At 60.0% G+C, this 115,343-nt stretch carries 102 protein-coding genes (2 of these 102 only partly in view); 43 read left to right on the top strand and 59 right to left on the bottom strand.

All coding sequences use genetic code 11. The features are described from left to right. The 4 genes in view from B8991_RS04480 to B8991_RS04465 are tightly spaced (at most 13 nt apart) and all read left to right on the top strand, a layout consistent with a single transcriptional unit that may run on beyond the window. On the top strand, positions 1-729 hold the 3' portion of the coding sequence (locus B8991_RS04480; RefSeq protein WP_084350718.1) for a metal ABC transporter solute-binding protein, Zn/Mn family. Its footprint begins 237 nt before the window's first position; only the last 729 of its 966 coding nucleotides appear in the window; its start codon lies off the left edge, out of view; it ends in the stop codon at positions 727-729. A gap of 13 nt (positions 730-742) precedes the next feature. Beyond that, positions 743-1,543: a metal ABC transporter ATP-binding protein gene (locus B8991_RS04475; RefSeq protein ID WP_084351151.1), complete on the top strand. Its 801-nt coding sequence runs from the start codon at positions 743-745 to the stop codon at positions 1,541-1,543. A 3-nt stretch (positions 1,544-1,546) separates the two neighbouring features. Beyond that, a complete protein-coding gene (locus tag B8991_RS04470; RefSeq protein WP_084350716.1) occupies positions 1,547-2,752 on the top strand; it encodes a metal ABC transporter permease in 1,206 nt (401 codons plus the stop codon). Then, positions 2,749-3,660, top strand: a complete 912-nt coding sequence (locus tag B8991_RS04465; RefSeq protein WP_084350714.1) for a metal ABC transporter permease — start codon at positions 2,749-2,751, stop codon at positions 3,658-3,660. The genes B8991_RS04470 and B8991_RS04465 overlap by 4 nt, the downstream gene beginning before the upstream one ends. Positions 3,661-3,789: 129 nt before the next feature. On the opposite strand, the gene B8991_RS04460 is transcribed toward B8991_RS04465, so the two are convergent. The 6 genes from B8991_RS04460 to B8991_RS04435 form a co-directional block, all read right to left on the bottom strand. Further along, complete coding sequence (locus B8991_RS04460; protein WP_084350711.1) at positions 3,790-4,974, bottom strand: amino acid aminotransferase; 1,185 nt, start codon at positions 4,972-4,974, stop codon at positions 3,790-3,792. Continuing rightward, complete coding sequence (gene sseA, locus B8991_RS04455; protein WP_084350709.1) at positions 4,974-5,831, bottom strand: 3-mercaptopyruvate sulfurtransferase; 858 nt, start codon at positions 5,829-5,831, stop codon at positions 4,974-4,976. The genes B8991_RS04460 and sseA overlap by 1 nt, the downstream gene beginning before the upstream one ends. 408 nt (positions 5,832-6,239) lie before the next feature. Further along, positions 6,240-6,713: an SsrA-binding protein SmpB gene (gene smpB / locus B8991_RS04450; RefSeq protein WP_084350706.1), complete on the bottom strand. Its 474-nt coding sequence runs from the start codon at positions 6,711-6,713 to the stop codon at positions 6,240-6,242. Positions 6,714-6,936: 223 nt separating this feature from the next. Next, on the bottom strand, positions 6,937-8,484 hold the full coding sequence (locus B8991_RS04445; protein WP_084351149.1) for an alanine/glycine:cation symporter family protein: 1,548 nt from the start codon (positions 8,482-8,484) through the stop codon (positions 6,937-6,939). Between the two features lie 41 nt (positions 8,485-8,525). After that, positions 8,526-8,960: a universal stress protein gene (locus B8991_RS04440; RefSeq protein WP_084350704.1), complete on the bottom strand. Its 435-nt coding sequence runs from the start codon at positions 8,958-8,960 to the stop codon at positions 8,526-8,528. 203 nt (positions 8,961-9,163) lie between these two features. Further along, entirely contained in the window at positions 9,164-12,739 is a 3,576-nt protein-coding gene (locus B8991_RS04435) for a hydantoinase B/oxoprolinase family protein (RefSeq protein WP_084350702.1), read from the bottom strand. Positions 12,740-12,966: 227 nt separating this feature from the next. On the opposite strand from B8991_RS04435, the gene B8991_RS04430 reads away from it, so the two are divergent. Beyond that, entirely contained in the window at positions 12,967-14,724 is a 1,758-nt protein-coding gene (locus B8991_RS04430) for a SulP family inorganic anion transporter (RefSeq protein ID WP_084350700.1), read from the top strand. Here the strand turns inward: B8991_RS04430 and B8991_RS04425 are convergent. The 4 genes from B8991_RS04425 to B8991_RS04410 form a co-directional block, all read right to left on the bottom strand. Beyond that, complete coding sequence (locus tag B8991_RS04425) at positions 14,719-15,441, bottom strand: metallophosphoesterase family protein (protein ID WP_084350697.1); 723 nt, start codon at positions 15,439-15,441, stop codon at positions 14,719-14,721. The two genes, B8991_RS04430 and B8991_RS04425, sit on opposite strands and share 6 nt — an antisense overlap. 128 nt (positions 15,442-15,569) lie before the next feature. Next, positions 15,570-17,162 carry a phosphoglycerate dehydrogenase gene (gene serA, locus B8991_RS04420; RefSeq protein WP_084350695.1) on the bottom strand — a complete coding sequence of 531 codons (1,593 nt, stop codon included), beginning with the start codon at positions 17,160-17,162 and terminating at the stop codon, positions 15,570-15,572. A gap of 102 nt (positions 17,163-17,264) precedes the next feature. After that, positions 17,265-18,419, bottom strand: a complete 1,155-nt coding sequence (locus tag B8991_RS04415; RefSeq protein WP_084350693.1) for a phosphoserine transaminase — start codon at positions 18,417-18,419, stop codon at positions 17,265-17,267. Between the two features lie 406 nt (positions 18,420-18,825). Then, complete coding sequence (locus B8991_RS04410; protein WP_084350691.1) at positions 18,826-20,061, bottom strand: urate hydroxylase PuuD; 1,236 nt, start codon at positions 20,059-20,061, stop codon at positions 18,826-18,828. A 99-nt stretch (positions 20,062-20,160) separates the two neighbouring features. Here B8991_RS04410 and B8991_RS04405 point away from each other — a divergent pair, with 99 nt between their 5' ends. Beyond that, positions 20,161-21,093 (top strand): LysR family transcriptional regulator, encoded by a 933-nt coding sequence (locus B8991_RS04405; protein ID WP_084350689.1) that lies wholly within the window; start codon positions 20,161-20,163, stop codon positions 21,091-21,093. On the opposite strand, the gene uraH is transcribed toward B8991_RS04405, so the two are convergent. Further along, complete coding sequence (gene uraH / locus B8991_RS04400) at positions 21,078-21,431, bottom strand: hydroxyisourate hydrolase (protein WP_084351147.1); 354 nt, start codon at positions 21,429-21,431, stop codon at positions 21,078-21,080. The genes B8991_RS04405 and uraH overlap by 16 nt on opposite strands. Before the next feature lie 141 nt (positions 21,432-21,572). Between uraH and puuE the strand changes: the two genes are divergently transcribed. The 3 genes from puuE to B8991_RS04385 are packed head-to-tail and all read left to right on the top strand — an operon-like array spanning position 21,573 to position 24,963. After that, positions 21,573-22,985: an allantoinase PuuE gene (puuE, locus tag B8991_RS04395; RefSeq protein WP_235866539.1), complete on the top strand. Its 1,413-nt coding sequence runs from the start codon at positions 21,573-21,575 to the stop codon at positions 22,983-22,985. Continuing rightward, on the top strand, positions 22,982-23,467 hold the full coding sequence (locus tag B8991_RS04390; protein WP_084350685.1) for an ureidoglycolate lyase: 486 nt from the start codon (positions 22,982-22,984) through the stop codon (positions 23,465-23,467). The genes puuE and B8991_RS04390 overlap by 4 nt, the downstream gene beginning before the upstream one ends. A 56-nt stretch (positions 23,468-23,523) precedes the next feature. Continuing rightward, complete coding sequence (locus tag B8991_RS04385) at positions 23,524-24,963, top strand: uracil-xanthine permease family protein (protein WP_084350683.1); 1,440 nt, start codon at positions 23,524-23,526, stop codon at positions 24,961-24,963. Between the two features lie 98 nt (positions 24,964-25,061). On the opposite strand, the gene glcF is transcribed toward B8991_RS04385, so the two are convergent. From glcF to B8991_RS04370, 3 genes are read right to left on the bottom strand one after another with little or no spacing between them, the layout of a single operon-like run. After that, positions 25,062-26,357 carry a glycolate oxidase subunit GlcF gene (gene glcF, locus B8991_RS04380; protein ID WP_084350681.1) on the bottom strand — a complete coding sequence of 432 codons (1,296 nt, stop codon included), beginning with the start codon at positions 26,355-26,357 and terminating at the stop codon, positions 25,062-25,064. Positions 26,358-26,361: 4 nt separating this feature from the next. Beyond that, positions 26,362-27,471: an FAD-binding protein gene (locus tag B8991_RS04375; RefSeq protein WP_084351145.1), complete on the bottom strand. Its 1,110-nt coding sequence runs from the start codon at positions 27,469-27,471 to the stop codon at positions 26,362-26,364. Positions 27,472-27,515: 44 nt separating this feature from the next. Further along, positions 27,516-28,964, bottom strand: a complete 1,449-nt coding sequence (locus B8991_RS04370; RefSeq protein WP_084350679.1) for an FAD-linked oxidase C-terminal domain-containing protein — start codon at positions 28,962-28,964, stop codon at positions 27,516-27,518. A gap of 87 nt (positions 28,965-29,051) precedes the next feature. Between B8991_RS04370 and B8991_RS04365 the strand changes: the two genes are divergently transcribed. Both B8991_RS04365 and B8991_RS04360 read left to right on the top strand, forming a co-directional pair. Then, on the top strand, positions 29,052-29,771 hold the full coding sequence (locus B8991_RS04365; protein ID WP_084350677.1) for a DUF599 domain-containing protein: 720 nt from the start codon (positions 29,052-29,054) through the stop codon (positions 29,769-29,771). A gap of 36 nt (positions 29,772-29,807) precedes the next feature. Next, on the top strand, positions 29,808-30,173 hold the full coding sequence (locus B8991_RS04360) for a hypothetical protein (protein WP_084351143.1): 366 nt from the start codon (positions 29,808-29,810) through the stop codon (positions 30,171-30,173). Positions 30,174-30,228: 55 nt separating this feature from the next. Here B8991_RS04360 and B8991_RS04355 read toward each other — a convergent pair whose 3' ends face one another. From B8991_RS04355 to B8991_RS04340, 4 genes are read right to left on the bottom strand one after another with little or no spacing between them, the layout of a single operon-like run. Continuing rightward, positions 30,229-32,271, bottom strand: a complete 2,043-nt coding sequence (locus tag B8991_RS04355; RefSeq protein WP_084350675.1) for a glutamine amidotransferase — start codon at positions 32,269-32,271, stop codon at positions 30,229-30,231. Then, positions 32,268-35,033 carry a DUF4159 domain-containing protein gene (locus B8991_RS04350; RefSeq protein WP_084350673.1) on the bottom strand — a complete coding sequence of 922 codons (2,766 nt, stop codon included), beginning with the start codon at positions 35,031-35,033 and terminating at the stop codon, positions 32,268-32,270. Before B8991_RS04350 ends, B8991_RS04355 begins: the two co-directional genes overlap by 4 nt. Then, positions 35,034-35,906: a DUF58 domain-containing protein gene (locus tag B8991_RS04345; protein ID WP_084350671.1), complete on the bottom strand. Its 873-nt coding sequence runs from the start codon at positions 35,904-35,906 to the stop codon at positions 35,034-35,036. Further along, a complete protein-coding gene (locus B8991_RS04340) occupies positions 35,903-36,910 on the bottom strand; it encodes an AAA family ATPase (protein WP_084350669.1) in 1,008 nt (335 codons plus the stop codon). The genes B8991_RS04345 and B8991_RS04340 overlap by 4 nt, the downstream gene beginning before the upstream one ends. A gap of 69 nt (positions 36,911-36,979) precedes the next feature. Between B8991_RS04340 and B8991_RS04335 the strand changes: the two genes are divergently transcribed. Next, positions 36,980-37,573, top strand: coding sequence for a DUF1285 domain-containing protein (locus B8991_RS04335; RefSeq protein ID WP_084350667.1), 594 nt, complete (start codon positions 36,980-36,982; stop codon positions 37,571-37,573). A 9-nt stretch (positions 37,574-37,582) separates the two neighbouring features. Here the strand turns inward: B8991_RS04335 and polA are convergent, their stop codons facing one another. Both polA and B8991_RS04325 read right to left on the bottom strand, forming a co-directional pair. Then, positions 37,583-40,381 carry a DNA polymerase I gene (gene polA / locus B8991_RS04330; RefSeq protein ID WP_084350665.1) on the bottom strand — a complete coding sequence of 933 codons (2,799 nt, stop codon included), beginning with the start codon at positions 40,379-40,381 and terminating at the stop codon, positions 37,583-37,585. 132 nt (positions 40,382-40,513) lie between these two features. Continuing rightward, on the bottom strand, positions 40,514-40,693 hold the full coding sequence (locus B8991_RS04325) for a zinc-finger domain-containing protein (protein ID WP_084350663.1): 180 nt from the start codon (positions 40,691-40,693) through the stop codon (positions 40,514-40,516). Positions 40,694-40,769: 76 nt separating this feature from the next. Between B8991_RS04325 and B8991_RS04320 the strand changes: the two genes are divergently transcribed. Beyond that, on the top strand, positions 40,770-41,702 hold the full coding sequence (locus tag B8991_RS04320; protein ID WP_084350661.1) for an ABC transporter ATP-binding protein: 933 nt from the start codon (positions 40,770-40,772) through the stop codon (positions 41,700-41,702). Here the strand turns inward: B8991_RS04320 and B8991_RS04315 are convergent. The 3 genes from B8991_RS04315 to B8991_RS04305 form a co-directional block, all read right to left on the bottom strand. Beyond that, positions 41,699-42,481, bottom strand: coding sequence for an ion transporter (locus B8991_RS04315; protein ID WP_084350659.1), 783 nt, complete (start codon positions 42,479-42,481; stop codon positions 41,699-41,701). The two genes, B8991_RS04320 and B8991_RS04315, sit on opposite strands and share 4 nt — an antisense overlap. Positions 42,482-42,564: 83 nt before the next feature. After that, entirely contained in the window at positions 42,565-42,942 is a 378-nt protein-coding gene (locus tag B8991_RS04310; protein ID WP_084350657.1) for an HIT domain-containing protein, read from the bottom strand. A gap of 21 nt (positions 42,943-42,963) precedes the next feature. Next, positions 42,964-44,541, bottom strand: a complete 1,578-nt coding sequence (locus B8991_RS04305) for a DUF5928 domain-containing protein (RefSeq protein WP_084350655.1) — start codon at positions 44,539-44,541, stop codon at positions 42,964-42,966. Between the two features lie 142 nt (positions 44,542-44,683). Between B8991_RS04305 and B8991_RS04300 the strand changes: the two genes are divergently transcribed. Continuing rightward, entirely contained in the window at positions 44,684-45,502 is an 819-nt protein-coding gene (locus tag B8991_RS04300) for a sulfotransferase family protein (protein ID WP_084350653.1), read from the top strand. A gap of 39 nt (positions 45,503-45,541) precedes the next feature. Here the strand turns inward: B8991_RS04300 and B8991_RS04295 are convergent, their stop codons facing one another. From B8991_RS04295 to nth, 3 genes are all read right to left on the bottom strand, one after another. Further along, the gene (locus B8991_RS04295) at positions 45,542-46,771 is read right to left on the bottom strand and encodes a S8 family peptidase (protein WP_084350651.1); all 1,230 of its coding nucleotides are present in this window, start codon (positions 46,769-46,771) and stop codon (positions 45,542-45,544) included. A 160-nt stretch (positions 46,772-46,931) separates the two neighbouring features. After that, positions 46,932-47,921, bottom strand: a complete 990-nt coding sequence (locus B8991_RS04290) for an adenosine kinase (protein ID WP_084350649.1) — start codon at positions 47,919-47,921, stop codon at positions 46,932-46,934. Next, complete coding sequence (gene nth / locus B8991_RS04285) at positions 47,918-48,562, bottom strand: endonuclease III (protein ID WP_084350647.1); 645 nt, start codon at positions 48,560-48,562, stop codon at positions 47,918-47,920. Before nth ends, B8991_RS04290 begins: the two co-directional genes overlap by 4 nt. A gap of 96 nt (positions 48,563-48,658) precedes the next feature. On the opposite strand from nth, the gene B8991_RS04280 reads away from it, so the two are divergent. The 3 genes from B8991_RS04280 (at position 48,659) to B8991_RS04270 (ending at position 50,981) form a co-directional block, all read left to right on the top strand. Beyond that, positions 48,659-49,510 carry a methylated-DNA--[protein]-cysteine S-methyltransferase gene (locus tag B8991_RS04280; protein ID WP_084351141.1) on the top strand — a complete coding sequence of 284 codons (852 nt, stop codon included), beginning with the start codon at positions 48,659-48,661 and terminating at the stop codon, positions 49,508-49,510. A gap of 140 nt (positions 49,511-49,650) precedes the next feature. Beyond that, positions 49,651-50,313, top strand: coding sequence for a YiaD family glycine zipper/OmpA-like lipoprotein (locus B8991_RS04275; protein ID WP_084350645.1), 663 nt, complete (start codon positions 49,651-49,653; stop codon positions 50,311-50,313). A 227-nt stretch (positions 50,314-50,540) separates the two neighbouring features. Next, the gene (locus B8991_RS04270) at positions 50,541-50,981 is read left to right on the top strand and encodes a tellurite resistance TerB family protein (RefSeq protein ID WP_084350643.1); all 441 of its coding nucleotides are present in this window, start codon (positions 50,541-50,543) and stop codon (positions 50,979-50,981) included. Between the two features lie 184 nt (positions 50,982-51,165). Here B8991_RS04270 and B8991_RS04265 read toward each other — a convergent pair whose 3' ends face one another. Genes B8991_RS04265 through B8991_RS04255 form a run of 3 tightly spaced genes read right to left on the bottom strand, consistent with a single transcriptional unit; the run spans position 51,166 to position 53,225 of the window. Further along, on the bottom strand, positions 51,166-51,783 hold the full coding sequence (locus tag B8991_RS04265; RefSeq protein WP_084350641.1) for a class I SAM-dependent methyltransferase: 618 nt from the start codon (positions 51,781-51,783) through the stop codon (positions 51,166-51,168). 5 nt (positions 51,784-51,788) lie between these two features. After that, a complete protein-coding gene (gene pssA / locus B8991_RS04260) occupies positions 51,789-52,541 on the bottom strand; it encodes a CDP-diacylglycerol--serine O-phosphatidyltransferase (protein WP_084350639.1) in 753 nt (250 codons plus the stop codon). Positions 52,542-52,544: 3 nt separating this feature from the next. Further along, a complete protein-coding gene (locus B8991_RS04255; RefSeq protein ID WP_084350637.1) occupies positions 52,545-53,225 on the bottom strand; it encodes a phosphatidylserine decarboxylase in 681 nt (226 codons plus the stop codon). 189 nt (positions 53,226-53,414) lie between these two features. On the opposite strand from B8991_RS04255, the gene gpmI reads away from it, so the two are divergent. The 5 genes from gpmI to B8991_RS04230 all read left to right on the top strand — a co-directional run bounded on the left by gpmI (position 53,415) and on the right by B8991_RS04230 (position 58,495). Continuing rightward, positions 53,415-54,950 (top strand): 2,3-bisphosphoglycerate-independent phosphoglycerate mutase, encoded by a 1,536-nt coding sequence (gene gpmI, locus B8991_RS04250; protein WP_084350635.1) that lies wholly within the window; start codon positions 53,415-53,417, stop codon positions 54,948-54,950. Continuing rightward, entirely contained in the window at positions 54,947-56,071 is a 1,125-nt protein-coding gene (locus B8991_RS04245) for a murein hydrolase activator EnvC family protein (protein WP_084350633.1), read from the top strand. The genes gpmI and B8991_RS04245 overlap by 4 nt, the downstream gene beginning before the upstream one ends. Before the next feature lie 3 nt (positions 56,072-56,074). Beyond that, positions 56,075-57,424, top strand: a complete 1,350-nt coding sequence (locus B8991_RS04240; RefSeq protein ID WP_084350631.1) for a S41 family peptidase — start codon at positions 56,075-56,077, stop codon at positions 57,422-57,424. 97 nt (positions 57,425-57,521) lie between these two features. After that, a complete protein-coding gene (locus B8991_RS04235) occupies positions 57,522-58,004 on the top strand; it encodes an RNA pyrophosphohydrolase (protein WP_084350629.1) in 483 nt (160 codons plus the stop codon). Beyond that, positions 58,001-58,495 (top strand): hypothetical protein, encoded by a 495-nt coding sequence (locus B8991_RS04230; RefSeq protein WP_084350627.1) that lies wholly within the window; start codon positions 58,001-58,003, stop codon positions 58,493-58,495. Before B8991_RS04235 ends, B8991_RS04230 begins: the two co-directional genes overlap by 4 nt. Here the strand turns inward: B8991_RS04230 and B8991_RS04225 are convergent. From B8991_RS04225 to B8991_RS04190, 8 genes are all read right to left on the bottom strand, one after another. Continuing rightward, positions 58,492-59,835 (bottom strand): lytic murein transglycosylase, encoded by a 1,344-nt coding sequence (locus tag B8991_RS04225; RefSeq protein ID WP_084350625.1) that lies wholly within the window; start codon positions 59,833-59,835, stop codon positions 58,492-58,494. The genes B8991_RS04230 and B8991_RS04225 overlap by 4 nt on opposite strands. 51 nt (positions 59,836-59,886) lie before the next feature. Continuing rightward, the gene (locus tag B8991_RS04220; RefSeq protein ID WP_084350623.1) at positions 59,887-60,618 is read right to left on the bottom strand and encodes a helix-turn-helix transcriptional regulator; all 732 of its coding nucleotides are present in this window, start codon (positions 60,616-60,618) and stop codon (positions 59,887-59,889) included. Positions 60,619-60,709: 91 nt separating this feature from the next. After that, positions 60,710-62,968, bottom strand: coding sequence for a ribonuclease R (gene rnr, locus B8991_RS04215; protein ID WP_084351139.1), 2,259 nt, complete (start codon positions 62,966-62,968; stop codon positions 60,710-60,712). 94 nt (positions 62,969-63,062) lie between these two features. Next, positions 63,063-64,208: a succinyl-diaminopimelate desuccinylase gene (gene dapE / locus B8991_RS04210; protein WP_084350621.1), complete on the bottom strand. Its 1,146-nt coding sequence runs from the start codon at positions 64,206-64,208 to the stop codon at positions 63,063-63,065. Between the two features lie 231 nt (positions 64,209-64,439). After that, on the bottom strand, positions 64,440-64,778 hold the full coding sequence (locus tag B8991_RS04205; RefSeq protein ID WP_084350619.1) for a hypothetical protein: 339 nt from the start codon (positions 64,776-64,778) through the stop codon (positions 64,440-64,442). A gap of 89 nt (positions 64,779-64,867) precedes the next feature. Beyond that, positions 64,868-65,116 carry a GlsB/YeaQ/YmgE family stress response membrane protein gene (locus B8991_RS04200; protein WP_084350617.1) on the bottom strand — a complete coding sequence of 83 codons (249 nt, stop codon included), beginning with the start codon at positions 65,114-65,116 and terminating at the stop codon, positions 64,868-64,870. A 79-nt stretch (positions 65,117-65,195) separates the two neighbouring features. Further along, entirely contained in the window at positions 65,196-66,023 is an 828-nt protein-coding gene (dapD, locus tag B8991_RS04195; protein WP_084350615.1) for a 2,3,4,5-tetrahydropyridine-2,6-dicarboxylate N-succinyltransferase, read from the bottom strand. 83 nt (positions 66,024-66,106) lie between these two features. Beyond that, entirely contained in the window at positions 66,107-67,024 is a 918-nt protein-coding gene (locus tag B8991_RS04190) for a threonine/serine dehydratase (protein WP_084350613.1), read from the bottom strand. A 76-nt stretch (positions 67,025-67,100) separates the two neighbouring features. On the opposite strand from B8991_RS04190, the gene B8991_RS04185 reads away from it, so the two are divergent. The 5 genes from B8991_RS04185 to rfbA all read left to right on the top strand — a co-directional run bounded on the left by B8991_RS04185 (position 67,101) and on the right by rfbA (position 71,433). After that, positions 67,101-67,943 (top strand): LOG family protein, encoded by an 843-nt coding sequence (locus tag B8991_RS04185; RefSeq protein WP_084351137.1) that lies wholly within the window; start codon positions 67,101-67,103, stop codon positions 67,941-67,943. 159 nt (positions 67,944-68,102) lie between these two features. After that, positions 68,103-68,666: a dTDP-4-dehydrorhamnose 3,5-epimerase gene (gene rfbC / locus B8991_RS04180; protein ID WP_084350611.1), complete on the top strand. Its 564-nt coding sequence runs from the start codon at positions 68,103-68,105 to the stop codon at positions 68,664-68,666. Positions 68,667-68,669: 3 nt separating this feature from the next. Further along, positions 68,670-69,710, top strand: a complete 1,041-nt coding sequence (rfbB, locus tag B8991_RS04175; protein WP_084350609.1) for a dTDP-glucose 4,6-dehydratase — start codon at positions 68,670-68,672, stop codon at positions 69,708-69,710. Beyond that, positions 69,707-70,561 carry a dTDP-4-dehydrorhamnose reductase gene (gene rfbD, locus B8991_RS04170; RefSeq protein WP_084350607.1) on the top strand — a complete coding sequence of 285 codons (855 nt, stop codon included), beginning with the start codon at positions 69,707-69,709 and terminating at the stop codon, positions 70,559-70,561. The genes rfbB and rfbD overlap by 4 nt, the downstream gene beginning before the upstream one ends. After that, on the top strand, positions 70,558-71,433 hold the full coding sequence (gene rfbA, locus B8991_RS04165; RefSeq protein WP_084350605.1) for a glucose-1-phosphate thymidylyltransferase RfbA: 876 nt from the start codon (positions 70,558-70,560) through the stop codon (positions 71,431-71,433). The genes rfbD and rfbA overlap by 4 nt, the downstream gene beginning before the upstream one ends. 9 nt (positions 71,434-71,442) lie before the next feature. Here rfbA and B8991_RS04160 read toward each other — a convergent pair whose 3' ends face one another. The 6 genes from B8991_RS04160 to B8991_RS04140 form a co-directional block, all read right to left on the bottom strand. Then, positions 71,443-72,561 carry a glycosyltransferase family 4 protein gene (locus tag B8991_RS04160; RefSeq protein ID WP_084350603.1) on the bottom strand — a complete coding sequence of 373 codons (1,119 nt, stop codon included), beginning with the start codon at positions 72,559-72,561 and terminating at the stop codon, positions 71,443-71,445. 1 nt (position 72,562) lies between these two features. Beyond that, positions 72,563-73,456 (bottom strand): glycosyltransferase, encoded by an 894-nt coding sequence (locus B8991_RS04155; protein ID WP_235866538.1) that lies wholly within the window; start codon positions 73,454-73,456, stop codon positions 72,563-72,565. A 183-nt stretch (positions 73,457-73,639) separates the two neighbouring features. Continuing rightward, positions 73,640-73,810, bottom strand: a complete 171-nt coding sequence (locus B8991_RS21405) for a hypothetical protein (protein ID WP_179141424.1) — start codon at positions 73,808-73,810, stop codon at positions 73,640-73,642. Between the two features lie 27 nt (positions 73,811-73,837). Further along, positions 73,838-74,989 carry a DUF2793 domain-containing protein gene (locus B8991_RS04150; protein ID WP_084350599.1) on the bottom strand — a complete coding sequence of 384 codons (1,152 nt, stop codon included), beginning with the start codon at positions 74,987-74,989 and terminating at the stop codon, positions 73,838-73,840. An 89-nt stretch (positions 74,990-75,078) separates the two neighbouring features. After that, positions 75,079-75,759, bottom strand: coding sequence for an ABC transporter ATP-binding protein (locus B8991_RS04145; RefSeq protein ID WP_084350597.1), 681 nt, complete (start codon positions 75,757-75,759; stop codon positions 75,079-75,081). A gap of 7 nt (positions 75,760-75,766) precedes the next feature. Further along, positions 75,767-77,197 (bottom strand): KpsE/RkpR family capsule polysaccharide export protein, encoded by a 1,431-nt coding sequence (locus tag B8991_RS04140; protein WP_235866537.1) that lies wholly within the window; start codon positions 77,195-77,197, stop codon positions 75,767-75,769. Between the two features lie 233 nt (positions 77,198-77,430). On the opposite strand from B8991_RS04140, the gene B8991_RS04135 reads away from it, so the two are divergent. Both B8991_RS04135 and B8991_RS04130 read left to right on the top strand, forming a co-directional pair. Next, the gene (locus tag B8991_RS04135; RefSeq protein WP_084350595.1) at positions 77,431-78,231 is read left to right on the top strand and encodes an ABC transporter permease; all 801 of its coding nucleotides are present in this window, start codon (positions 77,431-77,433) and stop codon (positions 78,229-78,231) included. 78 nt (positions 78,232-78,309) lie between these two features. Continuing rightward, positions 78,310-80,529 carry a glycoside hydrolase family 99-like domain-containing protein gene (locus B8991_RS04130; RefSeq protein WP_084350593.1) on the top strand — a complete coding sequence of 740 codons (2,220 nt, stop codon included), beginning with the start codon at positions 78,310-78,312 and terminating at the stop codon, positions 80,527-80,529. Positions 80,530-80,594: 65 nt separating this feature from the next. Here the strand turns inward: B8991_RS04130 and B8991_RS04125 are convergent, their stop codons facing one another. From B8991_RS04125 to B8991_RS04080, 10 genes are all read right to left on the bottom strand, one after another. Further along, on the bottom strand, positions 80,595-81,014 hold the full coding sequence (locus tag B8991_RS04125; protein WP_084350591.1) for a hypothetical protein: 420 nt from the start codon (positions 81,012-81,014) through the stop codon (positions 80,595-80,597). After that, positions 80,995-81,729: an SDR family NAD(P)-dependent oxidoreductase gene (locus B8991_RS04120; RefSeq protein WP_084350589.1), complete on the bottom strand. Its 735-nt coding sequence runs from the start codon at positions 81,727-81,729 to the stop codon at positions 80,995-80,997. The genes B8991_RS04125 and B8991_RS04120 overlap by 20 nt, the downstream gene beginning before the upstream one ends. 16 nt (positions 81,730-81,745) lie before the next feature. After that, complete coding sequence (locus B8991_RS04115; protein WP_084350587.1) at positions 81,746-83,005, bottom strand: AMP-binding enzyme; 1,260 nt, start codon at positions 83,003-83,005, stop codon at positions 81,746-81,748. Between the two features lie 3 nt (positions 83,006-83,008). Continuing rightward, positions 83,009-83,248 (bottom strand): hypothetical protein, encoded by a 240-nt coding sequence (locus B8991_RS04110; RefSeq protein ID WP_198662629.1) that lies wholly within the window; start codon positions 83,246-83,248, stop codon positions 83,009-83,011. Between the two features lie 26 nt (positions 83,249-83,274). Then, positions 83,275-84,021 (bottom strand): hypothetical protein, encoded by a 747-nt coding sequence (locus B8991_RS04105; RefSeq protein ID WP_084350585.1) that lies wholly within the window; start codon positions 84,019-84,021, stop codon positions 83,275-83,277. 96 nt (positions 84,022-84,117) lie between these two features. Further along, complete coding sequence (locus B8991_RS04100; RefSeq protein WP_084350583.1) at positions 84,118-86,052, bottom strand: O-linked N-acetylglucosamine transferase family protein; 1,935 nt, start codon at positions 86,050-86,052, stop codon at positions 84,118-84,120. 64 nt (positions 86,053-86,116) lie between these two features. Continuing rightward, on the bottom strand, positions 86,117-89,830 hold the full coding sequence (locus B8991_RS04095) for a glycosyltransferase family protein (protein WP_084350581.1): 3,714 nt from the start codon (positions 89,828-89,830) through the stop codon (positions 86,117-86,119). A gap of 16 nt (positions 89,831-89,846) precedes the next feature. Further along, positions 89,847-90,671: a sulfotransferase family 2 domain-containing protein gene (locus B8991_RS04090; protein WP_084350579.1), complete on the bottom strand. Its 825-nt coding sequence runs from the start codon at positions 90,669-90,671 to the stop codon at positions 89,847-89,849. Between the two features lie 55 nt (positions 90,672-90,726). Continuing rightward, positions 90,727-91,707: an NAD-dependent epimerase/dehydratase family protein gene (locus tag B8991_RS04085; RefSeq protein ID WP_084350577.1), complete on the bottom strand. Its 981-nt coding sequence runs from the start codon at positions 91,705-91,707 to the stop codon at positions 90,727-90,729. Further along, a complete protein-coding gene (locus B8991_RS04080; RefSeq protein ID WP_218673186.1) occupies positions 91,704-92,807 on the bottom strand; it encodes a DegT/DnrJ/EryC1/StrS family aminotransferase in 1,104 nt (367 codons plus the stop codon). Before B8991_RS04080 ends, B8991_RS04085 begins: the two co-directional genes overlap by 4 nt. A gap of 360 nt (positions 92,808-93,167) precedes the next feature. Between B8991_RS04080 and B8991_RS04075 the strand changes: the two genes are divergently transcribed. Together B8991_RS04075 and B8991_RS04070 are read left to right on the top strand one after the other, a co-directional pair. Beyond that, the gene (locus B8991_RS04075) at positions 93,168-97,265 is read left to right on the top strand and encodes a beta strand repeat-containing protein (RefSeq protein ID WP_084350575.1); all 4,098 of its coding nucleotides are present in this window, start codon (positions 93,168-93,170) and stop codon (positions 97,263-97,265) included. A gap of 207 nt (positions 97,266-97,472) precedes the next feature. Continuing rightward, a complete protein-coding gene (locus B8991_RS04070) occupies positions 97,473-98,885 on the top strand; it encodes a nidogen-like domain-containing protein (RefSeq protein ID WP_084350573.1) in 1,413 nt (470 codons plus the stop codon). A gap of 255 nt (positions 98,886-99,140) precedes the next feature. On the opposite strand, the gene B8991_RS22225 is transcribed toward B8991_RS04070, so the two are convergent. Both B8991_RS22225 and B8991_RS04060 read right to left on the bottom strand, forming a co-directional pair. Further along, on the bottom strand, positions 99,141-100,583 hold the full coding sequence (locus B8991_RS22225; RefSeq protein ID WP_143514487.1) for a calcium-binding protein: 1,443 nt from the start codon (positions 100,581-100,583) through the stop codon (positions 99,141-99,143). 205 nt (positions 100,584-100,788) lie between these two features. Next, the gene (locus B8991_RS04060) at positions 100,789-102,690 is read right to left on the bottom strand and encodes a polysaccharide biosynthesis protein (protein WP_084350569.1); all 1,902 of its coding nucleotides are present in this window, start codon (positions 102,688-102,690) and stop codon (positions 100,789-100,791) included. A gap of 483 nt (positions 102,691-103,173) precedes the next feature. Between B8991_RS04060 and B8991_RS04055 the strand changes: the two genes are divergently transcribed. Next, positions 103,174-104,196, top strand: coding sequence for an aspartate-semialdehyde dehydrogenase (locus B8991_RS04055; RefSeq protein WP_084350567.1), 1,023 nt, complete (start codon positions 103,174-103,176; stop codon positions 104,194-104,196). A gap of 201 nt (positions 104,197-104,397) precedes the next feature. Then, entirely contained in the window at positions 104,398-104,703 is a 306-nt protein-coding gene (locus tag B8991_RS04050; protein ID WP_084350565.1) for a hypothetical protein, read from the top strand. Here the strand turns inward: B8991_RS04050 and B8991_RS04045 are convergent. Then, the gene (locus B8991_RS04045) at positions 104,700-105,350 is read right to left on the bottom strand and encodes a carbonic anhydrase (RefSeq protein WP_084350563.1); all 651 of its coding nucleotides are present in this window, start codon (positions 105,348-105,350) and stop codon (positions 104,700-104,702) included. The genes B8991_RS04050 and B8991_RS04045 overlap by 4 nt on opposite strands. A gap of 189 nt (positions 105,351-105,539) precedes the next feature. Between B8991_RS04045 and B8991_RS04040 the strand changes: the two genes are divergently transcribed. The 3 genes from B8991_RS04040 to B8991_RS04030 all read left to right on the top strand — a co-directional run bounded on the left by B8991_RS04040 (position 105,540) and on the right by B8991_RS04030 (position 108,194). After that, positions 105,540-105,878 (top strand): hypothetical protein, encoded by a 339-nt coding sequence (locus B8991_RS04040; protein WP_235866536.1) that lies wholly within the window; start codon positions 105,540-105,542, stop codon positions 105,876-105,878. 67 nt (positions 105,879-105,945) lie between these two features. Further along, entirely contained in the window at positions 105,946-107,328 is a 1,383-nt protein-coding gene (locus B8991_RS04035) for a leucyl aminopeptidase family protein (RefSeq protein WP_084350558.1), read from the top strand. Next, positions 107,325-108,194 (top strand): C40 family peptidase, encoded by an 870-nt coding sequence (locus B8991_RS04030; RefSeq protein WP_084350556.1) that lies wholly within the window; start codon positions 107,325-107,327, stop codon positions 108,192-108,194. Before B8991_RS04035 ends, B8991_RS04030 begins: the two co-directional genes overlap by 4 nt. 39 nt (positions 108,195-108,233) lie before the next feature. On the opposite strand, the gene B8991_RS04025 is transcribed toward B8991_RS04030, so the two are convergent. Beyond that, positions 108,234-108,572, bottom strand: coding sequence for a DUF2794 domain-containing protein (locus B8991_RS04025; RefSeq protein ID WP_084350554.1), 339 nt, complete (start codon positions 108,570-108,572; stop codon positions 108,234-108,236). A gap of 361 nt (positions 108,573-108,933) precedes the next feature. On the opposite strand from B8991_RS04025, the gene B8991_RS04020 reads away from it, so the two are divergent. The 3 genes from B8991_RS04020 to B8991_RS04010 are packed head-to-tail and all read left to right on the top strand — an operon-like array spanning position 108,934 to position 110,945. Continuing rightward, positions 108,934-109,698 (top strand): potassium channel family protein, encoded by a 765-nt coding sequence (locus B8991_RS04020; protein ID WP_084350552.1) that lies wholly within the window; start codon positions 108,934-108,936, stop codon positions 109,696-109,698. Continuing rightward, complete coding sequence (locus B8991_RS04015; RefSeq protein WP_084350550.1) at positions 109,695-110,186, top strand: GNAT family N-acetyltransferase; 492 nt, start codon at positions 109,695-109,697, stop codon at positions 110,184-110,186. The genes B8991_RS04020 and B8991_RS04015 overlap by 4 nt, the downstream gene beginning before the upstream one ends. 45 nt (positions 110,187-110,231) lie before the next feature. After that, on the top strand, positions 110,232-110,945 hold the full coding sequence (locus B8991_RS04010) for an NYN domain-containing protein (protein ID WP_084350548.1): 714 nt from the start codon (positions 110,232-110,234) through the stop codon (positions 110,943-110,945). Between the two features lie 27 nt (positions 110,946-110,972). Here B8991_RS04010 and B8991_RS04005 read toward each other — a convergent pair whose 3' ends face one another. Beyond that, positions 110,973-111,587, bottom strand: coding sequence for a TetR/AcrR family transcriptional regulator (locus tag B8991_RS04005; protein ID WP_084350546.1), 615 nt, complete (start codon positions 111,585-111,587; stop codon positions 110,973-110,975). A 63-nt stretch (positions 111,588-111,650) separates the two neighbouring features. Next, positions 111,651-111,818 carry a hypothetical protein gene (locus B8991_RS21400; protein ID WP_179141422.1) on the bottom strand — a complete coding sequence of 56 codons (168 nt, stop codon included), beginning with the start codon at positions 111,816-111,818 and terminating at the stop codon, positions 111,651-111,653. A gap of 152 nt (positions 111,819-111,970) precedes the next feature. Between B8991_RS21400 and mbfA the strand changes: the two genes are divergently transcribed. The 4 genes from mbfA to zapE form a co-directional block, all read left to right on the top strand. Continuing rightward, positions 111,971-112,945: an iron exporter MbfA gene (gene mbfA / locus B8991_RS04000; RefSeq protein ID WP_143514485.1), complete on the top strand. Its 975-nt coding sequence runs from the start codon at positions 111,971-111,973 to the stop codon at positions 112,943-112,945. Positions 112,946-113,080: 135 nt separating this feature from the next. Further along, positions 113,081-114,010, top strand: coding sequence for an AEC family transporter (locus B8991_RS03995; RefSeq protein ID WP_084350542.1), 930 nt, complete (start codon positions 113,081-113,083; stop codon positions 114,008-114,010). 88 nt (positions 114,011-114,098) lie between these two features. Further along, positions 114,099-114,569: a YaiI/YqxD family protein gene (locus B8991_RS03990; RefSeq protein WP_084350540.1), complete on the top strand. Its 471-nt coding sequence runs from the start codon at positions 114,099-114,101 to the stop codon at positions 114,567-114,569. Positions 114,570-114,721: 152 nt separating this feature from the next. Beyond that, positions 114,722-115,343: the 5' portion of a cell division protein ZapE gene (zapE, locus tag B8991_RS03985; protein ID WP_084350538.1), read on the top strand. 443 nt of this gene lie beyond the right edge of the window; only the first 622 of its 1,065 coding nucleotides appear in the window; the start codon lies at positions 114,722-114,724; its stop codon lies off the right edge, out of view.

The raw sequence follows: 115,343 nt of genomic DNA, 5'->3' as shown, positions 1-115,343 counted from the left end.
GATCTGGTGCTGTGGCACGGGCTGTATCTTGAGGCGCAGATGGAGGAGTTCTTCAAGCGTCTCGCCACGTCCCGCAATGTCGTCGCGGTGGGCGAGGCGGTGCCGTCGGATCTGCTGCTGCGTCACGCCGATTATGAGAACAAGGCCGATCCGCATGTCTGGATGGCACCTGAACTGTGGCGCCCGGTGGCTTTGCGGGTCCGTGATGCGTTGATTGACGCCCGCCCCGAACACGCGGAAATATTCACCGCCAACGCGGAGGTTTTCGTCGCCGAGATCGACGCGCTGGTCGCCTATGCGCACGAAACGCTTGCCAAGGTGCCCGAACCTGCCCGCGTTCTTGTCACGGCGCATGACGCATTCGGTTATTTCGGCCGCGCCTACGGGTTTGAGGTTTTGGGCATCCAGGGCATCTCGACCGAGAGCGAAGCGGGGCTGCAACGGATCCGGATGCTGGTAGATACGCTGGTGACGCGCGACATAAAGGCGGTGTTCGTCGAAAGCTCTGTCTCTGATCGCAACATTCGTGCGCTGGTCGAGGGTGCCGCCGCACAGGGCCATGACGTTCGCATCGGCGGAGAGCTTTTCTCGGACGCGATGGGCCAGGCCGATACATATGAAGGCACCTATATCGGGATGCTGGATCACAATATCACCGTGATTGCCCGCGCGCTTGGGGCCGATGTGCCTGCGCAGGGCATGTCCGGCAAGCTGTCGGCAGGGATTTGATATGAAAGACGCAATGCCACAATTGGCAACCGATGAAGGCCGCCCCGTCGCGGACACCCTTGCGCAAAGCCCGCTGGCGATTCGTGGGATGACGGTTTCATATGGCGAGGAGCCAGCGATATTCTCCATCGACCTGACGGCGGAGCCCGGTGCGATGACCGCCATTATCGGCCCGAACGGCGCAGGTAAGTCGACGCTTCTGAAAGCAGCACTTGGGATCGTCCGCCCCCTGTCCGGGAGTGCGACGGTCTTTGGCAAACCGTTGGCGAAACAGCGCGCCCGCATCGCCTATGTGCCGCAGCGCGCCAGCGTCGATTGGGATTTTCCGACCACGGTGATGGATGTCGCCTTGATGGGCCTGAGCCGAGAGCTTGGCCTGTTGCGGCCTGTCCGTGCGCGGCATGTGGCGCACGCGCTTGCCTGCCTTGACCGCGTTGGCATGGCCGATTTCGCGGATCGTCAGATCGGGCAACTGTCCGGTGGGCAGCAACAACGCGTGTTTCTCGCCCGCGCGCTGGCGCAGGATGCAGAGCTTTACCTGCTGGACGAACCTTTCGCCGGTGTCGATGCCGCGACAGAGCGCGCGATCATCGTGGTTCTGAAGGAATTGCGGGCAGAGGGGCGCACGGTTGTTGCCGTGCATCACGACCTGTCAACGGTGGCGCAGTATTTCGACAATGTCTTCCTGATCAACCGCCGCAAGATCGCCGAAGGGTCGGTCGAGACCGCCTTTACCGCCGCCAATCTGCAAGAGGCCTATGGCGGACGTCTGGCGACCGGGCAGATCGACCAACTGGTTCTGGGGATGGTCTAAGCCATGCTGCGTGACGCACTGCTTCTTCAGATGGGCTATAACGCGACGCTGGTGGCGTTGGGCGCGGCCAGTCTGGGCGTGGCGGCGGGGGCGACAGGCACGTTTCTGTTCCTGCGCAAGCGCTCGCTGGTGTCGGATGCGATAAGCCATGCGACCCTGCCCGGTATCGGTCTGGCCTTTCTGGTGATGGTGGCGCTTGGCGGCGATGGCCGCTGGCTGCCGGGATTGCTGGCGGGATCGGCCCTGTCGGCGCTGGCGGGGTTGCTGTGCGTCACATGGCTGACCCGGCACACCAGACTGGCCGAAGATGCCGCAATCGGGGCGGTGCTGTCGGTATTCTTCGGCGCGGGGATCGTCATCCTGACGGTCATTCAAACACTGTCCAGCGGACGACAAGCCGGGTTGGAGACGTTTCTTTTGGGGTCCACCGCGGGAATGCTGTTCAGCGACGCGCTGACGCTGGCAATCGGCGGGGCGCTGGTTCTGGCACTGGCGCTGCTGCTGCGGCGGCCGATGATCCAGGTCGCTTTTGATCCGGGCTATGCCGAGACTGCGGGCACATCTGTCAGCCGCACCGATTTTCTGACCATGGCGCTGGTGATGGCGATTACGGTGGTGGGCCTGAAGATCGTCGGGCTGATCATGATCGTGGCGCTGCTGATCATCCCGGCGGTCACCGCGCGTTTCTGGACCAACCGGGCAGAATATGTGGTGGCGCTGGCGGGGCTGTTCGGCGGGCTGGCGGGCTATGTGGGTGCGGCGATCTCTGCCACCGCACCCGCCTTGCCGACGGGGCCGATCATTGTGCTGATCGGCTTTGCGCTGTTCGTGGTGTCCTTGCTGGTGGCTCCGGGGCGGGGCGTGTTGGCGGCCGGTTTGCGATACCGGCGTTTTCAACGGCGCGTGCATCTGCGGCAGGGGCTGATTTCATTGGCGCAAGGCCAACCGGTTTATGAGCGCATGACCCGCAGGCTGTTGCTGCGCGAAGGGTTCCTGAGGGCCGATAACGTGATCACCGAAGAGGGGCGGGCCCGGGCCGCGAAAGTCCTGCGCGACGAGACCCGATGGCAGGAGGTGCGGCGCAGCGACAGCCTTGCCCCGCTGGCGATGCAGGATAACGGCATGACCGATATCGCGTCGGTGCTGACCGCCGATCAACTGGCCGAGATCGACCGACGTATTGGCGGACCGAAAAGGGTAACAGCATGATCGGCGCAGAGTTTGTAGCGCTTTCGCTGCCGCCCTTGCTGATCGGCACATTCGCGGCGATTGCCTGCGCGTTGCCCGGCAACTTCCTTGTGCTGCGCAGGCAAGCGCTGATCGGCGATGCGATCAGCCATGTGGTGCTTCCTGGCATTGTCGTGGCCTTCCTCGTGACCGGGCGGATCGGAACCTGGCCGATGATGCTGGGGGCGGCGGGGGCCGCCTTGATCGCCGTTGGGTTGATAGAGCTGATCCGCCGACTGGGCCGCGTCGATGCAGGTGCCGCCATGGGCGTGACCTTTACGGCGATGTTCGCAGGCGGGGTGCTGCTGCTGGAGCAATCCGACACCTCGTCGGTGCATCTGGACGTGCAACATGCGCTTTATGGCAACCTGGAAAGCCTGATCTGGCTGGAAGCGGCGGGGTGGGAATCCCTTCTCGACCCCGTGGCGCTGGCATCCTTGCCGCCGGAACTGACCCGGATCACGGTCACCTTGGTGGCGGTTGTGGCATTTATTCGGCTGCTGTGGCGGCCGCTGAAGATCTCGACCTTCGATGAGGGATTTGCGCGGGCTCAGGGCGTTCCGGCGACGATACTTGGTTTGGCGCTGGTGGTAACGGCGGCATCAGCGGCGGTTGCGGCGTTTGATGCAGTGGGGTCGATCATCGTGATTGCGATGTTCATCTGCCCGCCCGCCGCGGCGCGCCTGATGACCGAACGGTTGGAAACGCAAATCTGGTGGAGTGTGGCGTTTGCCTGCCTGTCAGCAGTGCTGGGCTATGTGCTGGCCGGATATGGCCCGTTATGGCTGGGGGGGCAGAACTCTGTCAGCGCGGCAGGAATGATCGCGACGGTGTCGGGTATGATCCTTGCGGCAACGGCGCTGTTCGCGCCGCACCGCAAGGCGTCTTAGGTCAGCGCTCTATGACGCGGGTTTGATCCCATTGAGTGCCTGCGGCACGCAGGTTTCTGGTGCTCGTTGCGACGTGAGCCCGCGCTTTCACTGTCGAGACAGTGAAATCGCGGTACGTGTGGCAGGGACCTAGATGCCAGAGTCGATGATCGCCTTGGCGAGGATCGGAACCGTGGTCTTGTTCAGCCCCGCAATGTTGAGGCGGCTGTCACCGACCAGATAGATGCCGTGATCTCTGCGCAGGGTGTCGACCTGATCAGGCGTGCAGCCGAGGCGAGAGAACATGCCACGATGCTGCGCGATGAAGCCGAAGCGGTCCGAGCCTGAAAGGCGTTGCAACTCGCCCGCCAACTGTTCGCGCAGATCAAGCAGGCCTTTGCGGATGTCTTCCACTTCTGATGCCCAGTCGGCGCGCAGGGCCTCGTCTGTCAGGACCATGGTTACCAGTCGCGCGCCATGATCAGGTGGGAAGGAAAAGTTCTGACGGTTGAGGTAAGCCAGAGAGCCTTGGTTAAGCTCACGCGCGGAGGCGTCCTGCGACACGGCCATCAGAAGGCCGGTACGCTCGCGGTAGACGCCGAAGTTTTTCGAGCAGCTGGCCGCGATCAGGCATTCGGGTACGGAAGACGCGACGAGGCGTGTGCCTGCTGCGTCTTCTTCCAAGCCGTCGCCAAAACCCTGATAGGCGATGTCGATCATCGGTGTCGCGCCTGTCTTGAGCAGCAGGTCAACAACCGCCTGCCACTGTGTCAGGTTCAGGTTTGCGCCGGACGGGTTGTGGCAGCAACCATGCAGCAACACGAGGTCGCCTTTCTTGATCTGCGCCAGATCTTCCATCATCCCGTCGAAATCCACCGCGCCGGTGTCACTGTCGAAATACCGATAGGAAATCGTCGGCAGGCCCATGAACTTCAGGATCGACAGGTGGTTCGGCCATGTCGGATCAGACACGAAGACGCGGACATCGGGGTTGGCCATGCGGGCCATCTCGAACGCGTGACGGACCGCGCCCGTGCCGCCGGGCGTTGCCGCAGCGGCGACGTTTTCACGCTCTACCGCATCGCCCAGTACCAAGGCGATCAGCGCGTCGGAAAAGGCCGGATCCCCGGCAAGGGCGACGTAGCTTTTGGTGGTTTCTTCTTCCCACAGACGCTTTTCCGCCGTCTTGACGGCGCGCATCACGGGTGTGACACCTTCCGCATTCTTGTAGACACCGACGCCCAGGTCGATCTTGGTCTCGCGCGGATCTTCCTTGTAGGCCTGCATCAGCGCAAGGATCTTGTCGGCGGGTTGGGCTTTGAGGTTTTCGAACATCAGGCGTCTCCGGTGGCGACGGGAACCGTTGGGAACATGCCCCATTCGGCCCAGGATCCGTCATAAAGTGCGTGGTCGGTCTTGCCCATACGCTCCAGCGCGAGGGACAGGATCGCGGCTGTGACGCCCGATCCGCAAGTGGTGATGGCAGGCTGGGCAAGATCGACGCCCGCATCCTCGAATATTGTGCGCAATTGCTGCGGCGGCTTCATCGTGCCGTCTTCGTTCAGCAATGTTGCATAGTGGACGTTGCGCGCGCCGGGAATATGGCCCGCCCGCAGCCCCTCGCGTGGCTCTGGCTCTGCTCCGGCAAACCGGCTGGGAGAGCGCGCGTCGATGATTTCGTGGTTGCGCAGCTTGGAGGCCGAGGCCACCTGCGTCACGTCCTTGACCATATGGTTCTGGCGGCGCACCGTCATGTGGCGGTCGCGCACGATCGGGGGCATATCCTCGGTCGGACGATCCTCTGCCAGCCATTTGGGCAGGCCGCCATCCAGAACGGCGATGTTGAACTGGCCCATCAGGCGGAACAGCCACCAAACCCGAGCGGCAGAAAAAATCCCCATGCCGTCATAGACCACCACCTGATGACCGTCGCCCACGCCCATCGCCCGCAGGCGTGACATGAACTTTTCAACCGGCGGCACCATATGCGGCAGGTCGGAACGGTTGTCCGAGATTTCGGCGACGTCGAAAAAGCGAGCGCCGGGAATATGAGCCGCGTCATATTCGCTCCGCGGATCGCGGCCCGCATCAGGCAGGTACCACGATGCGTCAAGGACGCGCAGGTCAGGATCCTTGAGATGCGCCGCGAGCCAGTCCGTTGAGACCAGTGTCCTGGGATCGTCTTGTGCCATGTTTCCCCCGAGATCAGTTGCGCCTTTGCATACGGTCTGTGGGGCATAGTGGCAAGTGTCAGACGGTGCCGCAGGGCGGTCTGCGCGCTGATCGTCGCTTATTTCCCATCTTGTTGCGGGCACAATCGAGAACGGCCATAACCACGCAGCCCGACACTGTCGGCGGGATGGTGTCGCCAAGGCGGCCTTTGACCCCGACGCGAGCGTTGATCAACCTGCCGTGGGCGAGGAACTTTCGGCAGCGCGCCCGTCACGGTGCGGCCAGCCTCGCAAGGCCAAAAGCCGATAATGAGGTGCGTAACGGGTGCTCTTCCGGCCAAGGCCGGAAATCGCGCCAATTGCACGGACGTGCCATGATCCGGTCAGGTGCGTTTGCGAACAAAATCCCGAAGCTTTTTGTTTGGACGCTCAGTGGTTCTGACGCAGCAGACGCTGTTTCTGACGCCCCCAGTCGCGCTTTGCCTCCGTGGCGCGCTTGTCGTGGTTTTTCTTGCCCTTGGCGATACCGATCTTCAGCTTCACGATGCCCCGATGGTTGAAATACATCACCAGCGGCACAAGGGTCATGCCCTTGCGCCGGGTTTCGTTCCACAGCCGGGCAAGTTCCCTGCGGCTGGCCAGAAGCTTGCGGCGGCGGCGATCCTCGTGTCCGAACATCGCCTGGTCGTAGGGGGCGATATAGGAGTTCACCAGCCACAGCTCGCCGTCGTCGACGGTGGCGTAGCTTTCAGCGATGTTGGACTGCCCGGTGCGCAGGGATTTCACCTCGGAGCCCATCAGAATGATGCCCACTTCGAGATCATCCTCGATGGCATAGTCGTAGCGCGCGCGCCGATTCTCGGCGATCACCTTGTAGTTCGGATCTGATATTGTCTTTGCCATGATGGGGGTGATTACACGTCCGCGCGTCGTCTGTCACGCTGGTTTCGTTCGGGACATCTCTGGGCTGTCTGCGAGGTGTTACTTTAGCGCGGGATCATGGCCGCGCGGCACAGGTTATCCGGACGGCACCGGGAGCAGGGCAGAGGCCCCGGATCAAGTCCGGGGCGGGTGACGCAAAAAGGGGCCGCCCATGGGCCGCCCCTTTCCTGTTTAGCCAAACAGATCAGGATTTGTAACGCTTGATCTCGCCGGATTTCAGACGCGTGAGATAGCTTTCAAGCTCGCGCTTGACGACCGGCATCAGGAAGTAAAGTCCGATGATGTTGACCACTGCCATCGAGAAGATCGCGGCATCGGAGAAGTCGATGACCGGTCCAAGGCTTGCGGCGGCACCGATCACGACGAAGATGCAGAAGATCACCTTGAAGGTCAGTTCCTTGCTCTTGCCTTCGCCGAACAGGTAGGTCCATGCCTTCAGCCCGTAATAGGACCACGAGATCATCGTCGAGAAGGCAAACAGGACAACCGCGAGAGCCAGCACATATTTGAACCAGCCGAAGGTCTGGCTGAACGCCGCCGAGGTCAGGGCCACGCCGGAATTTCCGTCGACTGTCTGGATTGCGCTGCCTGCTTCGTCCAAAAGATAAAGCCCTGTATTCGGGTCAACCATCAACTGACCGGTGATGATGATCACCAGCGCGGTCATGGTGCAGATCACCACGGTGTCGATGAACGGCTCCAGCAGCGACACGAAGCCCTCGGTAATCGGTTCTTTCGTCCGCACGGCAGAGTGGGCGATCGCGGCAGAACCAACGCCCGCTTCGTTCGAGAAGGCAGCCCGCTTGAAACCCTGTATCAACGCCCCGACCATGCCGCCTGCGACACCAAGGCCGGTGAAGGCACCCCCAAAGATCTGGCCGAAGGCCCAGCCGATCTTGTCATAGTTCACCAGAAGGATGACCAGCGCGGTCACGACGTAGAGTATGCCCATAAACGGCACGATTTTCTCTGTTACCTTGGCGATGGATTGCAGACCGCCGACGATGACAGCGAACACGATGCCGGCAAAAATGACGCCGGTAATCCAGCCGGGATAGTCGCCGACCACATTGGTGATCTGCGCATGCGCCTGGTTGGACTGGAACATGTTGCCGCCACCAAGGGCACCCAGGATACAGAAGATCGAGAACATGATCGCAAGGAAGCGACCGCCGGGCAGGCTGCGCTCTGCAAAGCCCTTGGTCAGATAATACATCGGGCCGCCCGAAACATGGCCGTCTGCAAACTCATTCCGGTATTTCACACCCAGCGTGCATTCGGTGAATTTCGAGGCCATGCCCATGAGGCCCGCCAGGATCATCCAGAACGTGGCACCGGGGCCACCGATGCCCACGGCAACCGCCACACCGGCAATGTTGCCCAGGCCGACAGTGCCCGAAAGGGCAGTCGCCAGCGCCTGAAAGTGGCTGACTTCGCCGGCGTCGTCAGGATCTGAATAGTCTCCCTTTACCAAGGCAATGGAATGCGGAATGGCCCGAAACTGGATTACCCCGAAGTAGACGGTAAAGATCGTGGCCGCGACCACCAGCCAGGCAACAATCCAGGGAAAGGATGTGCCGGGAAACGGACTGAAAATGAAATTCACAAACCAGCCGGTAGAGCTGGCGAATATCTGATTGACTTTCTCGTCGATGGATTGGGCCATCGCCGGACCGGCGAGGCTGCCCAATGTGGTGACGATGATCGCCAGCAAAAGTGGAAAGCGTGACATTGTATATCCCTGTTCTTGATTGCTGTTCTTGTGCGGCAATTTTACGGTACGATTGTGCACGGTACCGGGGCGATCTGGACGAGCGATCCGGCGACAGAGCCGAACACTCGCGCAGACAAGGCACCATGACCGTCGCGACCGACAAACATCTGCGTCGCGCCCTTGTCTTTCACCACCTCGCACAGCGTGTCTGAAATATGGCCGTATTTGATGACAGTCTCGATTGTGATGCCCTTGCTGGACAACTCCTCGACCACCGGGGCCATCAGCGCCTTTTCAGCGCGTTCAAGTTCTTGGCGGCGACGCACATGACGTTCTTCGATTTCGGTCGGGGTGAGGAAGGAATAGGGCGACCATTCCAACACATGCACAACCACCAGCGTTGTGCTCTGTGCCGCGGCACGGTCGGCCGCGAAATCAAGCGCCCGTCTGGACGCCGGGCTGCCGTCATATGCGACGACGAATTTTCCTGACATTGCGATACTCCTGGTGATTTGCCGCTGCCCGATGCAGCGACAGATCAGCGAAGCATAGCAGCATCAGATGTAACGCTCTTCCCTTAATTCTGACATAAATCGACAAAGTGCCCGAAATTCACCCAGTCTACAGGCTAAATGGGCACAATAAGGCGCGCTGCCGATACATGCGACTGTTTGCATCTATGGGTTGTGAGGTGCTTCTAGCTTTCGCCCCAGCCGCCTCCGCCTGGCGTCTGCATCACGAAAACGCCGCCCGCCGGCAGGTCGATTTCATCGTTGCCGTTCAGCTCCACGCGCCGGCCATCAGACAGCTCCGCCCAGTTTTGACCGACCGCGCCATCACCGCCACCATCGACGCCGAAGGGGGGTACGATGCGGTGCGAACACAGGGTTGTCACCGTCACCGGCTCCAGAAACCGCATGCGACGTAGCGCTCCGTTCCCGCCCCGCCATTTCCCACTCCCGCCAGAACTTTCGCGAATGCCGAATGCCTCCAGGCGCACGGGAAAGCGTTTCTCCAGCGTTTCGGGGTCGGTCATGCGGGTATTGGTCATGTGGCTTTGCACGGCGTCGCAGCCATTGAACCCCGGCCCGGCACCGGTGCCGCCGGCAATCGTTTCGTAGTTCTGGAAGGTTTCGTTGCCCCAGACGAAGTTGTTCATGGTGGCCTGCGAACAGGCGATGACGTGCAGCGCGCCGTAAAGGGCGTTGCAGGTGGCCTGACTGACCTCTGTATTGCCCGCAATCACGGCAGCCGGATAGACCGGATGCAGCATGGAGCCTTCGGGTACGATGATTTTCAGCGGTTTCAGGCAGCCTTGATTGAGCGGGATTTCTGCCCCCACCATGGTACGGAAGACATACAGGACAACCGCATGGGCAATCGCTAGCGGGGCGTTGTAATTGCCCGTATGCTGCGGCGAGGTGCCGGTGAAATCCACGGTGGCGGTCCGGTTGGCACGGTCCACGCTCACCTTGACCTCGATCACCGCGCCATGATCCATCGGATAGCTGAACGCGCCATCCGTCAGCTTGTCGATCACCCGGCGCACGCTTTCCTCGGCATTGTCCTGCACATGGCCCATATAGGCGCGCACCACATCCAGCCCGTAGGCCTGCACCACTTTCAGCAATTCCTGACGCCCGGTTTCATTCGCGGCGACCTGCGCCTTGAGATCGGCCATGTTCTGATCGACGTTGCGGCAGGGGTAGCGACCGGACAGCAGAACCTCGCGTGCAGCGCCCTCTTGCAGCGTGCCTTCGGCGACAAGGCGGACATTGTCGATCAGCACGCCTTCGTCCTCGATCCGGGTGCTGTCGGGCGGGGCCGAGCCGGGGGTCCGTCCGCCAATGTCGGCGTGATGCCCGCGCGAACCCAGCCAGAAGACCGGCTTCCCATCGACAAAGACCGGCGTGACCACGGTTACATCCGGTAGGTGGGTGCCGCCATTATAGGGCGAATTCAGCATGAAAGCGTCGCCCTCGGCCACATCCGGATTGTCGCGCATCACTGTCTTGATGCTGTCGGACATGGACCCCAGATGCACCGGCACATGCGGCGCGTTGGCCACCAGATCGCCGGCCTCGTCGAAGATCGCGCAGGAGAAATCCAGCCGTTCCTTGATGTTCACGGACCATGACGTGTTGGCCAGCGTTGCCCCCATCTGATCGGCCACGGACATGAACAGGTTGTTGAACACTTCCAGCATCACCGGATCGGCTTGCGTCCTGGCGGCGCCCGCGCGGTCAGCCTCGGACGTGCGGTCCAGGATCAGGTTGCCCATCCCGTCCAGTTGCGCGGTCCAGCCGGGTTCGATCACATTGGTGCCGGTGGGTTCGGTGATGATCGCGGGGCCGTCAATCGCGGTTTCGGCGTTCAGCGCATCGCGCAGGTAAAGCGGGACGTTTTGCACATCTCCGGCCAGATGAACGGGAACCTGCGCCTTGGCTGCGCCGTCACCCTCCGGCAAAACGGCCGAGGGCACCTGACCGGTATCGCCGACGGCCTCGGCGCTGAGCATTTCGAACAGGATGTCGCGCTCGGGCGAGGCAAAACCGAAGCGTTGGCGGTGGGCGTTCTCGAAATCCGCGCGCATCTTGTCCGGCGCGCCAAAAGCCACCTCAAGCGGTTGATGTGAACCATCATAGCGCAAATGCGCACGCTGCCGGACGTCGATTTGTGAGACGCCCTGATTGGCAACCTCGGCGCGGGCGTCTTCGGAAATGCGGTCCAGCGCATGCCGTGCAGTGTCGATGTCGGCCAATGGCGCATCCACCTGCGTTTCGCGCATGGCGCGGATTTCGGCCAACCCCATTCCGTAGGCGGACAACACCCCGGCATGCGGATGAATGAACACGCGTTTCATGCCCAACGCGTCGGCCACAAGACAGGCATGCTGCCCGCCTGCGCCGCCAAAGCACTGCAACGTGTAGCGGGTGACGTCATGCCCGCGCTGCACGCTGATCTTCTTGATCGCATTGGCCATATTGTCCACAGCGATGCGCAAGAAACCTTCGGCCATATCCTCGGGCGAGCGGGGGGTGTCACCGGTCGCCTCGGCGACCTGTTGCGCAAGGGTGGCGAATTTCTCACGCACCACAGCAAGATCGAGCGGCTGATCGCCCTCCGGACCAAAGACGGCGGGAAAGTGGTCAGGGTTCAGTTTGCCCAGCATGACGTTGCAATCGGTGACGGTCAGCGGCCCGCCACGGCGATAGCAGGCAGGGCCGGGATCGGCACCCGCACTTTCGGGGCCGACCTGAAACCGGCCATCCTCGAATTTGCAGACCGAGCCACCGCCGGCCGCAACGGTGTGGATGTCCATCATCGGTGCCCGCATCCGGACGCCTGCGACCTCGGTTTCGAAACTGCGTTCATAATCGCCCGCATAGTGGCTGACATCGGTCGAGGTGCCGCCCATGTCGAAACCGATCAGCCGGTCATGGCCCGCAGCCTCCGCCGTCTTGACCATGCCGACGATGCCGCCCGCCGGACCGGACAGGATCGCATCCTTGCCCTGAAACAGCCGCGCATCGGTCAAACCACCAGAGCTTTGCATGAAGAGCAGGCAGCGACAGGCGCGGCCCAGATCCAGCGCGCTTGCCACCTGATCGACATAGCGGCGCAGGATCGGCGACAGGTAGGCATCGACCACGGTGGTATCGCCCCGGCTGACCAGTTTCGACAACTGGCTGACCTCGGCGCTGGTCGAAATCTGGGTGAACCCGATCTCGCGCGCGATCTTGGCCGCGCGGGCCTCGTGCGTGTCATTCAGGTAAGCGTGCAGGCCCGCAATGGCGACGGCCCGGATCCCGTCATCATAGGCGGATTGCAGGGCAGTGCGCGCCGCGTCTTCGTCCAGCGGTGTGAGGACGGTGCCCTCGGCATCCAGCCGTTCGGTCATTTCTTCGACCCGATCATAAAGAAGGTCCGGGCGCACGATTTCCAGATCAAACAGACGGGGCCGGGTTTGATAGCCGATCTGCAAGAGGTCACGAAACCCTTGCGTGATCAGCAACAGGACCCGCTCGCCCTTGCGCTCCAGCAACGCATTTGTGGCAACGGTTGTGCCCATCTTCACCGCGTGGATCGCGTTGTCGGCAAACGCGCCATGACAGTCCATCATCTCGCGGATGCCCTGCACGGCAGCGTCGCGGTAGCGTTCGGGGTTCTCTGACAACAGCTTGTGCGTCTGCACCTGACCTTCTGGCGACAGCGCCACGATGTCGGTGAACGTGCCGCCACGGTCGATCCAGAATTCCCACGCTCCGCTCATGTCTGCTCTCCGTGCTGCATGCGCCCAGCCTTTCCTGTTGCCTCGCAGGATGTCAACGCGATGGGCAGAGAGGCTGGCAACCTTGCCGGATGCAGGTTTCAGCTGCGCGCCTTTGAGATCTGAACTTCGCGGGCCTTTACATATTCGCCAATATGAATACATAACGGCTTAGCCATCGCATCGCCTGCACGGTTGGGCGTGGGTTTCCACAGGAACTGGACAGACTGATGACACCACCAAAACTCACCCGCGCTGCGCTGGAGCGGCACCTGCCAATTCTTACCTGGTCCAAGACCTATGGGCGCGATACGCTGACCTCGGATCTGGTGGCGGCGGTGATTGTCACGATCATGCTGATCCCGCAATCGCTGGCCTATGCCCTTCTCGCGGGCTTGCCTGCCGAGATGGGGCTTTACGCGTCTATCCTGCCGCTGGTGGCCTACGCGATCTTCGGCACCAGCCGGGTGCTGGCTGTGGGGCCGGTGGCGGTGGTTTCGCTGATGACGGCCGCCGCGGTGGGGAATATGGCGCTGCAAGGCACGGCGGAATACGCGGCGGCGGCGGTCACGCTGGCGTTCCTGTCGGGGTTGATCCTTGTGGTGATGGGCGTGTTCCGGCTGGGGTTTCTGGCGAATTTCCTGTCACACCCGGTGATTGCGGGCTTTATCACCGCGTCTGGCGTGCTGATCGCCACCTCGCAGCTAAAGCATATCTTCGGGATCGAGGCTGGCGGGCATAATCTGATCGAACTTGTGTCATCGATGGTCGCGAACCTTGGCCAGACCAATCTCATCACGCTGATTATCGGGGTGTCCACGGTCGCTTTCCTGTTCTGGGTCCGCAAGGGCCTGAAGCCCTTGCTTCTGATGGCAGGTCTGAAGCCACGGCTTGCCGATATCGTGGCCAAGGCCGGACCGGTGGCGGCGGTTGCCGTGACCACCATTGCCGTCTGGCTGTTCGGACTGGGTGACAGGGGCGTGAAAATCGTGGGCGAGGTGCCGAAGGGCCTGCCACCCCTGACGCTGCCCAGCTGGGATATGGATATGTGGGGCACGCTGTTCGTGTCGGCCTTGCTGATCTCGGTCATCGGGTTTGTTGAATCTGTTTCCGTCGCGCAAACGCTTGCCGCGAAGCGGCGCCAGCGGATTGTTCCGGATCAGGAACTTGTGGGCCTCGGGGCCTCCAACATCGCCGCGGCAATTTCCGGCGGCTACCCGGTGACGGGCGGCTTTGCGCGCTCGGTTGTGAACTTCGACGCGGGCGCCGAGACGCCCGCGGCAGGTGCCTTCACCGCAGTTGGCATCGCGCTGGCCGCGCTGCTGCTGACGCCACTGTTGTTCTTCCTGCCCAAGGCCACGCTTGCCGCGACGATCATCGTGGCGGTTCTCAGTCTCGTGGATTTCTCGATTCTCAAGAAGACCTGGGGCTATTCCAAAGTCGATTTCACCGCCGTTGCCGCGACCATCCTGTTGACGCTGGGATTCGGGGTGGAGGTTGGTGTCTCGGCAGGTGTGTTGCTGTCGATCGGGTTGTTTCTTTACAAGACGTCGCGCCCGCATGTCGCGGAAGTGGGGCTGGTGCCCGGCACGCAGCATTTCCGCAACATCAACCGGCATGAGGTGGAAACCCGGCCTTCGTTGGTGACGCTGCGCATCGACGAAAACCTGTATTTCGCCAATGCGCGCTTTCTGGAGGATTACGTGACCGACCGCGTGGTCTGCGACGAGCCGATCACCGATGTCGTGCTGATGTGCTCTGCCGTGAACGAGATTGACATGAGCGCGCTGGAAAGCCTGGAGGCTGTCATGCACCGGCTGGCCGATATGGGCATCCGCCTGCACCTGTCAGAGGTCAAAGGGCCGGTGACGGACAGGCTTAAACGCAGCCATTTTCTGGACGAGCTGACTGGCGAGCTGTTCCTGTCGCAATATGACGCGTGGGTTGCACTTGCAGGTGCGTCCACGCAGCCTCGCGCAGCGTCATAGGCTGATGCGCTGGCGTCCCGAGAGCAGGCTGACCTTGTTACCCTCGATCAGCGCTGGGTAAAGTGGACGACCGTAGCCCGCGCCGCCATCAAGGTTGACGCGGTTGGTGTAATGTTGCGGGACCTGTAGCGCCGTGTGCCCGTGGACAACCAGACGGCCGTGATCGCGCTCGTCTTCCAGAAACCCTTTCCGGATCCAGATCAGGTCTTCTTCGACCTGATCCTCCAGCGGCACGCCGGGCCTGATCCCCGCATGCACGAAAACATGGTCGTCGGTCACATGCATCAGCGGCAGATTGCGGATGAACTCGATATGGGCCTTCGGGATTGCGGCCAGAGCATCGGCATGTATCGCCTCTGGCGACCGGTCGTTGCCCGTATCGATACCATATGAAGCCAAAGTTGTTCGCCCGCCGATGCGGTCGTCAAGCCAGTCGAGCAGATCGCGGGTGTTTGGGTCCCGGTAGCGGGGATCTTCGAGGAAGTTCAGCATGTAGCGGTCATGGTTGCCCAACAATGCAATCCAATCCCGTCCTTCATCCATCCCGTCGATCAGGCACTGGATGACTTTTTTGGCCTGCGGCCCACGGTCAAGATAGTCGCCCAGAAAGACTACCCGAGCGGGAAAGGCCGGGTCCGCCTCGATGTGATCCAGCGCGCGCTGCATGGCGTCGTATTGGCCGTGAATGTCTCCGATGGCAAAAATCGGCTGGGTCATGAAAGCGTCCTCTCGTTACAACGTGATCTAGCGCGTTTGGAGTGAGTTCTAAACCCTGCCCGTCAGGGCAAACGCAAACGCCGCCACGGATGCGTGGCGGCGCTTCGTATCATGTATCTAAGGGCGCGTCAGGCGACGTCAAATTCCAGCGTCTTGACCTGCTGGAACATGCCGGTGCTCTTCAACTTGTCCAGAACCGCTGCGGGCACCGCTTCATCGACATAGAGCAGGGCAATTGCTTCGCCTTTTGCGGCGGAACGACCGAGGGTAAAGTTGGCGATGTTGACGTTATTCTCGCCCATGGTCTGCCCCAATGTGCCGATGATGCCCGGCACGTCTTCGTTGGTGGTATACAGCATGTGGTTGCCGATCTCGGCGTCGATATTGATGCCCTTGATCTGGATGAACCGAGGCTTGCCGTCCGAAAAGACCGTCCCGGCAATGCTGCGCTCGAATTTGGAGGTGACGACGGTGACTTTCACATAGCCTTCGAAAACGCCGGACTGTTCCTGATTGGTGGTCGAGATCTGAATGCCACGCTCTGCCGCGATGACCGGGGCGGACACCATGTTCACATCCGGATTGGCACGTTTCATGATACCCGAGATGACGGCGCAGTTCAGCGCAGCCAGGTTCATTTCCGAGACGATGCCATCATATAGAATGTTGATCGCCTTGATCGGCTCGTCCGTCATCTGACCGATGAAGCTGCCAAGATGTTCTGACAACTTGATCCACGGCCCCATGACCTTGGCTTCTTCGGCGGTGACCGACGGCATGTTGAGCGCGTTGGTCACAGCACCGGTCAGCAGATAGTCCGACATCTGCTCGGCCACCTGAAGGGCGACGTTTTCCTGAGCCTCGCTGGTGGCAGCCCCCAGATGCGGGGTGCAAACCACGTTGGGCAGGTCGAAGAGAGGGTTCTCGGTTGCCGGTTCCTGCGCAAAAACGTCAAAAGCGGCACCCGCAACATGGCCGGATTTCAGCAGATCGGCCAGCGCTTCCTCGTCCACCAGACCGCCACGCGCGCAGTTGATGATCCGCACGCCCTTCTTGGTCTTTTCAAGGTTCTCACGGCTGAGAATGTTGCGGGTCTGATCGGTCAGCGGCACATGCAGAGTGATAAAGTCGGCGCGTTGCAGCAGCTCGTCCAGTTCGACTTTCGCCACGCCCATCTTGTCGGCCTTTTCATGGCTGAGGAACGGATCGTAAGCGGCAACCTTCATCTTCAACCCGCGTGCACGGTCGCAAACGATGCCGCCGATATTGCCCGCGCCGATCACGCCAAGGGTCTTGCCGGTCAGCTCGACCCCCATGAACTTGGACTTTTCCCATTTGCCGGCATGGGTCGAGGCGCTGGCTTCGGGGATCTGACGGGCGACGGCGAACATCATGGCGATGGCGTGTTCGGCGGTGGTGATCATGTTGCCGAAAGGGGTGTTCATCACGATCACGCCCTTCTTGGACGCAGCATCGCGATCGACATTGTCGACACCAATACCCGCGCGGCCGATGACCTTGAGGTTGGTGGCGTTCGCAAGGATCTTTTCGGTGACCTTGGTGGCCGAACGGATCGCCAGACCGTCATACTGGCCAATGACTTCGGCAAGCTTGTCCTTGTCTTTGCCGAGGTCGGGCTGGAAATCCACGTCGATGCCGCGATCCTTGAAGATCTGGACGGCGGCGGCGGAAAGTTTGTCGGAAATGAGTACTTTGGGCATGGTGTGTCTCTGCGTGCCTCGGACTTGATCCGAGGCCTCCTGCTTAAAGGGGAAGGGGTAAGGTCCCGGGTCAGGCCCGGGACGCGTGTCGCTATGTGAAGGTCAGGCCGCTTCGGTCTGCTCTGCCAAGACTTCCTCAAAGGCCCATGTCAGCCAGAGGGTCAGCTTTTCGACGTCTGCGGCTTCGATAGTCGCACCGCACCAGATACGCAGGCCCGCAGGGGCATCGCGATAGGCGCCGATGTCATAGGCTGCGTTATAGTCGGCCAGCTTTTTCGCGACGGCCTTGGCGAAGGCAGCGCCATCCTTGATGCGCACGTCCGTGAACTTCAGACAGACCGACGTGTTGGACCGCGTTGCCGGATCATCGGCAAGATTGGCGATCCAGTCATTTCGGTCGCAGAAGTCCCACAGCACTTTGGCGTTGGCATCAGCACGCGCCATCAGGCCTTTCAGCCCACCAACCGATTTGGCCCATTCCAGTGCAACAAGGTAATCCTCGACCGCCAGCATCGACGGTGTGTTGATCGTCTCGCCCACAAAGATACCTTCGATCAGCTTGCCGCCCTTCGTCATGCGGAAGATTTTCGGCAGGGGCCATGCAGGGGTGTAGCTTTCCAGACGCTCCACTGCGCGCGGGCTGAGTATCAGCATCCCGTGCGCCGCTTCGCCGCCCATGACCTTCTGCCAGGAGAACGTCGTCACATCCAGCTTGTCCCATGGCAGATCCTGCGCAAATGCGGCCGATGTCGCATCGCAGATCGTCAAGCCTTCGCGGTTCGCCGGGATCGCGTCACCATTCGGAACGCGCGCGCCCGAGGTGGTGCCGTTCCATGTAAAGACAACGTCATTGTCAAAATCGACTGTCGCGAAATCGACAATCTGGCCATATTCGGCGGTCTTGATCTCGGCGTCGATTTTCAGCTGCTTGACCACATCGGTGACCCAGCCCGCGCCAAAGCTTTCCCACGCCAGCATCTCGGCCTTGCGTGCGCCCAGCAGGGACCACATCGCCATTTCCATCGCACCCGTGTCGGATGCGGGCACGATCCCGATGCGGTAATCCGCTGGCACGCCCAGAATGGCGCGGGTTTCGTCGATCGCGGCCTTCAGCTTGGCCTTGCCAACAGCAGCGCGGTGCGACCGGCCCAATGCGGCGTCCGACAGCTTTGACAACTCGAATGTAGGGATTTTGGCACAGGGGCCAGAAGAAAAACGCGGATTGTCCGGCCGCGTGGCCGGTTTGGTCATAGCCATTTAAGCTATCCTTCCAGATAAGCGCCCTTCGTTGGGGAAGGGTGTCCCACCGCCGGACATACATATCCCCCACAAAGACAGCAATAGACAAAGATACTTGCCTTGCGGGTAAATGTAGATTTTTGCAGAACGATGCAGGAACGCATGTTTCCTGCCGCCGCAAATCCGATACAAGGAAATCTGGGTTTGTTCCCCCGCCAAGTAAGCCCAGAGTAGAGGGGGCTCACGTCGTCGAGATCGGCGATGTGGGGATGCCGGACAAAGAAACGCCGGTAAGAGATATGGCATGCGCCTCAACGGCCAGTTCGAGAAGTCTCCCTCCGCTCAACAAAGCGCAATCTTCCCATCTCTGGCAAGGCGTCCAGTCCAGAATTTTCGACATCTTCGGAACCGGCGGAACGCATTGTTATTCCGAAGCGCGGACTTCGCGGACCCAGGCCACGATGGTCTTGCGGGCTTCGTCGTCCATCTGGATCGCATTCGGCGGCGGCATCGCGTGGCTCAGGCCAGCCTGAAGATAGATTTGGCCGGCATGGCGCGCGACATCTCCGGGCGTTTCAAGATAGACGCCTTTGGGGGCCCATTTCATGGTTCCCCAGACCGGCTCTCTTGCGTGACACATCGAACAATTGCCGACCACGGTATCATAAGCGTCTTCGAAACCTGCAGCAGACGCATATTTCTGCTCATACGGGGTCAGTTCGCGGGCTTCGGCATCCTCCCATGTTTCGCCGGTGCTGACTGTCGAAAGCCACGCGATCAGAATCATCAGGAGGACGGTGACTGCCCATGTCCAATGCGGTCCACTGCCTGTGGCATGCATCGTGTTGAAGTAATGCCGGATCGTGACGCCTGTCAGGAAAATCAGGCTTGCGATGATCCATGCATATTCCGTTCCGAAAGCCAGCGGGTAGTGGTTGCTGAGCATCAGGAACACAACGGGCAGCGTCAGATAGTTGTTGTGGGTAGAGCGCAGCTTGGCAATCTTGCCATATTTCGCGTCGGGTGTGCGCCCGGCCTTGAGGTCATCTACCACGATCCGCTGATTGGGCATGATCTGGAAAAAGACGTTCGCCGTCATGATCGTTGCGGTGAACGCACCGAGATGAAGTAGGGCGGCCCGACCGGTGAAGATCTGGTTATAGCCCCAGGACATCACCACAAGAATGATGAACAGCAGCAACATCAGAAGCGTGGAATGTTCCCCCAGCTTGGATTTGCACATGTAATCATAGGCCAGCCAACCGATGGTCAGGGAACCAGCAGAGATCAGAATGCCTTGCCACAGCGCCAGTTCGGCTTTTGTCGGGTCCAGCAGGAACAACTCACCGCCCACCCAATAGACGATCATCAGCAATGCCGCACCCGATACCCAGGTGATGTAGCTTTGCCATTTGTGCCAGATCAGATGCTCGGGCATGTTTTCAGGCGCAACAAGGTATTTCTGGATGTGGTAGAAGCCACCGCCATGCACCTGCCACTCTTCGCCATGCGCACCAACAGGCATGTTCGGGACCTTTCGAAGCCCCAGATCAAGCGCGATGAAATAAAACGATGCGCCGATCCATGCCATCGCCGTAATGACATGCAGCCACCGGACCGAAAACGCGATCCAGTCCCACATGATTGCCAAGTCGTACATGCTGACCTCCCTAGATTCGAACTTGCCATCACACTAGGCGACTTCAAATTAGTCTGGTATCGGTCTGTATTACCAAGCTGCATCAAAAAAAGCAGAATAATGTCTTACCTTGATAACATCCGAACCTTTGTGCGCGTCTATGAGCTGGGCAGCATGTCTGCGGCTGGGCGGGACCTGAGAATTTCCCCGGCGGTCACCTCGTCGCGGATTTCCCAGCTTGAAGAGTATCTTGGCGTTCGACTGTTTCAGCGGACCACTCGCAATCTGAACGCGACAGAACAAGGCAAGGCGTTTTACCGCGGTGCGTGCGAAGTGCTGGAATCAGTGGAAGCAGCCGAGGCGCAAGTGATCGAGATCACGGATCGTCCGAAAGGATCGCTATATGTCGCGGCACCCCTTGGGGTTGGGCGACGCCTGATCGCCCCTCAGGTGCCAGCATTTCTGGCAGAGTATCCGGATGTCAGTTTACGCCTGAGATTGACAGACCGCAAAGTCGATCTGACGACCGAAGGACTGGATCTTGCTTATTTTCTTGGCCAGCCCGAGGACAGCAATCTGCGGATCAAGAAGATTGCCGATGTGCAGCGGGTGCTTTGTGCATCCCCGGATTATGTTCACAAACGCGGGCATCCCCGTTCCGGCGACGAGATCGTCAACGGCAAGCACGAATGTCTCAACCTTCGCTTTCCCGGCGCAACGGAGTTCCAATGGCCCCTGATGACCGAGGCCGGACCGAAACGGTTCAGAGCGTCCGGACGGTACGAATGTGATGACGGCGACATCCTTGTCGATTGGGCGCTTGCCGGTCATGGCATAACACTGAAGCCCGTCTTTGAAGTGGCAGATTATTTAAAATCAGGTGCTTTGATCGTGGTAGGTGAGGAAACGCCGCCCGAACCTATTCAGATGGCGTGTCTTTTCACACATCGGCGTCATCAGGACCCAAAGACCCGCCTGTTCATGGAATTCATATCCGACCGCATCGGCGATGCGATCAAGCATACGAAACTCCCTGATCAACTGCCGCGATAGGTCGCATAGCTGAAGGGCGAGAGCAGCAGTGGAACATGATAATGCTGTGCTTCGGACATTCCGAACCGAATTGGGATCACGTCCAGAAACCTGGGCTCTTCGGGTGGTGTGCCTGTCCGGTCGAGGTATTCGCCAGCATGAAACACCAGTTCGTAGACCCCGGTCTCGAACTCTGCGCTTGGCAGGATTTGCGCGTCCGTCCGGCCATCGTCATTGGTAACGACGGTTTTCAGCAACTCGCGATCTGGCCCGACAAGACGAAACAGGTCGATCTTCATCCCTTCAGCCGGGCAGCCTCGGGCCGTGTCAAGGACATGGGTGGTCAGATATCCGGACATGAAACGCTCCTTTGTTTTGTACATTCTGGCAAAAGCGACGATTTTTCACAAACCCCGTGGCACTGAACACTGCTTCGTATTTTTTTTGAAAAACAAATGTATTGTTCTGATCTACAAGTACATCACCAAGGAGGGCAAGTAGTGACACAATATCCACGCGACATGACAGGCTATGGCGCGACGCCGCCTGCCGCAAACTGGCCCAACGGCGCAAAGATCGCCGTACAGATCGTTCTGAACTATGAAGAGGGCGGCGAGAACAACATTCTGCATGGCGATGCGGCATCAGAGGCATTCCTGTCGGAAATAACCGGTGCGCAGCCCTGGCCCGGACAGCGCCACTGGAACATGGAGACGATCTACGAATACGGATCGCGTGCCGGCTTCTGGCGTATCCACCGTATGCTGAGCGACCTGCCGATCACCGTATACGGCGTAACCTCTGCCCTGGCCCGCGCGCCGGAACAGGTGGCAGCCATGAAGGCTTCGGGCTGGGAAATCGCCAGCCACGGCCTGAAATGGATCGAACATAAGGATATGTCCGAAGAAGAAGAGCGCGAAACGATTGCCGAGGCCATCCGCCTGCACACCGAAGTTACGGGTGAGGCACCTCGCGGCTGGTATACGGGCCGCTGTTCCAACAACACCGTCCGGCTTGCGGCGGAAGTCGGTCAATTCGCCTATGTTGCGGACAGCTATGCCGATGATCTGCCTTACTGGATGCAATTCGACGGGCGCGACCAGTTGATCGTGCCCTACACGATGGATTGCAACGACATGCGTTTCGCCATTCAGGCAGGTTTCACGTCCGGGGATCAGTTCGAAACCTATCTCAAGGACAGTTTCGATGTCCTTTACGAAGAAGGCTGTGCCGGCGCACCCAAAATGCTGTCGATCGGCCTGCATTGCCGTCTGATCGGACGTCCCGGCCGCGCTGCCGCTTTGCGGCGTGCTCTCGAACATTTCAAATCGCACGAAGGCGTCTGGTTCGCGACTCGTCTGGAGATTGCCGAACATTGGGCAAAGGAGAATCCGCCAATGCACCGTACCCGCCCCTCCGACATGGACCGCGAGACATTCGTCGCGGAATTCGGTGGCATCTTCGAACACAGCCCATGGATCGCAGAAGGTGCCTATGAGCTTGAGTTCGGCCAGACCCATGACACCGCCGCAGGTGTGCATCAATTGCTGGCGCGGGTGTTCCGCAGCGCGCCCGAAGACAAGCGGCTTGGCGTGTTGACAGCGCACCCGGATCTGGCGGGCAAGCTGGCAGAAGCCAAGCGTCTGACAGCAGAATCCACGGCCGAGCAAGCCTCTGTCGGGCTGGATTCTCTGACCGACGAAGAACGCGCCACGCTGACCGAGATGAACGAGACCTATACAGGAAAATTCGGCTTTCCGTTCATCATCGCCGTGCGCGACAACACCAAGGCGTCGATCATCGAGGCGTTCCGTCGCCGGATCGATAACGACCGCGCTACCGAGTTTGCCGAGGCCTGCCGTCAGGTTGAACGCATCGCCGAGCTTCGCTTGCAGGAGAAGTTGGGAAAATGACACACCGTATCAAAGCCGCTCCGCTCACCGCCGAGGCATTCGCCCCTTATGGCGATCTGCTGGACGCGTCGGGCAGCCCGGATAAAATGATCAACCAGGGCAAATGTGGACGGTTCCACGACAAGGCCCTGCTTGATTTTTCTGATGGGCGCGCCGGGATCAGCATTTTCAAAGGCAAGAAGGAAAGCTTGCCCTTGCCACTTCAACTGGTCGAACGGCACCCGCTAGGCAGTCAGGCCTTCGTGCCGATGTCCGCCGATCCCTTTCTGGTGGTTGTCGCACGGGACGAGGACGGCGTTCCCAAAGACCCCAGAGCTTTTCTGACGGCACCGGGACAAGCGATCAATTTTCACAAAAGCACATGGCATGGCGTTCTGACACCCTTGTCCGAACCGGGACTGTTCGCGGTCATCGACCGTATCGGTGACGGAGCAAATCTTGAAGAGCACTGGTTCAAAGAGGAATTCATCATCGAAGAATGACAAAGGCGGTTGGCAGAAAGCCAGCGCCGAACAACTCTCAGGGGAGTAAATACATAATGGCAGACACATCCATAGGGACGCCGGAACAGCTTCGGGATCCGAATTACACGCCGGCGCTTCACCGCGCCATTCCGCTGGGCATCCAGCACGTTTTGGCCATGTTCGTCTCGAACGTGACGCCGGCGATCATCATCGCAGGTGCCGCTGGTTTCGGCTTTGGCTCTGACGCCGGCGCGCAGGGCTTTCCCGACATGACCTATCTGATCCAGATGTCGATGTTGTTTGCAGGGGTCGCCACGCTGTTTCAGACCATCGGCATGGGACCGGTCGGCGCGCGTCTGCCCATCGTGCAAGGCACGTCGTTTGCATTTATCCCGATCATGATTCCACTGGTTGCAGGCAAGGGTGTCGAGGCACTGCCCGCCCTGTTCGGCGGTGTCGTCATTGGCGGCCTGTTCCACACCTTCATTGCGACGTTCATCGGCAAGATCCGCTTTGCCCTGCCACCGCTGGTCACAGGCCTTGTGGTCACCATGATCGGTTTGGCTCTGGTCAAGGTCGGTATCGAATATTCTGCGGGGGGCGTGCCTGCCAAGGCGGCCGATCTGCCGGAATATGGCTCTTTGCTGAACTGGTCGGCGGCTTTGGTCGTGGTCTTCGTGACACTGGCGCTCAAGTTCTATGCCAAGGGCATGCTGGCTGTCTCGGCGGTCGTCATCGGCATCATCGTTGGCTATTTCTACGCCATGGCGATGGGGATGGTCACGTTTGAAGGGATCGCGCAAAGCTGGGAGCGTGCAGCGCCGGTAGCACTTCCAATACCGTTCAAATACGGCTTCGAGATGAGCTTTGCCGCGATTGTCGGGTTCTGCCTGATGGCGTTCGTGTCGGCGGTCGAAACCGTGGGTGACGTTTCGGGCATCACCAAGGGCGGTGCCGGTCGGGAAGCGACCGAAGAGGAAATCACGGGTGCGACCTATGCTGACGGTGTCGGCTCTGCGGTGGCCGGTGTCTTTGGAGGTTTTCCCAATACGTCGTTCAGCCAAAACGTCGGTCTGATCGCCATGACCGGCGTCATGAGCCGCCATGTCGTGACCATCGGCGCGATTTTTCTGATCATCTGCGGCCTGATCCCCAAGGTTGGGGCGGTTATTCGCACGGTTCCGATCGAGGTTCTCGGCGGCGGTGTTGTCGTGATGTTCGGGATGGTTGTCGCTGCGGGCATCTCGATGCTGTCGGACGTGAATTGGAACCGTCGCAACATGGTGATCTTTGCGATTGCCCTGTCTGTCGGCCTGGGTCTGCAACTCGATCCGAAAGCGGTTCAGTATCTGCCGGACACTTTGCGGATCCTGATGACATCCGGCCTGCTTCCGGCGGCGCTGATCGCCATCGTCCTGAACCTGATCTTGCCGGAAGAGCTGTCTGACGAATCGACCGAAGAGGTCTCCGGCGGCTGGTCCGGTCATGGTGAAGGATCGCTTGGCGGGAAATAACTGCTCTACGAACTACCTCATCGCTCGCAGAGCGATGAGGTACCTCAACAAGAAACGTCCCGACTTTGAACCGTGTTTACATGGAGCTAACAGGTAAGTTAGGAATGTTCGCTTCTTAGCGCGCTCGGTTTCGGTCCGCCGGTCGCCCAGTCCAAAAGCTCCACCGTATGCACAACCGGCACGCCGGTGCCTGACCCGATCTGCATCATGCAGCCAATATTGCCGGCGGCGATGATGTCAGGTGCCAACTTTTCCAAAGTCTCGACCTTGCGGGTCTTCAACTGTCCCGAAATCTCTGGCTGCATAAGGTTATATGTACCCGCAGAGCCGCAGCAAAGATGCGAATCCGCTGGCTCTGCCACCCGAAACCCAGCCTTCTTCAGCAGCGTCTTCGGGTGCGTCTTGATCTTTTGGCCGTGTTGCAAAGAGCAGGCCGCGTGATAGGCGACGGTCACGTCCTTTGCATCGCCCTCGGGCATGTCCAGCTTCATCAAAAGCTCGCTGACATCCATGGCGATCCCAGAGATGCGCGCGGCATCTTCCGCCAAGGGGCCATTTCGGAACATATGCCCGTAATCCTTCACAGTCGTTCCGCAGCCCGAGGTGTTGATGACGATCGCGTCCAGCCCGGCGCCGTCCATTTCATGTATCCAGGCGCGGATATTCGCGGCGGCAGAGCCGTGCGCCTCTTCCTCGCGGCCCATGTGATGGGTCAGCGCACCGCAACAGCCCGCACCCTTGGCGACAACAACCTCACAACCCAGCCGCCGCAGTAGGCGGATGGTAGCGTCATTGATATCTGTGTTCAGCGCCTTCTGAGCGCACCCGGTCATCAGAGCCACGCGCATTTTGCGCGCAACGGTCGGTGCAAAACTCTGGGGGTCGTCGTTACGGCTGACCGGCGGGATCTGTTTCGGTGCCATCTTCAGCATCGCTTGCAAGCGCGGGTCCGGGATAAGCCGGGCAAAGGGCCGTCCCATTTTTGCGGCAAGCAGCGCCAGACGGAAACGCCCCGGATAGGGCAGGATCTTGGCCAGGGTCCAGCGCAGCGCCCGGTCGTGCCAAGGCCGCTTGTAGTGCTGCTCGATATAGGCGCGGGCGTGATCCACAAGATGCATGTAATGCACACCCGAGGGGCAGGTGGTCATGCAGGCCAGACAGGACAGGCAGCGGTCGATATGCCGCACGGTCTTTTCGTCCGGCACACGCTCGTTTTCCAGCATGTCCTTGATCAGGTAGATACGGCCGCGCGGGCTGTCCAATTCGTCGCCCAGCACCTGATAGGTCGGGCAGGTCGCGGTGCAGAACCCGCAATGCACACAGGACCGCAGGATCTCGTTGGAGCGGGCGGTGTCGGGGTCCTGCAATTGCTCGGGGGTGAACATCGTCTGCATCGCGTTATCCCATCAGTCCGGGGTTCAGAATGCCGCGCGGATCGAACTTCGCGCGCAGGCCAGCGGAGATTTTGGCCAGCGGACCGGGCTCCGGGTGGAACACTCCCAGCCGCGCCTTTGTCTCGCCCGCAGCGCGGATCAGCGTGGCATGGCCCGAGAACGACCCCAGATCGGCACGCAGGTCGGTGCCTTCGCTCACGCGCAGCCATACCAGCCCGCCGCCCCAGTCGAACAGCGCATCCAACGGGGCGGCCTGCGCCACCAATCCCGGGGCGTCGCTGGGTTTGATGGAAAGCCGCCAGACGTCGCCCGGCTGGCCGACAAACGGTGCTACATCGCGGATGCTGGACCAGTCCGCGTCAGCCAACTGCCAGTCACCGTATGGCTTCAGCAGCTCGGACAGGGCGTTGGCCCGATAAGCGACTGACTCCGAGAACCCCTCGATCCGCAAGATCGTCACAGCTTGATCTGCGTGCCGGTCACTGTGGTGCGACGCGCCGTTGACCTCGAAGGGTGATCCCAGGGCAGCAGACATCGCCCGCACGGCTGTGGCCTCGTCAAGCCCGATGGCGCGGATCGTCGCCGTGGCACCCGGTGCAGGCAGCACCTTGAACGCGACCTCGGTCAGCACGCCCAGCGTGCCGTAACTGCCGGCCATCAGCTTCACAAGGTCATAGCCCGTGACGTTTTTCATCACGCGGCCACCATTCTTGATGATGTTGCCCATGCCATCGACATAGCGCACCCCGATCATCGAATCGCGGCACGCCCCCGCCTGCACGCGGCGTGGTCCCGAGACATTGGCCGCGACCACACCGCCGATCGTCGGCGCGCCATCCGTGGCCAACAACGCGCGGTGGTCCATCGGCTCAAACGGCAGGCGCTGGTTTTCTTCGGCCAGCACCGCCTCGACCTCGGCCAATGGCGTGCCTGCCTTGACCACCAGCGTCAGCGCGCCGGGTTCGTACAGGCTGACGCCCGTCAGGCCAGCCAAGGACAGCGCATCGCCCGCACGCGGAACGCCAATGGGGCGCGTTCCGCCACCACGGATTGCCAGCGGGCCGGGTGCCGTCCTGACAACTTCGGCAAGTTCGGTCTCTGTCTGGGGTCGCATTGTCACAGGTTCCTGATTTTCGGAGGGAAAAGACCACACCGCCCTCACTCTGCCGCCATCCGCGTAGCGCGTCGCGCCTCGGAGGAGGCCAGCGGAAATACCTTGGCGGGATTGAGCAGCCAGGCCGGGTCGAACACGTCCTTCACCGCCATCTGCGCCTCCATGTCCACGGGATCAAACTGATCGACCATCAGATCACGCTTTTCGATGCCGACGCCGTGTTCGCCGGTCAGGCAGCCGCCGACCTCGACACACAGCCGCAGAATATCGGCACCCATCGCCTCGCACAGTTCCAGATCGCCGGGCTTGTTGGCGTCGAAGAGAATCAGCGGATGCATGTTGCCGTCGCCCGCGTGAAACACATTCGCCACGCCAAGCCCGTATTGCTTCGACAATTCACCGATGCGGCGCAGAACCAACGGCAGCGAAGTCACCGGGATCGTGCCATCCAGGCACATATAATCGTTGATCTGACCCATCGCGCCGAAGGCCGATTTGCGGCCCAGCCAGATCCGCGCGCTTTCGTCCTCGGACTGGCTTTCGCGCAGTTCCACCGGGTCGTGCCGCCGCGCGATCTCCAGGATCAGGGCAAGCTGTTCGTCAATCTCGGCGGGCGAGCCTTCGACCTCGACAATCAGCAGCGCCTCGCACATCGGATAGCCGGCATGGGCGAAGGCCTCGCATGCCTCAATGCAGGGACGGTCCATGAATTCAATCGCGACGGGCAGAACACCCGCCTTGATGATGTCTGACACACATTCGCCCGCGACCTCGTTCGAGGCAAAGCCCATCAGAACGGGCCGCGCCCCTTCGGGTTTGGGCAGAATGCGCAGCGTTGCTTCTGTCACCACCCCCAGCTGGCCTTCAGAGCCGCAGATCACGCCCAGCAGGTCAAGACCGCCTGCGTCCAGGTAGGCACCGCCCATGTCCACCACCGTGCCATCCATCAACACGACCGTCGCGCCCAGCAAGTTGTTCGTCGTCACGCCGTATTTCAGGCAATGCGCCCCGCCGGAATTCATCGCGATATTCCCGGCGATCGCGCAGGCGAGTTGCGACGATGGATCGGGCGCGTAGAAGAACCCGTTTTCCTCAACAGCACCTGTGACCGACAGGTTGGTGCGCCCGGATTGCACACGGATGAAACGGTTGTCGTAATCCGTTTCCAGCACCGCATTCATCCGCGCCACGCCTAGGATCACGCAATCCGCTGTGGGAAGCGCGCCGCCCGCAAGCGACGTGCCAGAACCGCGCGGCACCACAGGAACGCCCTCTTCGTGGCAGATGCGCAGAACGGCCGAGACTTCCTGGGTGGTCGAAGGCAACACAGCCACCAGTGGTGGACAACGATAGGCGGTCAGCGCGTCGCATTCATAGGCGCGCGTTTCCGATTCTTCTGAGATCACCGCCGCCTTGGGAAGCACTTCTTGCAATCGCGCCACGATCCGGTTCTTGCTTGCCAGGATCGACGTATTCGGTTCTGGCATCTGCATGTCGTCCCTCCTTTTCGAAGCTGGTAAATAAATATAACCAATTTTTCCATCTGGCAACCCAAAGCACAGGGACCTAAGGTCGCAAGCATGGACTGGACCGAACCTTTCTTGCTGTTTTCGCCACTGGATTTATTGGCTCTCGTGCTGCTGTTCCTTGCATGGACGTCAATCAGTGTGTTGACGGAACACCCACCGGCGTCGCGGCCCTCTGTATCGGTTCTCATGGCAGAATACCGACGTGACTGGATGAAGCAATTCGTAACTCGGGATCCGCGGGTCTTTGACGCCCAGATCATCTCGAACCTGCGGCAGGGAACAGCGTTTTTTGCGTCGGCCAGCATGATTGCCATCGGGGGCGGTCTGGCACTGATCGGCAATGCGGAACGGCTGACCGGCATTGCAGAAAACCTGACGCAGACCAACGCGCCGGAGGTGTTCTGGGAAATCAAACTGGTGGTTATTCTGTTGTTTGTCGCCAATGCCTTTCTGAAGTTTGTCTGGTCGCACCGCTTGTTTGGCTATTGTTCGGTCCTGATGGCCGCCGTTCCGAACGACATCTCGCATCCAAACGCCTATACCCTTGCGGCGAAGGCGGCAGAGATCAACATCACCGCCGCGCGCGGCTATAATCGCGGACTGCGCAGCGTCTATTTCGGCATCGGTGCGTCTGCTTGGTTGCTGGGTGCCGTACCACTGTTGCTCGCGGTCGTTGCCACGCTGATCGTTATCGGGCGCCGAGAGTTCGCGTCGGACTCGCGGCTTGTGTTGCTGGATAGTCCCGGCAACAAAGCTCACACGCAGACGTGAGTGCGCCCGCCTGCGCGGAATGTTAGCGTGTTCGGTATGAAAACAGCCGCTCTTTTTTTTGTCCTCCTGCCGATTGCGTCACTGGCGCAAGCGGACGCGCCTCGGATCGACGCCGTGGAGGCCGAGAAATCCGGTATGGGGTGGCGGTTTTCCGTTACGATCTCGCATCCCGATACCGGTTGGGATCATTATGCCGATGGGTGGGAGGTTGTGGATGCCGACGGCAACGTGCTGGGCTACAGAGAATTGATGCATCCACATGAGAATGAACAGCCATTTACCCGGTCACTCAGCGTGGTGATCGTGCCTGATGGCGTCCGCGAGGTCTATGTCCGTGCCAGATGCTCGGCCGAAGGGTGGTCAGGCGACCCGATGCCGGTGACGCTGTCGCCCGGTGGATGAGTGGCCTGCGACTAGGCGGGTATCCTCTGTTGACGGCGCATCTTGATCCAATGACCTAGCTCCGTCCCTCGCGCAGCCACGCACCAACAATCAACGCTGACGCCAGAAGCAACACCAGCCACGCAGGCAGCAGCGGCGTTTGCATGACATCCTGTGTCCGGAACGCATCACGCGGGGTCAGCCCGATCCAGCCACGACCGGCTGCGGGCCGGCCTTCGCGGACCTCGCGCAGCACAGGCAGGCCCGCCTCAAGCCGGGGCGCACCGCCGCGCATCGTGTCGATCACCGGCTGCAACAGCTCCGCTGTCGCGATGGTTTGCTCAAACTCGCGCGGGGCTGCGGGACCAAGGCCGATGACGCTTTCGATCTCGCCATCTGTCAGCCGGTACAGACCGATTTCCGGGCCTTCATACATGGCTTCGAACCGGCCCGGTGACACCTCTTCCAGCGGCAGGACTTCTGTCTCGCCATCCGGGCGGGTGATGGTAACTGGCCCTGCGGTTTCTTCCAGCGTGCGGCGGACAATACGCATGGTCTGGCCGGTCGGGTCGGCCCAGAGCGCCTCTTCCTCCAGCTCGGGTTCCTTCATCATCCAGTGGGCAAGACGGCGCAGAAGCTCCAGTTGCGGCCCGCCGCCTTCAAACCCCCGGTTCCACAACCAGGCGTGATCCGAGGCCAGCAGCGCGACGCGCCCCTCGCCAACCCGGTCAAGCACCAGCAGCGGGCGGTCCTCCACGCCGGACATGACAACCTTGCCGTCTGTCGTGGTGATGTCGATCTGGCGCAGCCAGCGGCCCCAGCTTTCGGGATCGCCCAGCCCGTCTGTCACCGGGTGGCGCTGGCCGAGTTCGGTCACTTGCGGACGGTAGCCTTCTTCGATCACGCGCGCCGTGGGTTCGGCGGGCAGGATGGTGCCCAGTGGCGACCGATACAGGCTGTCGGCACTGGCGAAATCCGGTCCGGCGGCGACCAGAACGGCCCCGCCACCCGCCACATAATTGCGCACGTTATCAAGGTAGAGCGACGGCAGGATGCCGCGCCGCTTGTAGCGGTCAAATATGATGAGGTCGAAATCCTCGATCTTCTCAAGGAACAGCTCGCGGGTCGGAAAGGCGATCAGGGACAATTCCGTAACCGGCACGCCATCCTGCTTTTCAGGCGGTCGCAGGATGGTGAAATGCACCAGATCCACCGACGAGTCCGATTTCAGCAGGTTGCGCCATGTTCGCCCGCCGGCATGCGGCTCGCCCGAGACCAGCAGCACGCGCAGACGGTCGCGCACCCCGTTGATCTGCACAAGCGCGGCATTGTTGCGATCGGTCAACTCGCCCTCGGCCTCCGGCACGGAAAAGCGTATGACGTTGCGCCCGCCATGGGGCAGAGTGACCGGCAGTTCGATATCCTCGCCCAGCGGGACCTGAAAGCGCTGCGCTTCGCCGCCATCAATGGAAATGTCCAGCGGGGTCAGCCCGGCGGCACCGGGTGCTGCGCCGCTATCCTCGATCTTCAGGGTCAGCGTCACAGGCTCGCCCAGAATGGCAAAGGCAGGCGCATTCCGCACGATCAAACGGCGGTCCCAGTCGGTTTCCTTGCCGGTCAGCAGCAGATGCAGCGGCGCGGGCAGATCGGGGCTGCGTTCCAGATCGTGCAGCCGCCCGTCCGAAAGCAGCAGGATGCCCGAGATCCGGGCGCGGGGTTCTTCCGCCAAGGCGGCGTTGAGGGCGGTCATGATCTGGGTGCCTGCGTCGTCCTCGCCGTCGCCCACGTCAATCCGGCGCAACTCGGTGTTGGGGCGGGCTTCGATCCGCGCGGCAAGCGTGTCGGCGGCCTCTTGCGTAACCCCGGCACGGTCCGCCAGCGTCTGACTGGCGCTTTTGTCGACCAGCATCAGGACAATATCGGACAGGGGCGCGCGATCCTCCACTTGCCAACTGGGCTGCGCGATGGCCCCGATCAACGCCAGGGCTGCCAAAGCGCGTAACGCCCAGCCCGACAAGCCGCGCCACACCGCCAGAGCGACGCCGAGCGCCGCAACGGCTGCGAGAACCGCCAGAACAGGCCAAGGCAGAAGCGGGTCAAAGATGATGTTGCCGGTCATTGGCCCAACCTGTCCAGAAGTGCGGGAACATGCACCTGATCGGATTTATAGTTGCCGGTCAGCACATGCATCACAAGGTTGACGCCAAAGCGATAGGACAGCTCTCGCTGCCGTTCCCCGGCATAGCCACGCCCCACCGGAAACAGCGGCGCACCGCGCGCATCCATCGCCCAGGCCGCGGCCCAGTCATTGCCGCCGATCACGACAGGCGTCACATTGTCATTGAGGTTTCGGAACGGCATGCCCTCGACCAGTTCGGCGTCCGGTGGCGCGGCCTCCACCCAGACATCGCGGATATTGTATCGGCCGGGAAAGTCCTGAAGCAGATAGAAGGTGCGCGTCAGCACATGGTCGGCAGGCACCGGTTCCAGTGGAGGAATGTCCAGGGGCGCGGCCAACGCCTGAAGCTTGCGCCCGTTGGGACTGCTGGCACCAAATCGCGCCACATCGGCATCTCGCGTATCGAACAGGATCATGCCGCCCGACCGCAGATAGGCGTTCAGCTTTGCATAAGCCTCGTCAGAAGGTGTCGGTTGATCCGGCGTGATCGGCCAGTAGAGCATTGGAAAGAACGCCAGCTCATCGGTTTCGAGGTTCACGCCGATTGGCTCGGCGGGCTCGACCGAGGTGCGGAAAAACAGCGTTTCCGACAGACCGAGCAGCCCGGCCTGTGCCATGTCATCCAGCGCGGCGTCACCTGTCAGCACATGCGCCAGCGTCACTTCAGACGCGGCGCGGATCGCGAACGCCTCTTCACTGGTGGATTGCGCGGGCGCGTCCTGTGGCAACAGCATGACGGCCAAGGCCAGCCCCGCAACGGTTGGTCCCGCGCCGCGCAGTCGCCCAGACAGCGCAAGGCTGGCGATCACATCGGCCACCAGAAGCAATGTTGCCAAGGCCAGCAAATATCCTGCCAGCGGAGTTTCTTTGGGGCGTTGCAGCCCGCTGACTGCGATACGCGCAGGCCATGCCATTGCGGCAAGCCGGGTGTCCGCGCCGATCACGTTGCGCGCAAGGCTGCGATCCTCGCCTTGATAGACGCCCGGTTGCAGATCCGATCCCAGCGGGGCCCCGGCCAGATCTTCGCCTGCCACTCCGGGCAGATTGTCAGCCTTTTCCAGTTTGCCAAACCCATCGAGCACAGAGACCGGTTGCCAGATTGTGCCCGCCAGATCCTCGGCACTCGGCGGCTCGCTCGCTGACGAGACCGAGAGCCGTTCCAGCATACGCACGAAGAGGCCGGAAAGCGGCAGGCTCGACCATTCGGCATTGGCGGTGACATGCACCAGCACGACCTGTCCGGCACCGATGCGCTTGCGCGTGACCAGAGGAGTGCCGTCCGTGAGCGCCGCGATAACGCGGTCGGCCAGCGTCGGGTCCGGCTGGGCCATGACCTGCGCTGAAACCGTGATCTCGCCCGTCACCGGCAGACCAAAGAACGGGCTGTCTTGTGGAAAATCGGCGAGTTCCTTGGGCTCCCCCCAACTCATCGCGCCACCGACAGTGCGGCCACCGGCGCGCAGGCGCACGGGCATCAGGGGGTCTTCGGCCGCGCGGCTGACATCGCTCGCGGCCAGTCGTGGTCCGGCAAAGCGCAACAGCAGGCCACCCTTGTCCACCCATTCCAGCACGGCGGTTTCCTCGGCCTCTGACAGCGTTGCGACATCGGCCAGGACGATCACATCGGGATTGGCGGGCAAGACGTCCAGCAGCGCCCCGTCCAGCAGGTCGGCGGTGGGGGCCAGCGCCTTGGTGAGGTAGTGCAGGGGCGACAGCAGCTCCAGCCCTTCGCGGTTTTCCCGCCCGGCGATCAGCGCAACTTCACGCCGCCGCAGGCTGTCATCGGGCAATGTCACGGCCCCGGCGCTGCGCTGGCCTTCGATTTCGAACCGGTCCACACGCGCGCGCAATTCCGAAGGCAGCGAAAGCTCGACAGTCGCGGTCGTTTCGTCAGCAGCGAATGTCGCAGGGACACGCGCCAGAACGGTCGGGCGGCCCGCAGGATCAAGGCCATGCGCCGCGATCGAGATCGTACGCTCGCCACCGGCGCCCAGACGCTGCGCCGTCAGCACCACATTGCCTGCGTCAAATCCCGCCGGATGCAGGGCGATCAAGCTGCGCGGGCTTTCGATCACCCGAACCTCGCCACGATCTTCCAGCGCGGTCAGCAGTGATGTGCGGCTGTCACGGGCCAACCCGTCGGACAGCCAGAGCGTATCAAACGCCCCTTCGGGCAGGATCTCGGCGCTGCGGGCCATGTTGGCTTGTGTCGCTTCCCAAGCGGTAGGAAGGATGCCGCCAAGGCGTGCGCGGATCGTATCGGCGCTTTGAAACGCGGTCTCCTCGGGTGCTGTCAGGCGGATCAGCGCGGCCGGTCGGCTTTCCCGCGTGGCATGCGCAAGGGCTGCATCCACTGCGTCTTGTCGGGCGGTCCAGTCGGCGGCGCTGGCCCAGCTTGCATCCATGACGATCAACAGCGGTCCGCTGCCGGCCTGTTCCTCGGTTTCGGGATTCAGCACGGGACCAGCCAGCCCGACGATCACCGCCGCCACGGCCAACATGCGCAGCAAGAGCAGCCACCACGGCGTCCGGTCGCTGACCTGTTCGTCATCCTTTAGCCCCAGCAAAAGCACCACGCCGGGAAACAGCCGCCGCACCGGGGCGGGCGGCACCGCGCGCAGGATCAGCCAGAGGATCGGCAGCGCCAGCAGCCCCAGCAGCAGCCACGGCGCGGTGAAACCCAAAGAGCCCAGAGTCAGCATCTAGCGGCCCCCGTCAATGGCGCGCCACATCCACAGCAACGCGGATTGCGCGCTGTCGCTGGTGTGGTGGGTGTGAAATTGCCAGCCGGTCAGACGACACAGTTGAGACAGCTCTGCCTTGCGGTGGGCCAGTCGTTCCAAATAGCGGTCGCGCAGTTCGGCGGCCTTCAGCGTCTCATGCCGGACGGTGTGCCCGACGCTTTCAAAGATCGTCCGACCCTTGAAGGGGAAGGACTCTTCCAGAGGATCGAGCACCTGAAGCAACACCCCGCGCACACCGCGATCTGCGGCCTTGGTCAGCGCGTGGGTGATCCGGTCGATATCGCCCAGAAAGTCAGACGCAAAAACGGCGCGCGAATGCGGCAGCATCCCGCGGGCTTCGGGCGCGGCATAGTCTTCGTCCGTATCGTGACTGAACGCTTCCGCCAGTCGGGCGATCTGTACCTCGCCACTGCGCGGCGGCAGATGGCCACCGGTCAGGCCGACACGTTCGCCCCCCCGCAGCAACATGATTGCACAGGCCAGCGTCAGCAGCCGCGTCCGGTCTCCCTTGGTGGGCAGGTTCTTGTCGGACTGGAACCGCATGGACGCCCCCTGATCGACCCAGAGCATCACGCTTTGCGCAATTTGCCATTCCCGTTCGCGGACGAATTGGCTGTCGCCACGGGCAGAGCGTCGCCAGTCGATCATCCGCAGACTGTCGCCTGCCTGCACCGGCCGGTATTGCCAAAAGTCATCCCCCAGCCCGGCGCGGCGACGGCCATGTTCGCCCAGCAACACGGTTCCGGCCAGATGCTCTGCCCGCGCCAGAAGCGGTGGCAGGCGGCTGGCTTCTTCCTCGGCGCTTTGGCGCAGGGGGATGACTTGGCTCACGCGGCAGCCTCGGCACCGAGAAGACCGGTGGCCACGCTGTTGATAAGATCCGGCAGGCTCTCGCCGCGTGCGCGCGCCGAAAAGCTGAGCGCCATGCGATGCGTCAGCACCGGCTGCGCAAGATTGAGCACGTCCTCCGGCGAGGGGGCAAGACGCCCCTGTAACATCGCGCGGGCCCGGACGGTCAGCATCAGCGCCTGCGCCGCACGCGGGCCGGGGCCCCAGGCGACCGTGTCGCGCACGCGTTCGCCGGCGGTGGGGTCCTCGGGGCGGAACGCGCGGACCAGATCAAGGATCATCTCGACCACGGCATCCCCGACGGGCATCCGGCGCAACAGCGTTTGCGCCGCGACAAGCTCTGCCGCCGTGAACACCTTATGCGCGTCGTCTTCGGTGACACCCGTGGTGGCCAGCAGAATGTCGCGTTCGGTGTCGCGGTCGGGATATTCCACGTCGATCTGCACCAAGAAGCGGTCAAGCTGCGCCTCGGGCAGTGGATAGGTGCCTTCCTGCTCAATCGGGTTTTGGGTGGCCAGAACGTGGAACGGCGCATCCAGCAGGCGGTTCTCGCCCGCGACCGTTACCATGCGTTCCTGCATCGCCTGCAACAGCGCCGACTGGGTGCGCGGGCTGGCGCGGTTGATTTCATCCGCCATCAGAAGCTGGCAGAAGATCGGGCCTTGGATAAACCGGAATGCCCGGCTGCCATCGGCGGCGGTATCCAGTACTTCGGAGCCCAGAATATCCGCCGGCATCAGATCCGGCGTGAACTGCACCCGGTTGCCTTTCAGCCCCATCACCGTCGAAAGCGTCTCGACCAGCCGGGTCTTGCCCAGCCCCGGCAGGCCGATCAACAGCCCGTGCCCGCCGCAAAGAAGCGCCGCCAGAACCAGCTCCACCACCCGTTCCTGACCGATGAAGCGGCGGGTGATCGCTTGCTTGGCAAGGGCCAGCTTTTCCTCCAGCGCCTCGATTTCGGCAACCAGATTTTCGGCGTCGGCCATGACAGAACTCCCTTGAACACTAGCTTGATTGATATGAGTGTATCTCGCAGCACGGAAATGGCAAAAGCAATGAGCGGACAAAATATCGTGACACCGACAGCAGAGACATTGGCCAGCGCCGCAAAGGCCGCGAAAAAGGGCAAGGGGCTGCCGCCCGTGCATTTGTGGAATCCGCCGTTTTGCGGTGATCTGGACATGCGGATCGCGCGGGATGGGACGTGGTTTTACCTTGGCACGCCGATTGGCCGGAAGGAGCTGGTGCGCCTGTTCTCCACCATTCTGCGCCGCGACGGGGATGACTATTTTTTGGTCACACCCGTCGAAAAGGTCGGTATTACCGTCGATGATGCGCCTTTCGTGGCGGTGGACTTCACCGTCGAGGGGCAGGCAGAGGCGCAAACCCTGACGTTCGAGACGAATGTCGGCGATTTTGCGCAGGCGGGAGCAGAGCATCCGATTCGCGTGGTCCGGGATGCCGAGACCGGCGAGCCGTCGCCCTATGTGATGATCCGCGCCGGGCTGGAGGCGCTGATCGACCGCAAGAGCTTTTATCGGTTGGTCGATATCGGCGCGCATCACGACATCGACGGCAAAAGCTGGTTCGGCCTCTGGTCCGGCGGCACGTTCTTTCGGGTCATACCGTCGGCGGAACTGCCCGGCTGACGGCGCAGCTTAATGCGCCTCTGCCCAGTTTGCGCCCTGTCCGGCATCGACCACCAGTGGAACGTCCAGATGAACGACGGGATCGGCTGCGTTCTCCATAACTTTGCGGGCCGCATCAATCAGGGGTTCGGCGGCGTCCTTGTCGACCTCGAACAACAATTCGTCGTGGACCTGTAGCAGCATTTTCGCGGGCAGACCGGCAATCGCGTCCGGCATGCGGATCATCGCGCGGCGGATGATGTCAGCGGCGGTGCCCTGAATCGGTGCGTTGATCGCGGCGCGTTTCGCAAAGCCCGCGCGCGGGCCTTTCGCGTTAATCTCGGGCGTGTGGATCACGCGGCCGAACATCGTCTCTACCCGGTCGTGTTCGCGGGCAAAGGCGATGGTCTGATCCATATAGGTGCGGATGCCGGGGAAGCGTTCGAAGTAGCGATCGATAAAGCCCTGCGCTTCGGCCCGCGGAATGCGCAGGTTGCGGGCCAGACCAAAGCCGGAAATGCCGTAGATCACGCCAAAGTTGATCGCCTTGGCCTGACGGCGCACCTCCGGGGTCATTTCGTCCAGCGGCACGTTGAACATTTCCGATGCCGTCATGGCGTGGATGTCCTGCCCGTCGCGGAACGCCTGTTTCAGCGCGTCGATATCGGCCATATGGGCAAGGATGCGCAGCTCGATCTGGCTGTAATCCAGGCTGACCAGCACCTTGCCTTCCTCCGCGACAAAGGCTTCGCGGATGCGGCGGCCTTCCTCGCTGCGCACGGGGATGTTTTGCAGGTTCGGGTCGGTCGAGGCGAGCCGCCCGGTCGCGGCACCCGAGATTACATAAGACGTATGCACGCGCCCGGTTTCGGGATTGATATGCTCCTGCAACGCATCCGTGTAGGTCGATTTCAGCTTGGACAATTGCCGCCAGTCCAGCACCCGACGCGGCAATTCATGCTCTGTCGCCAGATCCTCCAGCACGTCGGCACCGGTGGCATAGGCGCCGGTCTTGCCCTTCTTGCCGCCCTCCAGGCCCATCTTGTCGAACAGGATCTCGCCCAGTTGCTTGGGGCTGCCCACGTTGAATGTCTCGCCCGAAAGCTCGTGGATCTCGGCCTCCAGCCCCGCCATTTTCTGCGAAAACGCATTGGACATGCGGCTGAGCGTGTCGCGGGCAACCTTGATACCCGCCATCTCCATCTCTGCCAGCACCGGCACCAGGGGCCGTTCCAGACGCTCGTACACCCGCGTCACGCGCGCCTTGTGTAATTGCGGCTTGAAGATCTGCCACAGGCGCAGCGTGATGTCGGCATCTTCGGCGGCGTATTTCGTCGCCTCGTCAATCGGCACAAGATCAAAGGTTTTCTGGCTTTTGCCGGTGCCCAGCAATGTCTTGATCGGGATCGGTGCGTGGTTGAGATAACGTTCCGACAGCGCATCCATGCCATGACCGTGCAGGCCCGCATTCATCGCGTAGGACATCAGCATCGTGTCGTCGATCGGCGCGATCTTCACGCCGTGACGCGCAAGGATCTTGGCGTCGTATTTCATGTTCTGGCCAATTTTCATCACCGCCGGGTCTTCCAGCAGGGGGCGCAGCGCATCCAGCACCTCGTTGACGCCCATCTGCCCCTCGGCCAGCGCATCAGAGCCGAACAGGTCATCGCCCCCGGCTTCCTTGTGGATCAGCGGAATATAGCAGGCCTCACCCGCCTCGACGCACAGCGAGATGCCCACCAGATCAACGCGCATCTCGTTCAGACCGGTGGTTTCGGTGTCCACCGCGACCCAGCCATGTGTCCGCGCCTTTTCGATCCAACGATTCAGCGCGGCCATGTCGCGGACGCATTCATAGGCGGACGACTCGAAAGGCGGCGCTTCGGCGGCGTTCTCGGGCGGGTTCGCGCCCTCGGGGGTCGTGTCGGGGATGACCGGCGGCTCGACGTCCAATGCGTCGGCAATGCGCTTGGTCAGGGTGCGGAATTCCATCTCCGTCAGAAAACTCAGCAGGGTCTCGGGGTCGGGTTCCTTGACCTCCAGATCGTCGAGCGTGAAATCCAGCGGCGTTTCGCAGTCCAGTTGCACCAGCTTCTTGGACAGTTCGATCTGCGCGCGATTGTCCAGCAAGGTCTGCCGCCGCTTGGGTTGCTTGATCTCCTCGGCGCGGTCCAGCAAATCCTCCAGCGTGCCGTATTCGTTGATCAGCAAGGCCGCCGTCTTGATCCCGATCCCCGGCGCGCCCGGCACGTTGTCAACGGAATCCCCGGCCAGCGCCTGCACATCCACCACGCGGTCCGGCCAGACGCCGAATTTCTCGAACACGCCGTCCCGGTCAATGCGCTTGTTCTTCATCGCATCCAGCATTTCCACGCCGTCGCCGACCAGTTGCATCAGATCCTTATCCGAACTGATGATCGTCACCCGGCCGCCCGCTTCGCGCGCCTGACAGGCAAGCGTTGCGATCATGTCGTCGGCCTCGTAACCCTCCAGCTCTTTACAGGCGATGTTGAACGCCTCGGTGGCTTGCCGGGTCAGCGGGATTTGCGGGCGCAAATCTTCTGGCATCGCCTCGCGGTTGGCCTTGTACTGGTCGTACATATCGTTGCGGAAGGTGTGACTGCCCTTGTCGAAGATCACCGCAATATGGGTGACATCGCCGCCTGCGTTGCCTTCGACATACTTTTGCAACATGTTGCAAAAGCCGGACACCGCGCCAATCGGCAATCCGTCCGATTTCCGTGTCAGCGGCGGCAGCGCATGATACGCTCGAAAGATGAAGGCCGATCCGTCGATCAGATGCAGATGACAGCCCTTGCCGAATGCCATGTCGCGCTCTCCCATTCATTTTCTACGGGTATCGAACTCTGCCAGTCTGGCTGGACACGGCCCGACATCGGAAGCGTGCCGTGACGGCCCTTGCGCAGCCCGGTCACGACCGCCGCGCCGAACCGAAGCAGCCTAGACCTTGTCTTCGAAATCCTTGTGGACGTATTTTGCGTCGCAATAAGGGCATTCGACAAAGCCGGTTTCATGCGGGATCTGTAGCCAGACGCGCGGATGCCCGGTTGCAGCACCACCACCGTCACAGGCGACGCGAAAGGTGTCGACGATCTTGATTTCCGGGGCTTGCGTTGTCATGTGCTGCGTTCCCTTTTCGCTGGCGATGCACTAGGTGCGTTATGGGCGATTGCGGGTAGAGGAGCAAGACCGAGCAATGACACAAGACGCGATCCGCATCGAAGGCCTGCGCAAGACCTATGGCGGCACGGGGCGCACCCCGGCCAAAGAGGCGCTGAAAGGCGTTGACCTGACCATACCCGCCGGATCGGTGTTCGGATTGCTGGGGCCGAACGGTGCAGGCAAATCGACGCTGATCAACATCATGGCCGGTCTGGTGGTCAAAACGGCGGGCAAGGTGACGATCTGGGGCTTCGATCAGGACCGCAATCCGCGCCAGTCCCGCGCGGCCATCGGCGTGATGCCGCAAGAGCTGAACCTTGATCCGTTCTTCACTCCCCGTGGTGCGCTGGAGGTGCAGGCCGGGCTGTACGGCGTGCCGAAATCGCAGCGGCGCTCTGACGAGATCCTGAAAATGATCGGGCTGGAGGACAAGGCCGAGGCCTATGCCCGCACCCTGTCTGGCGGGATGCGGCGCAGGTTGTTGCTGGGCAAGGCGCTGGTGCATGATCCGCAAGTGCTGGTGCTGGACGAGCCCACCGCGGGCGTCGATATCGAGTTGCGCCAGATGTTGTGGAACAATGTCCGCCGCCTGAACCGCGAGCGCGGAATGACGATTATCCTGACCACGCATTACCTCGAAGAAGCCGAAGAGATGTGTGACGAGATCGCCATCATCAACAAGGGCGAGGTCGTGGCCCGCGACAGCACCGATAATCTGCTGAACCATCTGGACGCGCGCACGATGATCATCCAGCCCGACGGTGATGCAGCCCAACTGCCGCAGGCACCGGGCGTCGAGGTGGTGCGCCGTGAGGATGGGGCGCTGGCGCTGAACTACAGGTCCGGTCAGATCGCGGCCGATGACGTGTTGCAGGCCGTGCGGGATGCAGGCATCCGCATTCGGGATGTGCGCACCGAACAGGCGGATCTGGAAGATGTGTTCCTGGAACTGACGCGCAGCCGTTAACGGCGCTCGCGCGAGTCCTTCAGCAGCGTCTCGATCTCGAGCAGTCGGGTCAGCACCTCATCGCGGTAACTGTCGGTCCGCTCGTCGTTTTCGGCATGATGGGCGTCCTGCATCGAGTTCACGATCAGGCCCACGACAAGGTTCACCACGGTGAAGGTCGTCACCAGAATGAACGGCACGAAGAAGGCCCAGGCGTAGGGATAAACCTCCATCACCGGGCGCACGATGCCCATTGACCAGGATTCCAGGGTCATGATCTGGAACAGCGAATAGGCCGATTTTGCCAGCGTGCCGAACCATTCGGGGAAGATCGCCCCGAACAGCTTGGTCGCCATGACCGCGCCGATATAGAAGATCAGACCCGTCAGCAGAAAGACAGATCCCATGCCGGGCAGGGCGCTCATCAACCCCTCGACCACGCGGCGCAGCGACGGTGTGACCGACAGGACGCGCAACAGCCGCAGGATCCGCAGCGCCCGCAATACGGACAGGCCTTGCGCGGTCGGGATCAAGGAGATGCCGACAATGATGAAATCGAACACACTCCAGCCATTGCGGAAAAACGCAGGACCGCGGGCAAACAGCTTCATCCCGATCTCGATCACGAAAATCGACAGGCAGATCTGATCCAGCGCGTGAATTAGATCGCCAAAGCGGGCCATGAGCGGGGCCGACGTCTCAAGCCCCAGAATGACCGCGTTGAACAGGATCACCCCAAGGATGAAATTCTGCACCGATCTGCGATCAATTAATGTCCCAACGCGCACGCGTATGGTCATAAGTCTGCTGCTCCGTGTTTTCGTGTCGCCCGTCATGCGTTTGGCCCATATGGGGGCACAGGACGGTGCGCACAAGGTGCCGTTCAGGTGCCGTCGGCGGGTGCCAGCATCCGGCCCAGCGGTCGTCCGCCGAGAATGTGGACATGCAGATGCGGCACTTCCTGAACCCCGGCCTGCCCGGCGTTGGAGATCGTGCGATATCCGCCTTCTTGCAGGCTTTCCATTTCGACAATACGTCCGATCGTGCGGTTGAAATCGACAATCTCGGCATCCGAGGCATCGCGCGCGAAATGATCGTAGCAGACATACGCGCCCTTCGGAATCACCAGCACATGCACCGGTGCCTGCGGATAAAGGTCCCGAAACGCCAGCGTATGCTCGGTTTCCAGCACGGTTGTGTTGGGAATCTCGCCGCGCAGGATTTTCGCAAAGATATTCTGGTCGTCATAGGTGTAGGGCATGGGGTGTCCTTGGTCGTTGGTTCAATCGGCAAACAAGTGTTCGGTCTGTGCAATCTCCATCGCCTTGTCCTGCGGTAGAGACAGAAATTCGGCCAGCACGCGGGCGGTTTCTTCGGATGCATCTGTTTCCCGTATGCGGCCAAGATTGGCGAAGCCCGCGTCGCGGATGCGGTCGGATTCATGTTCAATATCCAGGCGGATGGCGGGCAGGATGGCGTTTAGCGTCTCTGTTGGCGTGTGATCGCCGGCCAACCCGACGCGGGCCGCGTGGCCGATCAGGTAGTCGTCCGTGAACTGGCATTCGACATCCAGCAAGCGGGTCAGGGCCCGATCGCGGCAGAAGTCTTCGAGAAGGTCGATATTGGCCGGATCAATGCAGACGATCAGGCGGTCCGTATCGAAATAATCGAACAGCATCCGCATGAGCGACCGCCGGTGACGATGCCGCTTGCCAAGCGACGTCTGAATATTGCCAAGATCCGGCAGCCAGGCACCCTCTTCGTTGAACAGGTATTCGATCACGGGAATGTTCGTGGTTTGGCGGATGCGCTCCAGCAGACGTTTGGCGACATGCCATTTCTTGCACACGACGATCAGAAGTTCCCGTTCGCGCCCAAAGCTTGCTTCCTTTTCCCAAAAGCGGGGGGCAAAACGTCGCCCGATCCGCCCGCGGCCCGTCAGAAATCTGAAAAGCGACTGGCCTTCGTTAGAAATCGCGAATTCTGTTCCTTCAGACGCATAAAGCGCGCCAAGCCGGCGTTTCAGCTCTGTCGCTTCGGCGCTGATCTTTCGAGCAAAAAGAAAATCCTGCCCCAGCAGCAGATCATAGTGATCGTTGTAGAACGTCACCGGCATGCCATAATCCGAGAACATCAAAAATGTCAGCGACCGGTTGTTGATCTCGGTTTCCGGCACCAGATGGCGCACGAGCGTTTGAAAGAAGGTTTCGTCCGGGATCCAGGTGGTCGAAAAGAACCGCGTCACGTCACGTCGTTCGGAGATGAAGCCGAGGATCATTTCCACCGTCCGGCGGCGCAGGCACCACCATTGGCTGCCGATCATAACGTCGATGTCATGCGGGATCTTGCGCTTCAGCCCCAGACGTTGCTGTAGCTCGAACATGGTGTAGAACCATCGCTTCTGCGTACGCTCGTTGAACCAGTGGCGGTAGATCAGGCGTTCTTCTTTCCAGCCGGTCTTGATCCAGTCGGACTGAAAATAGTCATAGCTTTCGATGTAATCGACGTCGTGACGGTCCAGGAATTCATGCGCGTATTCCGCTGACTTGATGGCCATGCAATCGCCCGACAGCATGTAGAAATGCGTGGCGCGTGGAAACGCCTCGACCGCGGCGCTGACGGCGTTCAGTGATGCGCGGACCAAAGACCACTCCCCCCAGCCGCATTTCACGCGTTTCCTGGCGAATGTGACATTCGGATTGTCATCCAGCGCCGCACGGATCTGCCTATACGCGTCCGGCGTGGCGCGTGCGTCGAAATGGATCGCCATGTAGTCGCCCACGGCGGTCAGGCTTTGTGCCTGCCGGATGATGGCGTCAGGATCCTTGTGACACAACAATATGAAGGCAATTCTTGCCATTCAGAGAACCATCTTACCCATCTTTGGCCATTGTTTATGTTACTAGAGGTGAACGGGCGTTGAATAAACCGGATTTCTTTGCTTTTTTGTCGCAAAGAAGCGTCCGAACACAAGGGCGGCGCACGGTGGGGGGACGGTTGGTATGGGTTTTCCAGGGGTATGGATGACCGAGAGCGAAAGCATGGTGTATCGGGTGGTCCCGAAATGCGCCTGTTCGACGATTGGTCAGATCCTGTATTACTCGGATCACGGGGCGTTTTTCGACGGTGACATTCACGACGCCACCCATGGCCTGCACAAATGGGCGCGCGAGGACAGTCAGGATCTGATCGAGGCCAATATCCGGGCGCACGCCTCTTTTGCGTTCACCTGCGTGCGCAACCCCTACACGCGCATCCTGTCGTCATTCTTTGACAAGATTTGCGGGATTCAGCGCAATGGCCGCCGCTATCGGGGCAACTTGGTGCCGATGCTGACCCAGAAATACGGGATCGAGGTCGGTGGTGATGACGGCAAGGAGGACTTCGACCAGATTCAGAGCTTCCGGCGCTTTTTGCTGTTTGCCCGCGATTCCATCCGCTGGCGAAAACCGATGGAGCCTGACATCCACTGGTCTGCCATGTCCGGACATATCAGCACGTTCATCGTCAATGGCGGGCGTTACGACCGGATTTTCTGGACCGAAAAATTCGACGAAGGCATGCAGGCGGTGCTGGATGCGGTCGAATTGCCCCACGCCGTGGATCTGGCCGCGATCCCAAGGTTCAACGAATCCGAAGGCCATGGCCCCAAGCGCGTGCATCCGGTCGAAGACTATTTCGACGACCTGTCGATGCATCTGGTCTATGAAATCTACAAGCGCGATTTCCAGCTGTTCAAATACGACTTTGACAATCCCGCCAACAAGCTGCCAACGGGCGAGATTGATCTGGACGAAGTGCACGCCAAGCTGGGCGATTAGACCGCGAAACCACATAAGGCGCTTCGCGGCCCTGATGCTTTAGTTCATCGCTGCCGACGGTGCCTGAACCAGGCCTTGTCCCCGGTCCATCAAATCCGTCCCCGGCGCAAAGCCGGACGTCACGGCCGTGGCCAGCAGTCGCGAGTCCACTGCGCGGGCGGTCAGCGGCACGCCTGACTGCGCCAATGCCTGCCACCAAAGCGCGGTGATCCCCGCAACATGCGGCGTTGCCATGGATGTGCCGTTGAGGGACCGCAAACCTCCGCCTGACCGGGCCGAAACGATGCCGACCCCCGGCGCGCTGACCACCGGGTTTGTGTTGGAAAACGGTGCCACGGTCAGTCCGCTGCCGCTTTGTCCCAAGGCGCCCACCGAAACCACGCCTTCTGCGGCGGCAGGAACACTGACCGACACTTCGAAATCGGGCGAGATCTGGCGGCGGCTTTCATTCCCGGCGGCAGCTACAACGACCGTGCCGCCGTTGAAATCGGCCTGCCGACGGATCATCGACATCAGCGCGTCGAACATTCGCAGATTCATCCGGTAGCCTTCAAGCGCGACAGAGGTGGCCAGCAGGACCGGAAGATTGTTTTGCTGAACCAGCCGTTCTGCGAAGCCGGGGAAATCGAAACCCAGCGACATGGAAATCACCCGCGCGGGTTTTTCCTGTCCCGACACCCAGCGCATCGCGTTGAACAGCATCTCGGACGATCCGCTTCCGTTATCGTCCAGCACCTTGCCGATCAACGCATCGGTGACGCCGGGTGCCACTCCGATCCGGGTGCCGTCTACGTCGCGGCCAAAGATCGTGCCCGCGCAATGTGTGCCGTGGCCGTTGGCATCCTGATCGCCAGAGCCTGAAAAGTCCTTTTGAGTCAGGGTGACGCCTGCAAATGCCGGATGGGCAGCGTCAATCCCGGTATCCAGTACCGCCACGCGCACCCCGCTGCCGTCAAAGGGCGAGGTGTCCGCGCCGACGCTGGTGATCCCCCAGGCAGGCACTGCATCTGCATCGCTGACATTTTCCATTGGTTCCGGTTCGATCAACCGCGTCGGCATGGACCGGGCCATGCTCAGGATCGAAGGATCGCGCGCGGCATCGCGCATGTCGCCCGCTGACAGATCGACGGTTTCGATCACGGGCGAAGGAGGCGCGCGAAACATCCCTTCGTTGCCGGAGATACCGGCGGTCGGTCCACTGAAGGTGCCACCGCGCAAATGAGAAAGGGCAGAGGCATTTTCGTCGCGTAGAAGAATATACTGGGCCATGAGACAAGTCCTTTGATGAAAAAATAACAGCGATAAATACATGCTGTCCCGCGCGGGACAGCGTCTTTAAATGCCGCCAGTATACACTCAAAGGTTGAGTCGCGCAAAGCCCTCGCGCAGATTTGACGTGAAACCCGGTGCAGACCGGGGCTGAATAGGCTCAGGTCAGGTTGCTGCGACGGAACAATTGCAACAGGTTTGCCTCTGGTCGTGCGCCCATATGGCTGATCACTTCGCCCGCAGCGACACAGCCCATGCGCCCGGCGGTGGCCATGTCAGCGCCCGTGGCCAGTCCGTAAAGGAACCCGGCGGCAAACTGATCGCCCGCGCCGGTTGCATCCACGGGGACGACCCTGTCGACGGGAACATCGGTGCGCGCGCCGTCGCGGATGATCGTCACGCCGTCTCCGGACCGTGTGCAGACCACAAGCGGGCAGATCGCCGAAACGCGCGCCAGATCGGCATCCAGATCGTTGTTCTGAAACAGCGAGCGGATTTCAGCCTCGTTGCCAATGACGAAATCCATCTCGTTCTCGATCAGATTTAGGAAGTCGTCGCGGTGGCGTTCAACGCAGAACGGGTCAGAGATCGAGATGCCGGCCTTGCCCCCAGCCGCACGGCAGGTCCGGGCAAGACGGATGAACGCCTCTTTGCCCTTGTCCTTGTCAAAGAGATACCCTTCGAGGAAGACGATTTCCGCATCCGAGGCAACGTCTTCGGGCACGTCATCCGGGCCAAGCTCTGCCGAGATGCCCAGATAGGTGTTCATCGACCGCTCGCCATCGGGCGTGACAAAAATCATGCTGCGCGAGGTTGGCAATTCGCCGCCCGGAACCGGGGCATTCACGAAATCCGTGCCATCATCGGTCATCGCCTGCGCATAGAACCGCCCCAGGGCGTCGTCATGCACGCGCCCGATGAACCCGGTGCGTAGCCCCAGACTGCCCAGCCCCGCCAGCGTATTGGCCACCGATCCGCCGGGTGCCTGAACCCGGTCCTTCATCGACGCATACAGCAGCTGCGCGCGCTCAGTCTCGATCAGTTGCATGATGCCCTTGCCGATGCCCATCTGTTCCAGAAAGCTGTCATCGCATTGGGTGATGACATCGACGACGGCGTTGCCGATCCCGACAACCTGATATTTCTTCATGGGGTCTTGTCCTCGAATTCGCACAGATCACGGATCAGGCAGGCATTGCATTTCGGTTTGCGCGCGACGCAGGTATAGCGTCCGTGCAGGATCATCCAGTGATGCGCATGCTGCTGGAAATCCACGGGAATATTGTCTTCTATGGCGCGTTCGACCGCGACGACATCCTTGCCCGGACAGACGCCCGACCGGTTGCCGAAGCGAAAGATATGCGTGTCCACGGCTTGGGCCGGGTAGTGCCACCACATGTTCAGCACCACATTGGCAGTCTTGCGGCCCACACCGGGCAGCGATTCCAGCGCCGCCCGCGAACAGGGCACCTGACCGTCGTAATCCTCGACCAGAATGCGGCTTAGCTTGATGACATTCCGGGCCTTGTTGCGGTACAGGCCGATGGTCTTGATATGCTCGGTCACTGCCTCTTCGCCAAGCGCCAGCATCTTTTCGGGCGTGTCGGCGATCTGGAACAATTTGGCCGTCGCCTTGTTGACGCCCGCATCGGTCGCTTGCGCGGACAGCGCCACCGCCACGACCAGCGTGTAGGCGTTCACATGATCCAACTCGCCCTTTGGTTCGGGTTCCGCCGTCTGGAAGCGGGTAAAGATCTCGCGGATCGTATGATAATCTAGCTGCTTTGCCATGGCAGGCCGTATGCACCGCTTTGTCAGGTTGCGCAATATTCGGGTCGCGGGACGATGCGCCCGCGCGGTAAGATGGTCAAAACGAAAGGACGCGACATGCCAGAGGATCTTGCGGAAGGTGGCTATCATTTCCACGTCATGCGCCGGGCGATTGACCTGATCGACGCCGCCAAAGACCCGTTGTCACTGGAAGATCTCGCCGCCGCGATGGATATGAGCTCCGCGCATTTCCAGCGCCTGTTTTCGCGATGGGTGGGTGTTTCGCCCAAGCGTTACCAGCAATATCTGACGCTGGGCCACGCGAAGACCCTGCTGCGCGAGCGGTTCACCACGCTGGAGGCCGCGCATTCCACGGGGCTGTCAGGCGGCGGACGTTTGCATGACCTCTTTTTGCGGTGGGAGGCGATGAGTCCGGGTGAATTTGCGCGCGGCGGTGCCGGGCTGGTGATCTATTGGGGCTGGTATGAAAGCCCCTTTGGTCCCGCCTTGGTCATGGGCACCGACAAGGGCATCTGTGGTATCGCCTTCGCCGCCGAATCCGGCGAGACGGCGGCAATGGCCGATCTGACCGCACGTTGGCCGGGGGCTTCCTTCGTCGAGGATACGGAGCGTCTGCGCCCGTGGGCGCAGTCAGCCTTCGGCGTAGGTGATGCGACAGCAGAGCCGACGCCGCTTTACCTGATAGGTGCGCCGTTTCAGCTCAAGGTGTGGGAGGCGCTGTTGCGAATTCCCTCGGGTCACGTCACCACCTATTCCGAAATCGCGCAGGCCGTGGGCCACCCCAAGGCCGTCCGGGCGGTGGGCACGGCGGTGGGGCGCAACCCGATCAGCCTGCTTATTCCCTGCCACCGGGCCTTGCGGAGATCCGGCGCGTTGGGGGGCTATCATTGGGGCCTTCCCGTAAAGCGCGCAATTCTCGCCTATGAAGGTGCCCGCGCGGACGCCTGAGCGCGCGATTTGTTCACGATGCGCGGAACATCGCCGATTTCCTCTTGTTGTATGGTTGGGCAGCGATAGAACATTCCCTATAGTGCTCAACGCAAAACGGACGTGCAGACACGCGCGCAATTCAGACGAGGCAATAAGACATGAGCTTAACTTTCCGCCCCACCATTTTGGCGACCGCCGGCCTTATGGCCGTGACCGCCTGCACCACGGCTGATTATCAGAACGATCCCAACCGCCAGGCAAAGCAAGGCGCATTGATCGGCGCGCTTGGCGGTGCCGTTGCCGGTCGCGTTATCGGCGGCAACAATGACGACCGCGTCAAGAACACACTGGCAGGTGCCGCCGCCGGCGCCGCAGTCGGTGGTCTGATCGGCAACAATCTGGACAAGCAGGAAGCCGCGCTGCGCCAGTCGATGGGCAACAATGTCGATATCGTGAACACCGGCGACCGTCTGATCGTGACGTTGCCGCAGGATATTCTGTTCGCCACCGACAGCACCGCAGTCCGCCCTGACCTGCAAGGCGATCTGCGCGCGCTGGCCAGCAACCTGCAATCCTACCCGAACACCACCATTCAGGTCATCGGCCACACGGATAACACGGGCGAAGCCTCTTACAATCAGGGCCTGTCGTCGCGCCGTGCGCAGGCGGTCTCGGGTATCCTGATTTCCAATGGTGTCTCTTCCGGTCGCATTCAGTCCTTCGGCCGCGGCGAGGATCAGCCGATCGCGTCGAACCTGACACCTCAGGGCCGCCAGCAGAACCGCCGGGTGGAAATCGTGATCCTGCCGAACGCGGCCTGATCCAAATCTGCCGCTCAGGCTGCACTCTTCCAAGCGCTCCGCAAGTCACTTGCGGGGCGTTTTCTATGACACGGGACAGATCGGAATTGCGCGCGAAACGCATCTGGCAGACATCCGACGATCATGTCGGGTGTCCGCGCGTCGCAGCATGAAAGCAACGACGACTGCTTCTGTTGTCCCGCATACCTTGCCACTGGTCTGGTGGTGTCACAATTTTAGGAATTGATATGTTCGAAAGCCTGCTCGCCTTCCTGCAAAACCCCACTGGGTATCAGACCCCGCTGCCAGAGGCCGACGCACGCCACGCAATGGGTGCCTTGATGGTGCGCGCGGCAAAAGCCGACAAAGCGTACCTGTTTGAAGAAATCAGTCTGATTGATCGCGTCCTTGCCAAACGCCACGACATCAATGCGGTTGAGGCCGCGAAACTGCGTGCCGCTTGTGAAAAACTGGAAAGCGGTATGCCCGACACCGCCGAAATGACGGCGATCCTGCGCGACGCAATCAGCAGTGAAGAGCGCGAGGCAACACTAGCCGCACTTTGGGCCGTGGTCTACGCCGACGGCATCAGGCACGAAGAAGAGGATGTGTTGCTGCACCAGATCGAAGAAGTCCTGGGCATTTCGCCGGACCGCGCCAAGGCGCTGCAACTGCAAGCGAAAATCTGACAGCGTCTGATCCAGCCTTTTGGTCATCATAGCCTTGCGTCGCAAGATGCCGTTCCGCCTTGTCGGTTTGCAGCAATCCGGAACGCTTGGGCAGGTCTGGAAATTTCCATCCAATGGCCTGACTGCATTTTATAACCGCGCCAAAACAGCCCTGAACGGTCGGCGCGGCCTCAAACAGGCTGGGTCAGGTCGCTTTTTTAAGTACCAGAAACGTCATTACGCCCAAGGGTGGCAATGCGCGTTTTTCCTCAATCTGCAAATCGGGTTCTTGCAGTACCGTCTCGATTTCAAAATCCGAATGCCAGCCCAGCAGGTTGGCAAAAGGCGAGGCGAGGTTGGCAACCGCCCCCAGGACGCCCTTGCTGCGCGCGAAATGATTGGTGATGACGACCTTGCCACCGGGCCGACAGACGCGGGCGATCTCGGCCATCACCTTTTCAGGCTCCGGCACAACCGACAGCACATGCATTGCCGCCACGATGTCAAAAGAGTTGTCCGGAAAGTCGAGGGCGCGCGCATCCATCTGGCGCAAGGACTCGACGTGGCGCAACCGCATCAGCGCCACCTTGGCGCGGGCCTTGCGCAGCATCTCCTTGGAAAAGTCGATGCCGGTGACGCGTGTTTGATCGCTGTAATGTTCCAGTGACAGTCCGGTGCCGACGCCGACCTCCAGAACCTTGCCGCCCTGCGCGCTGATATAGGTCACGGCGCGTCGTCGTCCGGCTTTGGTGATCGCGCCAAAAGTGTTGTCGTAGATCGGTGCCCAGCGGGCATAAGAACTTTCGACTGCCTTGATATCCATCAAGTCTACCCTTTGCGAATGCGTTTCCGACGATGCACCAGAAGTGCCCAGGCTACCGTTGCGATATAACCCAGACACAGCGCGATCAAGGCGATCCATGCATAAGTCAGCACTGCGGCCCCCACAAAAGCCACCGCGACAAGGAAATATTTTACGTTTTCCCGCGACACCCGCGTGCTTTTGAAAGACCATGTCGGGATGCGGCTGATCATCAGAAGGCCGACCCCCACCATGTAGATGCAGATCAGCGCATCCGGCACCAGCGACCGGTCGGTGAATGCAAAGGACAGGTACATCGGCAGCATCACCAGCATCGCGCCTGCCGGTGAGGGAACACCGACAAAATAGGCCCGGCTGATCGTGGGTTCCGTGGCTTTCGTGCTGACATTGAACCGGGCAAGGCGGACGACGCAGCAGACGGTGTAGATCAGGACGGAAAGCCAGCCCGCGCTGCGCGTGTCCTGCAATGCCCAGAAATACAGTAGCAATGGCGGGGCGACGCCGAAATTCAGGAAATCGGCCAGCGAATCCAGTTCGGCCCCCATCTTGCTGTCGACTTTCAGCGCGCGGGCCAGACGCCCATCCAGCCCGTCAAGAACGCAGGCGGCAAAGATCAGCAGGACTGCTGTCAGAAAATCGCCCTGAGTGCCGGCCCGGATGGCGGTCAGGCCCGCGCAGATCGACCCGATGGTCAACATGTTGGGCAGCAGGTGGATCAGCGCGAAATCCTTGCGGGGTGGCTCTGTCTGTGACGACATTGCTCAGTCAACCCGTACGGGAGCATCGGACAGGTCAGCGATGACGGTCTCTCCGGCCACCATCGTCTGACCTATGCTGACGAGAGGCGCCACACCATCGGGCAGGTACACATCCAGCCGCGAGCCAAAGCGGATCAGGCCAAACCGTTCGCCCGTGGCCAGGGTCGTGCCGGGATCTGTCCAGCAAACGATGCGGCGAGCAACCAGCCCGGCGATCTGCACCACGGCGATGGACCGCCCGTCTGCCATGTCGATCCGCAGGCTGTTGCGTTCGTTGTCAACGCTGGCCTTGTCAAGCGACGCGTTCAGAAACTTGCCCGGACGATACGCCACCTGTGACACGGTGCCGGCGATGGGGGCTCGGTTCACATGGCAGTTGAACACGTTCATGAAAACGCTGACGCGGGTCAGGGCACGCTCGCCCATCCCCAGCTCTTTTGGCGGGATGGCGGGTTCGATCAACGAGATGACGCCATCTGCCGGGCTGACCAGAACGCCTTTGCGTTTCGGCGTGACGCGTTCGGGGTCGCGGAAGAAGTAGTAGCACCACACCGTGGCACCAACGCCGATCCAGCCCAGAACCTCCCAGACGAAGAACAGCACCAGGGTGATCGCGGCGAAGATCGCAACGAATTTGCGTCCCTCCGGATGCATCGGTTTGATGAAAGTATCCAGCATCTTCATGGGCGGGTGTCCTGATCCGGTAAGAATGACTTGCCTATGCCTAGTCGCCTTGCGCGCAAGTTTGAAGGGGACGTAACGCCTTGTGGGTGGAAAACGGCGCATTGACCCGGCGGATTTACCTCAAAACCCACTTCGCTTCATCCGAGCGTTGGGGTAGACAGCCGATAGAAAATCACGGAGACGCCCTTGATGAGACATCCCAAACTCGTTGTTCTGTGTATTCTCGACGGCTGGGGCCTGTCTGACCGGCAAGAGGCGAATGCGCCTGCCTTGGCCGACACCCCGACAATGGATCACCTCGCGCAGACCTGCCCGCATGCACAGCTTGTCACGCATGGACCGGATGTCGGCCTGCCGACCGGCCAGATGGGCAATTCCGAAGTTGGCCACACCAATATCGGTGCGGGCCGCGTTGTGGCGATGGATCTGGGCCAGATCGACCTTGCCATCGAGGATGGGTCGTTTTTCAAGAATGAGGCGATCAACGCCTTTATCGGCAAGCTGAAAAGCACCGGCGGCGCGGCGCATCTGATGGGGGTCGTGTCGGATGGCGGTGTTCATGGTCATATCAGCCATATCAAGGCCGCCATGGCGATGATCGCGGATGCGGGCGTGCCGGTTTATCTGCACGCCATCACCGATGGGCGTGACGTGGCCCCGGATTCGGCAAAAGGTTTTGTCCAGGAATTGGTGGGTTGGGCGGCAGGACGCTCGGGCGCGCCTGTGACAATCGCCACCGTCATCGGGCGGTATTACGCGATGGACCGCGACAACCGCTGGGACCGGGTGGAGACCGCCTATGCGGCGATGATCGAGGGCAAAGGCACGGCCACGGCGGCCGATCCTGTCGAGGCCGTGGTGCAATCCTACGCCAATGGCAAGAATGACGAATTCATCCCTGCGACGGTGATCGGTGACTATGCTGGCATGGCTGAAGGCGATGGGTTCTTCTGCCTCAACTTCCGCGCCGATCGCGCGCGCGAAATTCTGGCCTCAATCGGTGCGCTCGATTTCGAGGGGTTCGATCGCGTTGCAAAGCCTGCATTCGGCCAGATGCTTGGCCTGGTGGAATATTCCGACGCACATAATGTCTATATGCAGACGGCCTACCCCAAACGGGTGATCGTCAACACGCTGGGCGAATGGGTGTCACATCACGGCAAAACCCAATTTCGTCTCGCAGAGACCGAAAAATATCCGCATGTGACCTTTTTCCTGAACGGTGGCCGAGAAAAGCCCGAGGAACACGAGGACCGGTTCATGCCGTCCTCGCCCAAGGTCGCGACCTATGACTTGCAGCCCGAAATGTCCTCGGTCGAGGTGACGGACAAGTTTGTCGAGGCCATCAAGCAAGGCTACGACCTGATCGTGACCAACTATGCCAATCCCGACATGGTCGGACATACGGGCGATCTGCAAGCCGCGATGAAAGCCTGTGCCGCAGTTGACGAAGGTCTTGGCCGCGTGGTCGCAGCGTTGAACGAAGCAGGCGGCGCGATGATCGTCACCGCCGACCATGGCAATTGCGAAACCATGGTAGATCCTGAAACGGGTGGGCCGCATACGGCGCACACCACCAATCCCGTGCCTGTGCTGCTGGTCGGCGGCCCGGAAGGCGCGACACTTCGCAACGGTCGGTTGGCGGATCTCGCCCCGACGCTGTTGGAATTAATGGGGCTGGACAAGCCCGCTGAAATGACCGGGGAAAGCCTGATCCGGCGATGAAATACGTTGCACTGTTCCTGATCTTTCTGGCAGCACCCGCGCTGGCGCAGGACGACCCCGCCGTCGCAGCACGCGCGGCGGCAAAAGCGCTGGAACAGGCGTCAGAGCAGTTGGACGATGCCGACAGCGCGCGCGACCGCGTGAAGGCACTGACCACCACGGTGCGCGCCTATGAGGACGGGCTTTCGGCCATGCGCGAGGGATTGCGACGGGTGTCGCTGCGCGAAATGGACCTGCGCGCCGATCTGGCGGAACGAGAGGCCGAGATTTCCGATCTTCTGGGCGCGCTGATGACCATTGGCAATTCCGAAGCGCCAGTGCTTGCCCTGCATCCGTCCGGCCCGACCGGAACCGCGCGGGCGGGGATGCTCTTGGCCGATGTCACCCCGGCGCTTGCCACGCGTGCAACCGCGCTGAAGGAAGACCTGAAAGAAGTGTCCGACCTGCGGCAATTGCAACAAGAGGCAGAGCAACGCCTGACCGAAGGGTTGCAAGGCGTGCAGCTGGCGCGGACCGAACTGAGCCAGGCCATCGACAGCCGCACGGACCTGCCGCGACGCTTCATCGAAGACCCCGTGCGCACCGCGATCCTGATTGCCGGAACCGACACGCTGAACGACTTCGCCGCAGGTCTGGGCGAGATTACACAGGACGAAGAGCCGGGCAGCCTGCCCGCGATTTCGGATCGCAAGGGCTATCTGGAACTGCCGGTGCCGGGCAAGATCCTGCGCGGAGCGGGCGAAGAGGATGCGGCGGGCGTCGAACGCCCCGGCATCGTCGTGGGCACCCGGCCCCGCGCGCTTGTCACCACGCCGACGGCGGCAACGATCCGCTATGTCGGACCGCTTCTGGATTACGGGTTGGTCACAATCCTTGAACCGCAGGCCGATTTGCTGTTCGTTCTGGCGGGGCTGGATCAGGTTTACGGCCGCATCGGGCAGGTCCTGCCCGCCGGCAGTCCCGTCGGCCTGATGGGGGGAGAGATGCCGGCGGCAGATGAGGGGCTGTCACAGTCAGGTGAGGGGGGTGGCGCCCAATGGACAGAAACGCTCTATATGGAAGTCAGAGAGGGAGACGATCCCGTCGACCCCCTGACGTGGTTCTCAACCGACAAGGGATGACGCATGAAGAAGTTTGTGATGGCTGCACTGGGCGGCACTCTGGCAGGCATAGTCGCGACGACGCAGTTCGTTGGGCCGCTGCTGGCGCAAGAGCAGAACAAATCGGGCAATGTCTATGAGCAGCTCGATCTTTTTGGCGACATCTTCGAGAGGATCCGCGCGCAATATGTCGAGGAAGTCGATGAGGGCGACCTGATCGAAGCCGCGATCAACGGCATGCTGACCTCGCTTGATCCGCATTCCAGCTATCTGTCGCCTGATGACGCTGACGCCATGCGGGTGCAGACCCGTGGCGAATTTGGCGGGCTCGGGATCGAGGTCACGCAGGAAGAGGGCTTCGTCAAGGTGGTCTCGCCAATCGATGGCACTCCCGCTGACGAGGCCGGCATGGAATCGGGTGACTTCATCACCCATGTCGACGGTGAGTCGGTGCTTGGCCTGACGCTGGATCAGGCCGTGGACCTGATGCGCGGACCCGTCGGGTCCGAGATTATCGTCACCGTGGTGCGCGAAGGCAGCCCGGAACCCTTCGATGTCTCGATCATCCGCGACACGATCAAGCTGACGGCTGTGCGGACACGTCTGGAAGGCGAAACGGTTGTGCTGCGCGTGACCACGTTCAACGACCAGACCTTCCCCAATCTGCAAGAAGGGCTGGCTGAACAGGTTGAGGCGGCAGGCGGCATGGACAAGGTGAACGGCATCGTTCTTGACTTGCGCAACAACCCCGGCGGGTTGCTGACTCAGGCGATCAAGGTGTCGGACGCGTTTCTTGAACAGGGCGAGATCGTTTCGACTCGTGGCCGTGATCTGGTGGATGGCGACCGCTACAACGCCGAAAGCTATGTCGAGGGCGACCTTTCGCAAGGCAAGCCGCTGGTCGTGCTGATCAATGGCGGGTCTGCCTCGGCCTCCGAGATCGTTGCCGGCGCGCTTCAGGATCACCGCCGCGCCATCGTCGTTGGCACCAAGAGCTTTGGCAAAGGCTCTGTTCAGACGGTCATGCCGCTGCGCGGCGACGGCGCGATGCGTCTGACCACGGCGCGCTATTACACGCCGTCGGGCCGGTCAATTCAGGCACTGGGCGTGTCCCCGGACATCGTCGTTGAACAACCTCGCCGCACGCCGAATGAAGAGACCGAAGAAGAAGAGGGCGCGAACCAGTTGCTCCGCTCCGAGGCGGACCTGCGCGGGAGCCTGGATAATGACAGCCTGACCGAGGATGAGATCCGCCAGATCGAGGAAGACCGCGCCAAGGCAGAAGCGGCGGCCAAGCGTCGCGAAGATGACTACCAGCTGGCATATGCCATCGACATCCTCAAAGGCCTGTCAGCCCTCGGCCCCAAGGACTGATCCAAGGCCGGCGCGGGATTTCCGCGCCGGCCTGAACCCCCGGACAGGCCTGGTGAAGCACATCTTTGCCGGGCCTTGCCAGACGGAGAGGCGGGACATGACCCCCGAAGATATCGCCAAACTGCCCTATCGTCCCTGCGTCGGCGTCATGCTGGTTAACGCGGCGGGTCACGTCTTTGTCGGGCAACGCATTGATAACGACGCTCCCGCCTGGCAGATGCCGCAAGGCGGCGTGGACAAGGACGAAACCCCACGCGACGCCGCCCTGCGCGAGTTATGGGAAGAGACGGGCGTGCCCGCCGATCTGGTGACGGTCGAGGCGGAATCCAAAAACTGGCTGCCCTATGATCTGCCGCATGATCTTGTCCCGCGCATCTGGAAGGGCCGGTTTCGCGGACAGAAGCAGAAATGGTTCCTGCTGCGCTTTCACGGCAGGGACGATCAGGTGAACATCGCCACCGACCATCCGGAGTTTTCCGAGTGGCGCTGGCTGCCTGTATCGGAACTGGTCGAAAACATCGTTCCCTTCAAGCGCGAGGTCTATGCCCGCGTGCTGGCCGATTTCGAGGATCAACTATGACCCGAACCAGTATCGCAGCCCTGTTGATGCTTGTGGCAGGTCAGGCAAATGCGCTGTCCTGCATGCGCCCCGACGTTGCGCGTGACTACGCACAGGCGGCCTCTGCGGACGAGACCTATTTTGTTGTGACGGGAATGCTAAGCTTTGATCCCTCGGGCCTGCCGGTTGTGGACTATGATAACCAAAGCGCGACCCCGCCAGAGACGGACATTGCCGCGCATCTGACCGGAAAAACGCTGACAAGTGGCGGATTCACGGCAGAGTTTGACCGCGATGTCATCCTGCGCGTACATTGCTTCGGCCCGTGGTGTGCCAGCCCGCAACCCGACACGCGCTATCTGAGTTTTGTCGAAAGCACAGAGCAAGGCCTCGTGATGCATGTGGACCCGTGCGGCGGCCTCAGCCATCCCGAACCAACACCGGAAATGCAGGCGCGTGTTCTGGCCTGCACCACGGGCGATTGCCCGCGGGACGACGTGCAGCGCCCCTAGCGCAAACGGTTCAGCAGGCTTAGCGAGGCATAGCCGTCCGGGATCATGCCGACGGATTTCTGGTACGCCTGCATCGCGGCCTTTGTCTTTGGTCCGACTCTGCCATCCACACCACCGGTGTTGAACCCGGCGGCTGTCAGGCGTTGCTGCATTTCCTTGCGCTCTGCATATTTCAGCGTCCGGTCGCCGGTCGGCCAAGCCGCCTGAATCGGGGCGCCGCCGCGCAAACGGTCGCTGAGGTGGCCGACACCGATCACATAGGCATCGGCGGCATTATAGCGCTCGATTGCCTTGAAGTTGGAAAAGATCAGGAACGCCGCACCTTGCGCGCCCGCAGGCAGCATCACCGAGGCCTGCCCGAAATCGCGAACGGCGTTGCCAGTCATGTCCGTCACGCCAAGCCGCGCCCATTCGCTGGGCATCTTGGTCAGGTCGCGGCGCGCTTGTGAATAGTCAAAGCCGCGCGGAATGCGGACCTCTACCCCCCAGGGTTGCCCTTTTTTCCAGCCGCTTTTGGCCAGATAGTTCGCGGTCGAGGCCAATGCGTCGGTGGGATCATCCGACCAGATGTCGCGTTTGCCATCGCCGGTGAAGTCCACCGCCAGAGCAAGGTAGGAGGTCGGGATGAACTGGGTATGCCCCATTGCGCCCGCCCAACTGCCGGTCATGCTTTCGGGTGTTGTATCGTTCGATTGCAGGATTTCCAGCGCCGCGATCAACTGCTGCTCGAAGAATTTTCCGCGACGTCCGTCAAAGGCCAGTGTCGCCAGCGAGCTGATCACCGGGTCTTCGCCGCGACGGGTGCCATAGGCGCTCTCCATGCCCCAAACCGCGGCAACCACCTCTTTTTCGACGCCGTAACGCGCCTCTATCGCCTCCAGCGCGCGGCCATGTTCACGCAATGCGGCTTTGCCATTCTCCACGCGCGAGTCCGAGGCAGCGGAGGCAAGGTAATCGCCGATGGATTTGGTAAACTCCGATTGGTTGCGGTCGCGGCGGATCACGTCAGGGTCATAGCGGACGTTGCGGAAGGCAGCATCAAAAACCGAAGGTTTGATGCCCGCGCCCAAAGCACGTCCGCGAAACCCGGCGACCCAGCGCATCAGCTTGCTTTGCGAGGCCGTGTCCACCACCGGTGTGACGGTCGCGGTAACCGAGCGTGATTCCGGTCGCATTATCGGACGGATCGAGGATGCTGGCGCGACCAGTTGAACGATTTGCGCCACCAGAGGATCTGACGGGCGGGATACGGGCCGGACAGAGCTGTCGACCGGGTTCGCGCCCGCGCCTGACGTCATCAATATCAGCGACAGAAGGGCGGGGGCGGAGCAACGAAACATTGGATACCTCAATCGCGCAAAATCACCGGAATCATAGCCAATTTTCGTCTCTTACGAAAGCGCCCCGCGTCCGGTTCGCGGGGTTTCGCCCATCGCCGGATCGCCGCCGCGCAACAGTGCCAGATGCGCGCGCAGCAATGACGTCCGATGAGGACGAAAGCTGGGACCGGTAACCTCCAGTTCGGCGATGCGGTCCAGCCGGAAGGCGCGGAAATCCTGCCGCAGACAGCACCACGCCAGCAGACAATGGCTGTCCTGAAAGAACACGATTTGCAGCGGGCGTACCTGGCGGGTGGTCGCACACGCGTTCTTGTCGCGATAGGCGATGCGGATTTCCATCTCGTCCCAGGCGGCCTTGCGCAGGCTACGCAGGTCCACCGTCGCCTGCGGTGGCGGCGCAAAACGGTGCGCGGTCAGCACGGCATGTTGCAACCTGTGCGCCTGCCGTTCGGGCAGACGGCCGCGCAGCTTGGACAATGCGGCTGTCGCGGCTGCGGCCAGATGCGGATCGGCCACGGCTTCGACTTCACGCAGACCCAGCACCAGCGCCTCCAGCTCTTCGTCGTCGAAGGCAAGCGGCGGCAGGCTGGCATCCTCGGTCACGGTATAGCCGAACCCCGCCGCGCCATCTATCACGGCCCCCAACCCGCGCAGCGTGGCGATGTCGCGGTAGATCGTGCGTTCGGTGACGTCCAGTTCGCGCGCCAGCCGGGCGGCAGTCACCGGCGGGTCGAGGCTGCGCAGCCCCTGCATCAGATGCAATAATCGGTCGGTTCGGCTCATATTGAGATCATGCTGCCAGATGCTGACAGAAAATGACAGGAGGCCGACGTGCCACCCCAGAATTGCGGAGAATTCCCATTCTCACGGTTTCTTAGCGGCGGCGGGTGCTTTTGCGTTTGACGCTTGCTGCCTTTTTCTTGGCTTTTGCAGATTTGCGACGGGGTGGGGCGCCGCGTGTGCCGGATCGGCCCCGACCGGTCGGCATGGTCTGACCGTCCAGCGCCAGAAGTTCCAGCGCAATGCCCCCCGTTACCGGCACAGCTTCGGTCAGGCGCACGGTCACGCGCTGGCCAAGGCCAATCTCCATGCCTGAATCCGCGCCCATCAGCGTTGCCGTCTCGGCGTCAAAGTGGAAATATTCCGACCCGATATTGCGCATCGGGATCAACCCATCCGCCCCGGTTTCGTCCAGCTTTACAAAGGCGCCGAACCGGGCAATGCCCGAGATTCGCCCGCCCATTTCCGCGCCGACCCGTTCGGACAGATACGAGGCCAGATAGCGATCGGTGGTGTCGCGCTCTGCCATCATCGACCGGCGTTCGGTGTCCGAGATGTGCTGCGCCGTGGTCTCCAGCCCCTCAATTTCCTGAGGCGACAAGCCGTCATCCCCCCAGCCATGCGCCGTGATCAGCGCGCGGTGCACGATCAGGTCGGCGTAGCGCCGAATGGGCGAGGTGAAATGCGCGTAGGATTTCAACGCCAGCCCGAAATGGCCGAAATTCTCGGCGTTGTAATAGGCCTGCGTCATCGACCGAAGCGTGGATATGTTGATTAATTCCGCCTCATCCGTGCCAGCCGCGTCATGCAGCAGCTTGTTGAGATGCGCAGTTTTCAGCACCTGCCCCTTGGCGAGCGTCAACCCAGCCGCCTGTGCCGTCTCGCGCAGCGCATCCAGCTTTTCGGGCGGCGGTTCCTCATGCACCCGGAACAACAGCGGCGTGCGTTTGGCGATCAGGGTTTCGGCGGCGGCGACATTGGCCAGCACCATGAATTCCTCGATCAGACGGTGTGCGTCAAAGCGTTCCGAAAAGTTCACCGAGGTGACGTTGCCTTTTTCATCCAGAACGATCTTGCGTTCGGGCAGGTCAAGGTCCAGCGGCTGGCGCGCATTCCGGGCGTCGCGCAACGCGTAATAGGCTTCAAACAGCGGGCGGATCACGTCGTCCATCAGCGGCGCAACCTTGTCGCTTGGCGTGCCGTCCATCCCGTCCTGCACTTCGCGGTAGCTTAGCGCGGCAGGCGAGCGCATCATGCCGCGCACGAAGCGGTGATCCAGTTTCTGACCATGCGCGTCAATTCGCATCCGTACGGCCATACAGGCGCGCGGAACGCCTTCGTGCAGCGAACACAGATCGCCAGACAGCCGATCCGGCAGCATCGGCACAACGCGGTCGGGAAAATAGCTGGAGTTGCCGCGTTTGCGCGCCTCGTGGTCAAGCGCAGAGCCGGGGCGCACATAATGTGCGACATCGGCAATGGCGACCCAGACGATATGACCGCCGTCATTCTTGGGATCATCATCAGGCTGGGCAAAGCAGGCGTCATCGCGGTCGCGTGCATCCACGGGATCGATGGTGATCAAGGGCAGGTCGCGCAGATCCTCGCGGCCCTTCAGGCCTGCGGGTTTCATCGCGTCGGCCTCTGCGATGACCTCGTCGGGAAAGCTGTCGGGGATGCCGTGCTGGTGAATGGCAATCAGCGACACGGCCTTGGGGGCAGACGGGTCGCCCAGCCGTTCGACAATGCGGGCGCGTGGCAGGCCCATGCGGCCCTTGGGGCCTGCCTGTTCCGCCTCGACCAACTCGCCGTCCTTTGCGCCGTGTGCCGCGTCGTCAGGCACGCTCCATTCCTTGTCAGAGCCTTTGTCGATACTCACAATGCGCCCGCCCTCGGCACCCTTGCGGAAGATGCCGACAACGCGCTGCGGATTGGTGCCGATCCGGCGGATCACGCGCGCTTCGTAATTGTGGTCCTCTTCATGCACGACCTGAAGCTTTCCAAGGATGCGGTCACCCTCGCCCAAGGCCGGATCACTGGCGCGGGTGACGATCAGGACGATGGGTTCCACCCCTTCGCCATGCCATTCCAAGGGCCGCGCGAAAAGATCACCATCGGCCGTCGGTGCCTTGACCTGCAAGACGCTGACGGGCGGCAGGCGGTCCGGGTCGCGATAGGTTTTCTTGCGCTTTTCAAGATGCCCTTCGGCCTCCAGCTCCTTGAGCAGGCGCTTGAGGTCGATACGCGCGGCACCTTTGATGCCAAAGGCTTTGGCAATGTCGCGTTTGGCGCTGAGGGTCGGGTTGGCGGCGATCCAATCCAGGATCTCCGCCTTTGTGGGCAGTGTTTTCATATTCAACGGCGTATCACGCCGCATGACGCGCGTCATTGCGAAAAATGTGCGGTTCTTTGGGGCACCGCGCGTCTGCCCGCCGTCTCTGAAAATATCAGGCGAAGTAGTCTTGCAGCATCCGGGTGTAGATACGTTTCAGCTGATGGATCTGAGCAACCTCGACACGCTCGTCAACCTGATGCATCGTCCGTCCGACCAGTCCAAATTCGACAACCGGGCAATGGTTCTTGACGAACCGCGCATCCGAGGTGCCGCCGGTCGTCGAAGCCTCTGGCACGGTGCCGGTTTCCGCCTCCACGGCGCGCGCAACTAGATCGGACAGTGGGCCGGGCGGGGTGAGGAAGCTTTCGCCCGAAATCTTGATGGTCAGATCGGTCGTTGTGCCAAATTCCGCGTCTGCTTTGGCGGCCTCTTCGCGCAGCCACTCCGACAGGCTGGCACCGGAATGCGCGTCGTTGAAGCGGATGTTGAGCGTCGCGCGCGCCTCTGCCGGGATCACGTTGGTGGCCGGGTTGCCCGTGTCGATGGTGACAACCGCGAGGGTCGAGGCGTCGAAATGGTCCGTTCCCGTGTCAAGCTCGTGGCTGGCCAGCCGGTCCATCAGCCGGACAAGCGCATGCAGCGGATTGATCGCGCGGTGTGGATAGGCGGAATGGCCCTGAACGCCCTTCACCGTGACATGGGCATTGAGCGAGCCGCGTCGGCCGATTTTCATCATCTGGCCCATATGGTCGGGGCAGGTGGGTTCGCCGACAAGGCAGACGGACATCGCTTCGTCTGCCTTGTCCATCCAGTCCAGCAGTGCGACAGTGCCGTCCACGGCGTCGCCTTCCTCGTCTCCTGTGATGGTCAGGATGATCGAGCCGTCCGGGGGTGTTTGGCGCACGAAATCCACCGCAGCGGCGGCGAAGGCGGCGACGCCGGACTTCATGTCGGTCGCGCCACGGCCATAGAGAAACCCGTCCTTCACCTTTGCGCCGAATGGCGGCATGGTCCAGTCAGCCGGATCCCCCAACGGCACGACATCCGTGTGTCCGTTGAAACCGAATGTGCGGGGGTGCCCCTTGTCGCCCCACCGCGCGAAGAGATTCGACACGCCGCCACGGTCCACGCGTGTGCAGATGAAGCCGGCATCTTCGAGAAGGTCTTGCAACAAGATAAGCGCACCGCCTTCGTCGGGGGTGACAGAGGCGCAGCGGACCAGCGCTGCGGTCAGGGTTTCTGGATTGATCTGGGTCATGTGCCCTCCTGCGGCTTGACGGCTGTTCTTGCTCGCGCTGCGGATCTGGAAGGGCTGCACGGGTTTGCGGTTTTTAAACCAATCACGCTGTGCGGGGCAAGCGGGGGGCAAAGCGCCACTGCGATGTGCGTCCTACCGGGCGCAGGGTGATCCAAATGAGCGCTTCCGCGCACTCTTTATTCAGCAAGTGGAGAGGTGACGCGTCAATTCTGACGTTTCGGCAGTTCGGGGTCAGGGTTTGCCCTTGTCGAAGAATGGCGTGACCTGGGCGACGATCACAGAATTTTCTTTAAGCGCGCGGTCCATGAGGGCGGTTTCATCCTCGTCCATCTCGTGGCCTTGTGCAGCGCGTTCCTCGGCAGTGCCGTACCCTGTGACGTCGAGCGGTGCCATGTCGGCCTGCTTGAGGATCGCTACGGTTTCGCGCACGGCTTCGGCCTCGTCAATGCCGGAGGCAAAGCAAATCAGCCCGGCTCCGCTGGCACCTTTCGGCAGCCCGTCGCCGGTCTTGCGCCCGACCTCCACCAGAAGGGTATAGACCTGTTGCGGCTTTTTCTTTTTTTCGGTCATGTCCGCCAAGTTCCTTGCTCGCAAAATGCGAAACCCCGCGCGGGAATGCGCGGGGCTGTCCTAGACGTTAATTCCGGTGATGGGAAGCGTCAGCTTTTGATGGCGCGGTAGCCCCATATAAGGATACAGGCACCAACAATCCCCACGATTAGCTGCGGAAGCCACGATCCTGCTGCAAAAATGCCGAGAATGCCAAGGATGGCATTGGCGATAATTGCGCCGACGATGCCGAGAATGATGTTCAGGAAAATCCCTGTATCGGCTTTCATAATCATGCTGGCGATCCATCCGGCGAGGCCGCCCACGATGATCGCTGCAATCCAACCTATTCCTTGCATGTCATTCCTTCCCGCTATTGCAAAACTGTCCTGAGGAACAACGTCGCAACAAGCGGGAAGGTTCCGACAAAAAACAGATTCAGTCGCGCAGCAGTTCGTTGATGCCGGTCTTGGAGCGGGTCCGGGCGTCCACGCGTTTGACGATCACCGCGCAGTAAAGGTTGATGCCGTTCTTCGATGGCATGGAGCCTGCGACGACCACGGAATAAGGTGGAACCTCGCCATACATGACGTCACCGGTTTCGCGATCGACGATCTTGGTCGACTGGCCGATGAAAACGCCCATGCCAAGGACAGAGCCTTCGCGGACAATGCAGCCTTCGACCACCTCGGAGCGGGCACCGATGAAGCAGTTATCCTCGATGATGGTGGGGCCGGCCTGCATGGGTTCCAGAACGCCGCCGATGCCGACGCCGCCCGACAGGTGCACGCCCTTGCCGATCTGTGCGCAGGACCCGACGGTCGCCCATGTATCGACCATCGTGCCTTCATCGACATAGGCGCCAAGGTTCACGAAGGAGGGCATCAGCACCACGCCGGGCGCGATATAGGCCGATTTGCGGACGATACAGTTAGGCACCGCGCGAAAGCCCGCGGCTTTCCACTGGTTGTCGCCCCAGCCCTTGAACTTGCTGTCGACCTTGTCCCACCAGCCAGAGCCCTGCGGGCCGTTGTCGTGCAACTCCATGTCCTTGATCCGAAACCCGAGCAATACCGCCTTCTTGGCCCATTGATTGACATGCCAATCGCCATTGTCCTGACGCTCTGCCACACGCAGTTTTCCGGAATCGAGCGCGCTAAGCGTGTCTTCGATGGCTTCGCGGGTCTCGCCGCCGGTGGATGGCGTGATGGTGTCGCGCGCCTCCCAGGCGGCTTCGATGGCGGTTTCAAGCTGTGCGTTGGACATCGGTATCTCCGTTTGGGCGAATTGTCGTTGCCGCCCTATACCCGTGTCTGGGAGGTGCGGCAATCACAGATGGCGACGCAACGTCAAGCCACCGGATCGGGGGCGAGGTTCCCACCGCAGATCAAAACTGCGACCCGCTCGCCGGGTTTGGGCCGATAAGAGCCGGACATCAGGGCCGCGAGGGCCGTAGCACCCGCGGGTTCGACCAGTTGCCGCGTCTCGTGCCAAAGCGCCTGCTGCGCCTGTGCGATGGCAGTGTCGTTGACCAGTACGGACTGCACGCCGTGCCGGGACAGGTCAAAACAGATCTGGCCGATCCGTCTGGCACCGAGCGCATTGGCGGCGATGCCCGAAACCTCGACATCGACAGGGGTGTCGGCCTTCAGCGCGGCGTGTAGGGTGCAGGCGGTGTCAGGCTCGACAGCCACGACCTTGCGGCGGTCGCCCAGCCAGGCCAGCGCGCCTGCGATCAACCCGCCGCCGCCCACTGCGATCAACACGGTGTCAGCCTCCAGGCCCTGTTTCTCCCATTCGCGCATCACCGTGCCTTGACCGGCCACCGTGGCGGGGGCGTCATAGGCGTGGATCTGCATCGCACCGGTTCTGTCTTCGTGATCGCGGGCGGCATCCAGCGCGTTCGAATACGCACCGGGCACCACCGTCAGCTCCGCACCGGTCCGTTGGATCAGGGCGATCTTCGCAGGGCCGGCCATCTCGGGCACAAAGATCCGGGCCGGGTGGCCCAGACGCGACGCGGCAAAGCCCACCGCCGCGCCGTGATTGCCGCCGGATGCCGCGACGACACCCGCCTTGGGTACGTCTGACGACAGCAGCGTGTTGAACGCACCGCGCGCCTTGAAACTGCCGGTGTGTTGTACCTGTTCCAGCTTCAGCTCAACCGGGTAAGACAGGCCGAAGCCTTCCGCGCGCAGGGTTGGGGTCTTGCGAAGAAAAGGCCTTATACGCTGCGCCGCGGACTCGATCTCATCCTGCCAATTCACCTGCCGTCTCCTGCTTGCTGGTATCGCCTTGCCGAAGGCTATAGGCATGGAAACATGCGAACAAGGACACATGCCCATGCAAGATGACCGCCACAGCCCCTTCCGCGATGCGGGCCTTGACCGACGCACCGCTGACGAGGTGCCCGACACGCCGCAGACGCGGGCGCCTTCCTATCGGTTGGCCTTTGACGATCATGAATTCATGTGCCGCGAGGAGTTGCGCCCCGTCCGCTTGCAGTTGGAGCTTCTTAAGCCGCAGATGATATTGGACGAGCGTGGCGTGGAATCGACCATCGTGCTGTTCGGCGGTGCCCGCATTCCTGCACCTGCCAACAAAGACACGGCCCGGACCAAGACGCTCGCCGATCTGTCGCATTTCTATGATGAGGCTCGGACATTCGCACGGCTGATGACAGAAAAAAGCATGACCGGCAAAAGGCTGGAAAATGTCATCGTGACCGGTGGCGGACCGGGTGTGATGGAAGCAGGCAACCGCGGCGCGCAGGACGCGGGCGGGCAGTCGATCGGTCTTAACATCGTGCTGCCGCACGAGCAGGCACCCAACGAATACGTCACGCCGGATCTGTGTTTCAATTTCCACTATTTCGCGATCCGGAAAATGCACTTCCTGATGCGCGCACGCGCGATCTGTGTGTTTCCGGGCGGGTTCGGCACGCTGGACGAAATGTTCGAAACACTGACGTTGATCCAGACAGGACGGATGAGCCGGGTCCCGTTTTTGCTGTTTGGCCGCGCGTTCTGGGAGCGCATCATCAACTGGGAAGCACTGGCAGACGCCGGGACAATTTCGGATGAAGATCTTGATCTGTTTCGATATGTCGAAACCGCACAGGAGGCTGTAGAGCTTATTGAGGCTTGGGAACCCGCGCCCGCGCGCGCAGATATTCCGGGCCGTTAACCTGTACTTTTGGAATGCGCATTATGGCAATAAATAGTTGTTCAGAAGGTAAAAATTCGCCCTTGGGTTAGAGTTTGAAACTCTTGGGCAAATCTGCCGTGACTCTGGTAAGTCGAGTTGGTATCACGCAGCAAATTTAGACAGCAAGGAAAGTTGTTCTTGGACATAGAGCAGACAGCGCTGGATGGCGTTCTGATTTTAACGCCAAAGCGGTTCAGTGACGCGCGAGGAAGCTTTTCCGAAGTTTGGAATCGCAACACCATGCGCGACGCCGGATTGGATCACGATTTCGTGCAAGACAACCAGTCGATCAGCGAAGCGGTTGGCACGGTGCGCGGTCTGCACTATCAGGCACCGCCCCATGCGCAGGACAAACTGGTGCGCACCGGACGCGGTTGCGTGTTGGATGTTGTGGTGGATGTGCGCCGTGGATCGCCGACCTACCTGAAATGGCTGGGGGTGGAACTGTCAGAGGATAATGGCCGCCAACTGTTCGTGCCCAAAGGGTTCCTGCACGGGTTTGTGACGCGCGCGCCGCGGTCCGTGCTGCTTTACAAGACAACAGATGTTTATGCGCCGGACTGTGACGGGACCGTGCATTTCGCAGATCCGGAGATTGGCATCGACTGGGGTATCGACCCCGCAAGCGCTGTCTTGTCCGACAAGGATGCCAAGGCGCCGATGCTGGCGGATTGGACATCCCCGTTTGAATATGAGGGCTGACTCATGAAAATTCTCGTTACCGGCGGTGCTGGGTTCATTGGTTCTGCCGTGGTGCGGCAGGCCATTCGTGATGGCCATGCAGTCGTCAATCTGGATGCGCTGACTTACGCGGCCTGCCTGGAAAATGTCGCCTCGGTTGAGGACCATGCTTTTTATGCATTTGAAAAAGCCGATATCTGCGACGCCTCGGCGCTGAAATGGATCTTCAAGGTGCACCAGCCCGACGCTGTGATGCATCTTGCCGCCGAAAGCCATGTCGACCGATCGATTGACGGTCCGGGCGATTTCATCCGTACCAATGTCGAGGGCACTTATACGCTGCTGGAAGCGTCGCGGCAGTATTGGCTGGATATGGGAAGGCCAATGCATTTCCGGTTCCACCATATCTCGACCGACGAGGTTTACGGCACGCTTGGCGATACGGGCATGTTTACCGAGGACACGCCCTATGCGCCGAATTCGCCTTATTCTGCATCGAAAGCGTCCAGCGATCATCTGGTGCGCGCCTGGGGCGAAACCTACGGACTGCCCTTTGTCCTGACCAACTGCTCGAACAATTACGGTCCCTATCATTTTCCGGAAAAGCTGATCCCCGTGGTGATCCTGAAGGCGCTGGCCGGAGAGCCGATCCCGGTTTACGGCGCGGGCGAGAATATCCGCGACTGGCTGTATGTCGAGGATCACGCCGATGCGCTTTTGACCGTGTTGCAGCACGGGGTGAACGGGCGCACATATAATATCGGTGGCGAGAACGAGGCCAAGAATATCGATCTTGTGCGAATGATCTGCGCCATTCTGGACGAGAAGCGCCCCAAGGATGCGGGTTATGCCCAGCAGATTACCTTCGTGACAGACCGTCCCGGCCATGATCTGCGCTATGCGATCGACCCGACCCGCATTCGCAAGGAACTGGGCTGGCGTCCCTCGGTGACGTTGGAAGAAGGCCTGCGCAAGACGGTGGACTGGTATCTTGAGAACGAGGACTGGTGGCGTGCGCTTCAGGCGCGTCAGGGCGTGGGGGTCCGTCTGGGCACCAACGCATGACGATCCTCGTTTTCGGCAAATCCGGGCAGGTTGCGACAGAGTTGCAGCGGCAGGCAGAGGTCACGGCTATGGGCCGTGACACGGCGGATCTGACGGACCCTGAGGCTTGCGCCAAGGCGATCCTTGCCAGCGACGCAACAGTGGTCATCAACGCGGCGGCCTATACGGCGGTGGACAATGCCGAGGACGAGCCTGATCTGGCCAATGTGATAAACGGCGATGCTCCGGGCGCAATGGCGCGGGCCTGCGCGGAAAAAGGCATTCCTTTCATCCATATCTCGACCGATTATGTCTTCGACGGTGGCGGCACGCGCCCCTGGAACGTTGACGACGAAGTGGCACCTCTGGGCGCTTACGGTGCCAGCAAGCTGCGCGGCGAAGAGGCCGTTCGCGCGGCAGGTGGCACATTTGTCATCCTGCGCACCAGTTGGGTGTTTTCCGCGCATGGAGGCAATTTCGTCAAAACCATGCTGCGCCTCGGTGCAGAGCGTGATCGGCTGACCATCGTCGCCGATCAGATCGGCGGACCAACGGCGGCTGCCGATATCGCGGCGAGTTGCCTGACCATCGCGCGCGCCCTGCAGGAGGACGCTAGCCTGTCCGGAACCTATCACTTCAGTGGCGCGCCGGATGTCAGCTGGGCCGATTTCGCCCGCGAGATCTTTCGCCAGTCCGGGCTGACTCCGGAGGTTGTCGATATTCCCAGTTCCGACTTTCCCACCAAGGCCGTCCGCCCCGCCAATTCGCGGTTGGACTGTTCCAGCCTTTTGGCAGCCTTTGACATTCACCGTCCGGATTGGCGCAAAAGCCTGACCGACGTATTGAACGACCTGAAAGGAATCTCACGATGACCGACCGCAAGGGCATTATCCTCGCAGGGGGATCCGGCACGCGTCTGTATCCGATCACCATCGGCGTCTCAAAGCAGCTGATGCCAATCTATGACAAGCCGATGATCTATTATCCGCTCAGCGTATTGATGCTGGCCGGTATCCGCGAGATTGCGATGATCACCACGCCACAGGATCAGGATCAGTTCAAGCGCGTGCTGGGCGATGGCAGCCAGTGGGGCATCAAACTGACCTATGTGGTGCAACCCGATCCGGGCGGGTTGGCGCAGGCCTATACGCTGACCGAGGATTTTCTGGATGGCGCGCCGTCTTGCATGGTTCTGGGCGACAACATCTTCTTTGGCCACGGCCTGCCGGAACTTCTGGAAGAAGCCGATGCCAAGACAGAAGGCGGCACCGTCTTTGGCTATCACGTCGCCGATCCCGAACGCTATGGCGTGGTGGCAATGGATGACCAGGGCAATGTCACCGAGATCATCGAGAAGCCAGAGGTGCCGCCATCGTCATATGCGGTCACCGGCCTGTATTTTCTGGATGGCAAAGCGTCCGAGCGCGCGCATCAGGTCAAACCGTCCGCACGCGGCGAGGTGGAAATCACATCGCTGCTGGAAATGTACCTCCACGAAGGTTCGCTATCGGTCAAGCGCATGGGGCGGGGCTTTGCCTGGCTGGATACCGGAACGCACGGATCGCTTCTGGATGCGGGCAACTTCGTGCGTACCTTGCAAAAACGTCAGGGCATGCAGACTGGTTGTCTGGAAGAGATCGCCTACGCCTCGGGCTGGATAGATGCCAAGATGCTGGAAGAGCACGCCGATACGCTGAAGAAGAACGATTATGGTCACTATCTGCGCGGCTTGCTGCACGAATAGGGCTTAGTCTTAGGCGCATATCTCATCGTAGACTTTCAGGATCGCCGTTTTCCAGACGGGCGATGAAAATCGTTCTCGCCATTTGGCATGGATCTTGCCACCGAGGTCGGCCCGGTTTGCGCGAAAGCGGTCGGTGACCCTGACGATCTGGCGTGCCGTGCGTTTGGGGTGCAGCGCGTCGATGATGTGCATTTCCGGGTGGTGGCGACTTAGCAAAGCCGTGCCGCCCACAGGGGTCGAAAAAATAGGCAACCCGTATTCGAACGCCTCCAGCATGCCGATCGACAAGCCCTCGTAAAGCGAGGTCATCAGATATCCGTCAGCCTGTGCCAGAAGCGGGCGTACGTCGTTGACCGGACCGACAAAATTGACCCGTGCCATCTCTGGGGCCGACAGGATGCGCCTGAACCGTTTGTGTAGCCCTGGCCCATCCGTGTGCATCCCCGCGATAGTCAGGCGAAAGTCCTGCGGCAATTGCGCAAATATCCGCGCCGCAGCGCTAAGGTTCTTTTGACGTGCGTATCTGGTGGTCATCACCAGATGCCGTGGTCCGTCTGCAGGTGCGGTGGGGGCAAAACCGCCAAGGTCAGAGCAGTTCGGCACGATATGGCTGCTGTGCTGTGACAGCATGTCCGGCGCGAATGCGGCATGATCCTCTTCGGTCAGAAAAATCAGGTGATGTTGCGGCGTGACGCCGAGGAAATGCCGCTCCAACCGTCGAAAGAACGTGGCGGCGGCGCGACGGTGGCCGGGGCCAAATGGCACGCCGTGATAGGTGCAGGACAGCCGCAGATCGGGTCGCTTGCGCGCGACGATCCGTGCCAGTGGCAAGGTCAGTCGGGCATGCGCCCACAGGATGTCCGGCTGCACTGCTGCCACGGCCCGGTCGAGCTGTGCAGCCGCCGCGCGAATCCGGGCTGGCTGAAGCGAGGATGCAAGGCCGGGAATTTCCAGATGGGTTCGGCCGTTTTCGCGCGCAAAGCCATAGCCGCCCGTGTCGGCATCGGACGCGATGACCACCTCGGCCCGGTCGCTTAACGCGTTGGCCAATTGGTGGATATGCCGCGGCACGCCAGAACGACCACCGTCGCCACCCAGAAGCATCACCTTTAGCCGTTGCTCGGTCATTTCAAATACGTCCCATCAGCGCAGCACACCACAACGCCAACGTGCCGGAGCGGCCTTGCCGGTAGACACCTAATGCGCGCAGTCGTTGCAGACGGGTTAAAGGACGTTCTGCCTGGGCGGCTACAAAACTCTCAAGCAGGGTGTGGTTTTCGGGCGTCAGCCTGTGGGACGATCGCAACAAGGCATTCGCATGGGCCGCGCTGACCTTTGCATAGCGCCCGGACAGTACCCTGAATGGCCGCGTAAGGAAGCCACGCAACGTGCGGTGGCCAGAGCCGACTTCGTTGTGCCGATGCTGTCGATATTTCAACGACGGTACGTCGTCGGTCAAGACGGTGCCGCCTGCCCCCGTGATCAGTTGGTAGATCCACCAGTCATGGTAGGGGATCTCGCCCACCTCCGCCAATGCTGCCTGGATCAGGTCGGTCGCGGCACGGTTCATCACCATGCAGTTGCCGCCGGCGATGTTCTGCACCATGGCGTGACGAAACCCCGGTGCCCGGCTGGGCAGCGGTGCGATGCGGCAGGTGTTAAGGTCCGCAGAGCAGATCAACGGGCGAGCACAATATAATCCGGGGATCGCGGCCGGGATCGCCCTAAGGGCAGCGGCTGCCCGTTCCAGCTTTTGCGGCAGCCAGACGTCATCCTGATCGGAAAGGGCCACCAGATCTGTCTGAGAGGGCATTGCGAGCAAATGCAGGAAATTGGCTGACGCGCCTGCGCAAGGACCGTCCATCACAGTCAGGTCGCGTCTTTCTGCGTAGCGCTGCAAAATTTCGCGCGTGCCGTCCTGCGATCCGTCATCGCTGACGATCAATGATCGCGGTGAAAGCGTCTGCCCAAGAATGCTGTCAATCTGTTCGCAAAGCGTCGCCGCGCCCTCATGTGTCGCCATGAGCACCGTTACCGAAAGAGTTTGCGCGTCGTCATTCATCGGCCCGTCATATACCCGCTTTGCCGTCTCCTTCTAGCCGAAACTCACGGCAATGCAGTAGAGCAGGCTATCGGGGCGGGAAGAAGAACGTTCACGGCAATTTCGGGTGGACAGAACGAATTCATCAAGAGGTTATATCGGATTTTACCCGGAACCATCGGGTGGTTTGCGGGCCACGAACAGTTTCCTGCACGCTCCGGCGTGGATCTTCGCCGGAGCGTGCGTAAAATCTGTCTGAAACGGGTATTTGACCGCGCTCAGGCGTCCGGCGAATGTTTCACTGCCATAGATCGGAAACGGCAGGCTGGGTTCCATGCCGTTTCCCGGTAGTGTCTTGATGGCCTATACGACCTGATTGTCTGACATTTTCCGCCAATTCGTGCCGTCGCTATAGGCCGGCTGTGCTCCTCCGGCAGCATTTGAAACAAAGGCGATTCCGCCTGGGCCGACGGTTGACGCCGCAGGCAAAGCTGACTTGCTCAAAGGCTTGAGCCGCGCAATGCCGTCAATATCCAGCTTTGCGGCGCCGGGCGCTTTGCCGATGCCAACGTGGCTGTTCTTGTCGATATATAGCGCGTTGTTCATTGATGCAGAGCCGGGAAATTCCAGCACGACGGGGCTGCCCTTCCAGACACCAGCCGCGTCATAGGCGGTGATGTTGAACTGCTCGAAGCCCGCATGCACAAGGCACGCGTAGCGCCGCACGCCGCCGAACCCCATCTGGATTGACGATGCCACCGGATCGGCATGGCTGTTGTTCAATGTCATGGTCAGATAGCTGTGCTTGTGGGTGGAGGAGATCAACCGATCCGCGGCGACATCCTCATCCACGATTACCGGCGTGCCAAACTGTGTTGCCGAGCCATCGGCTGCCATCACCATGACGTCGGTCCAGCTCGATCCGTCGGCGCTGACCTTGACTGCGAAGTCGTCGCTGCCGGTTGTGCCCATCTCGGCGCGGCCACCCCAGGTGGTCTGAAAAAGCAGGCTGGCAGTGTCCGCAGCCATAGCCTTATTGATCTTTAGCTGGTGTCCATTGCCCGCATGGGACAGCAATGTAGCGTCGGAGGCAACGGCCAATCGGTTGGTCTCATCCGCGCCGGTCGCGATGCCGAGCTGTGGTACATTCTGCAACGGCTGATTGGCATACAGCCCCAACGGTTGCCAATCGCTGCCATCAAAGGCGCACAGAATGTCCTCGTCGCGTACATGTACGACCCAGCCATGTTTGGCCGCGAAAAAGCTCCACCCCAGACCTTCTTCAAATAGTGCCAAATCGCCGGCATGCGCAGCCCACAGGCCAGAGGCCGATGGCCCCACGACATAGCGATCGCCATGCAAGGGCGAAGCCGGCGGATCGCCTGCCGTGCGGCTTGCAACTGTTGGCTGCACAAGGGCATCCAACACCCGCAATGCCTCATTATGGGTGACGTGTTTCTGCGCCTGTGCCGGCGCGATGTACGGTAGTGACAGAACTGGCGAAACCTCAGACATGGATTGCTCCCCGTTAACGATGTTGACGGGAAAGCTGCCATGGCTGGGTTACGGTTTTCTGATCTGACCGCGCGCACCCCGTTGCGTGGCTACTTTCGCATCCATTTCGGACGCGTGCCGCGCATGGTGTGCTTGTGGTGTTCAATCGCGTGTTTGACGTTCGGATAATAGGTTAATTGGCCGTCATCCATGACGGCACCGCTGGTGCACATGCGCTGCAACAAATCCAGCGAATGGGAGACGATCACCGCGCCGCTGGTTTCCAGTCGGGCTTTCAGGATCGCTTCGCTTTTGCTGCGGAAAGCCGCATCGCCAACCGAGGTGACTTCGTCAATCAGGTATGTGTCGAACTGGATTGCCATCGAAAGACCAAAAGCCAGACGCGACCGCATCCCCGAAGAATATGTCCGTACCGGCAGTTGGAAATGCGCGCCCAGTTCTGAGAACTCCTTGACGAAATCGCACATCTCATCGGTGTCGACGCCGTAGATCCGCGCCACGAATTTGCAGTTCTGCGAGCCGGACAGATCGGGATGAAAGCTACCCGCAAAACCCACCGGCCAAGACACTGTTCCTGTCGACAGGATTTCGCCCTTGTCGGGGTCCATCGTGCCTGCGATCATCTTCAGAAGGCTAGACTTTCCTGCGCCGTTGCGGCCCAGAAGTCCGACGCATTCGCCTGTTGGAAAGGTGAAATTAATGTCGCGGGCGACATGTTTGGTAACACCGTTGACCGTGTAGTATTTGGAAAGGTTGCGAAGCTCGATCATCTCCGGCTCAACGCCTGTCGCGCACGCTGTAATAGATGAGAACGACGATCGCCCAGGTCAGGAACGCGAAAACCCCAGTCAACAACGTCAGCAGCCATCGCTGCGGGTAGCCGGAACTCTCTGCCAGAGTAGGGCGGGTATATGCGGCAAGATACCTGCTTTGGCGACGCGCTTCGGCCTGCGCCCCGTCGAATGCAGACAGTGCCGACACATAGGCCTTTTCGGCAAATTCACGGTCCACAACGAGGCGCTCGTATTCGCCCACCAATGTCGAATAGTCCTGCCCGCCGGTTGCATTGCCCGTGCCGACACCGAATTTCGTGCGCTCTTTTTCGATCAACTGTTCGATGACGGCGATGCGCCGCTCGCTTTGCTCGATGCGCGGGTCGGCGGCGCGGGTCGTTTCGCGCAGCAGGTTCATCTCGATGATGGCTTCGGCAAGCTGTGCTTCCAGTGAATTAAGCAGTCCCATCTGCCCCTGAATATCGGCAGAGGGATCGACGATCTGTGTTTCAGAGCGGAACCGTGTCAGCGCCTGTCGTGCAACTTTCAACCGTTCCTCGGCTTTCACCAGTTCTTCTTCTGCATAGCCGGTGGCGTCGTCGCGGGCGATCGCGGAGAGTTGGTTGATCATCGCAGACGATTCCTGAAAGATCTCCGTTGCAATATCCTGTGCGTCCTGCGGCTCGAATGCGTGGACACGCAGTTCGATCAGACCGGTGCCACTGTCGTAGAAAATCCGCACCATGCGTCGCCAGTAAGCCACCAGATCCTCGATTGACCCGGCCTCATCATAGGCGAATATCGGGTCGAAATCGGGTTTCGAATAGATTGCGCGCAAATCAAGCCTTTCATCAAGGCGCTTGACGAGGTCCTGACTCTGGATGAATTCATACAGGATGTCGGTATCAGACGAGCTGGTGCCGGATAGGCTGTTCAATCCGCTCAGCAAGTCGAGGGAGGAATTCAATTCTTCTGATCGAACGGAAAATCCGACCGTCGAGGTATATTGGTCCTCTGCAATCACGAAAAGATAATAGGCGGCGACCATCAGCGGCGCGACCACGATCACCAAGAATGCCGCTAACAGCCCGAAATGACGTGGTTTCACGTCTGCGGCGGTAACAGCTTGCGGGATCGTTCGGTCTGATGAAGCCTTAGGCTGGGGGGCGGGTTTGGCCTCGTCTGCCGGTTGCTGGCTTTTGGCGTTGTCGCTGTGTGCCGCATCCGCCGCCGGATTCGTCGCGGCCTGCGCGGGGGCTGCCGGAGCTTCGCCACTATTGGCCTGTTGTGCATTGGCATTGACGCGTTGCCTCGCTGCAGCGCGCTGCTTCGCCGCTGCCCGCTGCTTCGGAGTAAGGCGCGGTTGATCGGGTTGCGCGGATGTCTGAGGTTGTGTCGGCTTTTCGGCGGCCTGCGACGGACGCGTCTGCGTCACAGCTTCCTTGGCTGCCGAAGCGCTCGCTTTCGGCTTTGATGGGGTGTCGCCCTTGGATGCTGCGGAAGATGGTGGCGTCTTGGAAATGGTCAACTCGCTCGATACTGGTTGCCCGTGGCCGGGGTGGTAGGGATGGTTTACACCTTCACACGCCGGGTGCAATACGGCAAACCTTAACATGTCCGCAGCTGGGCAGGAAAGACCGGCAATGCCGGGGAGGGAGTTCGAAAGCGATGTCAAGCAAGCTACTGGCGCGAAAGACCCGGAGGTTCCCTGGATTGCGGGCAATCTTTGCGCTGTTGCTGCGCGAGATGTCCACAACCTACGGCAAATCACCCGGCGGGTATCTCTGGGCGATCGCAGAGCCGATCGCTGCGGTTACCCTTCTTTCAATCGTGTTCTCCTTTGCGTTCCGCAAGCCACCTCTCGGAAATGATTTTGCGCTGTTTTACGGCACGGGCTTCATACCATTTATGCTCTACAACGATGTTACCCGGAAAATCGGGGTGTCGATCCGGTTTTCCAAACAGCTTTTGGCTTATCCCAGCGTGACATTCGTTGATGCGGTCCTGAGCCGGTTCATCCTCAACTATCTGACGCAAGCCATGGTCGCTCTGCTGTTCATGTCCGGGCTTATCGTGGCGCTTGGTGTGAACGCGATTCTGGATTGGGGTGCGATTGCGCAGGCCATGGGAATGGCCGCGGCAATCGCATTGGGATTGGGCATGCTGAATTGTTTCCTGATCCACATGTTCCCGGTCTGGGACCAGATCTGGGGCATCATCAACCGTCCTGCGTTCATCCTGTCAGGTGTTCTGTTCGTGGTCGACGAGATCAGCGAACCGTACCGGACGATCCTGCTGTTTAACCCGATTGCGCATATAATCATGGAATTTCGGGCTGGGTTCTTCGTAACCTATGATGCGGTCTTTGTATCGCCGGCCTACGTTTACATGATTTCGGCAATATGCCTGTTTTTCGGGCTGTTGCTGTTGTCGCGTTACAATCGCTATATACTGAATGAGGCGCCATGACGCCGTAGCTTCACATTCCCATTTGCAGGGGGGTGTCCGGATTGGTAAGGGATCGTGAAGCCGCATCCAGGACCGTCAATGTCATTTTTTTCGAAGTTTACCGCCCAACGTATCGCCCGTTTTGCGCGCCTTTTTCTCCTGAAGCCCAGCGAGCAGCGCTACCTGGCCGAGGCGTCAAAAAGCGGTCTCTTTGACCCAATCTACTATCGCGGGGCCTATCCGCACATCCACCCGCTCTATCATAGGCTGCCGCTGCGCCATTATATCGTATACGGCGAGAGAATGGGCTTTCGACCGAACCCCGATTTTTCACCCTCCGCCTATCTGCGTTACAATCCCGATGTGGCGGCGATTGGCGTTCCGGCCTTCGAGCATTGGGTCAGAGGTGGGCACAAGGAAACCCGTGTCCACAAGGAACTGCCAGAGGTGGTGGAAGTCCCGCAGACAAAAATGCCGGTTTTGCGCGGTCACGATACGGGCGGAACCGCGCCCTATGCCATCGTCATTCACATTTATTACCCCGACCTGTGGGAGGAGTTCCGCGAGACGCTCGAACAGGTAAAGATCGATCACGATCTTTACATCACAATCACCTATCGCGGTGACGAAACTGACGACTTGGCCAGCAAGATCAAAAAACAGTTTCCAAACGCGCTGGTGGCGTCAATGCCCAACCGTGGCCGTGACATTCTGCCGTTCGTGCATCTGGTGAATTCCGGCATGCTGGACAGCTACAAAGCTGTTGCCAAGTTTCACACCAAGAAATCCCCGCACCGCGCGGATGGCGACAAATGGCGCCGCCATCTGATTGAGGGGATTCTGCCAAAACAGGGCCTGCAAGAGAAGCTTGATGCTTTCGTTGCGGATGACAGTGCTGGTTTCTGGGTCGCTGATGGTCAGCACTTCACTGGCGAGGAATGGTGGGGTTCGAACTTTGAGACGACGCGCAGCCTGATGCGGCGGATCGAGGTTCCCGTTGATCATGGCAAGCTGTCGTTTCCCGCCGGTTCAATCTACTGGGTCAAACCCTTGCTGCTGGGCATGATCAAAAGCCTGAAGCTTAATGAAAATACCTTTGAACCGGAACAGGTTCAGGTTGACGGCACACTGGCCCATTCGATCGAGCGCGCATTGGGCTTTTTATGTGCCGCCACCGGGCAAAAGGTGGTGCAGGCCAGCCAGATTGACCCGAAGGCGCAGGTCAAGCGACCCGAACCGCCGGAATATGTCAGTGCCTTTTACCTGCCGCAATTCCATCCGATTCCGGAAAACAATGCATGGTGGGGCAAGGGCTTTACCGAATGGCGGTCCACCGTATCGGCCGAGTCGCTGTTTCCGGGACATCTGCAACCAATGCTGCCCTCTGATCTGGGATATTACGATCTGCGCGCGACCGAAGTGATGGGCGAACAGGCAGAGTTGGCCCGAGACGCGGGCATCGACGCGTTTTGCGTCTATCATTACTGGTTTGACGGCAAGCGGGTGCTGGAGGCGCCTCTCAACAAGCTTCTGGAACAGCCAGAGATCGACTTTCCTTTCTACCTATGCTGGGCAAATGAAAGCTGGCGTCGCAATTGGGATGGGTTGTCGGGAACCGTACTTCTGGAACAAACCTATGCCAAGGGTTTTGAGAAGCAACTGGTTGAGGACAGCCTGCCCTATATGCGTGATCCACGCTACCAACGCCCCGATGGCACCCGGCCCAGGTTTGTCATCTACCGTCCCGAAGATATGCCAGACCCGGCTGCAAGCGTCGCCGCGATGCGCGACGCATGGCGCGAAGCAGGTATCGGCGAGGTCGAGCTGGGGGCTGTCTGTTTTCACATTTCCGGCGAAAATCAGGTCGCGGACGATCTGTTCGACTTCTGGATCGAGATGGCCCCGCATGGCATGGTCTCGGGAAGCGATTACCTGTTCGGCGGTCCCGACGGCAATAAGCTGGGCTTTGAGCCTGCCGAAGGATTCGAGGGCTTGATCTACGACTATAACGCGGTGGCAAACAATTCGACCACGCCAGCCTATTACAAGAAGTTGCCGAAAAACACGATCTGCGGCGCGATGCCAAGCTGGGACAATACCGCCCGGCGCGGGCGCATGGCCCACATCGCGTATGGCGCGAACCCCGGCTCTTTCAACCGCTGGCTGCCCCAACTTCTGGAAAAGCGTGTGCCGCAATCCTACCGGAAAGAGCTGTTCCTGAATGCCTGGAACGAGTGGGCAGAAAAGGCCGTTCTGGAACCCAGTCAGACCTTCGGGACCCTGTATCTGGACGTTTTGAAACGTCATATCGGGAAGTAGAGGGCTTGTAGCTTCGTTCTGCAAAGCGACAAGCGTAATCGCAGGACGGTCCGGCCGACATGTCGTCAGGCCAACCGCCCCATCGCCAGCCAGACATCATCCGTGTCGTGGCGTTCGATCTTGATTGTTTTCCCGTGCCAGAGCAGCTCGACATTCCGCCTATCCAGTCGGATCAGCGTTTCGGCCGGGACAGTACGCAACACGGTCAGGATCGGCGTACCGGTCAGCTTTGCCACAACTTCCAGAACGGTCCACGCCCGCAAAGCTGACCCTGGGGACAGCTTCGGCAAGGCGCGAGCGATCACGTCGGGCAGCGGGTCCCCGCGCGGTTCTGCGTCAATCGCAACCGCGTTGCCTGCGTCGGTGTCAGAGACGAAAACCAGCCGGGTTCCGCAGGGCAGATAGGTGGCTGGGCCGGGGGTGGCGGCCGCAACGATGCGCCCGCCCGAGACTTTCAAAGATAGATCAGCTGGTGATCCCGCCATCGACGAACACCACCTGACCCTGCATGTTGGTCGTTCCAGAAATCACCATATCAACGACCTTGAAGATGTTCTCGTCATTGGACAGCGATCCCGACGGCGTCCGACGCTTGATCGTGTTCAACTGTTCGGGGCGCAGGACCGACGACATCTCGGATTCGAAGAAACCGGGGGCCACGCAGTTGATGAAGATGCCCGCCTCGCCCACTTCACGCGCCAGCGCGCGGGTCATCGCGTCCAGATAGCCCTTGGAGCCGGCATAAACCGATAGGCCCGCATAACCGCGAGAGCCACAGATCGACGAGATGTTGCAGATATTGCCGCCGCCCTGAAGCATCATGCGCTTGATCGCCGCGCGGATCAGAATGGTCGGGCCGACGATGTTGATGTTCACGATTTGCTGGATGGTGTCCAGATCCGTGTGCATCAGCAATTGGTCCTGACCAATCGCCGCATTGTTGACGATGCTGTCCAGCCGCCCGCCGAACTTGTCGCAGACCTCGGCGACGAAGCCGTTGACCTTGTCGGCATCCACGGCATCGACCGAAGCAAAATGAAAACTGTCACCGTACTCCTTGTCCAGGGCGTCCATTTCCGGTGTACGCGTCCGGGCAAAGGTCGCGACCTTGTTGCCGTTCTTCAGAAGCTGGCTGACCAGATGCAGGCCCAGCCCGCGAGAGCCGCCGCTGACGATGATGTTCTGTCCGTTGGTATGCATGTTTTCGTTCCTTGGTTCAGCTCTTCAGACTTGCGCGCATGGGAACGCTGTCAAGAAACTCCCACATGCGCGGCACGGCGTATTCGGCCAGCCCTTTGCTACAGTATTCGGTCAGGTCGCGCTCGGCAGTTGTCGTGTCGGCACCTTTCGTCAACACCACTTTCGCCACAGGCAAGTTGCCCATCAAAGGCGCGCGGCGCGCAGTGACCTGCGACCAGACCACATTTGGGTGTGCGTTGAGATAGGCCTCGATATCCGGAGGAAAGGCTTTTTGGCCGCCCACGTTTATCATGGTGTTGCCTGCACGACCGCAAAACAGAAACCGGTCGCCACGACGTTCGACAAGGTCGCCAGTATCAACCCAACCGGAAGCGTCGGCCTTGTTGGAATAGGGCGAGCGGATATAGAGCCGATCTTCTTCGACCTTCACACCGATGGCGCGGGCGGGATCGGTCAGCTTTGCGTCAAACCCGGCCTTGCCATCCGTCACGACAATCGCCGCGCCAGCCTCGGAACTGGCATAGATGTGGCGGATCTTGGCCTGCGGGAAAATGCCGCCCAATTCGTCCAGAATGGCCTGATCGACAATCTCACCACCCATGGAGATTGACGTCAGCGGGGCGGATTGTATCAGGTCGAAGCCGATATTCATCAGCGCATGGCGCCAGAATGTCGGGGTAGAGGAGATTGCGGTGATCTGCCCAGTGTGCAGCGCGGTCTCAAAGCTGGCGGCAAGGTCGTTGAAATCACCGCAAACCAGGTTCTGGCCGGGCTTGAACAGCCCAAGTGCCACCATCTGGAACCACGCGTAGCTGCCGATCTGGTAGGGCAGAAACCATGTGTTTGCGGGCAGTTCAGCCACCCGGTCGAAAGTGTTGAGCGTATCCCAACTATGCGGGATCAGCTTCAGCAACCCGGTGGTGCCGGAGGTCAGCACCGTGACCCGACCCGGCTCCAGCGTGTCGCCCGCGTGTTGTGCATCGCCCATGACAGTGACGGCCGCCCAATCGAACAGGGTCACGCCGTTCTCGGCAAAGCGTCCCGCCACCTCGGGCGAGACGCGGTGGCGTTCCACCACGCCGTAATCCAAGCCATGCGTCAGCCCGTAGATGATCGCGCCGAACGCCTGTTGCATCGAGTCGACCACAAAGACCACGCGCTGCCCATCGAACCGGTCAGGTTCACCGATCCGGGCATCGGCATTTTTCAGCAGGGCGGACCAGCTGGACTGACCATCTGGAAAGGTGATCGTGTTGTTATGGGCGACGTCGGGCATGGTTCAGGCCGTGGCTTTCTCGAAGAAATCCAGCACGTCCTTGACTGTGTCGATGTTGCGCATAGCCGCGGCATCGAAGGTCAGTTCGCGGCCCAGCTTGGTTTCGATTCGCAGGGCAACTTCGGAAAAGTCGAGGCTGCGGAAATTGGCGTCGCGGGTGGCAACGGTTTCGTCTGTAATCGGCTCGCGCCCCTTGTTGGTCATCACAAGGTTCATCGTGTCGAGGATTTCCTGGCGTTCCATTTACTCAGTCCTTTGGAATGGTTTGCTTACATGGCCGCCAGTAGGGCGGCCTCGATTTCGGTGCCAAGCGCCTTGATCCGGTCCTGTGCGTGGTCCGGATAAGCGTCGGCGAAATGCTTGTGCCACGGGTGGCGCGTACGGGTGGCCATATGCATGGCAAAGTTCACCGGCCCCTCGATTCCGTTGCGGCCAAGGATCTGGCCGTCGGGAATTTCGCCCTCGGCCAGCGCCCCCGCTGCGATCAGGCAGCCCCGGCCAATCCGCGTTCCGGGCATGCATTGCGCGTTGACGCAGACGGTGACCATGTCCCCGATCGTCACCGGGTCGTGGATATGACTGGGCGGGAGCGGATCGTTCATTGTTGTGGTCAGTGAGAACAACCAGACAAAATCGCCAATCTGCGTGCCCTTGCCAACATGGGCGTAGCCGTGCAGCCGGGTGAAATCGCCGATCCGGCAGGTGCCTTCGATGTCCGAGAAATTGCCCACCCGAAGGTTCTCGCCGATCTGGCTTTTCTCACGGATGACGATGTGATGCCCGGTTTCGAGCTTCGGCCCGATGGTCGAGCCTTCGTAGAGCACGGAATGTGACCGTATCGTTGCCCCGGCGCCAAGGCGCAGCGGGTCGTTTTCGCCCGGTCCGGGATGGCCGAGGATGCAGAAATCACCAATCGTGCAATCATCGCCAATCTCGGCATTGGCGTAGACACGGACGCCTGCACCGAAGCGCACATTTGCGCCGATGCTGGCCTTGGGATCAATCATTGCATCCATATTTTCTTCGTCCTTAGAAGCGTTTCTTGCGTCGGATTGGTCTGGCCACCCATTACCGCAGGGCCGGACCTTTGACAAATCCCGTTTCACCGCATGTCAATTGCGGTCCCAGACGTCGAGCAGCAGTTGTTGAAACCGGGTCGAGTAGTTATCGACGTCAAAGAACGGCATCTTGCCGTCGTAATTGCTCAGCCGGTCGCCAATTGCGGTGCGCGTTTCCGCTGAGCGCCCCAAATCGGCGGCGATGCGGATGAAATCATCTTCATCCTTTGCTACCAATTCATTCAGCCCGACAGATCCGACCAGGAACTGGTCAATGGACCGGGACGACACACGTTTCGTCACCACCACGGGTTTGGCCTTGTCCAGCGCCAGTGTCACGGTCGTCGCCCCGCCATGCGGCCAGGTGGTCAGATAGACATCGCAGATCTGCACAAGGTTGCGGGCCTCTGCCAGCGTCAATTCGTTGGTGATGACGATATCTTCGAGGCTGAACCCCTCTTCGGCCGCCACGCGCCGCAGACGTTCCCAGAAGATGTTGGAATGCAGGTTGCCGGACCACCCCGAGTTGAACGGAGCCAGCACCAGCTTGCCATTTGGCACCTGCGCCACAGCGCGCATATAGGCGCGCAGGCAGGGCGCGCGCAGACGGTCGACGGAACTGCCATTGTAGAACATCACATCATCGTCGCGCAGCCCGATTGTTGCACGGTCCAGCACCGTGCGTGTCTCCTTTCCGAGACCGAACGGATAGCAGATCGACGTCGGATCCAGGAAAATCGGTGGCTCCATGATGTCGGAATAGGCAATTTCGTCGGATGTGTCGGGACAGCTTGACGTCAGAAAATGATCGAACGCGCCGACAGAGGTTGGCAACGGGTTCACCGTATTAGAGGAAATCTGGATCGGTGCCACCCGGTGCGAGATCAGCAGATCCGCCGTTCCAACCCCGAAATGCGTGGAGTTGGCGAGGATGAAAATGTCCAATTCGTCGCTGCGAAGTTTGTCCACGATATGCGCCGTGCCTTGAACATAGCGCAGCAGACGGCGTCCGGACAGCACTTTGTCAAAGGCTTCGTCAAACGCCTTGTCGGCTTTCACAACGCGGTCGAAATGGTCGATCGTGTAGGCGTAAATCTCGAACCGATCAGTATCGAAATCACGAAACAGCGCGTAAAGCGACTCGCTGTCCGGGCCTTTCTTCAACGTCCGCGCCAAAAATCCGACACGGATTTTGCGAGTTGGATCATTGGCACGGGCCGGGGGTTGATAGGGCGGGATTTTGCGAAGTGTGGGATCAAGCCTGCGGATCAGGCCGATCATTTTCTTGCGCTTCTCAAGAAGTGGCGGCGCATCGATTTCGGCCACATAATATTCGCCCAGATTGATTTTCTGCACAAGATCCAGAAGACTTTTCTGGATTGGCGCGATTTGCGGGTCTTCAAGCAGCTCGCAAATCCAGTCGATCAGATCCGGGGTGAATTTGCCATATTGGACCTCGTCCTCTTCGGTCAGCAGAACCGGACGGTTGAGCAGGATGCCGAGGTAAAATCCCAGTTCATAACGCGGCATTTTTGCGATCTGCGCAGGCGAGAGCAACGGCAATTCATGCGGCGAAAGATACATCGTCAGCACTGCGATGTCCCGGAATACCGTCACGCCCTCGGCTGTGGTCAACGATTTCAGACAGGTGTCAATCAACGCTTTGTCGGCTTCGTCACGTTCCAGCACCGGATAGCCCAGCCAGATCCGGAAATGCGGTTGCGCCATGAAAGTCGTTCGGCAGATCGTCTCGCTATCTGGCGCGGCGTTTTGCGGGGGATCCCCCTTGACCTCGTTCGCCTTGGCGGGGCTGAGGTACTCGAACAGCATGCGTGCGACGTTGCTGCGCGATTTCCGGATGGCAGTAATTTGCGACGTCCCAACGGCATGCGCGACGATGCCGAATGTCGACAGGGCGGTCTGATAAAGTTGCAGGTCCTCAATCAGTCGGCTGTTGAGGCAATCAATCAGCTTTGCTCTTATCGGCATCGGAAGCGCCTCCGCTGGTAAACACACAGAAAAACAGACGTATATGGTTCGGCTCTGGCAAGGCTTAGCTAAACCGGTGGTTGATGACAGCCTTGTAAAGGATAGGTGGCAGGGTCGCAGTACCGCTGGTGGGGTTGATAAGCGTTGCGCATGGGATCCATTGCAGATCCAGCCCGAACAGGGTGGCGATGTTGTGCCAACTGTTATGGTCCTGCGAGTCGTCAAGATTGCTGATCAGGTAAATTCGGGTCCCCGGCCGCGCCAGCATCAGGGCCGGTCCGGCCAGCTCGGCTTCACAGATGACAAGCGTGCGCGCATCCCCGATCAACTGCGCGGTATCGGCAATGCTGCGATGGGCAAGGGTTTCGGTGTCGAACCCGGACGCCCCGAAAAGCGTGCTCACGTCGTGCCAGTTGGTGATCCAGCTCGGTACACCGCTTTTGCTGAGAACGAGATCAGACGGGCGCTTGGATTGCGGCCGGTTTATATAGGTCGCTTGCAGGACGTCGCGGGCGGCTTGCAGTGCATCCATGTTCAGGAAGCTGTCGGTTTCTTCCCCCTTGCCCTTGTCAGGCGCGTTTACATAGGCAACAGGCGGGGTGACGATGGTCAAGCGCGTGACGTTGGTGACATGCCCACGCCGAAGGATCGTGATACGGTTATCGCACAGCCTGCGAAGCACTTCGATGCAACGCGAATCCATGGTCTCATCAACCAGAAGGCGCGCGCGCGGGGGCAGGCCGGTCTCAAGCAGGGCCATCAAGGACCCGATCACATCAATCGCCCAGTTGCCCTGCGGCTCATTTGCCGTACGCAAGAGCACGCCATGGGAAATCGTCTCGGTCCCGACATCCGCATAAGACCACCGAACGCAGTCGCCTTGAGCTTCCACGCCAATCAGATCTTCGGGCCACGGGGTCTTTTGGCTTTGGTTGGGGGCCTGGGGCAGCAGGATTTCGTTGGTCTCAAGATCAATCACGCCAGGATAACCGCCGACAACCGCCACTTTGTTCATCTCATGGATATGGATGGGCTGGCTTTGGTTGCGAGTCGTGTGGGTCGCAAAATGTGCCCAGCCCAAAGACCGGGGCTTGTCGAAAAACGCAGGCTGCGGTGCCGCTGGGATCTTTGATGGATAGATCCGGGAGGGTGCGGGGGTGTATGTTCTCCAGCGGGTCAGAAGGGTATTGGCAAAATGCTTCGTTGCGCCTTTCGCAAATGGAAATCGCGTGTGTGCGCCGGTGATCGCATCCGCCATCGCACTGTCGCCTTCGCTGATCGCGCGCGACAGTTGCAATTCTACCGCGTCGCGCAGCGGATGGGCGTCCGGCAGACGCAACCGGTGCCGAAAGCCGTCGCGGGCGAAGGATTCCATTGTCGAGCGGCCTTCAGTTTCCCATTGGGGGCGGGTCTTGATGGCAGAGGCGACAAAGTCGCTGCGCGGCTGGTCGCCGCCACGGCCGGCCAGATAGTAGGTGAGCGGGTGCAATGGTTCCTGCCATAAATGCGGATATTGCTGAAGTACAAACTCGGTATCGAAAAGCGGATGCGGATTGATATGCTCGCCCATGGTCTTCCATTCATGGAAGAAGATATTCAGTGCCGCGGAGGAATTGATACGGAACCCGTGTTGCCGCGACAGGAAATCATTGGACACCATCGCATGAAAATCCAAACCCTCGAGCATGCCATGACGGTAGTAGTGCAGCAACGCCCTGGCGTTGGCGGGAGGGCGCGCGATATGCCGATAAAAATTGGGATCAAAGGCGGTATGCGTCTTTTGGGCAGCGTCCGGCGAATAAAGATAATACAGCAGGTCGGGCACCTGGGTCAGCGTCTGGCCGCAATTGTGGGAAAACAAGGCGCGGTCAATCAGCGTGCAGTAAATGCGGCTACCTAGAAACTCGGCATAGCCATATTCAAGATAGTGACGCAGCGGATCAATCGCGGCATCGCGCACATCCGGCGAGCTTTCGAAATAGCGCGCACCGTCAAAAAGTGGATGTGTATGTGCAGGGTCTGCGTGATTGCGCTGTGCATACCATGTCAGAAGGTCGGTGCCTTCGGGCGGGGTGCCGCTGTCGGCAAGCCAGTCAGGGTCCAGAAGCGGATGAGGCTGCAATCCACGCATATGCCCGACCCGCAGGTAATGCAGCAACGGCGCGTTCCAGTAACTATCGTCTTCCAGCACGAACAAACGATAGAAATCGTCGTCAAAATACACCGAGAGATTGTCACCCGGAACGCGCGCCTCTTCGGTGATTGTGGTCAGAGTTGCCTTGATGTCCTGCTTGTGGAACTTGGGCGAACAACTGCGCTTGACCAGATTTACAAGCCAGTCCACTTCCGTTTGTTGCAGCTTGTGGTCCGGATCGGATGGGATGTCAGGGCTGTGATGTTCGGCTTTGACCGCATTGGCCAAGGCCGTGCTGAACACATCGTAACCAAACTCTTTGGCGAAGTGTTCTTTCGCCTGGTTCCGAAGCATTTTCAGCCGCGTTTCGTCCAGATTGGCAACAAGCTGCCCCAATTCGTCGGGCGTATCCCAGATCATGACGCCGGGCGGGCAATAGACCAGTTCACTGAAAGCTTCGAAGGGCTGGTTATGCGCCGCGACGGCGATACCGTGGGACAGTGCCTCGATCAGGGACATGCCGCCCCCAATCGGAAAGGTACAGACAAACAGGTCGGCGGCGTATTTTTTCAGGAAAGTTGCCAGAGAAGGATAGAATGCGATGTGCAGGAAGCGATCTTCGTCGATTGTGTGGCGGCGCAACTCTTCGCGTATCGCAATCAGATCGGCAGGGTAAAGATCGCCGATATGCACATGCACAGAGTCATCGCGCAACAGCAACTGGCTGACGATTTCCTTGTACTTCACCGGATAGCTGAACGGCGGGAAGAACTTTATCCTGTTGCCGATCGAGACAGAAATGAACCCGGCATCCGCAAGCGCGGTTTCCTGCACGGCGGTCAGCGCGGGCATCTCCTGGGTAAATGTCGCAGGAGACAGCGGTATGTAATGTTTGCCGCGCGACCCCGGCAGCGCGAAATCATCCACCATCGAACGTTTATGCGCGAGGTAGATGCAGCCGGGTTGAGCAAGCCCCAAAGTTGGCCGAATGTCTGCGTGGTGGTAGAAAAATACATCCGGAGAAGTGCGCCGCTGCATGCGCTTGAGTATTGTTTTTTTGGGTTCTTTGCGTCCCCGGTTGATCGCGGCGACGGCTGTTACGGCTGCCACGTCATGCGGATGGTTGAACAGGTGAATTTCTGACGGACGATTCTCCCTGGCGACCCAAAGCACATCGCCGATGGCTTCTGGCAGGGTTTTCGCCGGATCCAGAAGGATCACCTCGACATTGCTGTCCGTCAGGCCGGGATATTTCCAGTTGACTGTATTCAAGTCAGTTTCGCCGCCGTCGAACTGGGTCACCAGAATAATCACACGCCGGTCCCCATTGGCGCGCACGAAATTGGAGACAAGTGCGGTGTGCCCGCCGGTCGGGTAAAGTTGCGTGGCAAGCAACATCACTGTTTTGTCGTCCGGACGCTGCTCGGGCAGGATGTAGGAGTCACGATTGGACAGGCGGCGACACAGCTGGTCGCCGAAACTTGCCAGCCGGTTGACCTGATCGCCCTCGACGTATTCAGGATCGGGCGTCATCGTCCGCATCGCGCGGGCGATACATCGCGCGGCTGCGTCGTCATGGCCGTAACGCTCGTATAGCGCGGCCAGGTAAAGCAGGTCGCGCTGTTCTTTCAAATTCGGTGCCATTGGGGCCGGTCCGCCGTCAGCTTTTGCTCAGCACATGTTCCATGTCGGCAAAGTCCGCCGCATAGATTTGCCGTACCAGTTGTTCAGTTTGGGGCGTGACAAATTTCTCGAAACCCGGAAATTCCTTGTGGTCGATGCAGGCGAACTTGTGGTCAGCATAGTTTTCGCCATCAAACGCGTCGCCGTCATAGCTGGCGTGATGCAGCGCGCTGATATGGGTAAGATTATGCGCCACGCGGGCCTTTAGTTCTGCATCTTCATCTGCCGACGTGTCGGCATTTCCGGCATCACCAAGACGCTGATCCAGGTGGTCGATCAGCTCGCCTTCCATCGCGTCCAGCAGGATGTAGTCAATGCGCTCGCGTCCGACCACATCCTCGACGGGGTGGTGTTGCTGGCGGAAATGAATATCGCAGTTGCGAATATCCAATTGGCTGAGGAAGGTCAGGAACGTGTTGTAGGAAAACCCTTCCGACGCGTCGATGCCCATCTTCTGTTCCACCTGCACCCGAGTGTCATCGAAGCGCAGCGCATGACGATAAGAGCTGACAGACCGCCGGAACGGATCGCGCATCACCTTGACGTATTTATACTCTAGGTAGTTGGCAGCGGCGTCGGCGAGCCACGCTTTGTATGTTTGCGATTTGACCAATACGTCGCCGCGAAACCTGTGCGACCACTCGCTGTAGAAGTTCGCAGCGTAAAGCAGGCCAATGTCGCGCAAATACCACGTCAGAACGATGTTGCTGGCAACCTTCGGTGTCCAGATGATGGCATAGCGCTTGGTGCCATTGATCATCGGCAACGGGGGGTGCAGGAACAGGTTGCGGTTCTGTGACATTGGCGGAATGGTTCCTCGTATTTTCTCGTGCCAACTGCGGCCTGCTACGCAGCGCTTACCAGTAGTGGCTCTTGTTTTCGCGGTAATAATCAAAGGTACGGCTGAGCCCATCCAGCAACGTTGTCTGCGGTGCCCAGCCGGAGATCCGCTTGATCTTTTCAAGGCTGGGGTAGAAGTCGCCGGGTTCCTGGATCTTGCGCTCTTTCGAGAATTCGGCAGGCTCCCAGCGGCCAGTCCCACCGGCTTCGACGATCGTGTCGGCAAGCTGGCCAAAGCTGAACGGCCTGTCGCCGCCAAGGTTGAACGCCTCGCCATATGCGGCTTCGGTCTGGGCGCATTGCATGATCGCGTCCACGCAATCGCCGACATAGAGAAAGTCGCGCAGGATCGAGGGGCCGAAAATCTTGACGGTATCGCCGTCGATGATCTGGCGCACGAACCAGTTCACCACGCCGTAGCGCGGATGTTTCATCTGCGCCCGTTCGCCGTACAGGTTCGAGATCCGCAGCATGATCGACTTCACGCCGTAATTGTCATTGTAGATCGACGCCAGCTTTTCCGCCGTCAGATTGGTCAGCTCGTACACGCCCTTGGGATTGGTCGGCGCATCCTCGGTCACGGGCAGATCGGTGACCGAGCCGTATTGCCCGCGCGTCCCGGTATAGACGAACCGGGCTTCGGGGTTGAACTTGCGCACGGCCTCCAGCACCACGGTGGTGCCGACGACGTTGAAGTCGATGTCGATAAACGGGTTGGTCTGGCTGAGAATATGGTCGACCTGCCCGGCAAGGTGGAAGACGAAATCCTGCCCCTGCACCAGTTGGTTCATCGCTTCGGCATTGGTGACAGAGGTTTTGTGAACCTTGACCTTGTCTTCGATGCCCTTGAGGTTGAACAGGTTGGCACCATAGTCAGGCAGCATGTTATCGACTGCAGTGACCTGCACGCCTGCATTGACCAGCCCGTGTACAAGATTGCTTCCCGTGAAGCCAAGCCCGCCCGTGACGAGCGCTTTTTTGCCGTCCCAGTTACTCATGAGCTTGCAACGACCTCGTTCACCATATCGGCCACATATTTGATGTCATCATCGTCTAGCGAGAAGTGCAGGGGCAGCGACAGGACCTGATTGGCGGCGCGCTCGGTCTCGGGCAGGTCGCCTTCCTTAAGGCCGAGGAATTCAAAGCTTTCCTGCATGTGAACCGGCAGCGGATAATGCACCAGCGTGCCAACGCCGCGTTCTGCCATCTGTTCCTTCAACCAATCGCGGCGCTCGGAGCGGACCACAAACAGGTGGTAGACGTGGCTGCAATTGTCACGCGTGACGGGCAGGGCCAAACCGTTGATATTGGTCTTGTAGCTGGCACCGATGCGCTGACGATATTCCGTCATGTCATCCAGACGCTTGACCTTTTCGCGCAGGATTGCGGCCTGGATCTCGTCCATCCGGCTGTTGCGGCCCATCATCACCGAATAATAGGTGGCGCGCTGTCCATAGTTGCGGGTCTTGATGCACTTGTCCGCCAAATCGCTATCGTCCGTGGTGATCACGCCCGCATCGCCATAAGCGCCAAGGTTCTTGGTTGGATACAGGCTGAATACCGCGACATCGCCATGCGTTCCGACTTTGCGCCCATCGAACAGAGCACCATGGGCCTGGCTGCAATCCTCGACCAGCGCCAGCCCGTGCTTGGTGCAGATCGCCTTCATCGCGGTCAGGTCAACCGGATGGCCATACAGATGCACGGGCATGATCGCGCGCGTGCGGGGCGTCACCAGGCTTTCGACATGTGCAGGATCGATGAGGTATGTCTCGGGATCGATATCGGCGAAGACCGGTGTGGCACCTGACTGACACACGCCGACCGCCGATGCGATGGCCGTATGCGCGACGGTGATGACCTCATCCCCCTGACCGATTCCAAGCGCATTCAGGGCAATCTCTATCGCGTCCGTACCGTTGGCCACGCCGATCGCGTGTTTGTTGCCGTTGAATTTGGCAAATTCTTGCTCAAACCCTTCCAGCTCTGGGCCCAGGATATACCAGCCCGACTCCAGAACCCGTTTTACGGCGTCCTCTATGCTTTGGCCAAAATACGCATGTTGGCCCTTCAGCTCATTAAACTTGATGTTTTTCAAGGCGGCCTCGCAGCGTAGATAGTTGATTACGTCCCAGTGTGGTCGCGTTATCGCAGGTTGAGCCATCTTTGCAACGCGATATTCTGCTGTCTGAGAGCGCCCGCAAAAGAGCATCAAGGACTTTGCACCACAACCATAGGCACAGTGCTGGCCGAGAGCCGTGGCTAAGAGGGCGGCAAGTCGGAAGGTAAGCAATTCATTACTGTGATCGGTTGCCTATGTGGTGTAGCATTCTGTCAGAATAGATGCTGTCCGGATCGGGCCAGTTTTTTAACAAAATTTCGCGCTCGGCTCATTTTGGGCAGTAATTTTTTTGAGGCCCTGACTTAAGGGCGGCGCAACTTTGAAAGGAACCAGATTATGGTCACCACTCCACTTGAATGGCTCTCCGAGTTTCAGGTCAACAATGGCTCCACGACCGATCAGTATTACGACAGCGACATTACGCAGCTAAGCAACGGAAACGTTCTGATCACCTGGACGACCGGCGACGATGCCGGTGCAGGCTCGCCGAACGGGACCGACATTGTTGGCCAGATATTCGACCCGCTGGGCAATGAGGTCGGCGGCGAATTTCGCGTCAACACGCTTCGCAACGCCGACAATGAAGGCAGTCCCTCGATCACGGCAATCGACGGTGGCGGTTTCGTCATCACCTATCTCGATGCCGAAGTCATCGGTGGGCCGCCAGTCGTCTTCAACTACGATATCATCGCCGAAACCTACAACGCCACCGGCGGCTATGTGCGCGGTACCACCGTGCACAACAACACCAACAACGAGTTCCAGTTGACGCCGCAGATTGCCTCTCTGTCGGCCACCAATTCCATGGTGACCTGGCTGAACACGACCAATGGTGACATCATGGGGCGCACCTACAACCCGTCCACCGGCGCTTTGGGCACTGAATACGTTGTCGCGAACCTGGCGACCGGCAGCGGCGAAGGCGTGACCGGGGTCGAGATCGCCGCGCTGGAGCAAAGCAGCCGCTATGCGGTCAGTTATGTCGATGTCGATCCGGGCAACGATCAGGTCTACCTGCAAACCCGCTCCGCTTCCGGGGCACCTATTTCTACCGTTTTGGTCGATAGTGGGCTGGCCGCGGCGCGTGACACCCATGTGACAGAGCTGTCGAATGGCAACCTTGTGATCAGCTGGACGACCGACGGGTCCGGTGGCAGCAATTCAGGTGTTCGCGCGCGTATCTATACCTCGACATTGGCACCCGTCACCGGTGCCTTCACGCCGGCCACCAGCGTCGCTGGTAACCAGGAAAACACGGCCATCGCGGCGGTGGGCGACAATGGGTTTGTCGTGTTCTGGTCTGACGACGAAACCTTCGACCTGCACGGCCAACGCTATTCCAATACCGGCGCGCGGATCGGTGTTGAATTCGACGTCGAGAACTTTGGCGGTACCACCCTTGACCACCTCGCCGCCGTCGGGCTGGAAGATGGCCGGGTGCAGATCACCTGGACCGCGGAATTCTCCAACGGCAGCGCCGATGATGTTTTCACCGCGATCTGGGATCCGCGCGACAGCAACGAGACAAATGATCCCGCAGATGCCAATGGCTATCAGGTTGGAACGCAAGAAGCGAACACCATCACCACGACGGCAGACACCCTGTACGTTTTGGGGCATGGCGGGAATGATCGCATTATCGTCAGCCCGGCCGAGGTGAACCCGGCGGTCCTGTTTGACGGGGGTGCCGGGACCGATGCACTGGTGCTTGAGGCCGTGTCCGGCACTTGGGACTTCCGCGGCGAGACGGTCCAGAACTTCGAAGAACTGGAATTTGTCACCGCGTCGAACCCGACGATCAGCCGATACGCGTATTTCTACGACACCCAGATTACGCAGTTCGGCAGGTTCGATTTCGATTCCGACAGCAACACGTTTGAGCGCCTCTTCGTTAATATGTCGACGATGACCACGCTCGACCTGTCCGGGGTGATCATTCAGGATCAGGGCGCGCAGGACTACACCTATATCTATGGCGACCCGTCGAACGAGAACATCACCGGCACCACGGGCCAGGATTCGATTTGGGGCGGCTCCGGCGATGACACGCTGAACGGTGGCAGTGGGGATGACACCATTCTCGGCGGCACCGGTGCTGATTCCATGAACGGCGGGGCTGGCACCGACACGCTCTACCTTGCCAGTGACGGCTACGCGAGCGGCGTCACCGTCAATCTGGGGGCCAACACCATTTCGGGGCCCGACACGATTAGCGGTTTCGAGAACGTCACCGGGACCAATATTTCCGCGTCAGGCGACAATCTGACCGGCTCTGCCGGTGCCAACCATATCATCGGCCTTGCAGGCAACGATGTGCTTACCGGGCTTGCCGGCGTGGATACGCTGGAAGGTGGCCTAGGCGACGATCGTCTGATCGTCTCGGCCGTTGCGGATGTCAGCGGTGCCAACGTCTTTGACGGCGGCGCGGGCACGGACACTTTGGATTGGCAAGGGTTGGGCGTTCTTCAGCTCTATGATGACAGTTTGGTGTCGATTGAAGAGGTGGAGTTTGGCAATTTCGATAGCACGAACATTCAACAGGTTCGCGTCAACGCCGATCAGTTTTCGGCCGCCGGGCTTAGCACCACGCTTCGGATTGACGGTTCGAACGGCGGCGGGGATGACTGGCTTGTCATCTACACCAACGGCACGAGCGGTTTTGATGCGTCCGGCTTCACGTTCCAGGACTGGCAACTCCTCAACGATGATCGACTTTACATCATCGAAAGCGGCACTTCGAGTGACGTGACGCTTACAGGGTCGTCCGGTGACGACTCGATCGTTTCGTATACTGGCGACGATACGCAGTTTGGTGGGCTTGGTGACGACACCATGAGCGGCGGTAACGATAATGACGTATTGAATGGTCAAGAGGGCAACGACTCGTTGCTCGGCGGAAACGGTGACGACGCGCTTTACGGTGGCGATGACAACGACACGCTGCGCGGTGGCATCGGTGAGGATACGTTGGCAGGCGGCGAAGGCAATGACCTGATCGCCGGCGATAGTGGCATCGACGCGGCCAGCTACTATAACGCCGATGGTGCCGTCACGGTCAGCCTTGCAAATCTTGGAGCACAGTTTACCGGAGCCTCCGGCACTGACACTCTATCGGGTATCGAGAACCTGCTCGGCAGTGCTACCTACGGGGACAATCTGACCGGCGATAACAACGCCAACATGATCTATGGCTATGGTGGCAATGACACCATGAACGCTGGCGGCGGCAATGACTCGCTGTTCGGCGGTAATGGCATGGATCAGCTTTACGGCGGTCTGGGCGACGATTCGATCCTTGGGTCGGGTGGCAACGACACGGTGTCCGGTCAGGGCGGCAATGACTGGCTTGAGGGCGGTGCGGCCAATGACGGTGTCTACGGCGGCGCCAACAACGACACCCTGCTTGGTGGCACTGGCAACGACACATTGGCTGGTGGGGACGGATTTGACTTGGCCCATTACGGCACCTCGTCGGACGGGGTGCAGGTGCGCTTGGCCGTGACCACGGCTCAGTTCATTTCGACAAACCAGGGAACGGATACGATCTTCGGTATTGAAGGTGTGATCGGTTCTAATCACGATGACCGGTTGTTCGGCAACAATGCCGCAAACTATTTCGCCGCAGGCGATGGCGAGGACCGGATCTACGGTGGTGGTGGCAACGACACGATGGATGGTGGCGCAGGCAATAATGACTTCCTGAACTACTACTTCTCGTCCGATGCCGTTAACTTCAGCCTCGCAAATCAAGGCGCGTTCCAGTTTGTCAGCGCAAGTCAGGGCACGGATTATGTCACTAATTTCGAAAATCTTCTGGGGTCTTCGAATGGTGACAACCTGGACGGCGACGGCAATGCCAACGTCATTCAAGGCTATGCCGGTGCCGACAATATCGACGGCGCAGGCGGTGACGATTACCTGAATGGCGGGAGTTGGAACGATACCGTACTTGGCGGTGACGGCGACGATACCGTGCTTGGTGATTACGGCAATGACTTGCTTGGCGGCGGTAACGACAATGACAACCTTGCTGGTGGGGCCGGTGACGACTCGATCTACGGTGGCGCAGGTTCCGACCGGCTCAATGGCGGCACCGGAGCGGACATGCTTTACGGTGGAACGCAGGCTGACGTGTTCATCTATACCAATACCAACCAGTCAACGATCGCCACTCGCGATATCATTCAGGACTTCGTCAGCGGTGTTGACGAACTGAATCTTGCGGGCATCGACGCCAACACCACGGCTGGCGGAAACCAGGCGTTTACCTATATCGGGAACGGCGCGTTCAGCGGTATCGCTGGCCAGTTGAACTGGGTCACCTTCGGATCCACGACCTGGGTGCAGGGCGACACTGACGGCGACACGAATGTCGATTTCAGCATCCAGCTGAACGGCGTGACGTCGCTGGTTGCAGGCGACTTTGTGCTCTGACCCGAGTTGGGCATCAATACTGAAAAGGGCGCGGGGGACCGCGCCTTTTTTATATCAAGCGCCACGCGTGAGCTGACTGGTACGATCGGTTTCTCAAGTGACCATTCCGAAGTTTAGCTAAAAGCCAAGCATTTGAAGATGGCTGATTCACTCTAGGCTAATACCCGGCACTCATCTTGCGGGCAGGTCTGGATCGAGGGTGCGAAAATGCCGGTATTTGGAAGCGGTAAGGTCGTGCGTGGGCTTGGTGGCTCCGCCGGGTTTGGGGAAATGGAAATGCAGCGCGGTGATGACTTGGCGCTGCGGTTGGACTTGTCGAGTGTGTTCCCCGACGGGTTCAATTATTTCGGAACGCGGTACGGCGTTTGGGGTCTGTTTGTGAACACGAATGGCACACTTTCCTTTGGAACCCCATTCGCGTCTTATCCTGGCGTCGGCAATCGCAGCGTCGCTCGGGATCTGATTGCCCCGCTTTGGTCGGATGTGGACACCCGGATTGACGGCGAAGGCACTGAAAGCGGCAGCATATGGATCGATCTGGATGCAGTTCGTGATGTGGTGACGATCACTTGGGCCGATGTTGGTGCTTACCGAAGGAATGCAGATCAGACAAACCTGTTCCAAGTACAGCTTTTTGACAGAGGCGGCGGCGATTTCGATCTGGCGATGCGTTATGAAAGGATCGAGTGGACGCAGGGAACCGGCACTTATGATGATGGCGGCCGAGCGCTTCTCGCGGCGCGAAATTTGACGAAACCAGAGTGGCTGTCGCCTTTTGGCAGCAGCGCCGCGTTGATGGACCTGCCGGATACCGTGGGCAACACCGGTGTTCGCGGGCTTTGGGTCTATGAAATGCGAGACGGCAAAGTGACTGACCTGGGAACCGTTGATGGGATCGAGCGAACCGGAACAGGTCAGGACGATGTTTTGGAAGGCACAGAGTTTGATGACAAGCTGACCGCGCTGGGTGGGGATGACGTGCTGTTTGGTGAAGACGGGTCCGACTATCTGTACGGCGGTGACGGGTCGGACACGCTGGTTGGTGGTGGCGGAGATGATTTCATTTTCGCCGGTGACACCTCTGCCGATCTTCACGACGTGGTTTTCGGAGGAGACGGCAATGATCTGGTAGAAGCAGGCTATGGCAATGATCTCGTCTACGGTGGAAATGGCGATGACGATCTCAGGGGTAGCTACGGCATTGACACGCTGATGGGGCAAGACGGCAACGATACTTTAACCGGGGGCGCATTATCTGACTATCTTTACGGTGGCGCAGGCGACGACTTCATCAATGGCGGCGTAGGCTATGATCGGCTCAGAGGGAATGCCGGTGCCGATCGTTTCTACCATGGTGGAGTTACGGAGCATCGCTGCGACTGGATCCGCGATTACTCTCAGGCTGAGGGCGACATGCTGGTTTTTGGCTTAAAGAACAGGTCGCCGCTGTTGTTCCGGGTGAATGTCGGCGAAACACCCGGTGCCGGTGAGGACGGTGTACCCGAAGCATTTGTTGTCTATCGCCCGACCGGCCAGATTCTTTGGGCCCTGATTGATGGCGGAACGCAAAGCAGCGTGACCTTGTTCATGACTGGGCAGGAATACGAACTGTTCCTGTGAACGATCGCCCGTTGGAATAATGCATCCTAAGCGCGTAAACAGCTGCACCTATAATATGGCCTGCCAACGGCTGCTTTCGTGACGTTGTTGCTAAGTATTGACCTGAGCCCCAAGTTCCCTTCACGCCAACCGGTCAGATCGTGGGATTCTTGTGGGCGGCGAAGATCAGGACGAGATCAACCTACAGATCGACGGAATGTGTTTGACCTGATGGACGAGTATGGCAGGCCTTGTGTTTCGCCCAAGATGTTGGCGTCAGAAAATGAAATCACTGTCGACCCATGTATCCGGATCGATGGGCTGGCCGTCCATGCTTTGCACGCGTAAATGCTGATTCTGCCAATGGATATCGACGCCATAGGGCCGTTCGCGCAGGAACAGATCCGATATGTCGTATATCATGCCCCAGTCATCCAGATTGATAATGTCGCGACCGTGTTCGAAATCCGTGATGGTATTCCGCACGCCGTCGCGCGTCAGAACAAACGTATCCGCGCCTGCGCCGCCTGTCAGACGGTCTTCGCCGGTTCCGGCGATCAGCACGTCATCACCCGCACCGCCATCAAGCCAATCCATGCCACCGTTGCCGATCAGCAAATCGTCGCGTGCGGAACCAGTGATCATGTCGCGGCCATCGGTGCCGATATACCGGCCGCCAATTTCGGACCGATCCAGCGTCAGTTGAGTGATGCCTTCGCTCCCGGCCCCCGCGACAAAGATCTGCTGGTCGTTGCCAACCTGAGCGGTGCCGATAGCCGTAACATTTTCGATCGTCCAGCCATTGTGGTTTTCCAACGCGTGATGGTGAAACAACTCTCCGCCCGGCAGGACCTCCAACAGGCTGATACCATCATCAGAACCTCCCGCCAGCACAAAGCCGCGCTGCCCGACCTCGAAACTGGCCAGCGCGTCCGCATCGGCGAAACGGGTGAGGGGGGTGTCGATCATGTGGTCGGCGATAAAAAACACGCCCATGTCGTTCAGCCGGACCGATGTCAGGGAGTTGCTGGTCGTGGACGCGGTGATGACGAAGGTTTGACCTCCCACGCTGACGCTGGCGATTGAATCTATGCCAGTGACCCAAAGCCCGTCTTTGACACCCAGCGTATCGACGAAGCGGCTGACCCCGTTCCCGGCGACGCTGTAGCTGGACAGCCCGTTATCAGAAACCGAAGCCGAGATGAGAAAGGTGTCGCCGCCAGCGGTTACCGGCAGCAGATCGACCACATCCTTGGCTGTGGATTTGGGGGTATCCGTATGGGTGGACCGGTGCAAAACAGTGCCGCTCTTTGCGACTTCCCACAGCTGAATGCCATTATCGTCATGCGCGGCAGTTGCAAAAAACTGGCGCGCACCGATATCGAAGGCGGTGATGCGGCTGATCTCGGACACGTTTTCCGGCAGACGTAATACCCCCGCCGAAGACATCTGCGCCGTCGGGCTGAGTGCCTGAAGATCGACGCGCGCCCCGTTATTGGCGACAGACAGCATACTGGTCTGGTTCCCATGTGAAATGATCGTCATGTCGCTGGTGGCAAATGTCTGCCCCAGACCATTGATGACCGTATCACCGCGCCGCACCGCGCCTTGTCCCTCACGCAGTTCGAACACAGTTGTTGTGCCGGTGGCAGATGAGGCGGCGTAAAGCCACGTCCTACCGGCGTTTTCAAACACTTCGAAGGCGGAAACCAATGCCATCTGGTGTGCTGACCCGAAGGCCATCACCTTTTCAAACCCGAGCTTCATTTTAGCCACCCACCTACAACGTACTTCTACGAGCAGTCAGCGTGGCGCAGGGAGGGTGTCGTGTTCGGGCGAAATTCCGGCAAAGTTGTGAAGCATCGTTAAAATGCAACAGGCCCCCCGATTGTGAGGCCTGGTTGATACAGAAACGCTATTTATATCAACTGATCTGCGCGTCCTCGATGCGATCTTCGTCGGCAGAGCGTTCCACCCAGCGCGCGATCACCGCTTTGGCGGCGTCTTCATCCAGGCTGTCGATGGCGCGGCGCAGGTCCTTCATGGCGTTTGCCATTTCGATTTCCGACAGATAGCTTTCCTGAGCGCGCAGGATCTTGTTGTGTGGCGTGGTCAGCATGTCAGGAGAGATCAGCAACTCTTCATGCAGCTTTTCGCCCGGACGCAGTCCAGTGATCATGATTTCGATCTCGCCATCCGGATGCGCGGCGTCGCGCACGGTGTGACCGGCCCCTTCGATCATCTGGCGCGCCAGTTTGTGGATCGGCACAGGGTCCCCCATATCGAGCACGAAGACATCGCCACCGCGTGCAAATGACCCGGCGAGCAGGACCAGACGCGCAGCCTCTGCGATGGTCATGAAGTAGCGGGTCACAGACCCGTGCGTCAGCGTCACGGGACCACCGCGTCCGATCTGTTCTTCGAACAATGGTATGACAGACCCGGAAGAGCCAAGAACATTGCCAAAGCGAACCATGGAAAAACGCGTATTCGCAGATCGTGTTGCAAGATCCTGCACCACCAGCTCGGCCAGCCGTTTCGACGCGCCCATGACATTTGTTGGCCGCACGGCTTTGTCGGACGACACAAGGATGAACCGCTCCACACCGACGTCGCGCGCAGCGTCGGCGATGACTTTCGTGCCGATCACGTTGTTGCGCAGGCCTGCGATCGCATTGCATTCGACCAGCGGAAGATGCTTGTAGGCCGCCGCGTGCAGCACGACGTCGATTTTGTATTTGGTCAAGACCTGACGCACGGTGTCGTCATCACATATGCTGCCAAGCACCGGCACAAGTGTGAGATCGCCCGCCAGATCCCGCATTTCCTTTTCGATGTTGTAAAGCGCCAACTCTGAATGATCCAGCAACACGATACAATGCGGACGGCAGGCGATCAGCTGTCGGCACAGTTCTGACCCAATGGACCCGCCGGCACCGGTGATCAGAATGCGGCGGTCGGAATAGGCGTGGCTGACGCCTGGCAATTCTGTCTCCAGCCGATTGCGTCCAAGGAGATCGTCCAGTGAAACCGGCGTTACCTGCTTGCTCATCTCGCCTTGGCCGACCAGCTCGGCGAAGGAGGGCAACGCGTGGACCTCGCAGCCCAGTTCACGAAGATCCAAGGCGATGCGCGACTGACGCGCCTGTGGCAAGGACGGCATCGCCAAAACCACCCGATCAATGGCCAAACGGGTGATCAGCTCCTTGATTTGGCTTGGTGCGTGGACTTGAAGCCCCGCGACCACATTGGTTTGCAATGTTGGGTTGTCGTCCACGAAGACAACCGGCAAGATCGCGTCGTCTGTTCGCAAAGCTGCGACAAGCTGCTGACCTGTGCGTCCCGCGCCATAAACCAGCACGCGCATCCGTCGTTGACCCTTGCGGTAGACGTAATTCAGCAAGAATTGCCGCAAAGCGATACGCCAGCTGGCGCTTGCCACCAGGTAGAACAGCGAGAAAATGAAGAACACCTCGCCGGGAATGGAGGGCGTGAACAGCATGTTCACAACCGCACCGATAATCCCCAGCGCTGTACCGTGCAGTGCTGTTCGGATAATGCCGCGCGTTTCGTAGGCATTCAGCTTTATTCGCGGAATGGACAGGTAGATCGAAACCCCGGTGCCAAGCACTGCCATCGCGCCCATCAAGGGCACCAGGTTCGTCAGAAGAGAAAGTTGTACTTCGGTGGAGCCGTTGAGCAAGAGGGCGGCAAACAATGCCAGCGGAATCATCAGAATGTCGAGAATTACGAAAATGGCTCTCTTCTGAAGGCGCGTCAATGTGGTCGCCAAGTAGTAAAACACTGGCCCAACCCTTCTAAACATTCCACCAACAGTCATATGCGGTCATGTACCTGTCGCGTTAAAATTGTAAAGCTTATCCTAGGCACCGATGTCAATCCCGCCCGAACTGAGAAACACGGACACTTCTAAGCCCCTGCCGGAATGTTAGACAAGTATTCATTTTCTGCGACTGCAAAAACAGGCGATAATCCACCGATATTGTTGATATTCGTGCCGTTTCAAGCGCCTTCAATCAAATGTCGTCATCACATCATCCGAAAGAACTTTTGGGAAGTTGCGCGACATAGCCGGTTCATTGCCCGTTTTCGTGGCACCCCAGAGACGTGAAGAATAACGCCGTCTGACAACAAACGTGGTCGTTCTAGGGTTGAGCGCAACGACACCGGACAGATCGGCTGCACGTCAGGCGGGAATTGGGCCTTTCACCCATCTTGCCTGTGCGATATGACCCGGCCGATCCGGACCGGCACTGCCAGTTCGTCGAAAAACCGAAAGGAGAGCCTCATGGGCTACAAGATCGTAGTCGTTGGCGCCACCGGGAACGTGGGCCGCGAGATGCTGAACATACTGGAAGAACGCCAGTTCCCTGTTGATGAGATCGCCGTTCTGGCCAGCCGCAGATCGCTGGGCACAGAGGTCAGCTTTGGCGAGCGCACGCTCAAGACGCAGGATCTCGATGCCTTTGATTTTACGGGCTGGGACATGGCGTTGTTCGCTGTCGGTTCCGAAGCGACCCAGAAATATGCGCCGCTCGCTGCCAAGGCAGGCTGCGTCGTGATCGATAACTCGTCACTTTATCGGTATGATCGCGATATTCCGCTGATCGTGCCTGAAGTGAACCCGCAAGCCATCCACGATTATGCCAAGAAGAACATCATCGCCAACCCGAACTGCTCGACCGCGCAGATGGTTGTGGCGCTCAAGCCCCTGCATGAGCGCGCAAGGATCAAGCGCGTGGTGGTGTCGACTTATCAGTCGGTGTCGGGCGCGGGCAAGGATGGCATGGACGAGCTTTGGGATCAGACCAAGAGCATCTTTAATCCGGTCGATGACAAGCCGGCCAAAAAATTCACCAAGCAGATCGCCTTCAACGTGATCCCGCACATCGACGTTTTCCTGGACGACGGGTCCACCAAGGAAGAATGGAAGATGGTCGCTGAGACCAAGAAGATCATTGATCCGTCGATCAAGGTCACGGCAACCTGCGTCCGCGTACCTGTCTTTGTCGGCCATGCCGAGGCGATCAATATCGAGTTCGAGGACTTCCTTGATGAAGACGAGGCCCGCGATATTCTGCGCGAAGCGCCCGGCATCATGGTGATCGACAAGCGTGAAGACGGCGGCTACGTCACGCCGGTGGAGTGCGTGGGCGACTATGCCACGTTTATCAGCCGCATTCGGCAGGATTCGACCATCGACAACGGCCTGAACCTCTGGTGCGTGTCCGACAACCTGCGCAAGGGCGCTGCATTGAACGCGGTGCAGATCGCCGAATTGCTGGGTCGCGAGGTCCTCAAGAAGGGCTGAGTCGCCTTTCATCCGTATTGCTATGAGGGCGTCCGTGACCGCGGGCGCCCGCTTTGGTTGTAATTCGTGTCGTTGCGGCCATTAAATTCGTCAAATTTACCACATTTACGTTACGTCTTTGTCAGGAATGCCGACGACTTGTATATTATGAAACTTATTGCGTGTTGTTTAACTATAGCTTGGCAGATTGTGAGTAAGCCTATGTCCCAATTTGAAAGTCATCTTCCCACTCAACCAGATAGCGAGACTGTCTCGCTTTTGCGGTCATTCCTTTGCCCCATTCTCGAACAGGCGAAAGATTGGCACCACCTGCGCGGCACCCTGACACAGCGGGGCTATTCGCTCGCGTTTCAGGAGGGCCACATGGTCATCGTGGAATCGGACACCAACCGGGTGATGTGTACCGGCCAGCATATTGGTACGCCGCTGCGTTCGCTTGTCGAGCGGTTTGGTCGGCCGTGCGTTGCGGTGCACCGGGGTGGTACATCGGGCGAATTGAGCGCCTAGACCGGTTGGAAACTACGGTCGGACGGGCAGAGATATTCCAGCCCGCCCTCGCCGATTTCAGTCCATAGCCCGTGCAGGGACAGGCTTCCCTGCTCGACTGCTTCGCGCACGAAAGGAAAAGTCATCAGATTCTCAAGCGAGACGATGACCGCCTCTTTCTCAAGCATTTGCAGACGCAATTCTGCGTTGCTCTCGTCTTTGACCCGGTCATAGCCGGGGCGCAGGATGTCCATCCAGCGTCCGACAAAGCTGGATTTTTCTTCCAGTTCGGGGGCCTCGCCGCTGCACATGCTCATGCAGCCTTGCACGCCGCCGCAATTGGAATGCCCAAGCACGATCAGATGCGCCACCTTCAGCGCGGTCACGGCATATTCCACGGTTGCAGAGGTGCCGTGGTGGTCGCCATCGGGTTCATAGGGAGGCACCAGGTTGGCGATATTGCGGTGGATGAAAAATTCACCCTGATCCGCCCCGAAAATCGACGTCACATGCACGCGGCTGTCACAGCAGGAAATCACCATCGCGCGTGGGCGCTGCCCGTCGGTCGCCAGACGTTTGTACCAGGCACGGTTCTCGGTATAGGTCGTTGCCTTCCAGCCCTGGTAGCGCTGTACAAGATAGCTTGGCAAAGGTTTGGCGTGTTCCATGCCCGTCTCTCCGAGATTATTTCGACGCAGGGATAATTGCATTTCGTCTCGAATTCGAGAGGAAAATGACTTTCGCCTCAACCTTTTGAGAACGCCTCCGACGCAAGCTGCGCGTGCCGTGGGGGTTAAAGTTAGAAGGGTGATTTTGTGGAACGGGTGACTTTGCTTGCATATTCCGAACCAGTTCGGATGGAATCGGAACAATTGGACGGGCTGTATTCGCAGCTTGGTGTTTCGGGGGCCGAAGATGTGGTCTGCCGGGCGATGGAAGAGATCGCGTTGCGGATGAACAAGGCAGTTCGGCAATTTGGCGATGGGGAGTTGGAAGATCTGCGTAAGAATGCGCGGTCTCTGGTGTCGATTGCGGACCAGATCGGGCTGAGCGGACTGTCAACGACCGCAAGGGATGTGACGCACTGCATTGATGATGGCGATCATGTCGCCTTGTCTGCGGTACTGAACCGGTTTCTGCGGGTGGGGGAGCGATCCTTGACCGCAATCTGGGATCTTCGGGATATTTCGATCTGACCCCTTGCAGGCGGGGTGTGCGCAGGTACTTTGTCGCCAAACCGCCGCATCAGGAAAGATCCGACCCATGAAGCCGAGTTTCGCTGACCATAGCGCCAAGGCGTTGCCCCTTACCTTGTTGGTGCCGGAGGAAGTGCCTGTTTGGATCGAGACGCAGGATGTGAGGACCCGCGCCTGGGTGGAGGCCAGCAGCTTTGCCGGGGCAATCGGGCAGGCGCTTGTGATCCCCGGTCCGGACGGCGCGCCGGTGGCGGCCTTGGCCGGGTATGGCACACAGGCACAGCGGCAGCGGGGTCGGTATGCGCTGGCCGCCGCAGTTCCCGCGCTTGGCAATGCCACCTACCGGATCGTAGCGGGACTGCCGGACGATCACGCCGAGGAAGAGGCTTTGGGATGGTTGCTCGCCGGGTACGTCTTTGACCGCTACAAGACGCAAACACCTGCCAAGGCGCGGCTGATTGCCCCGGACGGTGTCGATGCAAGACGGGTAGAGGTTCTGGCCGCTGCCGAGGCGTTTACCCGCGATCTGATCAACACACCCGCTGCCGATATGGGGCCGGAAGCTCTTGAAGCCGCGGCGCGTGGATTGGCCGACGAGTTCGGCGCGCAGTGCGACGTCACCGTAGGCGAGGCTTTGCTGGAGCAGAACTTTCCGATGATCCACGCCGTTGGTCGCGCGGCGTCGCAAGCGCCCAGACTGATTGATTTCTCTTGGGGACAAAGCGGCCCACAGTTGGTTCTGGTTGGCAAAGGGGTTTGCTTTGACACCGGGGGGCTGAACCTCAAACCCGGGGCCTCGATGGGGTTGATGAAGAAAGACATGGGCGGCGCTGCCAATGTGCTGGGACTGGCCCGGATGATCATGGCGCTGGATCTGCCCCTGCGGCTGCGGGTGCTGATCCCGGCTGTGGAAAACGCAATTGACGGGAAGGCGTTTCGCCCGCAGGACATCCTGACCAGCCGCAAGGGGCTGACCGTCGAGATCAACAATACCGATGCAGAGGGCCGGTTGGTGCTGGCCGATGCGCTGGCGCTCGCGGATGAGGGCGCACCCGATCTGATCATCAGCATGGCCACGCTGACCGGGGCTGCCCGCGTGGCGGTGGGGCCGGATCTGGCACCGTTTTATTCAACCCAGCCGGGACTTGCGAATGCTTTGCGAACCTCTAGCAAGACTACTGCGGATCCGGTTTGGGAACTGCCATTCTGGGACGTCTATGAGCCGATGATCGAACCGGGCATAGCTGACCTGGATAATGCGCCGTCCGGCGGCCAAGCGGGCTCCATCACCGCGGCCTTGTTCCTGCGCCGCTTTGTCGAAGCCGCGCCTTACGTGCATTTTGACATTTACGGATGGAATCCCAATGCCGCGCCTGCCCGGCCCAAAGGCGGTGCCATGCAGGGCGCACGCGCCATTCTGGACGCTCTGCCAGAGATGCTGGATCTATGACAGACCGCCGCCGGCTGATGTGCAACTCTCGCGTGGCGCATGTGTCGTTGCAAGGGCAAGTCACGGCAGAGCGCTTTACCGAGGGCGCGTGGCGTCAGGTCTGCACTCCGCGACTGGACTTGCTGAACGCACCGGATGGCGCGCGTGACCGAGAAGTGTTGATGGGTGAGTCGGTTCTAGTATTGGACGACTTTGAAGGCATGGCTTTTGTCAGGCTGCAACGCGACGGGCATGTCGGATATGTCAAAAGCGCCGCGCTGGCATCGCCCCCGTGGACGCCCACGCATTATGTCAGCGCGGCGCGCAGCCATGCCAAGGCCACCCCCGATTTCAAGGCGTTCGAACCGAGCATGGATCTTTCGTTCGGCAGCTTGCTGAGCGTCACCGGTCAAGATGGTCGTTGGTCAGAAATCGCCTTGCGCGGCCCCAACTATCCGGAGGGTCAGCGCGTCTTTGTGCCGACTGCGCATCTTCAGCCAGTCAATATGCTTCCCGACGATCCGGTTGCCGTGGCTGAACTGTTTCTTGGCACGCCCTACCTGTGGGGGGGCAATTCCGCGTTCGGGATCGATTGTTCGGGACTTGTGCAGATAAGCCTGCTGGCTTGCGGCATTGCGTGCCCCGGTGACAGCGACATGCAGGCGGCGGAACTGGGCGAAGGTGAAGCCGATGACAGTTACCGGCGCGGGGACCTGCTGTTCTGGAAAGGGCATGTCGCCTGGGTGGCTGATCCTGAAACGATCCTTCATGCAAATGCGCATCATATGGCCGTGGCATTCGAGCCATTGAGCGATGCGATTGCCCGCATCGAAGCACAGGGCGAGGGGCCGGTCACCCGGCACGCCAGGCTTTCTCAGAACATCTGACATCGTCATCCGCCTGCGTCGTGGGCGGATCGGTCGCGGTCAGTCTACCGAACGAATGAGCTTACGCTCCAGCACGCGCAGCACGGCGCGCAGGTCGTGGCCACGTTTCAGGATCTGCCCGTCCATGCCGATCACCGCATACTGGCCCTGTCGATTGCGCAGTTTCGGGCGTTTCTCGATCCGGTAGAGAGGGTGTTCCGCGGTGCGGCGAAAGATCGAAAAGATCGCGACGTCACGAAGGCTGGAAATGCCGTAGTCGCGCCATTCTCCAGCGGCGACCATGCGGCCGTAAAGCGACAGGATCACCCCCAGCTCGGTGCGGTGAAAGGATATCTGAGCCGAGGCCTGATTGCCCGGAAATGGCGTGAGACTGTTCATGTCCCGACAGTTGCCCTGCGCGCACGGCAAAGCAAGCGTTTTGAGCACGGATTTGACCACCCTTCAGAAAACAATGCCGTAATCCAGCGGTATCGGCTTTGCCGATGCTCGATTCTTGATTGGCGCTGCGTGGCAACTGGTGCAACCGGACCCAAGCGCAGTGTGTTTGGCCAACCTTGCATGGTTTGACGGCATCCAACCCAAGGCGCGTTGCAACCAAGGCCATGATCGCACAATGTGGGTGACAGGCCGTCGGAACGGTGCTGACTAAGGGTGCCGCCTGAACGGCCTATTGGTGTGGGTGCCAGGTGGCTTGATCGGGCGCGGATCGGCCCGCGGGATACGTTGGCGAGGAGGCGGGATGGTCAAGAGCTGGTTGCGAGATCTGTACGAAGGCGAGAGTGATCGCGCCCATACCTTCCGTTATGCGCTGCTGGCGTTTGACCTGTTCACAATCGGCTATGTGATAACAACGTCTTTTGGCGATCATGGCAGGGTGGTCGAGACAATCGATACGGTGTTCGGCATCGTCTTTCTGGTGGATTTCGTTGCCAGACTGACGCTTGCAGAGCGGCGTTTGAAGTTTCTGATCCTGCCCGTGACCTTGGCAGACATCGTGGCGATCATCTCGTTTCTGGCCCCGCTCGCCGGAGAAGGACTTGGCTTTCTTCGTATCCTGCGCACCTTGCGCCTGTTGCACACTTACCAATTGCTCAGGCGGCTACGGCAGGATTTTCGCCTGTTTCGGCAAAACGAAGAGCTTCTGGTCGCCGCGATCAATCTGGTGGTGTTCCTGTTCGTGATGACGGGGCTGGTCTATGCCACGCAATATCGAAGCAATTCGCAGATCGGAAATTATGCCGATGCGATGTATTTCACCGTGACGGCGCTGACCACGACCGGGTTCGGGGATATTACTCTGAACGGGACGTGGGGGCGGCTGATCTCGGTCGTGGTGATGATCTGCGGCGTCACATTGTTCCTGCGGCTTGCACAGGTCTTGTTTCGGCCCACAAAGGTGCGCCAGCCCTGCAAGGTTTGCGGACTTTTGCTGCATGATGCGGATGCAGTGCATTGCAAACATTGCGGCGAACCCATGCGGATTGAGACCGAAGGTATGAAATGAGCGATCTTGTCTTTCGGGTGGCCGAACCTGCCGATGCAGGCGTGCTTTGGGCAATGCTGGAACCGGTATTCCGGGCCGGTGACACCTATGCCATCGACCCGCAGATCTCGCGCCGGGATGCACTGGCCTATTGGACGGGGACAGGGCGCGAAGCATGGATCGTCGAGGAAGGCGACGTGCCACTGGGCAGCTACTATCTGAAAGCCAATCAGCAGGGCGGTGGCGCGCATGTCTGCAATTGCGGCTTCGTCACCTCGCTTGACGCGCAGGGCCGCGGCGTGGCGCGTAGGATGCTGGATCATGCGCTGGACCAGGCGGCGACGGTTGGCTTTCTTGCGATGCAGTTCAACTTTGTCGTGGTCAGCAACACCCGCGCCATCGACATCTGGCAGCGCGCAGGGTTCGCCGTGGTGGGCCGGTTGCCGGGGGCTTTTCGCCACCCGGATGATGGGTTTGTCGATGCGCTGGTTATGTACCGCCATCTGTGACAGGCTAGGGGCAAACCCGTATTACCCATCCACAAGGAGCCCTCCGTGGCAGACAAGGCACAAACCCCGCTTCTGGCGGTGCTGATCGACGGCGACAACACGTCTCCGAAACATGCCAAGGCGATCTTCGAAGAGATCGCGGCGCTGGGGGAGGCAAGTGTGCGGCGCTGCTATGGTGATTTTTCCAGCCCGCAGATGAATGGCTGGTCGAAGGTTCAGTCGGAATTCGGCATGGTGCCGCATCACCAGCCCGCCAATACCGTCGGCAAGAATGCCAGCGACATCGCGTTGGTGATTGACGCGATGGACCTGCTGCATTCAGGCCGGTTCGACGGGTTTGTGCTTGTGTCCTCGGACAGCGATTTTACCCGTTTGGCCAGCCGCATCCGAGAACAGGGGCTGGACGTGTTCGGGATTGGTCAGGCCAAGACGCCGGAAGCGTTCCGTAAAGCCTGCAAAAGGTTCATCTTTGTTGAGAACCTTGGCGGTGACGATGCACGCGCTGAAAACGCGCCGCGCGCAAGTTCCGGCAAGCTGGACGAGGCGCGCCGACTGATCGCAACAGCGATGGATTCGATTGAGCAGGAGGATGATTGGTACACGCTGGGTCAGCTTGGCCAGTTCATCGTCGCCTCCAACCCCGATTTTGACACCCGGACCTATGGCAAACGCAAACTCAGCGACCTTGTGGCGGATCTGAAGGTGTTCGAGACAAAGCGCGGAGCTGGCAATCAGATCATGGTACGGCGACTGGACTAGCGCAGGGGATGCAAAAGCGGCGCTGTTTCAGGTGCCGTAGCGCGCCATGAACGTGTCCACGGCCCCGGTGACCACCCGGTCGATATCCGTATTCGAGTGTTCCTGCGCGATGCCAAACACAAGCTGTGTCCACAGATCGGCTTTGCACAGCTCTGCAAACTGACTGGCGGCAAGGTCAAGGTCGTCTATCCGCAACTCGCCGCGCGCGATGGATTGACGAAAATACTCGATGATCATGCGCTGCATCGCCATCGGGCCGGATTCGTAGAAAGCGTGGGCAAGATCGGGAAACCGGTCGCCTTCCGCCACGCAGAGCCGAAAGATCTGCTGCCCGAATTTTGACGTGATAAAACGCAGGAAGGTGCGTCCGACCTGATCGAGAACAAGCTGCGGTGGCCCGGACATGTCGATGTCCTGCGGTGCCTGATCCGATTGCCGACAGCATTCGGTTGTGGCCACCTCCATGAACAGCAGCCGCTTGTCTGGGAAATAGCTGTAAAGCGTCGCCTTCGACACCCCGGCCGCGCGGGCGATGTCGTCGACGCTTGCGCCTTCGAACCCGTCAGCCATGAAAACCGTGCGCGCACCTTCGAGCACTTGATCGAATTTCCGACCCTTGCGGATCGAAGTCTGCGTATTCATTCCCAATCTCCCGTGATCGTCTGGACTATAGACCGGACAGTTCAGTTCAGGCAAGAGACGGCGTCACTTGCACACTGCATCAAACGTCGTCAGACACTCTGTCGGCACCGGGTGCGTCGGGCCGGTCGTATCGGGGCAAAGCGCCACTGGTGGATCGACGGGCCCCCGCGATGCCTGCGCGGCAACCGGCAATGTCAGAAGCGCCGTCAGCAGAAATGTCGAGCGGATCATCGGAACGTCCTTTCAGGTCTGTCATCTCTGACTGGCATCTAAACAAGGTGGTTCAGTTCACAAGGAGTGCGGCAAACGGTTCCGTTCACGTTTTTGCGCTTGCAGCCTTCTGGGAAGGAGTTACATTAGAACCATTCTAAACGGAGTCAGTGATGCGGTATTTCACTCAGCGGCGACATTTCAAAGACCTGAGCGAGCAGGAAGTGCTGGCGCTTGCTATTTCGTCGGAAGAGGATGATGCGCGGATTTACCGAAGCTATGCAGAGCGGTTGCGCGCGGATTTTCCGGAGTCAGCCAAGGTCTTTGACGGTATGGCCGTCGAAGAGGACGGCCATCGCGCGTCGTTGATTGCCCTGCATCGCAAACGGTTCGGCGAGGTCATTCCCTTGATCCGTCGCGAACATGTCGCAGGTTATTACGCACGCCGCCCGGTCTGGCTGATCGAAAACCTTGGCTTGGATCGGATCCGTGATGAAGCCGCAGCGATGGAAGCTGACGCAGAACAATTCTACCTGACCGCCGCAAAGCGCAGCACCGATGCCGAAACCCGTAAGTTGCTGGGCGATCTGGCCGCTGCCGAGGCCGGACACCAACACGCGGCCGATCGGTTGGTGGAACAACATCTGAATGATGATGCCCGCGCCGAAGAGGACCGTGGCGCGCATCGCAAATTCATCCTGACCTGGGTGCAGCCGGGCCTTGCGGGGCTGATGGATGGCTCTGTCTCGACGCTTGCGCCGATCTTCGCGGTTGCCTTTGCCACACATGACACCTGGACGACCTTCCTTGTCGGGCTTGCGGCGTCCGTCGGGGCTGGTATCTCGATGGGCTTTACCGAGGCGGCCTCGGATGATGGAGAGTTATCGGGGCGCGGATCACCGATCAAGCGCGGCGTGGCCTCAGGGGTGATGACAACGCTGGGCGGCTTGGGCCACGCGCTGCCTTATCTTATTCCCTCCTTCTGGACCGCGACGACCATCGCCATCATCATCGTTTTTGTAGAGCTATGGGCCATCGCCTGGATCCAGAACCGCTATATGCAAACGCCGTTCTTCCGGGCTGCGTTTCAGGTGGTGCTGGGCGGGGCGTTGGTGTTTGCTGCCGGTGTGCTGATCGGCAGCGGCTAGGGCGCGCCATCGCCCGATTTGCGGCCGACCGCCGGATTTGTGCCGAAACCAAAGGTGCCGGGCACCAGGCGCAGGGTGTCGTTCGTCTCGCCAATCACTGATTGACGGCACCGGGGAGCGTGCTACCAGATCCCAATGGTCGAGATTTTCTTCAGAACGCTTCCCTTCTTTGCACTCATTGCTCTGGGCTATGGGGCGGGGCGTACGAAGTTCTTTTCCGCCGAGGCGACAGCTTACCTCACAAAGTTCGTTTTCTACTTTGCACTGTCGGCGATGTTGTTCCGGTTTTCGGCAAATCTATCATTCGCCGAAATCTATGATGCGCGGCTTGCGGCGGCCTACCTTTGGGGAACGGCCTTCGTCTACGGCATTGCGTCGGTCGTTGGGTTTCTGCGCGGGCTGGACGTTCAGACAACGGCCGTAGAGGCACAATGCGCGTGCATCGGAAATACCGGGTTTCTGGGCGTGCCGATGCTGGCCGTGTTGCTGGGCCAGGACGCGGTCGGCCCGATCATCCTGGTGTTGTCGATTGACCTGATCGTGTTCTCCTCCCTGATCGTGATCCTGATAACCGGATCGCGGGATGGGCGGATGTCGTTGGGCATCTTGCGGAGCGTCGGGCTGGGATTGCTGAAAAACCCGATGATCGTGTCGATGGTCCTGGGGCTTGGCTGGTCCTCTACCGGGGTCGCCCTGCCCGCGCCGATCAACGATTTCATGACCATTCTTGGGGCTGCCGCGACGCCGGGCGCCCTGTTTGCAATCGGCGCTTCACTGGCCACGAAATCTGCTGAAAGGATGAGCATCGCAGTCTGGATCAGCTTCTGCAAACTGATCCTGCATCCAGCCTTTGTGGCCATTGGCGCGCTGTTTCTGTTCCCGGTGGAGCCGTATAAGGCTGCTGTCGTGATCAGTGCCGCGTCGCTGCCGGTGGCGGGCAATGTCTTTATCCTTGCACAGCATTACGGGGTGGCACCGCAGCGTGTGTCTGCCGCGATCCTGATATCGACAGCGGCGAGCATCCTGACAGTCTCGGCCGTGATTGCCTGGGTGACGGTGGCCTGATGGCGCTTGCCCTGACAATGCAATCCGGTCTAGCCCCTTGCGGTATTGGACAATTGGAGGGTGTCGTGGAAATCAGTCCAAAACAATCATGGTTTGCCACGATGGTGCGCGCGTGACGGTCTACGTTGATGCAGATGCCTGCCCGGTCAAAGCCGAGGCGGAACAGGTCGCCAGCCGTCACCGGGTAGAGATGAAGCTGGTCTGCAACGGTGGTCTGCGCCCGCCCGCAAATCCGCTGGTTGAACTTGTGGTGGTTTCCGAAGGCCCCGATATTGCCGATATGTGGATCGCTGACCGGGCGGGCAAAGGTGATGTGGTGGTGACGGGCGACATACCATTGGCCGCCAAATGCGTGGCCAACGGCGCGCGTGTACTACGCCACAATGGCGAGGCGTTGACGGAGGCAAATATAGGCGCACAGCTTGGCATGCGCGATCTGATGACGGATCTCAGAGCCGCCGATCCATTCCGGCAGGGCGGCGGGAAAGGGTTCTCCAAGGCCGACCGGTCCCGCTTTCTGAACGCGTTGGAACGAGAATTGCGCGCCGCCGCATCTTGACCTTAAGACCACAAGCCAACGCTCAGGGGGTTTGTAAATGCCGTGGCGGCGCGCGTCGCCTGCCCCGGCCCTGAGCCGGGGCCTCTGTGCCGAAGCACTCCTCGAGATTCATAGCATCTACACATCCGTGCGCAGGCGCGCTATGCCGAACCATGGCCAGTGTGAACACAATATACGAGCGCCGCGTCGCCGATGGTGAACTGACAGAGGATGCCTCTCAGCGCTCTGTGCTCGCGGAATTTGAACGCATTCAGAACAGCCTTGAGAATGCGCCGAAGCGCGGTTTGTTCCGGCGGGCACCTGAACCGCCAAAAGGGCTTTATCTTTGGGGGGGGGTCGGGCGTGGCAAGTCGATGCTTATGGATCTGTTTGTCGAAGCCCTGGATGACATTCCCGTTCGGCGCGTCCATTTCCACGCATTTATGCAGGAAATTCATACGGCTCTGCACAAGGCCCGTCAGGACGGCGTTGAGGATGCGCTGAAACCTGTCGCAAAATCCGTGGCCGACAGCGTCAAGGTGCTGGCCTTTGACGAGATGCAGATCACCGACATCACCGATGCGATGCTGGTTGGCCGGCTGTTCGAAATGCTATTTCAAGCCGGCGTCGTGGTTGTGACGACCTCAAACCGGGTGCCGAACGACCTTTACAAGGATGGCTTGAACCGCCAGCTTTTCCTGCCGTTCATAAAGCTCTTGAATGACCGGATGGTGGTGCATGAATTGCGCTCTGACACGGATTACCGGCAGGATCGGTTGAGCGGATCAAAAGTGT

Source organism: Primorskyibacter flagellatus, from assembly GCF_900176485.1.
GTDB classification, from domain to species: Bacteria; Pseudomonadota; Alphaproteobacteria; order Rhodobacterales; family Rhodobacteraceae; genus Primorskyibacter; species Primorskyibacter flagellatus.
Note: the sequence above shows the minus strand (reverse complement) of the source record. Positions and strands in the feature narration are given on the sequence as shown.

Excerpts from the sequence above, each read along its gene's own strand:
- B8991_RS04475 (WP_084351151.1), top strand. The coding sequence starts at position 743 with ATGCCACAATTGGCAACCGATGAAGGCCGCCCCGTCGCGGACACCCTT.
- B8991_RS04470 (WP_084350716.1), top strand. The coding sequence starts at position 1,547 with ATGCTGCGTGACGCACTGCTTCTTCAGATGGGCTATAACGCGACGCTG.
- B8991_RS04465 (WP_084350714.1), top strand. The coding sequence starts at position 2,749 with ATGATCGGCGCAGAGTTTGTAGCGCTTTCGCTGCCGCCCTTGCTGATC.
- B8991_RS04460 (WP_084350711.1), bottom strand. The coding sequence starts at position 4,974 with ATGTTCGAAAACCTCAAAGCCCAACCCGCCGACAAGATCCTTGCGCTG.
- sseA (WP_084350709.1), bottom strand. The coding sequence starts at position 5,831 with ATGGCACAAGACGATCCCAGGACACTGGTCTCAACGGACTGGCTCGCG.
- smpB (WP_084350706.1), bottom strand. The coding sequence starts at position 6,713 with ATGGCAAAGACAATATCAGATCCGAACTACAAGGTGATCGCCGAGAAT.
- B8991_RS04445 (WP_084351149.1), bottom strand. The coding sequence starts at position 8,484 with ATGTCACGCTTTCCACTTTTGCTGGCGATCATCGTCACCACATTGGGC.
- B8991_RS04440 (WP_084350704.1), bottom strand. The coding sequence starts at position 8,960 with ATGTCAGGAAAATTCGTCGTCGCATATGACGGCAGCCCGGCGTCCAGA.
- B8991_RS04435 (WP_084350702.1), bottom strand. The coding sequence starts at position 12,739 with ATGAGCGGAGCGTGGGAATTCTGGATCGACCGTGGCGGCACGTTCACC.
- B8991_RS04430 (WP_084350700.1), top strand. The coding sequence starts at position 12,967 with ATGACACCACCAAAACTCACCCGCGCTGCGCTGGAGCGGCACCTGCCA.
- B8991_RS04425 (WP_084350697.1), bottom strand. The coding sequence starts at position 15,441 with ATGACCCAGCCGATTTTTGCCATCGGAGACATTCACGGCCAATACGAC.
- serA (WP_084350695.1), bottom strand. The coding sequence starts at position 17,162 with ATGCCCAAAGTACTCATTTCCGACAAACTTTCCGCCGCCGCCGTCCAG.
- B8991_RS04415 (WP_084350693.1), bottom strand. The coding sequence starts at position 18,419 with ATGGCTATGACCAAACCGGCCACGCGGCCGGACAATCCGCGTTTTTCT.
- B8991_RS04410 (WP_084350691.1), bottom strand. The coding sequence starts at position 20,061 with ATGTACGACTTGGCAATCATGTGGGACTGGATCGCGTTTTCGGTCCGG.
- B8991_RS04405 (WP_084350689.1), top strand. The coding sequence starts at position 20,161 with ATGTCTTACCTTGATAACATCCGAACCTTTGTGCGCGTCTATGAGCTG.
- uraH (WP_084351147.1), bottom strand. The coding sequence starts at position 21,431 with ATGTCCGGATATCTGACCACCCATGTCCTTGACACGGCCCGAGGCTGC.
- B8991_RS04390 (WP_084350685.1), top strand. The coding sequence starts at position 22,982 with ATGACACACCGTATCAAAGCCGCTCCGCTCACCGCCGAGGCATTCGCC.
- B8991_RS04385 (WP_084350683.1), top strand. The coding sequence starts at position 23,524 with ATGGCAGACACATCCATAGGGACGCCGGAACAGCTTCGGGATCCGAAT.
- glcF (WP_084350681.1), bottom strand. The coding sequence starts at position 26,357 with ATGCAGACGATGTTCACCCCCGAGCAATTGCAGGACCCCGACACCGCC.
- B8991_RS04375 (WP_084351145.1), bottom strand. The coding sequence starts at position 27,471 with ATGCGACCCCAGACAGAGACCGAACTTGCCGAAGTTGTCAGGACGGCA.
- B8991_RS04370 (WP_084350679.1), bottom strand. The coding sequence starts at position 28,964 with ATGCAGATGCCAGAACCGAATACGTCGATCCTGGCAAGCAAGAACCGG.
- B8991_RS04365 (WP_084350677.1), top strand. The coding sequence starts at position 29,052 with ATGGACTGGACCGAACCTTTCTTGCTGTTTTCGCCACTGGATTTATTG.
- B8991_RS04360 (WP_084351143.1), top strand. The coding sequence starts at position 29,808 with ATGAAAACAGCCGCTCTTTTTTTTGTCCTCCTGCCGATTGCGTCACTG.
- B8991_RS04355 (WP_084350675.1), bottom strand. The coding sequence starts at position 32,271 with ATGACCGGCAACATCATCTTTGACCCGCTTCTGCCTTGGCCTGTTCTG.
- B8991_RS04350 (WP_084350673.1), bottom strand. The coding sequence starts at position 35,033 with ATGCTGACTCTGGGCTCTTTGGGTTTCACCGCGCCGTGGCTGCTGCTG.
- B8991_RS04340 (WP_084350669.1), bottom strand. The coding sequence starts at position 36,910 with ATGGCCGACGCCGAAAATCTGGTTGCCGAAATCGAGGCGCTGGAGGAA.
- B8991_RS04335 (WP_084350667.1), top strand. The coding sequence starts at position 36,980 with ATGAGCGGACAAAATATCGTGACACCGACAGCAGAGACATTGGCCAGC.
- polA (WP_084350665.1), bottom strand. The coding sequence starts at position 40,381 with ATGGCATTCGGCAAGGGCTGTCATCTGCATCTGATCGACGGATCGGCC.
- B8991_RS04325 (WP_084350663.1), bottom strand. The coding sequence starts at position 40,693 with ATGACAACGCAAGCCCCGGAAATCAAGATCGTCGACACCTTTCGCGTC.
- B8991_RS04320 (WP_084350661.1), top strand. The coding sequence starts at position 40,770 with ATGACACAAGACGCGATCCGCATCGAAGGCCTGCGCAAGACCTATGGC.
- B8991_RS04315 (WP_084350659.1), bottom strand. The coding sequence starts at position 42,481 with ATGACCATACGCGTGCGCGTTGGGACATTAATTGATCGCAGATCGGTG.
- B8991_RS04310 (WP_084350657.1), bottom strand. The coding sequence starts at position 42,942 with ATGCCCTACACCTATGACGACCAGAATATCTTTGCGAAAATCCTGCGC.
- B8991_RS04305 (WP_084350655.1), bottom strand. The coding sequence starts at position 44,541 with ATGGCAAGAATTGCCTTCATATTGTTGTGTCACAAGGATCCTGACGCC.
- B8991_RS04300 (WP_084350653.1), top strand. The coding sequence starts at position 44,684 with ATGGGTTTTCCAGGGGTATGGATGACCGAGAGCGAAAGCATGGTGTAT.
- B8991_RS04295 (WP_084350651.1), bottom strand. The coding sequence starts at position 46,771 with ATGGCCCAGTATATTCTTCTACGCGACGAAAATGCCTCTGCCCTTTCT.
- B8991_RS04290 (WP_084350649.1), bottom strand. The coding sequence starts at position 47,921 with ATGAAGAAATATCAGGTTGTCGGGATCGGCAACGCCGTCGTCGATGTC.
- nth (WP_084350647.1), bottom strand. The coding sequence starts at position 48,562 with ATGGCAAAGCAGCTAGATTATCATACGATCCGCGAGATCTTTACCCGC.
- B8991_RS04280 (WP_084351141.1), top strand. The coding sequence starts at position 48,659 with ATGCCAGAGGATCTTGCGGAAGGTGGCTATCATTTCCACGTCATGCGC.
- B8991_RS04275 (WP_084350645.1), top strand. The coding sequence starts at position 49,651 with ATGAGCTTAACTTTCCGCCCCACCATTTTGGCGACCGCCGGCCTTATG.
- B8991_RS04270 (WP_084350643.1), top strand. The coding sequence starts at position 50,541 with ATGTTCGAAAGCCTGCTCGCCTTCCTGCAAAACCCCACTGGGTATCAG.
- B8991_RS04265 (WP_084350641.1), bottom strand. The coding sequence starts at position 51,783 with ATGGATATCAAGGCAGTCGAAAGTTCTTATGCCCGCTGGGCACCGATC.
- pssA (WP_084350639.1), bottom strand. The coding sequence starts at position 52,541 with ATGTCGTCACAGACAGAGCCACCCCGCAAGGATTTCGCGCTGATCCAC.
- B8991_RS04255 (WP_084350637.1), bottom strand. The coding sequence starts at position 53,225 with ATGAAGATGCTGGATACTTTCATCAAACCGATGCATCCGGAGGGACGC.
- gpmI (WP_084350635.1), top strand. The coding sequence starts at position 53,415 with ATGAGACATCCCAAACTCGTTGTTCTGTGTATTCTCGACGGCTGGGGC.
- B8991_RS04245 (WP_084350633.1), top strand. The coding sequence starts at position 54,947 with ATGAAATACGTTGCACTGTTCCTGATCTTTCTGGCAGCACCCGCGCTG.
- B8991_RS04240 (WP_084350631.1), top strand. The coding sequence starts at position 56,075 with ATGAAGAAGTTTGTGATGGCTGCACTGGGCGGCACTCTGGCAGGCATA.
- B8991_RS04235 (WP_084350629.1), top strand. The coding sequence starts at position 57,522 with ATGACCCCCGAAGATATCGCCAAACTGCCCTATCGTCCCTGCGTCGGC.
- B8991_RS04230 (WP_084350627.1), top strand. The coding sequence starts at position 58,001 with ATGACCCGAACCAGTATCGCAGCCCTGTTGATGCTTGTGGCAGGTCAG.
- B8991_RS04225 (WP_084350625.1), bottom strand. The coding sequence starts at position 59,835 with ATGTTTCGTTGCTCCGCCCCCGCCCTTCTGTCGCTGATATTGATGACG.
- B8991_RS04220 (WP_084350623.1), bottom strand. The coding sequence starts at position 60,618 with ATGAGCCGAACCGACCGATTATTGCATCTGATGCAGGGGCTGCGCAGC.
- rnr (WP_084351139.1), bottom strand. The coding sequence starts at position 62,968 with ATGAAAACACTGCCCACAAAGGCGGAGATCCTGGATTGGATCGCCGCC.
- dapE (WP_084350621.1), bottom strand. The coding sequence starts at position 64,208 with ATGACCCAGATCAATCCAGAAACCCTGACCGCAGCGCTGGTCCGCTGC.
- B8991_RS04205 (WP_084350619.1), bottom strand. The coding sequence starts at position 64,778 with ATGACCGAAAAAAAGAAAAAGCCGCAACAGGTCTATACCCTTCTGGTG.
- B8991_RS04200 (WP_084350617.1), bottom strand. The coding sequence starts at position 65,116 with ATGCAAGGAATAGGTTGGATTGCAGCGATCATCGTGGGCGGCCTCGCC.
- dapD (WP_084350615.1), bottom strand. The coding sequence starts at position 66,023 with ATGTCCAACGCACAGCTTGAAACCGCCATCGAAGCCGCCTGGGAGGCG.
- B8991_RS04185 (WP_084351137.1), top strand. The coding sequence starts at position 67,101 with ATGCAAGATGACCGCCACAGCCCCTTCCGCGATGCGGGCCTTGACCGA.
- rfbB (WP_084350609.1), top strand. The coding sequence starts at position 68,670 with ATGAAAATTCTCGTTACCGGCGGTGCTGGGTTCATTGGTTCTGCCGTG.
- rfbD (WP_084350607.1), top strand. The coding sequence starts at position 69,707 with ATGACGATCCTCGTTTTCGGCAAATCCGGGCAGGTTGCGACAGAGTTG.
- rfbA (WP_084350605.1), top strand. The coding sequence starts at position 70,558 with ATGACCGACCGCAAGGGCATTATCCTCGCAGGGGGATCCGGCACGCGT.
- B8991_RS04160 (WP_084350603.1), bottom strand. The coding sequence starts at position 72,561 with ATGACCGAGCAACGGCTAAAGGTGATGCTTCTGGGTGGCGACGGTGGT.
- B8991_RS04155 (WP_235866538.1), bottom strand. The coding sequence starts at position 73,456 with ATGGCGACACATGAGGGCGCGGCGACGCTTTGCGAACAGATTGACAGC.
- B8991_RS21405 (WP_179141424.1), bottom strand. The coding sequence starts at position 73,810 with ATGGAACCCAGCCTGCCGTTTCCGATCTATGGCAGTGAAACATTCGCC.
- B8991_RS04150 (WP_084350599.1), bottom strand. The coding sequence starts at position 74,989 with ATGTCTGAGGTTTCGCCAGTTCTGTCACTACCGTACATCGCGCCGGCA.
- B8991_RS04145 (WP_084350597.1), bottom strand. The coding sequence starts at position 75,759 with ATGATCGAGCTTCGCAACCTTTCCAAATACTACACGGTCAACGGTGTT.
- B8991_RS04135 (WP_084350595.1), top strand. The coding sequence starts at position 77,431 with ATGTCAAGCAAGCTACTGGCGCGAAAGACCCGGAGGTTCCCTGGATTG.
- B8991_RS04130 (WP_084350593.1), top strand. The coding sequence starts at position 78,310 with ATGTCATTTTTTTCGAAGTTTACCGCCCAACGTATCGCCCGTTTTGCG.
- B8991_RS04125 (WP_084350591.1), bottom strand. The coding sequence starts at position 81,014 with ATGGCGGGATCACCAGCTGATCTATCTTTGAAAGTCTCGGGCGGGCGC.
- B8991_RS04120 (WP_084350589.1), bottom strand. The coding sequence starts at position 81,729 with ATGCATACCAACGGACAGAACATCATCGTCAGCGGCGGCTCTCGCGGG.
- B8991_RS04115 (WP_084350587.1), bottom strand. The coding sequence starts at position 83,005 with ATGCCCGACGTCGCCCATAACAACACGATCACCTTTCCAGATGGTCAG.
- B8991_RS04110 (WP_198662629.1), bottom strand. The coding sequence starts at position 83,248 with ATGGAACGCCAGGAAATCCTCGACACGATGAACCTTGTGATGACCAAC.
- B8991_RS04105 (WP_084350585.1), bottom strand. The coding sequence starts at position 84,021 with ATGGATGCAATGATTGATCCCAAGGCCAGCATCGGCGCAAATGTGCGC.
- B8991_RS04100 (WP_084350583.1), bottom strand. The coding sequence starts at position 86,052 with ATGCCGATAAGAGCAAAGCTGATTGATTGCCTCAACAGCCGACTGATT.
- B8991_RS04095 (WP_084350581.1), bottom strand. The coding sequence starts at position 89,830 with ATGGCACCGAATTTGAAAGAACAGCGCGACCTGCTTTACCTGGCCGCG.
- B8991_RS04090 (WP_084350579.1), bottom strand. The coding sequence starts at position 90,671 with ATGTCACAGAACCGCAACCTGTTCCTGCACCCCCCGTTGCCGATGATC.
- B8991_RS04085 (WP_084350577.1), bottom strand. The coding sequence starts at position 91,707 with ATGAGTAACTGGGACGGCAAAAAAGCGCTCGTCACGGGCGGGCTTGGC.
- B8991_RS04075 (WP_084350575.1), top strand. The coding sequence starts at position 93,168 with ATGGTCACCACTCCACTTGAATGGCTCTCCGAGTTTCAGGTCAACAAT.
- B8991_RS04070 (WP_084350573.1), top strand. The coding sequence starts at position 97,473 with ATGCCGGTATTTGGAAGCGGTAAGGTCGTGCGTGGGCTTGGTGGCTCC.
- B8991_RS22225 (WP_143514487.1), bottom strand. The coding sequence starts at position 100,583 with ATGGCATTGGTTTCCGCCTTCGAAGTGTTTGAAAACGCCGGTAGGACG.
- B8991_RS04060 (WP_084350569.1), bottom strand. The coding sequence starts at position 102,690 with ATGTTTAGAAGGGTTGGGCCAGTGTTTTACTACTTGGCGACCACATTG.
- B8991_RS04055 (WP_084350567.1), top strand. The coding sequence starts at position 103,174 with ATGGGCTACAAGATCGTAGTCGTTGGCGCCACCGGGAACGTGGGCCGC.
- B8991_RS04050 (WP_084350565.1), top strand. The coding sequence starts at position 104,398 with ATGTCCCAATTTGAAAGTCATCTTCCCACTCAACCAGATAGCGAGACT.
- B8991_RS04045 (WP_084350563.1), bottom strand. The coding sequence starts at position 105,350 with ATGGAACACGCCAAACCTTTGCCAAGCTATCTTGTACAGCGCTACCAG.
- B8991_RS04040 (WP_235866536.1), top strand. The coding sequence starts at position 105,540 with ATGGAATCGGAACAATTGGACGGGCTGTATTCGCAGCTTGGTGTTTCG.
- B8991_RS04035 (WP_084350558.1), top strand. The coding sequence starts at position 105,946 with ATGAAGCCGAGTTTCGCTGACCATAGCGCCAAGGCGTTGCCCCTTACC.
- B8991_RS04030 (WP_084350556.1), top strand. The coding sequence starts at position 107,325 with ATGACAGACCGCCGCCGGCTGATGTGCAACTCTCGCGTGGCGCATGTG.
- B8991_RS04025 (WP_084350554.1), bottom strand. The coding sequence starts at position 108,572 with ATGAACAGTCTCACGCCATTTCCGGGCAATCAGGCCTCGGCTCAGATA.
- B8991_RS04020 (WP_084350552.1), top strand. The coding sequence starts at position 108,934 with ATGGTCAAGAGCTGGTTGCGAGATCTGTACGAAGGCGAGAGTGATCGC.
- B8991_RS04015 (WP_084350550.1), top strand. The coding sequence starts at position 109,695 with ATGAGCGATCTTGTCTTTCGGGTGGCCGAACCTGCCGATGCAGGCGTG.
- B8991_RS04005 (WP_084350546.1), bottom strand. The coding sequence starts at position 111,587 with ATGAATACGCAGACTTCGATCCGCAAGGGTCGGAAATTCGATCAAGTG.
- B8991_RS21400 (WP_179141422.1), bottom strand. The coding sequence starts at position 111,818 with ATGATCCGCTCGACATTTCTGCTGACGGCGCTTCTGACATTGCCGGTT.
- mbfA (WP_143514485.1), top strand. The coding sequence starts at position 111,971 with ATGCGGTATTTCACTCAGCGGCGACATTTCAAAGACCTGAGCGAGCAG.
- B8991_RS03995 (WP_084350542.1), top strand. The coding sequence starts at position 113,081 with ATGGTCGAGATTTTCTTCAGAACGCTTCCCTTCTTTGCACTCATTGCT.
- B8991_RS03990 (WP_084350540.1), top strand. The coding sequence starts at position 114,099 with ATGGTTTGCCACGATGGTGCGCGCGTGACGGTCTACGTTGATGCAGAT.